The 115343-nt window shown below is 66.9% G+C and carries 94 protein-coding genes and 4 tRNA genes; 35 read left to right on the top strand and 63 right to left on the bottom strand.

Annotated features, from left to right (window positions below; translation table 11 throughout):
• Positions 1 to 266 precede the first annotated feature (266 nt).
• The 3 genes from ACTWLI_RS12235 to ACTWLI_RS12225 are packed head-to-tail and all read left to right on the top strand — an operon-like array spanning position 267 to position 4986.
• Positions 267 to 1289, top strand: a complete 1023-nt coding sequence (locus ACTWLI_RS12235; RefSeq protein ID WP_445156178.1) for a 3-oxoacyl-ACP synthase III — start codon at positions 267 to 269, stop codon at positions 1287 to 1289.
• Positions 1283 to 4018: an alpha/beta fold hydrolase gene (locus tag ACTWLI_RS12230; protein ID WP_445154100.1), complete on the top strand. Its 2736-nt coding sequence runs from the start codon at positions 1283 to 1285 to the stop codon at positions 4016 to 4018. Before ACTWLI_RS12235 ends, ACTWLI_RS12230 begins: the two co-directional genes overlap by 7 nt.
• The gene (locus tag ACTWLI_RS12225; protein WP_445154099.1) at positions 4015 to 4986 is read left to right on the top strand and encodes an NAD-dependent epimerase/dehydratase family protein; all 972 of its coding nucleotides are present in this window, start codon (positions 4015 to 4017) and stop codon (positions 4984 to 4986) included. Before ACTWLI_RS12230 ends, ACTWLI_RS12225 begins: the two co-directional genes overlap by 4 nt.
• A 6-nt stretch (positions 4987 to 4992) precedes the next feature.
• Here the strand turns inward: ACTWLI_RS12225 and mutM are convergent, their stop codons facing one another.
• The 5 genes from mutM to coaD all read right to left on the bottom strand — a co-directional run bounded on the left by mutM (position 4993) and on the right by coaD (position 8230).
• The gene (mutM, locus tag ACTWLI_RS12220) at positions 4993 to 5985 is read right to left on the bottom strand and encodes a bifunctional DNA-formamidopyrimidine glycosylase/DNA-(apurinic or apyrimidinic site) lyase (protein ID WP_445154098.1); all 993 of its coding nucleotides are present in this window, start codon (positions 5983 to 5985) and stop codon (positions 4993 to 4995) included.
• 9 nt (positions 5986 to 5994) lie between these two features.
• A complete protein-coding gene (rnc, locus tag ACTWLI_RS12215; protein WP_445154097.1) occupies positions 5995 to 6768 on the bottom strand; it encodes a ribonuclease III in 774 nt (257 codons plus the stop codon).
• A gap of 21 nt (positions 6769 to 6789) precedes the next feature.
• Positions 6790 to 6993 carry a 50S ribosomal protein L32 gene (rpmF, locus tag ACTWLI_RS12210; protein ID WP_056738282.1) on the bottom strand — a complete coding sequence of 68 codons (204 nt, stop codon included), beginning with the start codon at positions 6991 to 6993 and terminating at the stop codon, positions 6790 to 6792.
• Between the two features lie 36 nt (positions 6994 to 7029).
• A complete protein-coding gene (locus ACTWLI_RS12205) occupies positions 7030 to 7554 on the bottom strand; it encodes a YceD family protein (protein ID WP_082574983.1) in 525 nt (174 codons plus the stop codon).
• Between the two features lie 175 nt (positions 7555 to 7729).
• Positions 7730 to 8230, bottom strand: a complete 501-nt coding sequence (gene coaD, locus ACTWLI_RS12200; RefSeq protein ID WP_445154096.1) for a pantetheine-phosphate adenylyltransferase — start codon at positions 8228 to 8230, stop codon at positions 7730 to 7732.
• A gap of 48 nt (positions 8231 to 8278) precedes the next feature.
• Here coaD and ACTWLI_RS12195 point away from each other — a divergent pair, with 48 nt between their 5' ends.
• Genes ACTWLI_RS12195 through ACTWLI_RS12185 form a run of 3 tightly spaced genes read left to right on the top strand, consistent with a single transcriptional unit; the run spans position 8279 to position 11204 of the window.
• On the top strand, positions 8279 to 9184 hold the full coding sequence (locus ACTWLI_RS12195; protein WP_445154095.1) for an SDR family NAD(P)-dependent oxidoreductase: 906 nt from the start codon (positions 8279 to 8281) through the stop codon (positions 9182 to 9184).
• Positions 9181 to 10389, top strand: a complete 1209-nt coding sequence (locus tag ACTWLI_RS12190) for an aminotransferase class I/II-fold pyridoxal phosphate-dependent enzyme (RefSeq protein WP_445154094.1) — start codon at positions 9181 to 9183, stop codon at positions 10387 to 10389. Before ACTWLI_RS12195 ends, ACTWLI_RS12190 begins: the two co-directional genes overlap by 4 nt.
• The gene (locus tag ACTWLI_RS12185) at positions 10386 to 11204 is read left to right on the top strand and encodes a spermidine synthase (RefSeq protein WP_445154093.1); all 819 of its coding nucleotides are present in this window, start codon (positions 10386 to 10388) and stop codon (positions 11202 to 11204) included. Before ACTWLI_RS12190 ends, ACTWLI_RS12185 begins: the two co-directional genes overlap by 4 nt.
• Here the strand turns inward: ACTWLI_RS12185 and ACTWLI_RS12180 are convergent.
• On the bottom strand, positions 11201 to 11692 hold the full coding sequence (locus ACTWLI_RS12180; protein WP_445154092.1) for a MarR family winged helix-turn-helix transcriptional regulator: 492 nt from the start codon (positions 11690 to 11692) through the stop codon (positions 11201 to 11203). The two genes, ACTWLI_RS12185 and ACTWLI_RS12180, sit on opposite strands and share 4 nt — an antisense overlap.
• 210 nt (positions 11693 to 11902) lie before the next feature.
• Here ACTWLI_RS12180 and ACTWLI_RS12175 point away from each other — a divergent pair, with 210 nt between their 5' ends.
• Positions 11903 to 12883 carry an ABC transporter substrate-binding protein gene (locus tag ACTWLI_RS12175; protein WP_445154091.1) on the top strand — a complete coding sequence of 327 codons (981 nt, stop codon included), beginning with the start codon at positions 11903 to 11905 and terminating at the stop codon, positions 12881 to 12883.
• An 81-nt stretch (positions 12884 to 12964) separates the two neighbouring features.
• On the opposite strand, the gene rsmD is transcribed toward ACTWLI_RS12175, so the two are convergent.
• From rsmD to thiL, 4 genes are read right to left on the bottom strand one after another with little or no spacing between them, the layout of a single operon-like run.
• The gene (gene rsmD, locus ACTWLI_RS12170; RefSeq protein WP_445156177.1) at positions 12965 to 13585 is read right to left on the bottom strand and encodes a 16S rRNA (guanine(966)-N(2))-methyltransferase RsmD; all 621 of its coding nucleotides are present in this window, start codon (positions 13583 to 13585) and stop codon (positions 12965 to 12967) included.
• Positions 13586 to 13588: 3 nt separating this feature from the next.
• On the bottom strand, positions 13589 to 15814 hold the full coding sequence (locus ACTWLI_RS12165) for an ATP-dependent DNA helicase RecG (RefSeq protein ID WP_445154090.1): 2226 nt from the start codon (positions 15812 to 15814) through the stop codon (positions 13589 to 13591).
• Positions 15804 to 16871 carry a DAK2 domain-containing protein gene (locus ACTWLI_RS12160; RefSeq protein WP_445154089.1) on the bottom strand — a complete coding sequence of 356 codons (1068 nt, stop codon included), beginning with the start codon at positions 16869 to 16871 and terminating at the stop codon, positions 15804 to 15806. Before ACTWLI_RS12160 ends, ACTWLI_RS12165 begins: the two co-directional genes overlap by 11 nt.
• Before the next feature lie 22 nt (positions 16872 to 16893).
• Positions 16894 to 17910, bottom strand: coding sequence for a thiamine-phosphate kinase (gene thiL / locus ACTWLI_RS12155; protein WP_445156176.1), 1017 nt, complete (start codon positions 17908 to 17910; stop codon positions 16894 to 16896).
• Positions 17911 to 18051: 141 nt separating this feature from the next.
• Here thiL and ACTWLI_RS12150 point away from each other — a divergent pair, with 141 nt between their 5' ends.
• Positions 18052 to 18633 (top strand): YdcF family protein, encoded by a 582-nt coding sequence (locus ACTWLI_RS12150; RefSeq protein ID WP_445154088.1) that lies wholly within the window; start codon positions 18052 to 18054, stop codon positions 18631 to 18633.
• Between the two features lie 375 nt (positions 18634 to 19008).
• Here ACTWLI_RS12150 and ACTWLI_RS12145 read toward each other — a convergent pair whose 3' ends face one another.
• Positions 19009 to 20661 (bottom strand): hypothetical protein, encoded by a 1653-nt coding sequence (locus tag ACTWLI_RS12145; protein WP_445154087.1) that lies wholly within the window; start codon positions 20659 to 20661, stop codon positions 19009 to 19011.
• Between the two features lie 228 nt (positions 20662 to 20889).
• On the opposite strand from ACTWLI_RS12145, the gene wecB reads away from it, so the two are divergent.
• Positions 20890 to 22044: a non-hydrolyzing UDP-N-acetylglucosamine 2-epimerase gene (wecB, locus tag ACTWLI_RS12140; protein ID WP_445154086.1), complete on the top strand. Its 1155-nt coding sequence runs from the start codon at positions 20890 to 20892 to the stop codon at positions 22042 to 22044.
• Positions 22045 to 22892: 848 nt separating this feature from the next.
• Here the strand turns inward: wecB and ACTWLI_RS12135 are convergent.
• The 9 genes from ACTWLI_RS12135 to ACTWLI_RS12095 form a co-directional block, all read right to left on the bottom strand.
• Positions 22893 to 25064 carry a glycosyltransferase gene (locus ACTWLI_RS12135; protein WP_445154085.1) on the bottom strand — a complete coding sequence of 724 codons (2172 nt, stop codon included), beginning with the start codon at positions 25062 to 25064 and terminating at the stop codon, positions 22893 to 22895.
• Positions 25045 to 26013 carry a hypothetical protein gene (locus ACTWLI_RS12130; protein WP_445154084.1) on the bottom strand — a complete coding sequence of 323 codons (969 nt, stop codon included), beginning with the start codon at positions 26011 to 26013 and terminating at the stop codon, positions 25045 to 25047. The genes ACTWLI_RS12135 and ACTWLI_RS12130 overlap by 20 nt, the downstream gene beginning before the upstream one ends.
• Complete coding sequence (gene wecC, locus ACTWLI_RS12125; protein ID WP_445154083.1) at positions 26010 to 27266, bottom strand: UDP-N-acetyl-D-mannosamine dehydrogenase; 1257 nt, start codon at positions 27264 to 27266, stop codon at positions 26010 to 26012. Before wecC ends, ACTWLI_RS12130 begins: the two co-directional genes overlap by 4 nt.
• A gap of 14 nt (positions 27267 to 27280) precedes the next feature.
• Positions 27281 to 29188: a glycosyltransferase family protein gene (locus tag ACTWLI_RS12120; RefSeq protein ID WP_445154082.1), complete on the bottom strand. Its 1908-nt coding sequence runs from the start codon at positions 29186 to 29188 to the stop codon at positions 27281 to 27283.
• A complete protein-coding gene (locus ACTWLI_RS12115; protein WP_445154081.1) occupies positions 29188 to 30075 on the bottom strand; it encodes an ABC transporter ATP-binding protein in 888 nt (295 codons plus the stop codon). Before ACTWLI_RS12115 ends, ACTWLI_RS12120 begins: the two co-directional genes overlap by 1 nt.
• Positions 30062 to 30973, bottom strand: a complete 912-nt coding sequence (locus ACTWLI_RS12110) for an ABC transporter permease (RefSeq protein WP_445154080.1) — start codon at positions 30971 to 30973, stop codon at positions 30062 to 30064. The genes ACTWLI_RS12115 and ACTWLI_RS12110 overlap by 14 nt, the downstream gene beginning before the upstream one ends.
• Entirely contained in the window at positions 30963 to 32720 is a 1758-nt protein-coding gene (locus ACTWLI_RS12105) for a glycosyltransferase (RefSeq protein ID WP_445154079.1), read from the bottom strand. The genes ACTWLI_RS12110 and ACTWLI_RS12105 overlap by 11 nt, the downstream gene beginning before the upstream one ends.
• Positions 32720 to 33964 carry a glycosyltransferase family 4 protein gene (locus ACTWLI_RS12100; protein WP_445154078.1) on the bottom strand — a complete coding sequence of 415 codons (1245 nt, stop codon included), beginning with the start codon at positions 33962 to 33964 and terminating at the stop codon, positions 32720 to 32722. Before ACTWLI_RS12100 ends, ACTWLI_RS12105 begins: the two co-directional genes overlap by 1 nt.
• An 800-nt stretch (positions 33965 to 34764) precedes the next feature.
• A complete protein-coding gene (locus tag ACTWLI_RS12095) occupies positions 34765 to 35805 on the bottom strand; it encodes an LCP family protein (protein WP_445154077.1) in 1041 nt (346 codons plus the stop codon).
• Between the two features lie 133 nt (positions 35806 to 35938).
• Between ACTWLI_RS12095 and ACTWLI_RS12090 the strand changes: the two genes are divergently transcribed.
• Positions 35939 to 36442: a DUF3515 family protein gene (locus tag ACTWLI_RS12090; protein WP_445154076.1), complete on the top strand. Its 504-nt coding sequence runs from the start codon at positions 35939 to 35941 to the stop codon at positions 36440 to 36442.
• Positions 36443 to 36465: 23 nt separating this feature from the next.
• On the opposite strand, the gene ACTWLI_RS12085 is transcribed toward ACTWLI_RS12090, so the two are convergent.
• From ACTWLI_RS12085 to murA, 4 genes are read right to left on the bottom strand one after another with little or no spacing between them, the layout of a single operon-like run.
• Positions 36466 to 37614, bottom strand: a complete 1149-nt coding sequence (locus ACTWLI_RS12085; RefSeq protein ID WP_445154075.1) for a D-alanine--D-alanine ligase family protein — start codon at positions 37612 to 37614, stop codon at positions 36466 to 36468.
• Positions 37615 to 37616: 2 nt separating this feature from the next.
• Positions 37617 to 38663 (bottom strand): NAD(P)H-dependent glycerol-3-phosphate dehydrogenase, encoded by a 1047-nt coding sequence (locus ACTWLI_RS12080; RefSeq protein ID WP_445154074.1) that lies wholly within the window; start codon positions 38661 to 38663, stop codon positions 37617 to 37619.
• A complete protein-coding gene (locus ACTWLI_RS12075) occupies positions 38660 to 39472 on the bottom strand; it encodes a lysophospholipid acyltransferase family protein (RefSeq protein WP_445154073.1) in 813 nt (270 codons plus the stop codon). Before ACTWLI_RS12075 ends, ACTWLI_RS12080 begins: the two co-directional genes overlap by 4 nt.
• A 10-nt stretch (positions 39473 to 39482) precedes the next feature.
• Positions 39483 to 40808 carry a UDP-N-acetylglucosamine 1-carboxyvinyltransferase gene (murA, locus tag ACTWLI_RS12070; protein WP_445154072.1) on the bottom strand — a complete coding sequence of 442 codons (1326 nt, stop codon included), beginning with the start codon at positions 40806 to 40808 and terminating at the stop codon, positions 39483 to 39485.
• A gap of 305 nt (positions 40809 to 41113) precedes the next feature.
• Between murA and ACTWLI_RS12065 the strand changes: the two genes are divergently transcribed.
• Complete coding sequence (locus ACTWLI_RS12065; protein WP_445154071.1) at positions 41114 to 42586, top strand: DUF222 domain-containing protein; 1473 nt, start codon at positions 41114 to 41116, stop codon at positions 42584 to 42586.
• 100 nt (positions 42587 to 42686) lie between these two features.
• Here ACTWLI_RS12065 and leuD read toward each other — a convergent pair whose 3' ends face one another.
• Together leuD and leuC are read right to left on the bottom strand one after the other, a co-directional pair.
• A complete protein-coding gene (gene leuD, locus ACTWLI_RS12060) occupies positions 42687 to 43289 on the bottom strand; it encodes a 3-isopropylmalate dehydratase small subunit (RefSeq protein ID WP_445154070.1) in 603 nt (200 codons plus the stop codon).
• A 51-nt stretch (positions 43290 to 43340) separates the two neighbouring features.
• Entirely contained in the window at positions 43341 to 44795 is a 1455-nt protein-coding gene (gene leuC / locus ACTWLI_RS12055) for a 3-isopropylmalate dehydratase large subunit (protein WP_445154069.1), read from the bottom strand.
• A 162-nt stretch (positions 44796 to 44957) separates the two neighbouring features.
• Here leuC and ACTWLI_RS12050 point away from each other — a divergent pair, with 162 nt between their 5' ends.
• The 5 genes from ACTWLI_RS12050 (at position 44958) to ACTWLI_RS12030 (ending at position 52130) form a co-directional block, all read left to right on the top strand.
• On the top strand, positions 44958 to 45677 hold the full coding sequence (locus ACTWLI_RS12050; protein WP_445154068.1) for an IclR family transcriptional regulator: 720 nt from the start codon (positions 44958 to 44960) through the stop codon (positions 45675 to 45677).
• 40 nt (positions 45678 to 45717) lie between these two features.
• Positions 45718 to 46254 (top strand): DUF1697 domain-containing protein, encoded by a 537-nt coding sequence (locus tag ACTWLI_RS12045; protein WP_445154067.1) that lies wholly within the window; start codon positions 45718 to 45720, stop codon positions 46252 to 46254.
• A gap of 276 nt (positions 46255 to 46530) precedes the next feature.
• The gene (locus ACTWLI_RS12040; RefSeq protein WP_445154066.1) at positions 46531 to 48030 is read left to right on the top strand and encodes a right-handed parallel beta-helix repeat-containing protein; all 1500 of its coding nucleotides are present in this window, start codon (positions 46531 to 46533) and stop codon (positions 48028 to 48030) included.
• 606 nt (positions 48031 to 48636) lie between these two features.
• Positions 48637 to 49995: a glycosyltransferase family 4 protein gene (locus ACTWLI_RS12035; protein ID WP_445154065.1), complete on the top strand. Its 1359-nt coding sequence runs from the start codon at positions 48637 to 48639 to the stop codon at positions 49993 to 49995.
• Positions 49992 to 52130, top strand: a complete 2139-nt coding sequence (locus ACTWLI_RS12030; RefSeq protein WP_445154064.1) for a hypothetical protein — start codon at positions 49992 to 49994, stop codon at positions 52128 to 52130. The genes ACTWLI_RS12035 and ACTWLI_RS12030 overlap by 4 nt, the downstream gene beginning before the upstream one ends.
• A 395-nt stretch (positions 52131 to 52525) precedes the next feature.
• On the opposite strand, the gene ACTWLI_RS12025 is transcribed toward ACTWLI_RS12030, so the two are convergent.
• The 4 genes from ACTWLI_RS12025 to ACTWLI_RS12010 form a co-directional block, all read right to left on the bottom strand.
• Positions 52526 to 54139, bottom strand: a complete 1614-nt coding sequence (locus tag ACTWLI_RS12025; RefSeq protein ID WP_445154063.1) for a GTPase — start codon at positions 54137 to 54139, stop codon at positions 52526 to 52528.
• Entirely contained in the window at positions 54136 to 55932 is a 1797-nt protein-coding gene (locus ACTWLI_RS12020) for a dynamin family protein (protein ID WP_445154062.1), read from the bottom strand. The genes ACTWLI_RS12025 and ACTWLI_RS12020 overlap by 4 nt, the downstream gene beginning before the upstream one ends.
• A 73-nt stretch (positions 55933 to 56005) precedes the next feature.
• Positions 56006 to 56081, bottom strand: a tRNA-Glu gene (locus tag ACTWLI_RS12015).
• 129 nt (positions 56082 to 56210) lie between these two features.
• Positions 56211 to 56282 (bottom strand) — tRNA-Gln (locus ACTWLI_RS12010).
• A 354-nt stretch (positions 56283 to 56636) separates the two neighbouring features.
• On the opposite strand from ACTWLI_RS12010, the gene ACTWLI_RS12005 reads away from it, so the two are divergent.
• On the top strand, positions 56637 to 58130 hold the full coding sequence (locus ACTWLI_RS12005) for a hypothetical protein (RefSeq protein ID WP_445154061.1): 1494 nt from the start codon (positions 56637 to 56639) through the stop codon (positions 58128 to 58130).
• Between the two features lie 10 nt (positions 58131 to 58140).
• Here the strand turns inward: ACTWLI_RS12005 and ACTWLI_RS12000 are convergent, their stop codons facing one another.
• The 19 genes from ACTWLI_RS12000 to ACTWLI_RS11910 form a co-directional block, all read right to left on the bottom strand.
• Positions 58141 to 58872: an HAD family hydrolase gene (locus tag ACTWLI_RS12000; protein ID WP_445154060.1), complete on the bottom strand. Its 732-nt coding sequence runs from the start codon at positions 58870 to 58872 to the stop codon at positions 58141 to 58143.
• Entirely contained in the window at positions 58872 to 60407 is a 1536-nt protein-coding gene (gene gltX, locus ACTWLI_RS11995) for a glutamate--tRNA ligase (protein WP_445154059.1), read from the bottom strand. The genes ACTWLI_RS12000 and gltX overlap by 1 nt, the downstream gene beginning before the upstream one ends.
• A gap of 213 nt (positions 60408 to 60620) precedes the next feature.
• Positions 60621 to 60875 carry a hypothetical protein gene (locus ACTWLI_RS11990; RefSeq protein WP_445154058.1) on the bottom strand — a complete coding sequence of 85 codons (255 nt, stop codon included), beginning with the start codon at positions 60873 to 60875 and terminating at the stop codon, positions 60621 to 60623.
• Between the two features lie 12 nt (positions 60876 to 60887).
• The gene (locus tag ACTWLI_RS11985; protein ID WP_445154057.1) at positions 60888 to 61664 is read right to left on the bottom strand and encodes a fumarylacetoacetate hydrolase family protein; all 777 of its coding nucleotides are present in this window, start codon (positions 61662 to 61664) and stop codon (positions 60888 to 60890) included.
• Between the two features lie 57 nt (positions 61665 to 61721).
• Positions 61722 to 62513, bottom strand: coding sequence for an MBL fold metallo-hydrolase (locus ACTWLI_RS11980; protein ID WP_445154056.1), 792 nt, complete (start codon positions 62511 to 62513; stop codon positions 61722 to 61724).
• Between the two features lie 25 nt (positions 62514 to 62538).
• A complete protein-coding gene (locus tag ACTWLI_RS11975; protein WP_445154055.1) occupies positions 62539 to 62913 on the bottom strand; it encodes a DUF1304 family protein in 375 nt (124 codons plus the stop codon).
• A gap of 176 nt (positions 62914 to 63089) precedes the next feature.
• Entirely contained in the window at positions 63090 to 64202 is a 1113-nt protein-coding gene (locus tag ACTWLI_RS11970) for a branched-chain amino acid aminotransferase (protein ID WP_445154054.1), read from the bottom strand.
• A 108-nt stretch (positions 64203 to 64310) separates the two neighbouring features.
• Positions 64311 to 65363 (bottom strand): 3-isopropylmalate dehydrogenase, encoded by a 1053-nt coding sequence (locus tag ACTWLI_RS11965; RefSeq protein ID WP_445154053.1) that lies wholly within the window; start codon positions 65361 to 65363, stop codon positions 64311 to 64313.
• A 62-nt stretch (positions 65364 to 65425) separates the two neighbouring features.
• Positions 65426 to 66184, bottom strand: a complete 759-nt coding sequence (locus ACTWLI_RS11960; RefSeq protein ID WP_445154052.1) for a class F sortase — start codon at positions 66182 to 66184, stop codon at positions 65426 to 65428.
• 82 nt (positions 66185 to 66266) lie between these two features.
• The gene (locus ACTWLI_RS11955) at positions 66267 to 67661 is read right to left on the bottom strand and encodes a hypothetical protein (protein ID WP_445154051.1); all 1395 of its coding nucleotides are present in this window, start codon (positions 67659 to 67661) and stop codon (positions 66267 to 66269) included.
• A gap of 365 nt (positions 67662 to 68026) precedes the next feature.
• Positions 68027 to 69586 (bottom strand): methionine--tRNA ligase, encoded by a 1560-nt coding sequence (metG, locus tag ACTWLI_RS11950; RefSeq protein WP_445154050.1) that lies wholly within the window; start codon positions 69584 to 69586, stop codon positions 68027 to 68029.
• Positions 69587 to 69595: 9 nt separating this feature from the next.
• Positions 69596 to 70363: an ABC transporter ATP-binding protein gene (locus ACTWLI_RS11945; protein ID WP_445154049.1), complete on the bottom strand. Its 768-nt coding sequence runs from the start codon at positions 70361 to 70363 to the stop codon at positions 69596 to 69598.
• Positions 70360 to 73149, bottom strand: coding sequence for an ABC transporter permease (locus tag ACTWLI_RS11940; RefSeq protein ID WP_445154048.1), 2790 nt, complete (start codon positions 73147 to 73149; stop codon positions 70360 to 70362). The genes ACTWLI_RS11945 and ACTWLI_RS11940 overlap by 4 nt, the downstream gene beginning before the upstream one ends.
• A gap of 201 nt (positions 73150 to 73350) precedes the next feature.
• Positions 73351 to 74946 (bottom strand): phosphoglycerate dehydrogenase, encoded by a 1596-nt coding sequence (gene serA / locus ACTWLI_RS11935; protein WP_056738248.1) that lies wholly within the window; start codon positions 74944 to 74946, stop codon positions 73351 to 73353.
• A 131-nt stretch (positions 74947 to 75077) separates the two neighbouring features.
• The gene (ilvC, locus tag ACTWLI_RS11930) at positions 75078 to 76103 is read right to left on the bottom strand and encodes a ketol-acid reductoisomerase (RefSeq protein ID WP_445154047.1); all 1026 of its coding nucleotides are present in this window, start codon (positions 76101 to 76103) and stop codon (positions 75078 to 75080) included.
• A gap of 86 nt (positions 76104 to 76189) precedes the next feature.
• Entirely contained in the window at positions 76190 to 76702 is a 513-nt protein-coding gene (gene ilvN, locus ACTWLI_RS11925) for an acetolactate synthase small subunit (RefSeq protein WP_445154046.1), read from the bottom strand.
• Positions 76703 to 76704: 2 nt separating this feature from the next.
• Complete coding sequence (locus ACTWLI_RS11920) at positions 76705 to 78603, bottom strand: acetolactate synthase large subunit (protein ID WP_445154045.1); 1899 nt, start codon at positions 78601 to 78603, stop codon at positions 76705 to 76707.
• Positions 78604 to 78943: 340 nt separating this feature from the next.
• Complete coding sequence (gene ilvD, locus ACTWLI_RS11915) at positions 78944 to 80665, bottom strand: dihydroxy-acid dehydratase (protein ID WP_445154044.1); 1722 nt, start codon at positions 80663 to 80665, stop codon at positions 78944 to 78946.
• 98 nt (positions 80666 to 80763) lie between these two features.
• A complete protein-coding gene (locus ACTWLI_RS11910) occupies positions 80764 to 81732 on the bottom strand; it encodes a LysR family transcriptional regulator (RefSeq protein ID WP_445154043.1) in 969 nt (322 codons plus the stop codon).
• Between the two features lie 104 nt (positions 81733 to 81836).
• On the opposite strand from ACTWLI_RS11910, the gene ACTWLI_RS11905 reads away from it, so the two are divergent.
• From ACTWLI_RS11905 to ACTWLI_RS11895, 3 genes are all read left to right on the top strand, one after another.
• A complete protein-coding gene (locus ACTWLI_RS11905; RefSeq protein ID WP_445154042.1) occupies positions 81837 to 82748 on the top strand; it encodes a sunset domain-containing protein in 912 nt (303 codons plus the stop codon).
• Positions 82749 to 82833: 85 nt separating this feature from the next.
• The gene (locus ACTWLI_RS11900; protein WP_445156175.1) at positions 82834 to 83958 is read left to right on the top strand and encodes a PQQ-dependent sugar dehydrogenase; all 1125 of its coding nucleotides are present in this window, start codon (positions 82834 to 82836) and stop codon (positions 83956 to 83958) included.
• Between the two features lie 118 nt (positions 83959 to 84076).
• Positions 84077 to 84152: transfer RNA gene (locus tag ACTWLI_RS11895), tRNA-Lys, on the top strand.
• Positions 84153 to 84936: 784 nt separating this feature from the next.
• Here the strand turns inward: ACTWLI_RS11895 and ACTWLI_RS11890 are convergent.
• On the bottom strand, positions 84937 to 85071 hold the full coding sequence (locus ACTWLI_RS11890; protein ID WP_445154041.1) for a hypothetical protein: 135 nt from the start codon (positions 85069 to 85071) through the stop codon (positions 84937 to 84939).
• Between the two features lie 300 nt (positions 85072 to 85371).
• Positions 85372 to 85881 carry a MarR family winged helix-turn-helix transcriptional regulator gene (locus tag ACTWLI_RS11885; RefSeq protein WP_445156174.1) on the bottom strand — a complete coding sequence of 170 codons (510 nt, stop codon included), beginning with the start codon at positions 85879 to 85881 and terminating at the stop codon, positions 85372 to 85374.
• A gap of 95 nt (positions 85882 to 85976) precedes the next feature.
• On the opposite strand from ACTWLI_RS11885, the gene bcp reads away from it, so the two are divergent.
• The 6 genes from bcp to ACTWLI_RS11855 all read left to right on the top strand — a co-directional run bounded on the left by bcp (position 85977) and on the right by ACTWLI_RS11855 (position 94379).
• Positions 85977 to 86450 (top strand): thioredoxin-dependent thiol peroxidase, encoded by a 474-nt coding sequence (gene bcp, locus ACTWLI_RS11880; protein WP_445154040.1) that lies wholly within the window; start codon positions 85977 to 85979, stop codon positions 86448 to 86450.
• Positions 86451 to 86526: 76 nt separating this feature from the next.
• Positions 86527 to 86608: transfer RNA gene (locus tag ACTWLI_RS11875), tRNA-Leu, on the top strand.
• Between the two features lie 266 nt (positions 86609 to 86874).
• Complete coding sequence (locus ACTWLI_RS11870) at positions 86875 to 87561, top strand: fasciclin domain-containing protein (RefSeq protein ID WP_445154039.1); 687 nt, start codon at positions 86875 to 86877, stop codon at positions 87559 to 87561.
• A 263-nt stretch (positions 87562 to 87824) separates the two neighbouring features.
• Entirely contained in the window at positions 87825 to 89435 is a 1611-nt protein-coding gene (locus ACTWLI_RS11865) for an ABC transporter substrate-binding protein (protein ID WP_445156173.1), read from the top strand.
• A gap of 79 nt (positions 89436 to 89514) precedes the next feature.
• Entirely contained in the window at positions 89515 to 91017 is a 1503-nt protein-coding gene (locus tag ACTWLI_RS11860) for a malate:quinone oxidoreductase (protein WP_445154038.1), read from the top strand.
• An 83-nt stretch (positions 91018 to 91100) separates the two neighbouring features.
• Positions 91101 to 94379: an efflux RND transporter permease subunit gene (locus tag ACTWLI_RS11855; protein ID WP_445154037.1), complete on the top strand. Its 3279-nt coding sequence runs from the start codon at positions 91101 to 91103 to the stop codon at positions 94377 to 94379.
• A gap of 45 nt (positions 94380 to 94424) precedes the next feature.
• Here the strand turns inward: ACTWLI_RS11855 and ACTWLI_RS11850 are convergent, their stop codons facing one another.
• Complete coding sequence (locus ACTWLI_RS11850; RefSeq protein ID WP_445154036.1) at positions 94425 to 95171, bottom strand: GAF and ANTAR domain-containing protein; 747 nt, start codon at positions 95169 to 95171, stop codon at positions 94425 to 94427.
• A gap of 202 nt (positions 95172 to 95373) precedes the next feature.
• Here ACTWLI_RS11850 and ACTWLI_RS11845 point away from each other — a divergent pair, with 202 nt between their 5' ends.
• The 3 genes from ACTWLI_RS11845 to ACTWLI_RS11835 all read left to right on the top strand — a co-directional run bounded on the left by ACTWLI_RS11845 (position 95374) and on the right by ACTWLI_RS11835 (position 97840).
• The gene (locus tag ACTWLI_RS11845; RefSeq protein ID WP_445154035.1) at positions 95374 to 95664 is read left to right on the top strand and encodes a hypothetical protein; all 291 of its coding nucleotides are present in this window, start codon (positions 95374 to 95376) and stop codon (positions 95662 to 95664) included.
• A gap of 203 nt (positions 95665 to 95867) precedes the next feature.
• Positions 95868 to 96791 carry an ETEC_3214 domain-containing protein gene (locus tag ACTWLI_RS11840; protein ID WP_445154034.1) on the top strand — a complete coding sequence of 308 codons (924 nt, stop codon included), beginning with the start codon at positions 95868 to 95870 and terminating at the stop codon, positions 96789 to 96791.
• Between the two features lie 758 nt (positions 96792 to 97549).
• Positions 97550 to 97840, top strand: coding sequence for a hypothetical protein (locus ACTWLI_RS11835; RefSeq protein WP_445154033.1), 291 nt, complete (start codon positions 97550 to 97552; stop codon positions 97838 to 97840).
• Positions 97841 to 98024: 184 nt separating this feature from the next.
• Here the strand turns inward: ACTWLI_RS11835 and ACTWLI_RS11830 are convergent, their stop codons facing one another.
• Positions 98025 to 99077, bottom strand: coding sequence for a S66 family peptidase (locus tag ACTWLI_RS11830; protein ID WP_445154032.1), 1053 nt, complete (start codon positions 99075 to 99077; stop codon positions 98025 to 98027).
• Between the two features lie 86 nt (positions 99078 to 99163).
• Between ACTWLI_RS11830 and ACTWLI_RS11825 the strand changes: the two genes are divergently transcribed.
• A complete protein-coding gene (locus tag ACTWLI_RS11825) occupies positions 99164 to 100054 on the top strand; it encodes a hypothetical protein (RefSeq protein WP_445154031.1) in 891 nt (296 codons plus the stop codon).
• Between the two features lie 356 nt (positions 100055 to 100410).
• Here the strand turns inward: ACTWLI_RS11825 and ACTWLI_RS11820 are convergent, their stop codons facing one another.
• Positions 100411 to 101409 carry a LysM peptidoglycan-binding domain-containing protein gene (locus ACTWLI_RS11820; protein ID WP_445154030.1) on the bottom strand — a complete coding sequence of 333 codons (999 nt, stop codon included), beginning with the start codon at positions 101407 to 101409 and terminating at the stop codon, positions 100411 to 100413.
• Positions 101410 to 101861: 452 nt separating this feature from the next.
• Complete coding sequence (locus tag ACTWLI_RS11815) at positions 101862 to 102134, bottom strand: DNA gyrase subunit A (protein ID WP_445154029.1); 273 nt, start codon at positions 102132 to 102134, stop codon at positions 101862 to 101864.
• 262 nt (positions 102135 to 102396) lie between these two features.
• On the opposite strand from ACTWLI_RS11815, the gene ACTWLI_RS11810 reads away from it, so the two are divergent.
• Entirely contained in the window at positions 102397 to 103500 is a 1104-nt protein-coding gene (locus ACTWLI_RS11810; RefSeq protein WP_445154028.1) for an LLM class flavin-dependent oxidoreductase, read from the top strand.
• On the top strand, positions 103500 to 104060 hold the full coding sequence (locus ACTWLI_RS11805) for a MarR family winged helix-turn-helix transcriptional regulator (RefSeq protein ID WP_445154027.1): 561 nt from the start codon (positions 103500 to 103502) through the stop codon (positions 104058 to 104060). The genes ACTWLI_RS11810 and ACTWLI_RS11805 overlap by 1 nt, the downstream gene beginning before the upstream one ends.
• Positions 104061 to 104120: 60 nt before the next feature.
• Here the strand turns inward: ACTWLI_RS11805 and ACTWLI_RS11800 are convergent, their stop codons facing one another.
• Together ACTWLI_RS11800 and ACTWLI_RS11795 are read right to left on the bottom strand one after the other, a co-directional pair.
• On the bottom strand, positions 104121 to 104927 hold the full coding sequence (locus tag ACTWLI_RS11800; protein ID WP_445154026.1) for a transglutaminase-like domain-containing protein: 807 nt from the start codon (positions 104925 to 104927) through the stop codon (positions 104121 to 104123).
• 85 nt (positions 104928 to 105012) lie between these two features.
• Entirely contained in the window at positions 105013 to 105822 is an 810-nt protein-coding gene (locus tag ACTWLI_RS11795) for a hypothetical protein (RefSeq protein WP_445154025.1), read from the bottom strand.
• A gap of 137 nt (positions 105823 to 105959) precedes the next feature.
• On the opposite strand from ACTWLI_RS11795, the gene ACTWLI_RS11790 reads away from it, so the two are divergent.
• Positions 105960 to 106628, top strand: coding sequence for a DUF1684 domain-containing protein (locus ACTWLI_RS11790; protein ID WP_445154024.1), 669 nt, complete (start codon positions 105960 to 105962; stop codon positions 106626 to 106628).
• A 4-nt stretch (positions 106629 to 106632) separates the two neighbouring features.
• On the top strand, positions 106633 to 107112 hold the full coding sequence (locus ACTWLI_RS11785) for a GtrA family protein (protein ID WP_445154023.1): 480 nt from the start codon (positions 106633 to 106635) through the stop codon (positions 107110 to 107112).
• Between the two features lie 9 nt (positions 107113 to 107121).
• Here the strand turns inward: ACTWLI_RS11785 and ACTWLI_RS11780 are convergent, their stop codons facing one another.
• From ACTWLI_RS11780 to ACTWLI_RS11755, 6 genes are all read right to left on the bottom strand, one after another.
• The gene (locus ACTWLI_RS11780) at positions 107122 to 108276 is read right to left on the bottom strand and encodes a cysteine desulfurase family protein (RefSeq protein ID WP_445154022.1); all 1155 of its coding nucleotides are present in this window, start codon (positions 108274 to 108276) and stop codon (positions 107122 to 107124) included.
• 8 nt (positions 108277 to 108284) lie between these two features.
• On the bottom strand, positions 108285 to 109232 hold the full coding sequence (gene nadC / locus ACTWLI_RS11775; protein ID WP_445154021.1) for a carboxylating nicotinate-nucleotide diphosphorylase: 948 nt from the start codon (positions 109230 to 109232) through the stop codon (positions 108285 to 108287).
• Entirely contained in the window at positions 109229 to 110950 is a 1722-nt protein-coding gene (locus tag ACTWLI_RS11770; RefSeq protein ID WP_445154020.1) for an L-aspartate oxidase, read from the bottom strand. Before ACTWLI_RS11770 ends, nadC begins: the two co-directional genes overlap by 4 nt.
• Positions 110947 to 112257 (bottom strand): quinolinate synthase NadA, encoded by a 1311-nt coding sequence (gene nadA, locus ACTWLI_RS11765; protein WP_445154019.1) that lies wholly within the window; start codon positions 112255 to 112257, stop codon positions 110947 to 110949. The genes ACTWLI_RS11770 and nadA overlap by 4 nt, the downstream gene beginning before the upstream one ends.
• Positions 112254 to 112970, bottom strand: a complete 717-nt coding sequence (locus ACTWLI_RS11760) for an NUDIX hydrolase (protein WP_445156172.1) — start codon at positions 112968 to 112970, stop codon at positions 112254 to 112256. Before ACTWLI_RS11760 ends, nadA begins: the two co-directional genes overlap by 4 nt.
• Positions 112971 to 113317: 347 nt before the next feature.
• The gene (locus ACTWLI_RS11755; RefSeq protein ID WP_445154018.1) at positions 113318 to 113791 is read right to left on the bottom strand and encodes an Lrp/AsnC family transcriptional regulator; all 474 of its coding nucleotides are present in this window, start codon (positions 113789 to 113791) and stop codon (positions 113318 to 113320) included.
• Positions 113792 to 113963: 172 nt separating this feature from the next.
• Here ACTWLI_RS11755 and ACTWLI_RS11750 point away from each other — a divergent pair, with 172 nt between their 5' ends.
• A complete protein-coding gene (locus ACTWLI_RS11750) occupies positions 113964 to 115343 on the top strand; it encodes an amino acid permease (RefSeq protein ID WP_445154017.1) in 1380 nt (459 codons plus the stop codon).

Here is a 115343-nt window from a genome sequence, read left to right as displayed (position 1 = left end):
CTGCTTGGCGGACGCGGCGCGTCCCGGGTACCTCCAATCTACTGCGCGGCCCGGACAATCCTGCGTAGCCCGCCTGCGCAGCCGGCACAATTCCGTCCGTCACCGGCAGGCCCTCGCCCCGCAGGACCTGGCCACCGCCGTCGTCCCGGAATCTCCGCGTCGGCGGGAACAAAGCCGCAGGGGGCATAGTTAAGGGTCTTGGGCCTGCGCTCAGCGGTGGTTTCTTTGCCGCCCGGTGGAGGACGGATATGAACAGGGGCTTTGATTTGGTAGGGAATGCAACATTCCGGCACAGCAACACTGCGTTGCTCTCGGTCAGCAGCGTCGAAGCTCCGACAATTGTCAGCTCTTCGGATTTCGACCGGCGGCTGGCGGTGACCCTGCGGCGGCTGAAGTTCCCGCCGAAGCTCCTGGAGCGCGTCGCCGGCGTCACGCACCGGCGCTGGTGGGCGCCGGGGACCTCCTTCGACGACGCGGCGATCGAGGCCGGAGCGAAGGCGCTGGCCGAATCCGGCGTCGAGGCCGCCGAGGTGGGCCTGCTGATCAACACCTCCGTGACGCGGCGGAACCTGGAGCCCTCTGTGGCGGTGAAGATCCACCACGGGCTCGGCCTGCCGTCGTCGGCGATGAACTTCGACCTCGCCAATGCCTGCCTGGGCTTCGTCAACGGCATGACGCTGGCAGCCAACATGATCGACTCCGGCCAGATCAAATACGCGATGATCGTCAACGGCGAGGACGCCCAGGCCACGCAGGAGGCCACCCTGGCCCGGCTGCAGCGGCCCGAAACGACCCGCGAGGACTTCAACCGCGAGTTCGCCACCCTCACCCTGGGCTCCGGGGCCGCCGCTGCGGTCCTCGGCCCGGCGGACCTGCATCCGGGCGCGCACCGGATCCTGGGCGGGGTGATGCGGGCCGGCACCGAGCACCACGAGCTGTGCGTCGGCGGTGTCGACGGTATGGCCACGGACACCAAGGGTCTGCTTGACGGCGGCCTGGAGCTGGTGGTGGAGGCGTGGCGCGAGGCGCAGCCGGAGTGGGACTGGGCCGCGATGGACCGCTATGTGACCCACCAGGTGAGCAACGCCTACACCCAGGCCATCATCGACGCGATCGGCCTGGACCCGGACCGGGTCCCGATCACGTTCCCGCACTGGGGCAACGTCGGGCCGGCGTCGCTGCCGATGACGCTTGCCGCTGAATCGCAGACCCTGACCGCCGGCGACCGCGTGCTCTGCATGGGCGTCGGGTCCGGCCTGAACACCGCGATGGTGGAAATCGTTTGGTAGCCGCCGACTGGCCCGGCGTCGACCCTGCCTGGTCGCGCGAACTCGACGTTCCCTCCAGCTCCAGGGCCGACGCACCCTGCACCGTGCGTCGCTGGCACCTGCTCGATAACGGCGCGGAGCTCGCCCGCCGCGGCCTCACCCCGGAGGGGACGCTGCTGTGCGTGCACGGCAATCCCACCTGGTCCTACCTGTGGCGCAGCCTGCTGGCCGCCGGGTCCGATCCGGCCCGCCCGTGGCGGGTGGTGGCGGTGGACCAGCTGGACATGGGCTTCTCCGCGCGGACCGGCAGGTTCCGGCGCCTGGCGGACCGGATCACCGACCTCGGCGACCTCACCTCCGCGCTCGGCCTGGACGGCCCGGTCGTCACCGTGGGCCACGACTGGGGCGGGGTGATCAGCCTCGGCTGGGCCCTGGCGCATCGGGAGCAGCTCGCCGGGGTGGTGCTGACCAACACCGCCGTGCACCAGCCCGGCGGCACCCCCATCCCGCCGGCCCTGCGGCTGGCCCTGCACCCGGCGGTGCACCGCTGGGGAACCACGACGACGCCGGCGTTCCTGCAGGTCACACACGCCCTGGCCCGGCCGCCGCTGGCCCCCGAGGTCCGCGCCGCGTTCAGGGCGCCCTACCGCGGCGCCGGGCGCCGGACGGGCGTGGGGAACTTCGTCGCGGACATTCCGGCGGACGCTGCGCACCCGAGCTACCCGGCGCTGGAGCGTGTCGCGGAGGGCGTGCGCGGCCTGGACGTTCCGGCCCTGATGCTGTGGGGCCCGCGCGACCCGATCTTCTCCGACCGGTACCTCAAGGACCTGATCGGCCGGCTGCCGCAGGCCAGGGTGCACCGCTTCGAGGGTGCCGGGCACCTGCTCGCCGAGGACCGCGACGTCGCCACGCCCATCTTCGACTGGCTCGCCGCCCAGACCCTGGGGCCGAACGGACACTTGACGCCCCACCCCGAGGGCACCACCCCGCCGAACGGACACTTGACGCCCCACCCCGAGGGCGCCACCCCGCCGAACGGACAGTTGACGCCCCACCCCGAAGGCGCAGGGTGGGAGCCGCTCTGGGCACCGTTGATGGCGCTGGCCTCGGGGCCAGCCGCCGGGGACACCGCCGTCGCCGAAATGGCCGAGGACGGGCACACGGCCCGCTCGCTGAGCTGGAACGACTTGGAGGACAGGATCACGCGCCTCGCCGCGGGCCTGCACGACGCCGGCGTGCGGCCCGGGACCCGGGTCAGCCTGATGGTGCCGCCGGGTGTGGACCTGACGGTCGTCTTGTATGCATGCCTGCGGCTGGGGGCTGTGGTGGTCGTCGCCGACGCCGGCCTGGGCACCCGCGGCCTGAGCCGAGCCGTCAAGGGCGCGACCCCGGACTTCCTGATTGGCATCGACCGGGCGCTGGCGGCCGCAGCGGCACTCGGCTGGTCGGGCCGGCGCCTCAGCGTCCGGGACCTGCCGGCCGCCCGCCGCCGGATCCTCGGCGTCGAAACCTCCGTCGAGGAACTCACCCGCCGCGGCGCGTCCGCCGGCGCGGCGGACCCGCTCCCGGCACCCGCGCCGAATGACCCCGCCGCCGTGCTTTTCACCTCCGGTTCCACCGGCCCGGCCAAGGGCGTGCTGTACACCCACCGGCAACTGGCGGCGATGCGGGACACCGTGGCCGCGACCCTGGGAATCCGGCCGGGCGCCCGCCTGGTGGCCGGCTTCGCGCCGTTCGCGCTGCTGGGCCCGGCGCTGGGCGCCGTCTCCGTCACCCCCGCCATGGACGTGACTCTGCCCCGGACACTGACCGCCCGCGCCCTCGCCGACGCCGCAGCCGCCATCGACGCCACCGTGGTCTTCGCCTCCCCCGCGGCGCTGCGCAACGTCCTCGCGACCGCAGCGGGCCTGGACCCGGCCGGGCAGGCGGCGCTGGCCAGGGTGGAGCTGCTGCTCTCTGCGGGTGCGCCGGTTCCGGCCGCGCTCCTGGCGGAAATGCAGCAGCTGGTGCCTGCCGCCTCCCTGCACACCCCGTACGGCATGACCGAGGCGCTGCCGGTGACCGACATCAGCCTCGACGACATCCGCGCCGCGGAGGCCGACGCCGCCGGCGGCACCGTCGCCGGGGCCGGGAACGGCGTCTGCGTCGGCCGGCCGGTGCACGGCGCGCGCGCTGCCGTCGTCCCGCTCAGCGCGGACGGCACCGCACCCGGGGGTACGCCGGTCACAGACCCCGGAGTGACCGGGGAAATCCTGGTCAGCGCCCCGCACGTGAAGGACAGCTACGACCGGCTCTGGCTGACCCAGCGCGAGAGCGTCCGCACCCCCGGCTGGCACCGCACCGGGGACGTCGGACACTTCGACGCCGCCGGCCGGCTCTGGGTGGAGGGCCGGCTCGCGCACGTCATCACCGCACCCGGCGCCGCGGTCACCCCCGTCGGGGCAGAACAGGCCATCGAACGGCTCGAGGGCGTCGGCCTGGCCGCCGTCGTCGGGGTCGGACCGGCCGGGACCCAGGCCGTCGGCGCCGTCGTCGAAACGGAGCCCCCGGTCCGCCGGGCAGGCCCCGCGGAACCGGAGCTGGCCGGGCGCGTGCGCGCAGCCGCCCGTGAAGCCGGCGTCGAGGTGTCCGCCGTGCTCACCATCCCGTCCCAGCCCACCGATATCCGGCACAACGCCAAGATCGACCGGGCCCGCCTGGCCCGCTGGGCCGCGCGGGTGCTCGCCGGCGGCCGGCCGGGCACGCCGTGAGGGTCCTGGTCACCGGCGCGAGCGGCCTGCTCGGCGGCGGGGTGGCGACACTGCTGGTGGGGCAGGGACACGCCGTCACCACGTTCCAGCGCCGCCCCTCCGGCCTCGAGGGCGCCACGGACGTCCGCGGCTCCCTCTCCGACGACGGCGCGCTCCGCCGCGCGGTCGCCGGCGCCGAGGGCGTGATCCATCTCGCCGCGAAGGTCTCCTTTACCGGCCGCGCGGCCGATTTCGACGAGGTGAACGTCGAGGGCACCCGCCGCCTGCTGCGCGCCGCGCGGGAGGCCGGGGTGCGCCGGCTGGTGTTCGTCTCCTCGCCCTCGGTGGCGAGCTCCGGCGCCGCGATCACCGGGTTGGGCGCCGAACCGGCGGACCCGGCCCGCGCGCACGGCGACTACGCACGGACCAAGGCCGCGGCGGAGCTGCTGGCCTTGGCCGCCGACTCGCCCGAACTGCGGGTCGGCGCGGTGCGGCCGCACGTGGTCTGGGGTCCGGGCGACACGCAGCTGGTGGAGCGGGTGCTGGACCGGGCCCGCGGGGGCCGGCTGCCGCTGCTTGATGCCGGGGCGGCCCTGATCGACACCACGTACGTCGACAACGCTGCGTCGGCGATTGTGGCCGCGTTGCACCGGATGGACCACATCCACGGCCGGGCCCTGGTGGTTACGAACGGTGAACCACGCCCGGTGGGCGAACTGCTGGCGGGCATCTGCGCCGCCGGCGGAGTATCGGCGCCGGCCTGGCACGTCCCGGGCCGGCTGGCGCGGGCGGCGGGAGCCGTGGTGGAGAAGGCCTGGCTCCTGGCTGGCAGGACGGAGGAGCCGCCGATGACCCGGTTCCTCGCCGAGCAGCTGTCCACGGCCCACTGGTTTGACCAGCGCCAGACCCGGGCGCTGCTGGAATGGATACCGGAGGTCTCGCTGGACGAGGGACTGGAGCGGCTGGCCCGGCACTACGGCGGGCGCTGACTTCGGCTACCAGCGGCCGTTGCGGGGCTTCGGCTGGCAGACCGGGCAGGTGTAGGAGGAGCGGTTCATGAACTGCTCGCGCTTGAGCAGGCTGACGATCCCCGCTTCGGCGCAGCGGCGGCATTCACGGCCCTCGCGGCCGTAGGCGTTCAGCGACCGTTCAAAGTAGCCGGAGGCGCCGTTGACGTTGACGTACAGCGAATCGAAGCTGGTCCCGCCCGCGGCGAGGGCGTCCGTCATGACCTGCCGGGCGGCGTCGAGGACGCGCAGCGCCTCGGCGCGGCGCAGCGTGTCGGTGGGCCGGGCGTAGTGCAGCTTGGCCAGCCAGAGGGCCTCGTCGGCGTAGATGTTGCCGATCCCGGAGACCAGGCCCTGGTCCAGCAGGGCACGTTTGAGTCCGGTCCGGCGGGCCCCAAGGCGCCGATAGAAGGTGTCGAAGGAGAAGTTCGGGTCCAGCGGGTCCCGGGCGATGTGCGAGGCTTCCTCAGCTATCAGCGGCAGCGGGGTTTCCGCCAGGCCGCCGGGTCCGCCGTCGGGGGTGGGGACCAGCGAGGTGAGGGACAGGCCGCCGAAAATCCGCTGGTCCACGAACCGGAGTTCCGCTGGAATGCCCGCGGCCGGGCTGAGCCGCAGCCGGACCTTCAGGTGCTTTTCATCCGGGACGTCGGGATCCTGCATCAGTAGTTGTCCGGACATGCCCAGGTGCGCCATCAGCGCGACCGACGGCGGCGCACCGACGCCGTTTCCCGGGACGGCGTCGGCCGGGGCCTCCCCGGCCGGAGTGTTCGCGGGCCCGGCCAGCGGCATCCACAGGAATTTCCCGCGCCGGACCACGTCCAGTACGCGGGCGCCCTCGAGGTTGCCGGCGAAGTCCTCCGGTCCCAGGGCGTGCCGGCGCAGGGAACGCGTGTCCAGCACGTCGACGGCGGTGATGGTCCGGCCCCGAACCCAGCTCACGAGTCCGCGCCGGACCACCTCCACCTCGGGAAGTTCAGGCAAGGCCGCTGCCTAGCTGCCGGCCGGCGCCGCGGAAGACGGGGCGTTGGAAGAGGCAGCTTCCGAAGCTCCGGTGTCCCCGGCGGCGTCGGTCGACTGGGCGCCGGTGGGTGCGGTGAGCCGGCGCCAGGCGTCGGCGGCGGCTTCCTGCTCGGCTTCCTTCTTCGAATTGCCCGACCCAGTGCCGTAGTCCGTGCCGCCGATCCGCAGCACCGCCACGAATGACCGGGCGTGGTCCGGGCCTGAGCCCTCCACGAGGTAGTTGATGGTGCCGAGCTGGCGGCTGGCGGCGAGCTCCTGGATGCTGGTTTTCCAGTCCGTACCGGCGCCGAGCACCGCTGCGTCCTTCAGCAGCGGCCCGATCAGCCGCATCACCAGCTGGCGGGCGGTCTCCAAGTCGTTGGACAAGTAGGTGGCGCCGATCAGCGCCTCCATGGTGTCTGCCAGGATGGAGGCCTTGTTCTTGCCCTGGGTGAGCTTCTCGCCCTGGCCCAGATAGATGTACTCCCCCAGCCCGATGCTGCGGCCGATGCCGGCCAGCGCCCGGGTGCTGACGACGGCGGAGCGCCGCTTGGCCAGGTCCCCTTCGGGCAGGTCCGGGTTGTCCCGGTAGAGCGCGTCCGTCACGGAGAACCCCAGGATGGAGTCGCCCAGGAACTCGAGCCGCTCGTTGGTGGGGATGCCGCCGTTTTCGTAGGCGTAGGAACGGTGTGTCAGAGCAAGACGAAGCGTCCCGGCGTCAATAGAGACACCGAGACGCTTCAGAAGCTCTTCAGTTGAAGACATCTTAGTCAGCCTGTTGGCGGATTAGACGTCCGCGACCTTGCGGCCCTTGTACTCAAGGAACAGCGCGGTGCCAGCCGAGTCGGTAACGACCTTTGCCTGGTGCGGCAGGCTGTAAACAACCTGGCCGTTCTCTACGGTCTTCACCAGGTGGGGGGCGGTTGCCTTCCACTGGGAGCGGCGGGCGCGGGTATTCGAGCGAGACATTTTCCGCTTGGGAACAGCCACGGCTAACTCATTTCTCTCTAGTCCAACACTTACAAATCAGTTTTGCCGGTCAGGCTTAGCCAGGTCGGCTAGGGCAGCCCAGCGAGGATCTACGACCTCGTGGTGGTGCCCCGGCTCGTCTTCCAGGCGGACTCCGCATTCGGAGCACAGGCCTTGGCAGTCTTCCCGGCACACCGGCTGGAACGGCAGCATGGTAACAACTGCGTCCCGCAACACCGGCTCAAGATCGATCAGATCGTGCTCGACTCGACGTTGCTCTTCTTCATCTTCTTCGTCCGGGAACTCGGCGTCCCCATAGAAGAACAGTTCTTGCACATTGACCTCAAGGTCATACGCAAGGGGATCCAGGCATCGGCCGCATTCGCCGGTTACTTCGACGTTCGCGGTTCCCGAAACCAGAATTCCTTCGTGTACGGCCTCCAGGCGCAGATCCAGCTCGACATCCGAGCCTTCCTGCACACCAATGAGCGCCACACCAAGGTCACTTGGTGCGGGTACATGTTCCTTCAGTGTCCGCATGCTTCCCGGACTGCGTCCGAGGTCCTTGACGTCGAACGCCAGGGGCGAACTAGCATCTCGTTTAATGAGAACTCCTGTTGAACATATGACCGACGTACCATCTTAGCCTGATCTTCCGGACGGACTCAAACCGGCCGACGGCGCGCGGCAGGGCGCCGCACCCCGGCACCGGCAAGGGCCGCGCCACCGGAGCCAGGCTCCCGAGTACCGGTCAATCCTACCCTCTGCCGGGCGGATTCTTCTCCGGCTCGCCGGACCGCAGCCGCCGGAGCACCGACTTCGGAATGAACTCGGACACGTCCCCGCCCAGGCTGAAGACTTCCTTGATCAGGGTGGACGAGAGGTGCAGGTAGTGGCCCTCCGCGGGGATGAACACGGTCTCGACCCCGGTCAGCTGCCGGTTCATGGTGGCCATGGGCAGCTCGTAGTCGAAGTCCGAGGAGGACCGGAGGCCCTTGACGATCGCCGTGGCGCCGCGGTTCCGGCAGTACTCGGCCAGCAGCCCTTCGCCCACGGGCTCCACCACGATCCCGCGCAGCGAGGCCAGCGTTTCGCGGGCCATATCCAGGCGTTCGTCGAGGCTGAACCGGTACTTCTTGGCGTAGTTCGTGGACACGGCCACGATCACCTCATCGAAGAGGCTCGCGGCGCGGGCAATGACTTCCAGGTGGCCGTTGTGGATGGGGTCGAAGGAGCCAGGGCATACCGCGCGTCTCATCCCCCGAACCTACCCCATCCCCCGGACGGCCCGGGATAGCATGGCGGAATGTCAGCACTGAACAATTCCTCCATCGAGCCGTTCACCGTTGCCGGCGGCGTCGTCCTCGTCACCGGAGCCGCCATGGGTATGGGGCGGCTCTACGCCCTGCGCGCGGCCCGCGAGGGCGCCGCCGTCGTGATTCTCTGGGACGTCGACGCCGACGGCCTGGCCCGCACCGCGGCAGAGGTTACCGAGGCGGGCGCCCGCGCGGTTGTCCGCCGCGTGGACCTGGCCAGCCGGGACGCGATCGCCGGGGCCGCAGCCGAAGCGGCCGCGGAGGGACCCCTGACCCTGCTGGTCAACAACGCCGGGATCGTGCGCGGCGCCCTGTTCTGGGACCACGAGCCCGCCCGGGACATCGCGTTGACCATGGACATTAATGCCCTGGCCCCGATGTACACCACGCTCGCCTTCCTGCCGGCCATGATGGCCGACGCCGGACGGCCCCGCCGGATCCTGAACATCGCCTCGGCCGCCGGCACCGTCTCCAACCCCCGCATGAGCGTCTATGCCGCCTCGAAGTGGGCGGTCATCGGCTGGAGCGACTCGCTGCGCCTCGAACTCGAGCAACAGGGCTACGGGCACCTGAAAGTGACGACGTTCTGCCCCAGCTATATCTCCACCGGTATGTTCGCCGGCGCCCGCGGTCCGCTGTTAACCCCGCTGATGACCCCGGACGACGCCGTCGACCGCGCCTGGCGCGCGGCCGTGGAGGGCCGGCCGCAGCTGATCGCGCCGGCGACGGCGCAACTGGGCAAGGTGCTGCGCGGACTGCTGCCCGTGCGGGCGTGGGACTTCGTCGGCGGCAAGGTCTTCGGCATCTACACCACGATGGACAAGTTCACCGGCCGCACGGGGGCACCGGCCCAGGGCGGCGCCGCGTCCGGGCCCGGTAAGGCGGAAACCCTGTGAGCGCGCAGCCGCTGGCCCCATGGCAGCGCACTGCCACCGGCGCCAACCTGCTCTCCCCCGGCGGAAACCTCGGCGTGACCATCTTTGAGGAGATGACCACCCTGGCGCTGAAGACCGGAGCCATCAATCTCGGCCAGGGCTTCCCGGACGAGGACGGCCCGGCCGAGATCAAGGACGCCGCGCAGGCCGCGATTGCCGCCGGAGCCAACCAGTACGCGCCGGGCAAGGGCATCCTGGAACTGCGCGAGGCCATCTCCCTGCACCAGGAGCGCTTCTACGGGCTTACCCCGGATCCGCAGACGGAGGTGATTGTGACCACCGGCGCCACCGAGGCGATCGCCGCGGCGCTGCTGGCCCTGGTGGGCCCGGGCGATGAGGTGCTGACCTTTGAGCCGTTCTATGACTCCTACGGCGCGATCATCGGGCTCTCCGGCGCCGCCCACGTCACCGCCCCGCTGCTGGCCCCGGACTTCATGCCGGATCTCGATGCCCTGGCCGCGGCGTTCAGCGACCGCACCAGGGTCGTGCTGGTGAACAACCCGCACAACCCCACCGGCGCGGTGTTTCCGCGCGGGGTGCTGGAGCGCATCGTCGAACTCGCCGCCAGGCACGACGCCGTGATCATCACCGACGAGGTCTACGAGCACCTCACCTTTGGTACCGCGCACCTGCCCATCGCTTCCCTCCCCGGCGCCGCGGAGCGCACCCTGACGATTTCCTCGGCGGGCAAGACCTTCTCCTTCACGGGCTGGAAGGTCGGCTGGCTCTCCGGCCCCGAGCACCTCGTGGCCGCGGCCCGGACGGTAAAGCAGTTCCTCAGCTACAGCTCCGGGACCCCGTTCCAGAGCGCGATCGCCCTGGGCCTGGGCCTGCCGGACGAGTTCTACGCCGGCATCGCCGACACCCTGCGGCTCAAGCGCGACATCCTCAGTGAGGGCCTCCGCGCGGCGGGCCTGGAGGTCCTCACCCCGCAGGGGACGTACTTCGTGAACGTCGACACGGCCCCGCTGGGAATCTCCGACTCGGTGGACCTGGCCCGGCGGCTGCCGGAGCTGGTGGGCGTGGCCGCCATCCCGGTGCCGGTGTTCTGCCACGCCGAGGGCGCCGAGCGGACCCGCAGCCTGCTGCGCTTCGCCTTCTGCAAGAAGACCTGGGTACTGGAGGAAGCCGCGGAACGGCTCTCCACCCTGCGGGACAGGCTGTGAACGAACCGGACACCCCGCACGCCGACACCCCGGCGGGCGGCACCCCGGCGCTGCGGCGGTTCCTGCGCACCACCGGCCAGGAGGCCGTGATCGAAGCCGACGAGTTCACCGAGGGCGGCTACGTGCTCAGCATCGGCGGCGCGGAGCAGTCCCATGTGAACCTCTCCGAGCCGGACGACATCTTCTACGAGTACCTGCGCCGGATCGGCCATGTGGTGGACCTGGCCGCGCCGTGGGGCGGACCGATCACCGCCCTGCACCTGGGCGCCGGCGCGCTGACCCTGGCCCGGTACATCCAGGCCACCCGGCCCGGCTCGGTGCAGTACGCGGTGGAGCTGGAGGGCGAACTGCTGGACTTCGTGCTGGAGGCGCTCCCGCTGCCGTCCGGGACCGAGCTGCATCCCCTGGTCGGCGACGCCCGGGAGGCGCTGGCGGCGCTGCCCGCCGGGCTGGCGTTCGACGTCGTGATCCTGGACATTTTCTCCGGCCCGGAGGCGCCGGCGCATCTGGCCTGCACCGAGTTCTACCAGGAAGCCGCGGCCCGGCTGACCCCGCGCGGCGTGCTGGTGGTCAACGTCGGGGACGAGCCCGGCCTGACCCTGGTGCGCAGCCAGGTGGCCGCGCTGCGCCGGGCCATGGCCGATGTGGCCGCCGCCGCGGAGGCGGGCATGTTCGCCGGCGACCAGCCGGGCAACATCATCCTGGCCGGCACGCAGGGACCCTGGCCGTCGGCCTGGTCGGCGGCCCTGACCGCCCGCGGCCCGCACCCTGCGAAAGTCCTGGCCGGGGCCGAGCTGGACGTCCTCTCGGACTAGCCGAAGGCGATCTTGCGCAGCAGCCCGCGCAGCTGGTCCCGCTCGGCACCGTCCAGCGCCGCCAGCGAAACGTCCTCGGCCGTCCGTACAGCCGCCGCGGCCTGCCGGTAGAGGTCCTGGCCGGCCGGCGTCGGCCGGATGACCTTGGAGCGACGGTCGCGGGGATCCGGAGCGCGGGCCACCAGGCCGCGGTCCTCCAGCGCGTCCACGAGTGCCACAATCTGGCTGGGGTCCAGGCGCAGGAAGTCGGCGAGCTCCCGCTGGGAGGGCTCCGAGGCCCCGCACACCACCGCCAGCACCGAGTAGGACCGGACCTTCAGGCCCAGCGGGGCCAGCACGGCGTTGGCGTGGGCACTGCCCAGGGACCGGGCGCGCGCGGCCAGGAACTCGATTTCATCCGCCAGGCCGCCGGCGAGGAGCCGCTCCGGGACGGCCGGACCGGCGACAGCATTGGTGGCGTCCCCGACGTGCTCAAGAGATTCAGCCACAGGTCCTCGCAACTTCCGGTTGGCTCCTAGGAGCGATGATCAGGCTCCACCCTACCGCCGGGTGTTCCCGGAGCGGGAATAGTTGAACAAATTATCGTTGACAAACTCAATTATATGGGTTGTCATGTACGTACCTCGGAGCCGCCGTCACACCGCCTGCCGGCTGGGGCACCGGGCGTCGGATAACTTACCCCAAGGAAGTGGACTGTTATGAAGAGACTCACCTTTGCAGCCGTCGGCATGGCCGCGGCCCTGCTGCTCACCGGCTGCGGCAGCGGGTCGCCGTCGGGATCCGCCTCGTCCGCTCCGGCCGCCGGCGGCGGCGACGGCATGCGCAACATCAGCGTGGGTGTGATCTCGATTGCCCCCTCCGCGGCCGTGAAGCTAGGCATCGATGAGGGGATCTTCACCAAGCACAATCTGAAGGTCGAGCTGCAGAGCGGCCAGGGCGGAGCGGCAATGCTGCCTGCGGTCTCCACCGGCACCATGAACTTCGCGGTCGGCAACCCGCTGTCGGTGCTGCTGGCCAAGAACAAGGGCCTGGACATGCGGATCGTTACGGGCTATTCCAACTCCCTCGCCTCCGGCAAGGACATCAACGGTGTGGTCGCCAAGGCGGACTCCGGAATCGCCACGGCCAAGGATCTGGCTGGCAAGAAGGTGGCGGTCAACACCATCAACGCCCAGGGCGACCTGACCATCAAGGAGGTCGTGGCCAAGCAGGGCGGCGATCCCAAGGCGGTCCAATTCCTCGAGCTGCCGTTCCAGGACATGGGCGCCCAGCTGGCGCAGGGCAACGTCGACGCGGTCTGGGTTCCCGAGCCCTTCCTCTCGAAGCTGCTGGCCGAGGGAAACAAGCTGGTCACCTACAACAACCAGGAGGCGCTGCCGGGCCTGCCGACCATGGTGACGTTTACCAGCGGCAACTACGCCCAGCAGAACCCCGAGGTGGTGTCCGACTTCAAGGCGGCCATGACGGAGACGCTCGCCATGGCGCAGAGCAACCCGGACAAGGTCCGGGCGCTGCTGCCGGAGTTCATGAAGATGCCCGAGGCGGTGGCCTCGAAGCTGCGGCTTGAGGAGTTCGACGGCAAGGTCAATGAGCCGGTCCTGGGCAAGCTGGGCGAGCTGATGGCCAAGTACGGCATCACGCCGTCGACGCCGGATGTCGCGGGCACCATCCTGAAATAACGGCTCCGGGGCTCACCCCGGAGGAAATCAGCAAGGGCTGACGGCGGGACATCCCGCCGCCGGCCCTTGCCGTTTACCGGGCTAGTCTCCGGCGGTGTCAGGCTCCACGTCAGGTTCCACGCCCGGCTCGGCGAACCAGAGCCGGGTTTCGCCGTATTTCTTCTCGGCGAACCGCTCCAGGCCCTCGGGCCAGGAGGGTTCCGGGGTGCGGGCGGAGCGTTCCACCACGACGACGGCGCCCTCGGCCAGATGCGGCAGCAGCTTGGCCAGCGCCGCGGCCAGCGCCGGCTCGTCCAGCGGATAGGGCGGGTCCAGGAACACCAGGTCCCAGCGGGTGGACTCCGCCGCGCGGTCCAGGAACGATTCGACCTTGGACCGGTGCACGGCGACCACCTTGCGCCGGGCCACGGTGTTGACCAGGTCGGCGTTGCGCTGGCAGACCTCGCTGGCCTTGCCGTCGAACTCCACCAGGTCCACGGTCCGTGCGCCGCGGCTGGCGCTTTCCACGCCGAGCGAACCGGACCCGGCGTAGAGGTCCAGCACCCGCGCGTCGGCGATGACCTCGAAGGCGTCCAGCCGGGAGAACAGGGCTTCCTTGACCCGGTCCGTGGTGGGCCGGGTCATGGAGCCGGGGACGCTGGCCAGGGGTGTGCCGCCGGCGGCGCCGGCGATGATCCGGCTCATGGGTTGCCCGCGCTTGATGGGTTAGCCGCGTTCAAGGAACGCCTCCTTTTCCGGGTTGAGGTAGTCGTCGATCGCCGCGGCGAGCTCGGGGTGGCGGGCCAGGTCCGGGTCGGCGCCGATGATCGCCTGGGCGTCGGTCCGGGCCCGGGCGATCACGTCCTCGTGTTCGAGCACCCGCAGCAGTTTCAGGGTGGAGCGTCCGCCGGACTGGGAGGCGCCCAGGATGTCGCCTTCGCGGCGCAGCTTCAGGTCCTCCTGCGACAAGGCAAATCCGTCCGTGGTGGCCGCCACCGCGTCCAGCCGGCGCCGGCTGGGATGTTCGGGTTCCAGGGTGGTGACGAGCAGGCAGGTCCCCGGCAGCCCGCCGCGTCCCACCCGGCCGCGGAGCTGGTGCAGCTGGGAGATGCCGAACCGGTCGGCGTCCAGGATCACCATGAGCGTGGCGTTGTGCACGTCGACGCCGACTTCGATCACCGTGGTGGAGACCAGCAGCTTGGTCCGGTTGGCGGTGAAGGCGGCCATGGTGTCGGATTTGAGCACCGGGTCCTGGCGGCCGTGCAAGGGCGCCAGCGGCACGCCGGCCAGTGCCGGTTCATCCTGCAGCAGCTCCACGACGCCGGTAACCGACGCGAGTTCCCGTGAGCCGTTTTCGGCCAGGTCCGCGTCGGTGGGTTCGGCTGCGCCGGGGCTGAAGTCGCCGTCGTCGTCCGCGCCGATCTTGGGGCAGACGACGTAGACCTGGTGGCCGGCGTCGATCTCCTCCCGGGCCCGGGTCCAGATCCGGGTGGCCCAGGCCGGGTGTTCGGCCAGTCCCACTACATGGGTGGTGATCGGGGCGCGGCCGGCAGGGAGTTCGTCCAGGACGGAGGTTTCCAGGTCGCCGAACACCGTCATCGCGACGGTTCGCGGGATGGGCGTGGCGGTCATGACCAGCAGGTGCGGCGGCTTGCTGGCCTTGGCGCGGAGGGCGTCGCGTTGTTCGACACCGAAGCGGTGCTGTTCATCCACCACGATCAGGCCGAGGTCGTAGAAGGAGACGTTCTCGCTGAGCAGGGCGTGGGTGCCGATCACGATCCCCGCCGTCCCCGATGCGGCGTCCAGCATGGCCTGCTTCCGCGCCGCGGTGGGCATGGACCCGGTCAGCAGCGTGACCTGCACGGAGTCCGCGCCGAGGCCGCCGAGCAGCCCGTCGCGGGAGAGCGCGCCAAGGGTTCGGCGGATCGAGTCGTAGTGCTGGGCTGCGAGGACTTCGGTGGGGGCCAGCAGCGCGGCCTGGCCGCCGGCGTCGACCACCTGCAGCATGGCACGCAGCGCCACGATGGTCTTGCCCGAGCCCACCTCGCCCTGCAGCAGCCGGTTCATCGGCGAGTCCAGGGCCAGTTCCTCGGCGAGGGTCTTGCCGACGGCGGACTGGCCGGCGGTCAGGGTGAACGGCAGCTGCCGGTCGAACGCGGCAAGCAGGCCGTCGGTCCGGGGGCGGCGGGCGGTGGCTTCCTCGGCGGCGAGCTGGGCCCGGCGCCGGGCCAGGGCCGACTGCAGCACCAGGGCTTCCTGGAACCGGAACCGGTCCCGGGCCCGCTGCCAGTCCGCCGGGGTCTGCGGGGCATGGATCAGCCGGTAGGCGTCCGCGACCGGCAGAAACTTTTCCCGGGCAGCGATCCCGGCCGGCAGCGGGTCCGCGAGCTGGTCCAGGTCGACCGTGTCCAGCAGTGTGGAGATCACCTTCTCGATGGACCAACTGGTGAGCTTCGCCGTCGCCGGGTAGACCGGGATGGGCATGGCGGCGAGTTCCTCGGGGTCCCTGCCCGGGGCGTCCGGGTCCTCGTCCAGGAGCAGGAAGTCCGGGTTGGTCAGGCTGAGCGCGCCGCCGTAGCGCGTGACCTTGCCGGAGAACATGGCGCGCCGGCCCGGCAGCAGCTCGGCCTTGGCCCGGAAGCCGTTGAAGAAGCTGATCTTGAGCGTCCCGGGAACGCCTTTGCCAGCGTCGTCCGTGACCACGACGTCGGTCAGCGTGCCGCGGCGGGCGCGCATGGACCGGGTGTTGCTGGAGAGCACCCGGGCGATCAGGGTTACGTCCTCGTCCGGCGGGAGCTCGCTGATGGGGGTCAGTTCCCCGCGGCTCAGGTAGCGGCGCGGGAAGTAGTTCAGCAGGGCGCCGACGGTGCTGATGCCGAGGTGCTTTTCAATCACGGCCGCCGAGCGCTTGCCGATCCGGCGCTCCAAGGGCAGGGCTAGCTCAGCGTTCATGTCCGTCCGGGTCCGTGCTGCGGCCGACGCCGGCGGGGTCCGGCTCCCGGGGATCGCGGGGCAGGGCGAGTTCGCTGACGCTGATGTCGGAGGGTTCACCGAGCGAGCGGATGAGCTCGACGGCGGGGGCCGGGTCCGGGACGTGGACGTGGACGCGCCAGCGGTAGGCGCCCTCAGCGTCGGGGTCGCCGCCGACCTGGCTCATGATCACCGACTCGCCCATTTCGTCGAGCCGCTGGCGCATGGTGGCGGCGTCCAGCGGCGAGAGCGTGATGGTGCACATGACCTCCACGCCCTCGTCCCGGGGCATACCCTCGTGGATGTGCGGGTCATGGACGTCGTAGCCGTGCAGCCCGTCCAGCAACTGGTCCTGCAGTTCCTCGCCGAGCACGGCGGAGCGCAGGCAGTCCAGGATCAGCAGCATCCCGACACCGCCGGCGTCCACCACGTGCGCGGTGTGGAGGGCTTCGAGCTGGTCCTCAGTGTGCACCACGGCGGCGAGGGCGGCCTCGACGGCGGCGTCCAGGGCCAGGCCCAGGGTGTGGTTGCTGTCGTCGCCGCCGTGTTCAGCGTCGACGGCGGCCGCGGCGCGGGCGGCAGCTTCCATGACCGAGAGCATGGTCCCGGGGACGGGATCGCTGAGGGCGGACCAGGCCCGGATCTGCGCGCGGTTCAGCGCGGCGGCCAGCAGCGGGGAGCTGAGCCTGGGGTGCCCGGCGAGCGGTTCGGCGGCGGCGCAGAGGAAGACGGCGAAGAGCGTGCCGGAGTTGCCCCGGGCCTGCTCGATGGCGGCCTGCCCGGCCCTGGCCAGGATGGCTCCGACGTCGTTCTGGGCCGGGTCCGGCGGCCCCACCACGTGCAGCGCGGTATCTGCGGTCACCTGCGGAAGGGCGGAGGTGTCCGTGGGGACGTCCTGGAGGGCGCGGGCGGCGGCGCGCACCGTGAGGTAGAGGTTGGTGCCGGTGTCGCCGTCGGCGACGGGAAAGATGTTGATGGCGTTCAGGCGGTCGCTGTGGTTTCCCAGCGTTGTTTCCGCCTTGCCCAACCACCGCTTCATCGCTTGCGCGTTGGCGGCAATTTTAGTCTGCAAAGTGATCCCATCCCACGGTGTGCGCGGGCTTGCCCGCGATCGTCACGCCCGTGCTGTCCTTTGGTGCAGGGTCCTTTACCGAGCCTATCGCAGTGAACCCGGCAGGCAGCTGAGCCCCTGCCGGGAAGGTGGCCAGCAGACCGTGGTCCTCTCCCCCGCCCAGCACCCAGGCCATGGGATCCGCTCCCAGCAGGGCGGCGGCGGGCCGGAGCGGGGCGGCCAGCGCCGTGAGGGCAACGGGATCCAGGTCCAGCACGGCGCCGCTGGCCGCGGCCATCCGGGTCCCGTCCCGCACCAGCCCGTCCGAGATGTCCATCAGCGCGGTGGCGCCGTGCCGGCGCGCCAGCGGGCCGGCGGCAAGCGGCGGCCGGGGCCGGCACTGGGTGTCCAGCAGCTCGCGCTGCGCAGTGGTGAGCGTCTCCACGGGGACGTCGGATTCCAGCAGGGCCAGGCCCGCGGCGGCGCGGCCGACGGTCCCGGCGAGCGCCAGGGTGTCCCCCGGCCGGGCACCGGAGCGCAGCACCGGGGCGTGGCCGTCCAGGCTGCCCAGGATGGCGACGCTGACGGCCAGTTCGCGGCCGCGGCCGAGGTCCCCGCCAGCGATGGCGCAGTCGGGGGCGCCGAGTTCGCGGATGCCGGCGCTGAGGCCGTCGGCGAAGTCCTCCACCCAGGCGACGGCGGTGTCCTCGGGCATGGTGAGGCTGACGACCATGGCGGTGGCGCGGGCGCCCATGGCGTTGATGTCGGAGAGGTTCTGCGCGGCAGCCTTCCAGCCGACGTCGTACCCGGTGGTCCGGTACCCGTTGTTCCATTCCAGCCGGAAGTCCTGGTCAGCCACCTGGGTGTCGATACTGATCACGGTGCGCCCGTCCGGGGCAGCGACGATCGCAGCATCGTCCCCCGGGCCCAGCAGCAGGGTGCCGGCAGCCTGGGTGGAGTCGCCGCCGTGCAGCCGCGGGAAGATCCGGGCAAGGAGCTCGCCCTCGGAGAGCCCGCCGACGGTCAGGGCTGCGGGGTGGGCGGGGGCGGTTCCGCCGTCCGGCGGGTTGCCGGTACGGGGCGGGCGGGTCAGCGGTTCAGGCACAGTCCTACGCTACCGCGCAGGGCCGACAGCAGTATTCGCCGCGGGCATGCCACACTTTTAGGCATGCCCCGTCCACTGCTTACACTGCCGCCTGTCCTGGCGCAGTGCCTGGCGTTCGGTGCCGGGGCCGCGGCGCTGTGGTTGATCCTCGCCGCGCAGCTGTTCGTCAACGTCACACCCCTGGCCGTGCACCACACGGACGCCGTCATCATGCTTGGCGGAGCCAGTGCCGAGCGGCTTCCGGTGGCGCGGCAACTCCAGCAGGAGCTGGGTGCACGGGTGCTGGTGCTCTCCCACACGGACACCCCGGGTAACAAACTCGCCGACGAGGTGTGCAACACGGCCCAGTTCCCCAACCCGGACCTGGTCTGCTTCCGCCCCGGCGAGTACGACACCCGCGGCGAGGCGCAGGCCGTCGGCAAGCTGGTCCGGACCAATGGCTGGAAGTCCATTACGGTGGTCACCTCCAGCTACCACGTCACCCGAGCGGGCCGTCTCATGGAGCAGTGCACGACGGCGGATGTCCAGACGGTGCCCTCGCACCCGGACTTCTCGCCGGCCCAGTGGTTGCGCCGTTTCGTGATCGAAACCGGCGGACTGATCGATGTGTCGCTGCGGCCGGAGTGCCCGGCGGGCGCGCAGTGATGTAAGAATTGAGCCTGGCCCGGGAAACGTCGTCGCTGGCTAGGACGACTCGATCAGCGAGGAGGACACGATGGAGCAATCCACGGAACAGACTCTCTCGCTGCTTGCCGCGCCCCGGCACCTTCGGAGGAGGCGCTTTCGTACCGACATTCCTGACACGCTGTTGGTGCCTGACGTGGAGCCAGCGCTGTCCGCCGAGCCAGCGGTCTCAGCGAAACGTGCCGCAGTAGCCGCACCGCCCGCCGAGGCCGCCTACCGGCGTAAGCGTCTGGTGGCTTTGCTACTGGTGCTCGCCGTGGCCGTGAGTGTTCCGCTCTTGGTAATCGCGCTAGCGCTCGCCGGCTGAAGAGGGCCAAAGCCAGGGCAGCCAGGCCGTCAGCGTGTTTGCGCATAGTAAGGGTTGACTGCGCCCCAGACGTTTGTGACTTTCACCACGTAATACTTTCCTGTACCCAGGGTCGTGGGCTCCACATTGGCGGCAACGCCCTGGAGTGCCGGGTTGAGGCCCTGCTGTTGGCCATACGCCGCGTTGTAGCTGGTTGCCCGAACAGTCTTTGACTGGATCGCCCCCGCCGCTGTGGTCCACCGCAGTTCGACAGTCGCCCCACTGAGATTGAAGCCGGTCACCAGCAGGGAACCGGACCCCGGATTGAAGCTGACGTCGGTGACGATGGGAGTGGTCTTTCCGTTCTGCAGTCCCTGCGCCAGAGGCGCCCAGGCGCCGGTGCAGGTGTAATAGGTATCCCACATGAAGGAAATGATCTTCCGGGGGGCGTTGGCCATCTGTTGGAGTTGCCGGTCGATGCGAGCCTTCGTCGTTTGACCGCGGAGGTTAATCCCACAAGGGTTTGTTCCGGCGGCCGGTGCCATTCCCTCCATGTTGGCCCAGAGCGTCGCCCCCGTCCCGGCGACGCCGGCGGCGGCAGCCAGGTAGTATTCGCGGTTGGGTGCCACGTATTTACTACTCCAGCTCCCGGCCCCCACTATGGCGCCGGCATACCTGTCAACTGGCGCACCGGCCTCGTTGCCATTGAAGGCGCCCCCTTTGCCCGTGCCCATGCCGTCTTGGACTGCAATGTTTAATGAAACCCCACTTGCGGTAAGTGCAATCTTTCGAGCGGCGGATTGTGCCTGCGCCGGAGTGGAACCGCCTTGGGGTGTCCTGCGGGAGTCGAGGTAGGGACTGACGACAGCGCCAAGGGTCGGCAGAACAGAGCGGATCGCTTGGTTCTGGATTCGGTATACGGCGAGGACGGAGTCGAATATTGCCGAGTCTTTGAGTGGCATCTCCGTGGAAAGGTAGAAACCGGCCAGCCCTGTCACGTTGTTTGCTGCCTCCTGGTACTGGAGGTAGCGCGTGGTGAAGAGCCGAAAAGTGTCCTGGTAGGACAGATCAGGAAGGTATGCCAGGTCGGTCCTGTTGGCGGGCGTTGGCATGCCCGCGTAAAACTTCATGCCGTGCGCCGTGGCTGCCCTGGCCATGGAGCCGCTAGCGCTAGCGCCGGGCGCGTTGCCTCCGCTGACCACCACAACGTCATAGCGGTTGTTGGTCGCGTCACAGCCGGCACCGACGGTGGGTAGTACCAGCACCGTAAAGAGCTTGTTGTTGTTGGTGATGCTCAGATCGCGAGGGCAGCGGACGGCAGGCGCACCCCACGGGCTGGCATCTGAGTACGTGAACACCCTGTTAAGCAGCACACCGGCCGCGGCCGACTGGGCGCAATTTACCCCAGTTATTCGGCAGTCGGCCGGTACGCCAGCGAGGCTGGACGGCGTCATGCGGGATCCGAATGTGATCACCGTGTCCCCGCCCACGGCCTTGATAGCCTGCAACTTCTGGTTGTTGACAGCGTCAACCGTGCTAGCGGCGACGAAGAATCCGCTGACGGGAAAAACCGGAAGGTCCGCCGCTGCAGCCGGCGGACCGATTGAACACAGCCCCAGCACCGTTAGCGTCAGAGTTAGCAGACGGAAATCCTGCAGGGCCCCGTGCGAGAAATGGCCTATGGTCTCTGGTACAGCTGCCATGCCCGATCCTTAGCTCACTTGGCTGAGACCTGGCTTACCCCCAAAGATGGCGCCCGCGCCGGCGAAGCGCAAGTACTAAACCTCCCATCTTTCCTGAACATTGGCGTCCCACTGCGGTGCACCCAGCCTCCACGCTGCAAGCCGCGGGTCAGGTCGATTCAGCACAACACACTTTGGTCCCGTAGCATTACCGGCGAACATCCATTTACTTTTCTTGGGGGAACACCTGTGCCTACCGTCATGCCGATCTTTGGGACAAGGCCAGAGGCCATTAAGATGGCCCCGATTGTAGCCGCGCTGCAGGAATCGGACCTGTTTGATTGCGTGGTCACTGTAACCGGGCAGCACCGGGAAATGCTGGACCAGGTCAACGATCTCTTCGGCATCGTGCCCGATCATGATCTAAACATCCTTCAACAGCGCCAGTCACTCTCGGCCATTATGACGCGAACCATCGACGGCCTGGACAAGCTTTTTACGGATAACAAGCCCGACGCAGTCATCGTTCAAGGTGACACCACGACGTCAACGGCCGGAGCAATTGCGGCGTTCTACCACGGCATTCCGGTAGTTCACGTTGAGGCAGGACTTCGCAGCGGCGATCTCTTCTCCCCGTTCCCCGAAGAAGCCAACCGCAAACTGACCAGCCAGCTTGCCAGCCTGCATCTGGCCCCCACCAGTGTCAGCAAGGCAAACCTATTGGCTGAGGGGGTAAACCCCAAGGACGTTGTCGTCACGGGTAACACTGTGATCGATGCCCTCCTCACAACAGTCGGAAAGCAAATCCCCTTCACCGATCCACGGCTCGAGGGCCTCGCCGAAGCCGGTCAACAGATCCTTTTGGTTACGACCCACAGGCGCGAGAATCAAGGCGGTGCTATGCGCGGTATGGGCAGGGCGCTGGCCCGAATTGCGGACTCCGAGCCGAACCTCGTCATCGTGCTGCCCGTTCACAAGAATCCCGCGGTGCGTGAGGCGGTGTTGCCCGCGTTGGAAGGCAAGACCAACGTTATCGTCACGGAGCCCCTGCCCTACGGCGAGTTCACCCGCATGCTTTCGCTGGCCCACGTCGTCCTTACCGATTCCGGCGGCGTCCAAGAAGAGGCCCCGAGCTTGGGCAAACCCGTCCTCGTTATGCGTGAGAACACCGAGCGGCCGGAAGCAGTCCACGCCGGGACCGTCGCTCTCATCGGCACTGATGAGGATCGCATCGTCAAGGAAGTAGATCGATTGCTTCATGATCGCGCTTTTTACGACTCCATGGCTCAGGCTGTCAACCCGTATGGTGACGGCTTGGCTGCTACTCGTACGGTAGCGGCATTGGCATCCATACTCGGGCTGGGCGAACGAATCGAGGAGTTTGCCGCACCCCATTCGGCGTAGTCACATCCATTCGAAGCCCGCTTCCCGGGGTTAGGGAAAGAAGCAGGCCTCCTACCCGAGGACCCAAAGCCCGGCCCGCGTCCACACGCCAGGCTATTGATATCCAAACACCCATTAGCGTTCGCACAAATGAATTTATTTCCCTGGCTCGGCCTAACTATGGACCTATGGTTTCGGCTCGGGCCTTGAGTCCTAGAATTCTTTCTCCGATGTTCAGTCCGGCAACGCTGGGACCTTTGGCTACGACCGTACAGAGTTCGACTTCCGGGATATTCAAGGGCGGGGGTCGGCGCCGGGGCAACTGAACACCCATCCCGAAGTATGTACCTCGACCCCTTTTGGTAGGTGGAGGTACAAATTTGGACGCCCTACTGGGAGCGGATTCTCCTACTTCCTTGGAAGGCCTCCAGGTCAACAGGGAGCCCGGGTTGAGTGGAATGTGGAGAAGCCGAGCGACTCCTGCCCGCTTAGGATAGCCACGCTGCAGGCATTCGCGCCAAGACGCTCGTAGCCTCTCGCTGCTAGAAAACGAACCGTGGCTAGCCAATGCCATCCGACGCCAAAAACTAACCGGTCTTTCGAGGAAATATTCGAGGGACTATGGGAATCACGGGCTCCTCTGGTTAATATCCAGTCAAGCCAAGCGCCGGCTAGTGCCAAGCCAGTGATCGTTGTGATCTGTTTGCGTCGGCTGCCGGTTCGGTAGCTTGAGAACATGCAGGCGAAGGTTCGGTTTCAAACGGCGGACTTTCAAGGCCACTGGGAAGCGCTCGGATAGAAAGAGACGCCCCCGGGCGTCAGCCGCCGCCACACGGAAACAGGCGACTGACGCACGAACTAGGCACGCACTAGTTAGCAATGAGTTGGAGCCACTGCGCCCCTGCCTGCCGCATATCGAAGTGTTGAACATGAGCGCGCGCTGCTGCTGACTCGGCGGTATACAGTTCAGTGGATTCGTTTAGTTCTGAGACAAACCGGAAAGCTTCCGAAGTAGATGAATGTGTCCACCTGCTGCTGAAGATTTCATTCACCCCGGGTCGTTCCCAAAACACAGGCACCGCTCCCGAAGCCATCCCCTCTGCAGGCGCCAAGTGGAAGCTCTCATCTGAACTCGGCGAAAGTACGTAGCCGATTTTCCGAAGCCAACTCGCCATGTCCGGTCCAAACGGCTCAAAAACAACTGCTTCGCGAAGTGCCTCGGATCTCCCAATGCGCGCAAAGATTTCTAAGTAGGCTTCCCGCTGGAGAGGCTTCTTCCACTCATACGGATACTCCCAGGGCATCCTGCCCCGCACATGCAGGGTGTATCGGTTGTCGTGAGCAAGCAACCGTTCAAGCAGGTCGATCGACCGGTCCAAGCGCTTTCGCATCGGGACGATCCCAACTATACCGAGGCGGAAACGGTGCCCAGGCTCCTTCTGACGAGCTAGGTCAGCTACGTCTACTGCATTCGGGATGACAACAACGTTCACATCGTTCCATTGGGTCCGCTTAAGAGTTCGCTCCACGTAGAGCTGAGAAACGCAGACGAGAACATCAATATTATCTTTCGCCACGCTTGCCAACCAAGGCCCGTTAAGCTCAAACATGTGCAACCGCACGATCAGCTTTTGGCGGGGACGCTTATTGTTTGAATACCAGACAGCGTTGGGGCCACACCATTCGCAGATTATTACATCGGCCCAGTCCCTCAATCGCTCGGAGGCACTTTCATCATGAGTGTGAAGCGTTTCCCAATGGTCGAAGGCTAACTCCACATCTTCTCTCATGTTCAAGACGGCCACCAATTCACCGGCGAACTTGAGATCGTGCCCCGCTATCAGTACTCGTGTTTTATGGCGACTGCGCGGGCTGAGATCATAATCAGCCTCCGAGCGCTCGAAATAGGCTCTCAACCTATCTGCCGATGCAGAAATTGAATATTGTCTAACGCGGTCTCGGACCGCTACTCCCAGGTCGGTTAGGTCTCGCCGCGAGCTTCGGAGTAGGTTGACGACTGCGTCCGTAGAATCCTCATCTACGTAGAGGGGGTAGTCAGGCCCAAAGAGCTCAACGTACTGCGCGTTTCTGTTAACGACGGGCGGTACACCAAGGGCCGCGTATTCCAAGACTTTCGTAGATAGCTCAAGGCTTCCATCCATCGAAGCATCGCGCCAACTCAGCCCAATATCGTGACGTCTCACCTCTTCGACTGCGCCATCACGGGACAACCCGCCTAGCCATTCAACCCCCGGAAAATCGATGGCCTTTCTCATCCGAGCTGCCCACTGCCCGTCCTGCGCGTCGTTTTGGAACTTGTCGCCGATCATCGTAAGAGATAGATTCAAGCCCTTCACAGCCGCCTCGGCCGGAAGTGAACACATTTCCAAAGTACGCCAATTCTTGGCGAACTTTCCGGAGTAGACGGCCCGCACTTCGCCGGCGGAGTGGGATTTGCCGTGCGCGAAGTCGAAATACTCATCCGGAATCATCGGTGTTAGCACCAATGTTTTGCCCGCTGCTTCCGGAATGGTCGCCTCGATGTACGAACGAGCTGATTCAGTTTGGACAAAGAACCGGTGGCAACGCCCTATGATTTTCCCCAGCTTTTCTCGGTTGTCAACTGACAAATGAGTACTCGGGTGTTGTATGTCGGTGATATACAGCCAAGACTTGTGAGCCAGCGCCTCAGAATTGGCAACGTGTGAGGACACTTCGGTGCCGCGCGCAATGACGACGTCGAAGGGGTGCTCACTGTCGAGCCGAGCCATCTCTTGGGCAGCCTGTCGGGCAGAAAAGCCCTTGATCTCATCAGACCCAGTAGGCGGAATGATCTCGATCCTTGGGTTGTCCATGATCCTGCCCAGCAAGCGAGGGTTAGTGACGGGCGCCTTTAGTAGAACGCTGACCTCTGAATCCGTTCGAGATAAGGCCTCCGCCATGGAAACCAGCCAAACAGCAGATCCGTCCAGTATGTTCATGTTAACGTCGCCATAAAGTAGAACCTTGCGAATCGAACCTCTAGGCGTATTCTGAGTCAAGGAGCACCTCGCTATTTTTGTGACCGGTACGTTCTTTGTCGACAATAAAGCCGCTAAGTTTTCCTAGCAGTCCAAACTCATAGTCTTCAGTCCACTCGGCATCGAAGCCGGTTTTGTCCACTACAACATCCGACGCTGCGGAGATGTCCTGGGTGTATACATTTGAAGCCGCTAGTCTCCGGACGAAGTAAACAGGGACACCCGCTTCTTTGCACCACGCGAGTGCAGCCAATAGCGTGTCCGCTAACGGCGTTCCGCTCGCCGCGTCGACCCCGTACCACACTCCACCCGCGAAAGCTGCGTCATCCAGGACGACCGTTGTTCCGTTGCCGGTTCTTAGCTGCGCCATTATGGTGCTGGGTGACAAGACTTCGACATGGTATTCAGACAGGAGAAGTTCCCTGAGATCGTGACCGACTACTGTAAAGATCGCGCGGCGCGTTGAGTCAGGGGCTGGCGGGCTGCCCAGAAACCGAAGGATCTCAGCTTGTCGGTCACCGTCTTGCGCCACTGCGGCAGCGAGTCGTCCAGCCACTTTCTTTGTGCCGACGCTTCGTGGACCAGTACCGCCAGCGGGCGGTACTGGGTTTGCACCAAATGCAGTTGGTGCTTTCACGGCCGGGCGTTCGGACACACGCGAATCGAACGGTTTCTGCTGTGCGTTCGCAGGCTCTGGGCCAGTCAAACCAATTAAGGACTGCTTTACTTCCCGGAGCCTTGCATGCAACCGTCGCGATTCGGTTTCTTGCACCCATCGAATGCGGATCAACAGATAGATGGCGCTGATAGCTAAACCGGTAAAGGCCATCACTGAAAAAATGCCCCACACAGCTCCAGAAGCGATGAAGTAAACGGCAGCAAAGGTTGCACCTGACAACCCCAGCACCACAACTGCTATGAAACCCCGGCTTCGTCCGGCTTGTTGCAGGAACTTCGTTAGGTATTTCACGATGCGCTGAAAACTCCCTTGGTATCGACGACAACCTTGCCCATCAACGCTTGCGGCGAAAGGGCTTTGACTGCGTCGTGATCCACAAGGACTACGACAACCGACGATTTGCTGACTGCGTCGTCTACGCTAACCAGGCTCACGTTTTTCATATCCTCGAGCGTGGGTGGCATCCGCTCAATGTGGGGTTCGGCTACATTTATCTGTACTGACGGAAGCACTTGTGCAATGGATCGGGCGATATCAACCGACGGTGATTCACGAAGGTCGTCAATGTTGGCCTTAAAGGCGAGACCCAAGATCGCGATTTCGCCTTCGCCGTCTAGCTCCGCGTGAGCATCTCGAACCTTCTGCAGGACCCAGCTCGGCTTGTCATCATTAACGTTTCGTGCGGCACGGATGAGCCGCGTCTCCTCAGGGGCGGCCGCCACAATGAACCAAGGATCAACCGCTATGCAGTGCCCTCCAACACCGGGACCTGGCTGCAGGATGTTCACCCTTGGGTGGTGATTGGCCAGCCTTATTAGTTCCCATACATTGATGCCGAGTTTTTCGCTCACAACTGATAGTTCATTCGCGAAGGCGATGTTGACGTCCCGGTAGGAGTTTTCGACTAACTTCGCCATTTCCGCCGTGACGTCATCAGTCAGCAGAATCTCGCCCTGACAAAAAACAGAATAAAGCTCCTTCGCCAGTTCAGCCGCTTGAGGCGTCAGACCGCCGACTATTCTGTCGTTAGTGACGAGTTCAATCATGACTTTCCCAGGCAAGACGCGCTCGGGGCAGTGCGCGAAGAGGACCGCCGGTTTGCCGCCGGCTCCGTCCAGGGAAAGATCCGGGCGCAGAGCAATGATGTAGTCTCCCAAGTGCCGGGTTGCCCCGGGCGGAGACGTCGATTCGAGGATGACGAGTTCACCGCCCTGCAGGACGGGGGCGATGCCGCGGGCTGCGGCTTCGATGTAGCCAAGGTCTGCGCTCTTATCCTCTAGAAACGGAGTAGGTACGGCGACGATGAAGACATCCGCGGATGGTGTCTCGGTGGTTGCCTTAAGACGACCTTGGCTGACGGCTCCCGCAACGTGGATGCCAAGGTCCGGCTCGACGAAGGGCACTCGGCCCTCGTTGACGGCGTCCACGGTGCGCCGACTTACGTCGACGCCGATGACGTCCAGACCGTTCGTAGCCAAAATGGCCGCTGTGGGCAGCCCAATGTATCCGAGGCCGATGACGGCTACCGTCCCAATGCGTGTCATTTTGTTGTCCCCAATCAGAGAGCGATGTGTTCGCGTGGATTGCCGAAAATCTGTATCTTGCCACTGGCAGCCAGCTCGTGGTCCGCTACGGCCCAGGTATGACCCGCACCGCTACGCATCTGGCAGTAGTTGAACCGGTCGGCCGAATATATGGAGCCACCATTGCCAGCCACTGAGGCGAGGAACGCCGTGTCTTCCCCCCGGCTTCGTTCCTCAAAGGGGTTCAGCTCAAAGACCTCGCGCGCCGCCGTGATGGTCGGCCCCATAACCGAACGACTGAACCGGTGTTCCATATGGGCCGCCCGAAGCACAGTAGCGCCGCTAGCCTCAAAGTGCATGTAGTGGGCCTGCTTCCCCACCACGTCCGCCCCCGAGTATTCCAGGGCGAATTGCAGGTCGAGCAGATAATTCGGAGCGTAGTAGTCGTCATCGTCCATCTTGGTGAGAATCTCTCCTGAAGAAGCTTTTACACAGAGATTCAAACACTCGCCCAGAGTCAGGCTTGGTGAGGCCGCTAACACCGTGTAGTGGTCTACGCCGGTAACGGACGCCAAGTGGGCCAGCCTGTCTTTATCCGCCTCGAACCCGTGTGTGAGCAGAACAAGTTCGGCCTTTACGCCTGACTGGCGTCCAACCGCCTGAAAGACATTTTCGAGTTGGTGCGGCCGGATCGTGGATACGAGCGCGCTAACGGAGGGACGCCCCACGGGTCGCGCCATTCCGGGGGACGCGGCTTGAATGACAGCTTCTGCCCGATGGGCATAGGTGTGCTCGCTCCAAATGCGGCGCTGCGCCTTGTGCACGACACGTTCATTGAGTTCTGTACTGGACGTCAACATCCTGAGGATGTTTTGCGCCTCGGACCGGGAGCCCACCACCATGACTTCGTCCTCGGCAAAGAACTTCGCTATGGCCGCGCTGGCCGTCGATACGACGGGTGTCCCTGACGCTGAGATTTCAAAGATTCGCCGAGCGCACATGCTGGGAGATTCGGTAACCGAATTAACATTGAGGAAGACTTTATGCGCCCTGTACGCGGTGAGCATTTCGGCATAACTCAACGAACCCACAACGCGTTTGTCCAAAGGCGCTGGGAACTGATAATTCACATCAGCCCCCAACTGCCGGGAGTAGATCTCAAGGTCTGCACCACCTCTGTCCGCCTCTGCGGAGGCCGCGCCGATGAGCATATCCATCTGATCCCGCCGTTCCGGGTACTTATGCGCGAAGTACATTCCAGCAAAGGCCACACCCCGGGAATGCCACCCATGTCTAGGTCGGATGGGATTGTGGATAGCCGGTTGCGCAGCAAACGGCAGTGTAGCGACCCGGTCATGACCGAGTTCGCGTACGTACTCGGGAATCTTGTCGGCATCGCTCGTGAAGACGAAGTCAAACAGTTTCGCAGCGGGTAGGAAGTCATCGAAGTGAGGCGGATCTTCCTTATTCCAAAAAGCGGTGGGGATGCCTTGCTGTGCGCACCACTCAAGGAGGTTGATAAACTCCACACTTGGCCCGGATGCCCCGGTGAGTCGGTACTTCCACGAGCCTGCGTTGCCGTTCCAGGCCGATTCGACAAATATGAAGTCAACACGCTCTTCCGTCAGCTGGTCGCGCCACCCACCATGCCGGAGCTCAACAAGGTTCCATTCGTAAGAGAACGCGGCGCGACTGAAATCGTCCAGGATGACCCCGACTTTTAAGTCGCTCCGCCGCGGTTGCCGTGCCGGCGATTCATACGGCGCGAAACGGAGGCGTCGTTTGCGGCCGCGACCGGTCCATCCGCCCTCGGCCCCCTTGGTGTTTAGTGGAACATAGAAGCCTTGTTCCGCTTTCCGGCGCAACTGCCACTGACGTAGCTGGGCAACGCCCCCCGCACGGTAGTGCCAAGCTGCTTTGCGCAGCGATGCTAACGTAACCATTACCCACGGACCCGTCGCGATGAGCGTTCCCGGACTTCAGTAACTACGAGATTTGCCTTGGCTTCCTCGAGCATCGCCTCCGCGGAGATGTTGTTCCCCTTGGACAGTTGTTTCGTAAACTCTTGGTACGCCTTTATGGCCACGTTCGGTTCGCCGTCCATGATGAGGTCCCCCTTGTCCAACCAAATAACCCGGGTGCACATATCACTGATGGTCTCGAGGCTGTGGCTTACCAGAAAGACGCAGCCGGCCTGGGCCCGGAGTTCATCCATGCGGAGCTTGCTGCGGTCCGCGAACTGCGCATCGCCGGTGTTGAGGGCTTCGTCCACCAACAGGATCTCGGGGTCGACTGCTGCGGCAATGGCAAAGCGCAGGCGCGAGGCCATGCCTGACGAATAAGACTTCATCGGAAGGTGAATCGACTTCTCAAGACCGGAAAGCTCCACAATGCCGTCGAACTTCTCGTCGGCTTCGGCCCGGCTCATACCCATGGCTAGGCAACCAAGAATGACGTTCTGGTCACCGGAAAGGTCCTGGACCAAGGCTGCATTGACACCAAGCATGATAGGAGTGCTTGACGCGTACACAGCGCCCGACGTCGGCTTCGATTGGCCGCTGATGATCTTCATTAGGGTGCTTTTACCGGAACCGTTCCGGCCAATAATGCCCACCGATTCACCGCGCTCAACCACCAGGGAAATTTCGTTCAACGCGTGAACGGTGACCAGACTGGACTTAGGCACGGCACTGCGCAGGACCCGGGAGCTGAATCTCTCCTTTGGCCGCTCTACAGACTCACTTGACGCAACCCTATAGCGCATTTCCACTCTGTCGACGACTACGCAAGGATGGCCGTCGATGTAAATTGCCTGCTCATCCGCGTCCATATGATTCCTCCCCTTTCCAGAAATACACGAGACCAACGGCTAGGGTTGCAAGTGCCCACGCGGCCAGGATCGCCCATGACTGCCATTGCGGAACCCTGGCGTAGAGCACGCAGTCGCGAATGATGTCGATCACGTTGAAAAGCGGATTGAGTTTGATGAGAGCCAGGACCTGCGGGTGCGTGACAAAACGGTCATAGGTGTAGAAAATTGCGGACAAGTACATCCAGGCCCGAACGGCAAATGGAATGAGATGCGTGACGTCGTTGATTCGGGAGATCATGCGTGCGAGTATCAGCCCCACGCCCAGATTGAAGAGTGCCTGCAACAGGACCGCCGGAATTACCAGGAGCCAGAGCCATGTGATCTCTTCCGCTGGCGGAAGGACGACGGTGATCAGCAACATAGCGAGGAACAGCGGCACCGCCGAGAGCAACTCCCGCACGTTCGCACCGATCGGTAGAGCTGCCCTAGGGAAGTTGAATGCTTGTACGACTGACTTGTTGTTGCGGATCGACCGGGCTCCTGAAGTGATGGCTCCAGAGCTGAACTGAAAGGTGAAAATTCCAATGACCAAATACCCGACGAAATTCTTGATGCCACCGCTGGTGTTCAACAGCAGACCGAAGATTAGGTAGTACGTCAGGCCGTTAAATATCGGGTTCAATAGCAGCCAAGCGCTGCCGAGGCGGTCGCGTCGCGTGCCACTTTGAACGCGGGCCCGAGCATCGTAAAAAATGAACTGCCGGAAGTCCCAGAGCTGCACTAAATAGTCAAGGAAACCGGGGCGGGAGCCAACCCTGGTCAGTCGGCGCATGTCCACGGACAGCGGCTGGACGGCCATCTGATCCTGCGCCACGCGGGAATCGGTGGACACTAACACGTTCTCCTCATTTTTCACTCAGCAGCTCACTGTAAGCAGCTGACAAAGCTCGAGCATTCGCTGCCCAAGTCCTGGTTCCGAGCACATCGGCTCGTCCGGCACGTCCCATGCGGATCTTCTTCGACGCATCCGCGAGGAGCGACTCCAGAGCCGCGGCTAGTCCGGGCACGTCGCCGGCCTCAACCAGGGTGCCGCTGACACCGTCATGGACAATTTCTGCCAAAGCAGGCAGCCTACTCGCCACCACCGGCCGCGCGCAGGCCAGAGCCTCGACAGGCTTGAGGGGGGTCACCGACTGCGTCACATCCAAGTCCCTGCGCGGCACCACAAAGACGTCCAGAGCTTGGTGATAGCGAACTGCCTGTTCGCGGGGAACCCGCCCGGTGAAGATGATGCGGTCGACTAGGCCGAACCGGCGGGCCTGCAGCTCAAGAGCCGGGCGGTCCGCGCCGTCGCCAACTATCAACAACTTCAGATCCGTAAAGCGGGGGGCGAGCAAACCAAATGCATCGATAAGACAGTCGAGGCCTTCATAGGCTACCAAACTGCTGACCGTCCCGACGTACAGCCCGTCTTCGTTGAGCCCAAGCTCTCGGCGGACCGCGGCTGCGTCCCGTGGCTCTTCAAGAAACTCGCCGCCTACGGCGTTCGGTGCGATCATGATTTTGCTTTCCGGGATGCCGGCGGCGACGATATTCGCCTTCATGGCGCTGCCGAGAGTCACCACTAAGTCGGCATCTCGCATGACCTCGGCTTCGCGTTCCTGAAACAGCCGGTATCGTTCGCTGTCCTTGGCTGCGGCAGGCCGCGTTGATGCCCATGTGTCGGCAAGCTGGCCACGCACTTCGTAGACCCACGGGATACCAACAGCCTGCGCCACGGCCCGAACCACGAGGGCATTGACGTGGTGCGTGGTGGTGTGGAGCACGCTGGGCCGGAACTCCAGCACGATGTCCAGCAGCTCCTGCGCCTGCTGCTGCAGGCGTTGGTCCGGGGTTGCTGCCAGCCGCGCCGGCAACAGACGACGGTAGCGGACGCCCTCCACCACGTCCTCGTTCTTGGCGAAGATTTTTCCTACCTGAACCGGGTAGCCCAGCCTGGTCACGGCAAGGACGTCCCAGCCGGCGGCGTGCTGCGCGGCCAGGATGGAATGCGACCGCTGAGCGTAACCGCTCGCGGTATGCGGCAGCGAATTGGTCAACAGATGAAGGACCCGCTGCGGAACTGGGCTGTAGTCGGTGTGGTTCAGCACCGGTGCTGCCAACCCGGCCAGGACGTCCCGCTCTGCCGCGAGCCGGGCCAGCTGCCCCCGAGTGCCGTGACCGGCGCCGCCGCGCACAAAATCTTCCAGGACCTCAACGGCGTCGCTCAACGCACCGTCGTACCAGAGTCTCCGGGCGCGCGCCTGTGAGAGCCCGCGGGCACCCTCGGCGCGGTCAAGGAAGCCGTCGGCGAGGTCGGGAAGCTGGGCGGCGAGGGCCACGTCGGCGAGCTGGCGGGCGCGCTCCCCCGTGGGCTTAGCAGCGGCGGCGAGTGCCAGCCGGCGCTGCACTTCGTCGGCGTTTCCTCCCACCAACGCTGCAAGCAAGGCGGGACGCCCGGAGGAATTGTAAGGAGCGATGCGGGTCGCAGCTTGGGAAAGCGGCCCCACCAGTCGCGCCGGAAGGCGCCGGCTCACCTGCAGGAGCAGAAGCATCGGATCGTCGGTCAGATGACTGGCGATGACACCGGCGGCCAGTCGGACATTGCGAAATAGCTGGGTCATCAGGAGGCTTCCGGCTCCTGGTCGAGCAACCGCGAGATCAGGGCCATGTACTGCTCGGCCAGCAAGGAATAGTCCGCGTGTTCCTTCACCCATTGCCGGCTGGCTCCGTCCCGCACCAGCCGGGAGCGGTCAGCGGCCAACTCCCGCCACAGCTCGGCCACGGCTTCCGGGCCGCTGGCCACAATGTCTCCGGCCTGGGCGTCCGTGATGATGCGGGCGGCTTCACCAATGACAATTGCCGTCACGTGGCGGCCGAGCGACAAGACCTCGTAGGTCTTTGACGGCACGGTGGTTTCAAACGATTTCCAGTCGTCCCGCAGCGAGACGATGCAGGTGTCAGCCGAGGCATAGCGCTCCAGGACAGCCGAACCGTGCAGGGATGAATGGAAAGTCACTGGGGCGTTAAGCTCACGCGCAAGCTTCTGCAGCGCCGGCTTGCGGGTCCCGTCACCCACCAGGTGCAGGTGCATGGAGTCTCCTACCAGCGCGCTGGCACGGATCACCACTTCCAGACGTTGGCTCGCACCGTGGTTTCCAAGGTACAACGCCTCAAAATGGTCGCGCTCCGGCTCGGGCGGCGCAAGCACGGGAATCGTGTCCACATGCAGTCCGTTGCTGACCGTGGCAACGTTCTTGATGCCGCGTCCGCGCAGAGTCTCCGCGAATCCTTCCGTGACGGTCACGACCAGGTCCGCACGGCGCTGGATGAAGTCGACGGCGACCTCCACCACACTTTTGACCCGGCCCTTGACCATGCGGGAGTCGCGGGCCAGATCCGGCCAGGCGTCCCTCATCTCGACGATCAGGGGCACGCGGCGAAGCCTCGCCAGCAAATACCCCGCGGCCAGGATGGGCAGGCTGGGTGCGGTAGCGACGACTACGTCGGGCCGGCGGCTGAACAGCCCCACCGGAACGGACATGGCGGCTGAGAAACAGTGATCAATGAAGCGGGTCAGCTGCGAATTGCCGTGCGGCAAGAACGGAACTCGGCGGATCAGCTCCGTGAACTGACCCTCCTGGCGCCGGAAGGCGCGGCCAGCCTGCTCTTCGGGCACCTCCCGGCGCCCGGACGGTGCGTGCGCCACCGGCGTGATGACCTCGACGTCCCACCCGCTGGAGCAGAACTCCTTAAGCAGGGCCGTCCAACGCCGCTGCGGCGGGCTGGTTTCGGGCCAGTAGGAATGCACCAGGAGGCTGACCCGGATCGGCCGGTCCGCGCCGCGGGAAGTTTTCGACTGGTTCACGGAGAAACCGGGGACCATTCTAACGACGACCCTTGGGGCTCACTCGCCCACGGGAACCCAGTGCGCGGAAGTAGGCGAATCCAGCCGCCAGCAGGACAACGACGGTCGCCAGTTGGACGCCAAAAGGGCTTCCAGTAGCCGCCGTGACGGCGGCCTGGATCACGGGTGCAGACTCGATTGCTTGCTTCTCGCTGGCCGGCTTGGGCTCTGGCGTCTTAGTAGGTGCGGAGGATACCGGCGCCGCTGAGGCGGTGGCAGACGGCGTCAGCGTCGGCGTCGGCGCTACAACTTCGGCTGCCTGGGCCGGCGCTTCCCGAACCGGCGGCGGCGATTGACCGGGCGGCACGGCCGGTACGACCACGGGCGACGCAGGAGTCGGTGCCGCCGGCGCGGCCGGAGCGGGAGCCGGCCTTGCCGGCACCTTGACGGGCACCGGAGCGGGCGCCGGGGACGCCGGTGAGGGCGGCGCCGGCGCTGGGGCTGGCTCCACCGGCGCCGGAGCGGGCGCCGGGGGCGCCGGTTCCACAATGATGATCGGGTCGGGGCTGGGGGTCACAGCATCCTCGGCCTGGGCGGGAGCTGCGCCGAGGCCGAGAGCGACGGCGGCGCCGAGAGCCGCCGTCGTGATCCCTCGCGTGCGCGCGCCGCGGCTGTGTGATGCGTTCAATGTTCCCCCAGCAAAATCCAGTTAGGTGCGTCGTAAGAATCCCCGCCGCACTTTACGGCGTGGCCGCATTTCTGTGACCGCGCCGAGAGCATCCTACCGGTTTACTGCAACCGCAAAAAACATTAAGGGCCCGCTACGAGCCAGAACCCGCGGTTTTAGCGACCTCCCCCAGCGTGTCATCGCGCAGCGCGGCCCCGACCTTTGCGATGGCGGCATCGTCGCGAAGCACGATCGACTGGCCGTCCGCGGACGTGCCGATGCCTAGCGTGGGCAGCGTAAAGCTGACGACGTCAGAGGAACGGACATTGCGCAGTCCCACCGCCAGGGAGCCCACAGCCGTGGCGTCAAGGGACTTGTCCACGCTCACGAACGGCGACACCGTGTCCACGAGACTACTGATCCGGACCGGGTTTGTCAGCGTCTCAGCGGTGAGGAACTTAGACATCAGGGCCTTCAGAAAAAGTTGCTGATTCTTCACCCGCTGGTAGTCGCCGTCGGTGAAGGCTTTGCGCTCACGGACGAAGGCGAGGGCCTGCTCACCGCTGAGCTGTTGTTTGCCGGCAGAAAAGGAAAACTGTTTCGTGTTGAACGCCGCAGGCACATTTACGGTGACCCCGCCCAAGGCGTCGGTCATGGCCTTGAAGCCTTCGAAATCTACAACCGCCACGTGGTCGATCCGATTGTCGAACATGCCCTCCAGGGTTTGAACCACCAAGGGGATGCCGCCCAGAGCCATGGCGGCATTCATTTTCGCTTCGCCGTGGCCGGGGATCTGTACCCAGGTGTCGCGCATGATGGACATCATGTAGATGTTCTTGCGGTCCGCGGGAATGTGGACCCACATCATGGTGTCTGAACGCTGGTCGGACGCCCCGCCAGCCTCCGCCTCGCCCAGTGCAGCCGCACGGCTGTCGCTGCCAAGAAGCAGCAGGTTCACGGCGTCCGTTTTAGTTTCAGCCGGCCGTGCAGTTTCGGCAGGGAAGGCCTGCTCGATCTTCTGCGACTTGGTGTTGAAGCTGTTCGCCAAGTTGAAGGCGTAGACCCCGGCCCCGACCGCCACGACGAGAAAGAACGCTACGACCGTCAGCAGCACATTGCGCGCGGTCCTGCTCTTCTTCGGCCGGGGCCGCTGGCCTCCGTCGAGAGGAGCGGGATCTTCGGTGTAAACGGACATTGTTGCGTTCCCAACTCTTGTAACGATCGTCGTAGTGCGAACAGAAATAGCTGGGCCCATTGTGCCATGGACGGGTTGTGGGGCCGCACGTTGCTGAAACCTCCAGATGCCCCCGCCGGGATAGGCTTAAGCAATGCCTTCGCCCCGTATCCCTGCAGCCGCACGTCCGCTTCGCCTGGTGGTTGCCGCCGCGGCCGGTGCGCTCGTGCTGAGCGCCTGCTCGCCCGCCGTCGACGTCGCCCCGGCCAAGGATGCGGCGAACGCAGCGTGCGCGCCGATGATGCTGGCCCTGCCGGACAGCATCGGGGACGCGAAACTGCGCAAGACCAATAGCCAGGCGACTGCGGCGTGGGGAGATCCGTCGCTGGTGATCCTCCGGTGCGGCGTGAATGTCCCGGGCCCCACCACGGACCGTTGCGTCAGCGTCAACGGCGTCGACTGGGTGATCAAGGAAGGCAACCCGGTGTGGACGCTGACCACCTTCGGGCGGGAACCCGCCACCGAAGTGCTGATGGACCCGGACAAGATCAGTTCCGCCACCGTGCTGGCGGAACTGGCCAGCGCCGCGGGCAAGGTCAAGGCCACGCGGAACTGCGTGGGCCAGGAAGATCTGCAGAACCTGCCCGCCGGCAAGTAGGCGGCCGGCAGGCAGGTCGGCTCTTACCGCAGGCCGGTCTTGCGGTGCAGGGCCAGGTGGATCAGTTCGTCGATCAGTTCCGCATAGCCCAGGCCCGAGGCCTTCCACATCTGCGGGTACATGCTCTTGGGCGTAAACCCGGGCATGGTGTTGATCTCGTTGATGATCAGCTCACCCTCGGGCGTGTAGAAGAAGTCCACCCGGCTCAGGCCCTCGGCACCGACGGCGTCGAACGCGACGGCCGCGAGCTCGCGGACCCGGGCGCTGGCCTCGTCGGGCAGGTCGGCCGGGCAGCTGAGCGCCGCGGCATTGTCCTCGACGTATTTGGCGTTGAAGTCGTAGAAGTCATGGCCGCCGCCGGCCACGGAAATTTCACCCGGCATCGACGTCCGCGGCGCATCGGTTCCCCGGCCTTCCAGCACGGCGCACTCGATCTCGCGGCCCACGATGCCAGCCTCGATCACGAGCTTCGGGTCATGTTCCCGGGCGGCCTCGATGGCGGCGTCCAGCTGTTCCAGCGAGTCGACCTTGGAGATGCCCATAGAGGAGCCCGCCCGTGCCGGCTTGACGAACACCGGGAAGCCGAGCGCGTCCACGCGTTTGCGCACCAGTTCCGGGTCGGTCAGCCACTGCCGGTCCGTCACCGCGATGTACGGGCCCACGCGGAGACCGGCGGACTCGAACACGACCTTCATGAAGTGCTTGTCCATGCCCACCGCGGAGGCCAGCACGCCGGCGCCGACGTAGCGGGTGTCGGAGAGTTCCAGCAGGCCCTGGATGGTGCCGTCCTCGCCGAACGGCCCGTGCAGCAGCGGGAAGACCACGTCCACCGAGCCGAGTTCCTGCGGGACCTGGTTGGGTGCGGCGACGATGAGCTGGTGTTCGCCGCCGATCTCCGCCAGCGTCACGGTCTGTTCCGACGGTGCCACCTCGGGCAGGGAGGTCGAGGACAGCGACCACTGCTTGGTGTCCCCGGAGACGAGCACCCACTGGCCGGTCTTGGCGATCCCGATCGGAATGACCTCGTATTTGGCCTGGTCGATCGCCCCGAGGACCCCCGCCGCGGTAACGCAGCTGACGGCGTGCTCGCTGGAGCGGCCGCCGAACAGCACTGCCACCCGCGGCCGGGCGCTGCCGGTGGTGTTTTCTGGGCTCACGTTGTTTTCCGACACTCTTAGTAATCGCCTTCGGGTTTCAGGTCCCGGGACAGCAGCAGCGGCCCCAGTTCGTCTACGGACAGTTTGCCGGCCAGCACGGCGACGACGGCGGCGGTGATGGGCATCTCGACGCCCACCTTCCCGGCCAGCTCGTGGACGGCCTGCGCCGACTTGATGCCTTCGGCGGTCTGCGTCATTTCGGCGGTGACCTGCTCCAGGGTCAGCCCCGTGCCAAGCAGGCGTCCCGCCGTGTGGTTGCGGGACAGCGCGGAAGAGCACGTGGCCACCAGGTCGCCGAGACCGGCCAGCCCGGCCATAGTCCGGGCTTCCCCACCCAGGGCCAGGGTCAGCCGGGAGGTCTCGGCCAGGCCGCGGGTGATCACGGACGCCTTGGTGTTATCGCCCATCTGCCTGCCCTCGCAGATGCCGACAGCCAGGGCGATGATGTTCTTGACGATGCCGCCGATCTCCACGCCGATGACGTCCGACGTCGTATACGGGCGGAAGTACGGTGCGGTGCAGCTGCGTGCGATCCAGCCCGCCGCGGCGTCGTCCGCGCAGGCAACGACCGACGCAGTCGGCTCCTCGCGCGCGATCTCCATGGCCAGGTTCGGGCCTGACACCACAGCGACGCGTCCGGCGGGGATGCCGAGCTCTTCCCGGATCACCTCGCTCATCCGGGCGTCGGTGTGCAGTTCCAGGCCCTTCATCAGCGAGACCACCAGCGCGTCAGGTCCGATCAGGCGCTTCCACTCGCGCAGTTGCGGCCGCAGCGTCTGAGCGGGCACTGCCAGGACCACCAGGTCGGCGCCCTCGATGACCTCGGCGACGTCGGTGGAGGCGGTGATGCTCGCCGGCAGCGCGATGTCCTTGAGGTACTGGCCGTTGCGGTGCTCGGTGTTGATTTGGTCCACGACGGCGGCGCGCCGGCCCCAGAGCCGGATGTCACGCTCGACGCCGGAAGCGGTGGCCGCGTCGGCGAGGACCTTCGCAAACGTGGTCCCCCAGGAACCGGCCCCCAGCACGGCAACGCGCCGGGCCGAACCGGTCAAATCTGCGGTCACTTCGTGCCGTCCGTGGCGGTGCCGGCAGTTCCGTCCGCGGCAGTGCCTCCGGCGGGTCCGCCACTCTTGCCGCCTCGTTCGATGAAGCGCCCGTGGGTGGACTGGTTGTGCGCCGAGGGATCCCAGCGGACCAGCGGCGGCTGGCCGCCGCGCAGTGTCGCCAGGAGGTCGGTGATGGCGTCCATGATGACGCCGGTGGCCTCGGTCAGCGTGGCCTTGTCCAAGGGCCGGCCCTCGAATGCGCTGAGGTCCACCGGATCGCCCACCAGCACCCGGGACGTCTTACGGGGGAAGACGTGGAAGCGCTTGGCGTAGCGCGGGAAGACTTCATGCGCTCCCCAGTGCGCCATCGGGACGACCGGGATGCCGCTTTCCAGCGCCATCCGGGCGGCTCCGGTGTGGCCTTTCATGGGCCACAGCTCGGGGTCGCGGGTCAGCGTGCCCTCCGGATAGATGATGATGGCGCCGCCCTCGTCCACGACTTCCTTGGCGACCTGGAGCGAACGGTTGGCGCCCGCCGTCGAACGTTCCACCGGGACCTGCTTGGTGTTGCGCAGCACTGAACCCAGCACCGGCACCTTGAAGAGGCTGCCCTTGGCCAGGAAGTGCGGCATCCGCTTCTGGTTGTAGAGCATGTGGCCGATCACCAGCGGGTCGATTTCGGTGCAGTGGTTGGGGACGGCAATGAAGCCGCCGGCCGGCAGTTTCTCCAGCCCTTCCCACTTCTTGTTCATCAGCAGGTTCATGACGGGCCGGACGATTCCGGCCACAATGACAAAGGTGATGTGGCTCTTGGCCGTTTCCTTCACTGCGTCCCCGCTATCGGGCCGACGTGATGTCGAAATCGGCGCCCAGGCCGGCGAGCTTTTCGGTGAAGCGCTCGTAGCCGCGGTTGATGATGTCGATGCCCGTGACGCGGGAGGTGCCGGTGGCGGCCAGTGCCGCGATCAGGTGGCTGAAGCCGCCGCGCAGGTCGGGGACGTCGATGTCGACGCCCTTGAGCTGGGTGGGGCCGGAGATGACGGCGGAGTGCAGGAAGTTGCGCTGGCCGAAGCGGCACGGGACGCTGCCAAGGCATTCGCGGTGGACCTGGATGCTGGCTCCCATCCGGATCAGGGCGTCCGTGAACCCGAAGCGGTTTTCGTAGACCGTCTCATGCACGATCGAGACGCCCTCGGCCTGGGTCAGGGCAACGACCAGGGGCTGCTGCCAGTCGGTCATGAAGCCGGGGTGCACGTCGGTTTCGAGCACCAGCGGGTTGAGCTTGCCGCCCGGATGGTAGAAACGGATGCCGTCCTCGCCGATGTCCATGCCGCCGCCGACCTTGCGGTAGGTGTTCAGGAAGGTCATCATGTCCCGCTGGGTGGCGCCCTCGACGAAGATGTCGCCGCGGGTCACGAGGGCCGCGGAGGCCCAGGACGCGGACTCATTGCGGTCGGAGAGGGCGCGGTGGTTGTAGCCGCCCAGGTCCTGCACGCCCTCGATCCGGATGGTGCGGTCCGTCTGGACGCTGATGATGGCGCCCATTTTCTGCAGCACGGCGATCAGGTCAACGATTTCCGGCTCGGTGGCCGCACCCGTGAGCTCGGTGATGCCCTCCGCGCGGGTGGCGCTGAGCAGGACCTGCTCGGTGGCCCCCACGGACGGGTATGGCAGCGCGATCTTGGCGCCCTTGAGGCCGCCCGGCGCGGAGATGTGGATGCCGCCGGGGCGCTTCTCGACGACGGCGCCGAACTGGCGCAGCACGTTCAGGTGGTAGTCGATGGGCCGGTCACCGATCTTGCAGCCGCCCAGGTCCGGGATGAAGGCTTCGCCGATCGCGTGGATCAGCGGCCCGCACAGCAGGATCGGGATGCGCGAGTCGCCGGCGTGCGCGTCAATGGCCGTGTGCGAGGCGGTCTTGGCGTTGGTCGGGTCCAGGGTGAGGTCCCCGGTGACGGGGTCCTTGTCCACCGTGACGCCGTGGAGCTGGAGCAAGCTGGTGACAACCTCAACGTCCTTGATTTCGGGAACGTTGCGCAGCACGGAAGGCTCGTTGCCCAGCAGGGCGGCGACCATCGCCTTGGGGACAAGATTCTTGGCCCCGCGAACGGTGACACGGCCGGTCAGCGGGACGCCTCCGCGGATTGTCAAAACACTACTCATTTACCAGTTTCCTCACGACTACTCGCCCCCAAATCCTTACAAAGGCTCCAGCTAAGCATAGGAGCTAGCGTTACCGATCTGAAATACGGCGCGGTGGCGGGTGGCGTTAGGCGCTCAGGACGGGGCGTGTCGGCCTAGCCGGTGTTGAGGGCCGTGACATCGCCCGGCACGTCGCGCATGGCAGCCGCGTCGGGTCTGCGACTACGCGAAGTTACTGCGCCGCCCCGGCGGCCACACCACACCTCGAGGCCGGCGGCTGCAGTCGCGAACGCAATAATGTCAGCCCCCTGCTGTTGACTTGATTCATGGAAGGGAATGAGGAGCTCTCCCGGGTTTCAATCGACGACGGCGCCCCAGTGAGTGCCGCGGCGATCGCTGATCAGATCCGCGTCCTCGAAGACGAAAAATCTGCACTCTCGGCCCGGCAGGCCCGCCTGGCCGTGACGTTCGATCTGCTGAGGCGCGCGGAGCAGGCCGACGCCGGCATGCCCGCGGACAAACTGGGTGCCGGGGTTGGTGCCGAGATCGCCTTGGCGCGGCGGGAATCCCCCGCCAAAGGCTCCCGCCTCCTGGGTCTGGCTAAAGCGTTGGTGACCGAGATGCCTCGCACCCTCGCCGCTTTGGAAGCCGGGCAGCTGAACGAATGGCGAGCCACCCTGCTGGTCCGCGAGACCGCCTGCCTCTCCGCCGCGGACCGGGCCGCGGTGGACGAAGAACTCGCCGCGGACGCCGGGACTTTCGACGGCGCCGGCGACCGGACCATCACCGCCGCGGCGAGGGCGGCCGCCTACCGGCGCGACCCGCGCACGGTTACCGAGCGGGCAGCCCACGCCGCGACCGAACGGTACGTCAGCGTCCGCCCCGCACCGGACACCATGTGCTACCTCACCGCGCTGCTCCCCGCGGCCCAGGCCGTTGCGGTCTACGCCGCCCTCACCCGGGCAGCGGATGCCGCGCGCTCCGACGGGGACCCCCGTACCCGGGGCCAGCTGATGGCCGACGCCCTCGTTGACCGCACCACCGGCGCGCCCGGCGGGATCGGCGGCATCAGCATCCAGCTCGTCATGACCGACCGCACCCTGTTCCAGGGCGACAGCGAAGCGGCTCGGCTGCCGGGCTACGGCATCGTCCCCGCCGGCTGGGCGCGGCAACTGGCCAGCCGAGGCGCCGGCACCGGCGGGAGCGGAGACCGGGCGGACGATGACAGCGGGCCGGGCGCCGGAAACGGCGCGGTCAACGGCAGTACGGCCGGGCACGGAGGCGGCGTAGGCAGGAACCCGGCCTTCCCGGTCTGGCTGCGGCGGCTCTACACCGCACCGACCACCGGAGAGCTCACCGCGATGGACTCCCGCGCCCGCCTCTTCCCCGCCGGGCTCCGCCGCCTCATCCAGGCCCGCGACGACACCTGCCGGACCCCGTACTGCGACGCCCCCACCCGCCACCTGGACCACATCATCCCCTGGCACACCGGCGGACCCACCACCGCCACCAACGGCGCCGGACTCTGCGAACACTGCAACCACACCAAAGAAACTCCCGGCTGGACCGCCCAACCCAGACCCGGACCAGGCCGGCACAGCCTCGAACTGACTACCCCCACCGGCCACACCTACCGCTCCACCGCACTACCACTGCCGGGGACCAGCATGGGCGGATCACGCGAACAGCGATTCAACACGGCCATATCTTCGGACCTCGTCATGGCGGCCCGGCGACGAGAGATAAGACACCGGGCAAAGGTCCAGGGTCCCCGCCGGAAGACACGTGCCGCCGCTTAGGCAGGCAAGGCGCCCGCTTAGGCGGGCAAGGCACTGCAAAAGCAAAGTGCCGCCGTCGGGGTTTCAAACCCGACGGCGGCACGGCGCCTTCCGCTCCTGCCTAGGACAGCTTTGCCGGCAGCGTGGTGGGCTTGAAGGCCGGCCGGGTGGCCTCGTAGGCGGTGATGTCTTCTTCGTGCTGCAGGGTCAGGCCGATGTCATCGAGGCCCTCCAGCAGGCGCCAGCGGGTGTAGTCATCGATCTCGAAGGGCGCGACGACATTGCCGCACTCGACGGTCTTGGAGACCAGGTCGACCTTGACTTCGGTGCCGGGGGCGTTTTCCAACACCTTCCAGATGAGTTCGATGTCGTCCTGCGCCACCTCCGCGGCGAGCAGGCCCTGCTTGCCCGAATTGCCGCGGAAGATGTCGGCGAACCGGGAAGACAATACTGCCTTGAACCCGTAGTCCTTCAGTGCCCAGACGGCGTGTTCGCGCGAGGATCCCGTGCCGAAGTCCGGTCCTGCGACCAGCACGGAGCCGGCGCTGAACGGCTCCTGGTTCAGGATGAACGACGGGTCCTTCCGCCAGGCCGAGAAGAGCGCGTCTTCGAAGCCGGTGCGGGTGATGCGCTTGAGGTAGACGGCGGGGATGATCTGGTCCGTGTCGACGTTGCTCTGGCGCAGCGGGACACCGATGCCGGTGTGGGTGGTGAACTTTTCCATTGCGGATCCTTCTGGGTCTGCCAAGCGGGGAGGGGCCGGGAGCGGTACGCGCTACGCCGCGCCCACGCGCTGGCCTGCGGGTTCAGTTACGGGCTCCAGGTCCGAGGGCGAGCTCAGCGTGCCGCGCACCGCCGTCGCCGCGGCCACGACCGGCGACACCAGGTGGGTGCGGCCGCCCTTGCCCTGCCGGCCCTCGAAGTTGCGGTTGGAGGTTGAGGCGCAGCGCTCCCCCACCTCAAGCTGGTCCGGGTTCATCCCCAGGCACATGGAGCAGCCGGCGAACCGCCATTCGGCGCCGAAGTCGGTGAAGACCTTGTCCAGCCCCTCGGCCTCGGCCTCGAGCCGGACGCGGGCGGAGCCGGGAACCACCAGCATCCGGATGGCCGGGTCCTTGGTGCGGCCGCGGATGACGTCCGCGGCGGCCCGCAGGTCCTCCATCCGGGAGTTGGTGCAGGAACCCAGGAAGACGGTGTCGACGCGGATGTCCTTCATCGGCGTGCCGGCTTCGAGACCCATGTATTGGAGGGCCCGCTCGGCGGCCGCCTTGGCGTTCTCGTCGCCGAAGTCCGCCGGCGACGGCACCTTCTCCGACAGGGATACGCCCTGGCCCGGGTTGGTCCCCCAGGTCACGAACGGCTCCAGCGTGTCGGCGTCGAGGTCCACCTCAACGTCAAACGTTGCGTCATCGTCGGTGCGCAGGGTGTTCCAGTACTCGACGGCGGCATCCCAGTCCGCGCCCTGCGGCGCGTGCGGCCGACCCTGCATGTAGTCGTAGGTGGTCTGGTCCGGGGCGACCATGCCGGCGCGGGCGCCGGCCTCGATCGACATGTTGCAGATCGTCATCCGGGCCTCCATGGACAGTGCCCGGATCGCGGAGCCGCGGTACTCCAGGACGTAGCCCTGGCCGCCGCCGGTGCCGATCTTGGCGATGACGGCCAGGATGATGTCCTTGGCCGAGACGCCGGGGCGCGGGGTGCCCTCGACATTAATCGCCATGGTCTTGAACGGCTTGAGCGAAAGCGTCTGGGTGGCCATGACGTGCTCGACCTCGGAGGTGCCAATGCCCATGGCGAGGGCACCGAAGGCACCGTGCGTGGAGGTGTGCGAGTCGCCGCAGACCACGGTCATGCCGGGCTGGGTCAGGCCCAGCTGCGGCCCGACGACGTGCACGATCCCCTGCTCGGCGTCGCCGAGGGAGTGCAGGCGCACACCGAATTCCTTGCAGTTGTTGCGCAGGGTCTCGATCTGGGTCCGGCTGGTGGGGTCCGCGATTGGCTTGTCGATCGCCAGCGTGGGAGTGTTGTGGTCCTCGGTGGCGATGGTGAGGTCCGGGCGCCGGAGTTTGCGGCCGGCCAGGCGCAGGCCCTCAAACGCCTGCGGGGAGGTCACCTCGTGCACGAGGTGAAGGTCAATGAAGAGAAGGTCGGGCTGGGCATTGGCTCCTTCGCCGTCCCCCTTGCGCACCACGTGCGCGTCCCAGACTTTTTCGGCCAATGTCTTTGCCACGGCCTGCTCCCTTCACTGCTGTCCTAAGTGCGTCGCGCCCGGATGATGCCGCGCGACGGATCCGGTTGCTACCGGCTGATGCTGTCCACTGAACCAGCACCGCCGTCGAATGCGCCAGCGCAATGATTTGCATCTCAGATAATGAGACGGCAATATCATTACATGGACAATTCTAGTGGCGTCGGCGTCATCGATAAAGCGGCCCATGTACTCGACGCGCTCGAGGCCGGCCCCACCACCCTGGCGCAGCTGGTTGCCGCCACCGGACTGGCCCGCCCCACCGTGCACCGGCTGGCCCTGGCGCTCGTCCACCACCGACTGGTCAGCCGTGACATCCAGGGACGCTTCGTGCTCGGCAGCCGCCTGGTGGAGCTCGCCTCCGCCGCCGGCGAGGACCGCCTCATCGCCTCCGCCGGCCCGGTGCTCATGCAGCTGCGCGACGCCACTGGCGAGAGCGCCCAGATCTTCCGCCGGCAGGGTGAGTGGCGCGTCTGCGTCGCCTCCGCCGAACGGCCCATCGGCCTGCGCGACACGATTCCGGTAGGCACCCAGCTGTCTATGAAGGCCGGCTCCGCCGCGCAGGTGCTGCTGGCGTGGGAAGACCACGATCGGCTCCTCGAGGGCCTCCAGGCCGCACGCTTCACGCCAACCGTCCTGGCCGGAGTACGACGCCGGGGCTGGGCCCAGAGCCTCGGCGAACGCGAGCCCGGGGTCGCCTCCGTGTCGGCGCCCGTCCGCGGTCCGTCCGGCCGGGTGATCGCCGCCGTGTCGATTTCCGGCCCGATCGAGCGCCTGACGCGCCAGCCCGGCCGGCTGCACGCCGAAGTGGTCTGCAACGCGGCCCGCATCCTCACCGAGGCGCTGCGCAAAACCAACGACTAGGCGCCGCCGCTTTACTTGCGGGCGCCGCTAGGCTGTGGCCATGAACAGCTATGCGGTCTTCCTGCGCGGGGTCAATGTCAGCGGCATCAACATCAAGATGGCCGAGCTCAAGGAGGCCCTGAAGCCCCGCCCCTTTTCGGCGGTGAAGACGCTCCTGGCCAGCGGCAACGTGGTGCTCTCCAGCGAGCTCGCGCCGGCAGCGGTCAAGGCAGAGTTCGAGGCGTGCCTGCGCGAGGGCTTCGGCTATGACGCCTGGGTGGTGGTGCTGACGGCGGACCGCGTGGCCGAACTGGTATCCGCTTGCCCCTATCCCCCAGACGACGCCGCAACGCACAGCTACGTCACGCTGTCCTCCGATCCGGCCGCGCTGTCCGAACTCTACGACGCCGGCCGGCAGCTGGAGGGCGTGGAACTCGTCCGGCTCGGGCCCGAGGCGGTGGCCTGGCTGGCTCCCGTCGGCGGCACCCTGGACAGCCCGTTCAGCAAGCTCTCCTCGAAACCCAAGTACAAAGCCTCTACCACCACACGCAACCTGCGCACGATGATCAAGGTCCGGGACACCGCAGTGGGAATGTGACCCACTGCAGTTTGGAAGTCTTCGGGCAGCGCATCAACCGTAATCCCGTCCCTAAGTTCAACGACGATCTTGGGACCATGCTTTCCGGGAAGAGTGCCAGGTGCCAATGAAGGGTTGATCATCATGTCGATGACACGTAGGAAGGCCATAGTCTTCGGAAGTCTAGGACTAGCTACTGCCCCTCAAAGCATCCAAGGACTAAGCGGTAATGTGCGCCCGACCCACGCCGGAATTACCGCTGACGCCGCGCAATTTTCTACCGTACCCGGTTCCGAGATGACACCGCTGGACGGAGCTGGCAGCAACCGTGAATTCGTCATAAATGCAAGCCACTACGGGGTTAGAGGCGACGGAAAAACGGATGACCGGGGCGCGTTGCTGGAGGCGGCGAACGCTGCTGTCGCTCTTGGTTACCCCCTAGCCATACCGGCCGGTTTGACCATGATCCTCGGCGGAACTCTGGTCCTCCCGACAGGGCTTCAACTGTACACAAACGGTTCGAGGTTCCGGGCGTTGTCCCAGACGGGTCGCAACCCGCAAATCCGGATCGGCTCCCACACAACCGTCACGGGCGGTGTCTACATCACAACTCTTGGCGGTGTCAGCGGCTCTGGACTCTGTATCCAGGGAGCAACAAATGTCCGCATCGACGTTGTGGATATCGAGTCGGCCATCCCCGGGCAGGGCAGCGGTAACGTACGGGACAACGGCCTGAATATAACCGGGTCGAGCGACGTCACCATTGATCGTGTGCGCATAAAGAACTTCGACTACTCGTTGTTCGCTGAGAGAGTACCAAACCTGACGATCAGGTGGCTCGAAATCGAAACCTATAAGTGCGGAGCTCATTTTCGTGACGCATCCCGCCTCCGTCTCAATGGCGGATGGATCCATGGCGCCTCCCCGAACTCTGCCTACGCACCTGGCCACAACGGCGTCCTTTTGGAGTCCAACGATGCTGCAGAAGAGATTCGCATAGAGAACGTAGCTGTGCACGATGCTGGCGAGCACGGGTTCCGGATCTCCGGCCCTGCACAAATTAGGAATCTCTGGCTCAATAGTTGCTCCGCCATTAATTGCACAGGTACCGGCTTTAAACTTCTCGGCGGCCTTCACGCCGACGGTGTCTATAACGAGAATGTGTTCTTCCTGAACTGCCTAGCCGAGGATTGCGGCCTGGTCAACAGGAACACCTGCGGGTTCCTGATCCAGATGGCCAAGTGCGTCAAAGTAGTCAGCCCGATCATTCGAAACCGAAACAAGGTGAGTTCGGGACACTCCGGCATTCGTCTCGGCGGCGTGACGCACCTACAGATCACAGACCCAGACATAGTAAGAGCTGCCCAATACGGCATCTTCATTGACTCCGAACTGGGAAACGTGTCCGACGTGAAAATCAACGGAGCGAACATCGACCAGACGACCGGTTGGGCGGTGTACCTCTCAAACGGGCAGCCTGGCGGGAGCCCAAACAACTTCCACAACATCGAGATCGAGGCAACCGTTAGCATAACTGATGCCAAGTCTGGCGGGTTCTACGCCGGGAGGGGCGCCTACACAGCTGAGGGCACGTGGACGGGCTTCAACCGGGTAGTCCTGCGGTTCCAAGATACTGTGAACCAAACGGTCGCGGCTTCCGCCTCGTCGAGGCACTTCCACGCCGACATTATCGGGAACAGGAACACAACGATTCTTTTCAAGAACGGTTCAAAGTGGCTTGACACGAAGACTGGAAACTACCTGCTGGCCAAGGCTGGAACGTGGGTAACCCAGTGAACAGCTAGGTTGCGTCTGCCATAAAGTTGGGATATAGAACCTTGCGGATGCAACCGCCATTAATGCGTCAACCCTACCGAAGTCGCCTCTAGACGCAGTCTCCTCTGGGGTATGCAACCCCGAGAGTGGCTTCCCGGTCCTGCCCAGCCTTCGCCTCCACCGTGCGTGAGAGAGCGACCGGCGCGACGTAGGTGGCCAATTCATCGGTTGCCACATCCGACCGCGCGAAGTCCGGTTGTTACATCTACGACAGCGCCACGGCACCGGCGCCCGGCAGGGCCCGTGCTATTCGGGAAAGACCAGCAGACTACCAATGCCACCAACCTGGCCAAACGCTCTGCGCATTTGCGGTTCTCCAACTAACGGCTCGTCGCCTGGCTCGAACCGCTCAACGACTGCAAGTTTTCCATCAGCGCCAACAGCCATCTTACCTTTGGATGGATGCGGGGATTCGGACTTAATCGGGGTAGCGGTCCTCGACCGCTGAAGGCTACACGGTATGATCCAACTGGCTTGAGGCGCACTCCACAGGGAGCACCACCAGGGTTGACCCGGACGAGAATTAGTTCGTGTGCAATTACAATCTCAAAAACGGGGTAGAAATACGTGCAATCGGATCTCATAACTTCAGACCTCATCGGCACCACGTATACCAATGATGAACTGATTTCATATCTGTATTTAGAAAACATGTATCTGAAGCGGGGCGTCGATAAACCAATCGCGCCCTCCACAATCTCTGCCCCAAGCCAGCATGAGGTTCAGATGCTGGACCAATACCACGTCGCTCGCGCATACCTCCGCAAAACTGCACCCTCAACCGGTAGGCACTTAATCCTTGCTAACGAGTATCCCAACTATGGCGCCGAATACGGGAACGGGTTCATTCATCGTCGCGTTGAATTGTACAAACAGTATGGAGCCGACGTTGATGTAATGGCATTTGGTAAACGTCTTACCCGAATGACATACAACTACAAGGGCGTGGATGTCCTCTCAGGGTATGTACATGAACTCTTAGCTCTTCTCAGTTCCAGGCGATATGAGTCCATCAGCGTTCATTTTCTGAATCACGATATGTGGAATGTTATTTCCCCATACCTAGACACTTCAAAACTGTACGTGTTCCTACATGGTTACGAAGTTAATAGGTGGATTCGTCGAATATTCGAATATAAGACGTTCAAGGAACTCGATAGCAACATATCACGGTCGATGCAACTTCAGCGGTTCTGGCACCACGTCGTCAAGCACAAGCAAAGTCCCGCAAAATATGTATTCGTCTCAAAATGGTGGCAGCAAGCAGTGTCCGAGGATATGGAGTTGACGTTTCCGCACGCGAGGACCGAAATTATTCACAACTTTATCGATACGGAACTTTTCAAATATATCCCGAAGGAGCCGGCTCAGCGTTTTAAGATCCTCTGGGTCCGGAGCAGCGATGCGCGGAAATACGGCAACGATCTTGCTATCGATTGTCTCAATCGCATCAGAGCGACCCAGTACTGGGACATGGTCCAGGTCAAGATCATTGGCGACGGTAAGTATTTTCACGAGTTCGACGAGGCGTTCGGTCAGGAGGCCAATGTATCGATTGAACAGAGATTCGCATCCCAAGAGGAAATCGCAAGTCTCCATCGCGATTACGGGCTATTTCTGGTCCCCACGCGGCTAGACTCACAGGGTGTGTCTCGAGACGAAGCAATGTCCTCGGGATTAGTCCCCGTAACTAACGCAGTCACCGCCATTCCTGAGTTCGCCGATGAAACATGCGCTGTGCTCGCACCCGCAGAAGATTCAACATATATGGCGGATGAGATTCTTCGCATCTTCAACAGTCCGGAACTATTTCTTTCAATGTCGGAAAACGCTGCGAAACGTGCACGCAGTCAGTGCGACGAATCGAATACTGTCCGACGCGAAGCAGAAATGCTTGGCATGCTCGAAAAAGGAACTAGGCATTGAGTTCACTGATTTTTATATCTGACACGGGCGCCGTCGAAGGCAACCTGCTCTCCGCCCACAAAGCCGCGGATGAAGAGGCTTGGTTTTATCACGTCACCGAAAATCGCTTCTACCCAGACGGCATTGAGGCAGCAGAATCCTGGCTGGACCCGCGCATGGCTCCCTCGCGCCATATTCTACGCACGAGGTATTTTCAAGCGATTATCCGAAAACGCGGAATAGGACGCGTTCTCGCGGTCGGGATGACGGCTGCAAATTATGCCAGCACCGTGCTGGACTCACATGACTTCACTCCCATTCTTCTCAGAGGTGACCTGGACTTTTCCAGTCGTCGTACTGGCCACGTGGAGAGCTTCACCGCGATCAATACCAACGCCCGCAGAATTTTTTTTGAAGATTCATACGAGATGGATAAAGCCGCGGCGCACGGTTCGACGACACCGCATCTAAAGTACCCGTCGTTTGCGGACGTGCAGACGGGGATACTGCACCACGACGTAAACCATAAGAAGGTGGCTTTGGTCTACGATGCGGCCGCTAACGATGCGAGGACGGTCAGTCAGCTCAACGACTACGAGGAGATACTCACACAGGCCGGATTTGCATCAAAACGCGTCGACATAGGTTCCTTGTACTCCAGTATCGACTTGCGAATGGGGCGGACTTTCCCCGCCACTATGCGGTATCGCATAGGAGACTGTTCACACTGCATCATAATTGGTGATTCTAGGAATACCGGCACCGTGATAGCCGGCTTGGCAGGACAGTCAGACAGGATCTTTGTCGATGACACTTTCAATTCATCCTTTGTCTATTCAGCCTCCGACTTCGCAAATTTTGGTAGGGGCCTGGCTCTCGTTCAAAAGCTGATTGTAGCGAGCGTAGGCGAAGGCACCAAGGAATCAAATTTGGCGGATAATCTGATTTCGAGCGCATTTGCGCTGGGTGCCATCGACCAGCTTGTAGCCCAGCAACTGCCTTGGTTCTATGAGCCTCTTGCAGGCTCCGAAAATGCATCAGACTTCGATGTATTTTTCACCGTCGCCCCAATTGAGAATCGGGCCAACGGGGCACGTCCCCAAAGAATTCGAAACATTGCAGAGGCTTTCGCTGAAGAGCGGCCGACAGTAATGGTGTCGTCAAATATAGCGGGGTTGAAGCGAAAGACCACCTATCTTCAGTGGCTAATTGGCCGGGGCATAAGGCCTGCCTACTTTTACGGTGAGAATTCGACTACCCCGATTGCCACTTACGACGGCATAGAGCTACTCGCAGATCTTCTGGTATCTTTGCGTAGCGCTGGCTGTCTTGTTGGCTGGTTTATCCGTGATCTCCACTGGTTGGATCCCGACAACGCATATCTTTCGACTTCCTCAACTGACCACAGGACGATTACCGCTAGAGGACTTTACGAAGTCCGAGTTCTTTCCGAGGTATGCGACCTTTTCTTCGCTCCAAATTCTGAGTCTGCGGTTGCCTTCAAGGGATACTTGGGCTCCCACAATCCTATAAACGTTGAGTGGGCCCCTCTTCCCCCCGGGATATCCTGGAGCAACACTCTTCCCGTCAAATCTTCGGGGCTCTCGGGAGAGTCCACAGACAGGACCACCTTTGTCTACAGCGGAGGCGTTGGGGACGTCTACAATATGGACACCTACCTTGAGGCGATATCTCAACTTAATCCTGATCAGTATTACTTTGACTTCGTGGTCCGCAAGGAGGAACAGGATGCCCTAACCACGTCTATTGGGCAGCTAAGCTCTGTCACCCGCGAAGCAATCCGAGTTCTTAATGTAGATCTTGCTGATTACATTCCGCGGTCCGACCGGTGCGTCGGGATCGTTCTTATTTCGAGCACTTACGCCAATTTTAGCTTTCCCTATAAGACAATGACCATGATCGAGCGTGGTTACCCTATTCTTACCTTTGCTGATATGGCAATAGCCGAATTTGTGGTATCTGAGTCTGTAGGCGTTACCTGTGGGAGGTCTGCTCAATCCGTTGCTGAGTCTATGCAGGACCTAGCAACTTCCGACTATTCAACGTATCGGTTCAGCGATTGCCGCCTGTCGAACTCGTGGGGAGATCGAGCCAATCAGATCCGTTTCTCCCTCGATGGACAGCGGGCTCGATAGGCTGTGCCTCGGCTTGCTCGGCCCCGCTGCTTCTGGTGGACAGAGCGAGGGCGTACTTCGGACAGCAAATCATAAACAATAAGTGCAGTCGGGGACGGGCGGTTTGTCACTTCCTCCTCACAGCCCTGGCGTCGTCGCCGGCCGCGATATCTACACAATTTGTGGCCTTACGTACCTTTGGGGTAGCGCCGGGCCGAGCTGAACCCACGTCAGCGCCGCTTTTTGATGTGGAAACGGAAGTACGTGGCGATCCGAACTGCTCTTGCCGTGAACCCCAGCATGATTCTGCAGACCGCTGCGTGTTTGGCGCGCGTCACTGGCGCGCTGAACTCAGTCCACGACTTGTCCTCACGCTACTTCATAAATCACCGTCGCCGCTGGCCAACTAAGTCTGATCAGCGCGCGGCCTTCAGCGCCTTCCTGAACGCCTGCAGCCGGCCGACCTCCAGTTCCACCGGGTCCACCACGAGTTCCTCGGCGACGGCGGCGACGGCAGCCTGAAGGCGGCGCCTGGCCGCCCGGGCCCGGCCCCGCGCCGCGGCTCCGGCAATGAATTTGGCCGCCAGTGCCAGCACAACCCCCAGCAGCACTCCCCCGGCCACCATCACGGTCGCGACCGGCCAGCCTTCAATCCGCGGCATCTCCGGGACCGGCAGCTGGAAGTAGGCCAGCCCCGCCAGGACCCCCAGCCAGCCGAGGCCGCCGACCGCGACCAGCAGGCCCAGCCATTGGACGATGTTGAAAGCCGTCCACCACCAGGAGCCGCGGCCGGCTTTGAGGTCCGTGCCGGCAATGGCCTGATCCAGCGCGTCCGGCAGCCGTTCCCGGCCCTCCCGGGCGGCACCCCGGATGACCGCGCGCCAGGGTCCCGGCGCGCCGTCGGATGCTGCGTCGGCGAATTCGCGCACCGCGGCGTCCGTTCGGGCCCGCTCCGGGGCCCCCGCAGCCGGCAGTGAGGTCCGGTTCAGCTCCGGCCGTACCTCGGTGCGTCGCAGGTTGAGCCGGCGCAGCGGGTCCGGCCGGAACCGGACCAGCCACCGAGTCACCGGCCAGCCGGTGCGCCGCGTGGCCTCCTGCCGGTACGAGCGTGCGACGGCGTCGACCACCACAGGCACATTGGCCGCCACGGCCAGTTCGCCGGCCAGCCGGTCCCGGGTTCCGGCTTTCACCCCGGCGGCTTCCCCCGGGCCTGACGCCTCGGCAAGCCGGGCCGCGGCCCGGTCCACGTCGGCGGCGAGCCGCTGCGAGAGCGCCAGCCGCTGCATGGCCACCTGCCGGATGGCGGCGCGGACCTTGTCCACTCCGGTGCCGACGACGGCGGAGGCGCCCAGCACCTGCACCTTGCCCAAGCCGTCGCGGGCCAGGATGCCCTTCAGGGATTCGAGGACCGGCCGGATCTCGTGCTCCGGCAGCCGGTCCACCTGGTTGAGGACCACGAGGGTGACGGCGGCGTGCGAGGCGAGGGGGGCCAGGAAATCATTGTGCACGGCGGCATCGGCGTATTTCTGCGGGTCAAGGACCCAGACGAGCACGTCCACCAGGCCCACCATGCGCTGGACGATTTCGCGGTTTTCGGCCCGGGTGGAGTCGAAGTCCGGCAGGTCCAGCAGGATCAGGCCGGTGCCGTCGTCGGCGAAACCGGGCACGGGGGTGGCGTGGTGCCGGTTCCGCACTTCCAGCCAGTCGAGCAGGGCGTCGCTGCCCTCGGCGCCCCAGATGCCGGCGAGGGGTTCGGAGGTGGTGGGCCGGCGGGCGGCCGCGGTGGCGATTTCCGCGCCGCTGACGGCGTTGAAAAGCGACGACTTGCCGCTGCCGGTCGCCCCGAAGAACCCGACGACGGTGTGGTCTGCCGAGAGCGAGCGGCGCGAACTGGCCCGTTCCAGCACGTCGTAGACTTCGTCCAGCGTCTCCTCCGGCAGCGCGCCGGCGGCGAGTTCCCGGGCCTCGTCCAGGGCTTCCAGCCGCCGGTGCAGCTGGGAGGCCTGCTTGGCGGCGGCGTGGCGGTTCATGCGGACACCGCCAGCCGGCCCAGGGCTGCGGCGTGCTCGGCGAGGGCGGTGTGCGGCACGGGGTCGGGGTCGTCCAGCCGGTCCAGGAACCGCCGCTGTTCGGCCTGCAGCAGCCGCTGGCAGCGGGCCTGGAGGTCGTCGCGGGCGGTCTTGGCCAGGCGGCGGACGGCGTCCTCGCCGAATACCGCTTCCAGGACGCGCTGGCCAACCACGGCGGTGCCGCCGGCGACGCCGATCTCCAGGCCGGTCAGCCCGGCGGTCATGGAGAAGACGACGATCATCAGGGCGGCGCCGAGGCCGTTGATGCCGAAGGACAGCCAACGGGCCTGGGTGCGTTTGCCCTGCCCCTCGGTGCGGATGAGTTCCATCAGGCCGCCCTGCCAGGCACGGATTTCGGCGGCGACGGCGTCGGCGAAACCATCGCTGGTTCCGGAGAGGTCGTCGGTGCCCAGCAGCTGGCGGCCGGCGGGGTCGGAGCGCCAGCGCTGGTCGGCGTCCTCGGCGGCGTTGGCGGCCTCATCCAGGATGACCGCCTGCAGTCCGGTCTCGATCGCGGCCTCGACCCGCACAGCCGGAGCGGGTTCGCCCCGGAAGAAGGCCCCCATCCGGTCCCGCAACCGGCCGATGTTCTGTTCCATGACGCGGAAGAACTCCCCGGTGCCGACGAAGTCCTGCCAGCGGGCCAGGACTTCGCCGCGCAGCAGCGCCCCGTCGCGGGTCGCCTCTAGGATCCGGGCGACGGCGTCGTCGTAGGCGTCGGTGGCGTCCTTTGCCAGCAAACCGGCCGCACGGTGCTGGGCAGAGACGGCGCCGGCGACGGCGTCGACCCGGCTGCTCAGGGCCTTGACCGTGCCGTTGAGCGTCCGGCGGGCGATCGCAGCGCGGCCGGCGGCGTCGGCGGCCAGTACGCGCAGCCAGTCCTGCAGGGGCGTGACGGCGTCGGCGGGAAGCATGCCCATCGCATCGAGGGGCACCTCGGGCACGACGAACAACCGGGCGGAGCCGAGGCCTTCGCGGGTGAGCATGGCACGGAGATCGGCGCTGACCTCGGCCTCGGCCGCCGGCGGAACGCGGTCCAGGACGACGGCGACCATGATGTCGCGGGAGGCGGCGTCCAGCAGCAGGCGCCAGGGGACGGCGTCGGCGTAGCGGTTCGCGGTCGTGACGAAAATCCAGAGGTCCGCGGCGGCAAGCAGCTGGCCCGCGAGCCGGCGGTTGTCGTCCGAGATGGAGTCGACGTCGGGCGCGTCGAGCAGGGCGATGCCCTGCGGCACCGCGGCGTCCGCCGCGAGCACCAGCGAGGTGATCGCCGCGGCGTCGGGGGTCGGCCCTGCCTGGTGGGCGGGCAGCGGATCGGCCACCACGGTGCCGCGGATCCGGCTAAGGCTCGGCAGCACCCGCTGGTCCTCAAACCATTCGGCGTCAGCCGGGTGGTGCAGCAGGATCGGCTGGCGGGTGGTGGGACGGATGGCCCCGGCCCGGGTCACCAAGTGTCCCACCAGGCCGTTGACGAGCGTGGACTTGCCCGCCCCGGTGGAACCGCCCACCACGGCCAGCAGCGGCGCGTCCAGGCTCCGGTAGCGCGGCAGGATGTAGTCGTCCAGTTGCGCCAGGGCCTGGCGGATGTCCTGCCGCGCGGTGTCGGCGCCGGGCAGCGCCAGCGGCAGCGTGACCGCGGCGAGTTCGTGGCGGACCGCTTCGAGCAGGTCGACGGCGGCGGCCTGGCGTGCGGCGGGCGTCTGCTGGCCGGCGGCGTCCTGCGGGCGGGTGCCGGGTGTTTCGTTGGGGCTCACAGCTTCATCATGCCAGTTGCATCGGTCGGCCCAACGAAAAACGGCCCCGGGCTGCTGCCCGGGACCGTTTCCTTGGTGACCCCAGCGGGATTCGAACCCGCGTTACCGCCGTGAGAGGGCGGCGTACTAGGCCGCTATACGATGGGGCCAAGTACTTTCTGAACAGCACTTCCGCCGTTCAAGCCAAGTCAGTATTTCACAACCTTGGCCTTCCATCCAAATCGGCGGAGCCGCTTCGGATGATCTGATTTTCCGCGGAAATCCGCGGTTTTTCAGCGCTGGGATACCAGGACTCGAACCTAGAATGACGGTACCAGAAACCGTAGTGTTGCCAATTACACCATATCCCAATGGAACTTTCGGGCCGGTCCTGCAGGCTCAAACCTGCGCTCCCAGCGCCTCAGCACGAGTAATTACTTTACCCGAGACTTTTGTCCGGCACAAATCGGCGCACAGAACCCCCATCGGGAGCGGTTCCGACGTCGGTTCGGGCCCGAATCGGCGGGCCGCCGGGTCCAGCTGATGAGAAAACCCTTGCCAATCCGGCGTCGCTAAGTTTACTCTCGGTAAGTTACCAATGAGTAACAATCCCTCCCCCACTCAGCTGCGGGTAGAACGACGCCCCATTTCGGGTGTTAGCTGCATCACAGTTGCGGGGGCCCGGCAGCGGCCGTTGCCGGCGAGACCGTCGAGAGGAACCACCCGTGACACAAAGTCGTGCCGCAACCGCTCCGCCCCGCACCCGGGCACAACAGATCGCCATTGCCATCCTGGCCCTCCTGCTGGTCGCCCTACTGGGCTTTTACACCCTGGTCACCGGCCGCATCACTGACGGGTCCGCACGGCTCAACGACGGCGCCGGCCAGGCCGCCGCGGGGGCGGCGCAGCTCAAGGACGGGGCCGGCAAGCTCGCTGCGGGCGCCGGACAGGCAGACTCGGGGGCCGGCAAGGTCTCAGACGGCGCCGCCAAAATCCAGGACGGAATTGCCGGGAAACTTGCCCCGGGGGCGGACAAGCTCGAGGCGGGGGCGGAACAGCTCGCTACCGGTGCCGTCAAGATCCAGGCAGATGTCAAGAACAAGCTGGCGCCGGGCGTCTACAAGGTGGACGATGGGGCGCAGAAACTGGCCGCCGGCGCTGTGCAGCTCTCCGCGGCCCTGACCCCCACGGCTTCCGGCACCGCCCCGAATAACCTCGCCGACGGCGCCACCCAGCTCAACGCCGGTGCCGCCAAGCTTGCAGACGGCACGGGCCGCCTCGCCGGTGGCGCGGTCCAGTTGAAGGCAGGCACGGACCAGTTGAAGGCCGGCACCGATCAGCTCAAGGGGTACCGCGGGGCGAACAACAATCCCGAGGCCGGCACCGGCACCGCCGCCCTGGCCCAGGCCCTGGAGCTGCTGCAGGCCGCGGCCAACGACCCGGTCCAGGGTCTTGTCCCCCTGGCCGTGGTGAAGGACAAAATTGCGAAGATCCTCGCCGGCGCCCACCGCCTGGATGCCGGCGCTGGCCAGCTGCAGGCCGGCGCTACGCGGCTTCAGGATGGCGCTGGCGCGCTGAGCGCCGGGGCCGGGCAGCTCGACGCCGGGGCGGGCCAGCTCCACGCCGGCACCGGAAAGCTGACGGCGGGCTTCGCCACGCTGGCCGAAAAGCTCAACAGCCGCGACCCGAACAGCCCGGGCGTTGTGATGGGCACCCAGCTGCTGGCCGATGGAACCGCCAAAATCCGGGTGGGCATGGACGGGGTTCCGGGCGACCCGGAGCACCCGGGGCTGCTCAAGGCCGCCGCCAAGATGACCGACGGAAGCTCCCGGCTGGCCGACGGGACGCTTGCCCTGAATGCCGGCATCCAGGGCAATCCATCCGATCCGGCCAACCCGGGCCTGCTCAAGGGGTCCACGGCCCTGGCCACCGGCGCCTCGCAGCTCTCGGACGGCAACACGAAGCTGGCGTCCGGCTCCTCGCAGCTCTCCGACGGGGCGGCCAAACTGGCCGACGGGAATGCCCAGATCGCCGCGGGTACCGGAACGCTGTACTCCTCCGCGGCGGCTGTCTCGCCGTCGAACCTGGTCAAGCCCGATGCGGCGGTGGCGCTGGGACTGCTGGCCCTCCTGGCCCTCGGCGCGGTGGGAGCCTACCTTGCCCTGCGGAACCGGCGGGCAGTGCAGGAACGCCGCAGGCTGGCGCAGGACACGGTCTAAGCGGTGTAGCTCAGCCCAACAGTTCGAGCAGGGTGGTGACCTCGCGACCGGCGAAGCCGGGGGCGGGGTCACCGCCCCGGTTCAGCCAGACGCCCAGCAGGCCGGCCGCCGTCGAACCTTCCGCGTCCAGGAGCCGGTTGTCCCCCACATAAAGCGTTTCGCCGGCGCCGGTGCCGAGCCGGCGGACGCCCTCGAGGTAGATCGCCGGATCCGGTTTGGGCACGCCGACCGTGTCGGTGCCCACCAGGACGCGGATCCGCTCCAGCCCGGCGGCGTCCAACTTGACCCGCTGGTAGTCGTGCACGTTGTTGCTCACGGCCCCGTACGGGATGCCGGCCGCGTCCAGCGCGTCCAGCAGCGGGCCGACGTCGTCGAAGGGGCGGATGTAGCTGTGCTGGCGGCTGGCGTAGGAGCTGACCCAGTGGTGGGCCTGCTCGCCTTCTTCCAGTTCGACGCCGAAGTGCCCGAGGGCCGCACGGCCGCGCAGCAGGCGTTGTTCGTTGAAGGTCAGTTCCCCGGCCAGGTAGCGGTCGTAGAAGTGGGTGGTCTCGCGGGTGAAGATCCGCCCGACCCGCTCCCAGCCGGCGTCGTCGAGGCCGGGCAGGAGGTGCTCGCTGACGTCACGCAACGCCGTCGTCATGGCGAACTCCAGATCCACCAGGGTGTCGTCGATATCGAAGAGCACCCCGCGGATCCCGTCCAGCCCGGGGGCGAGGACCCCGGGCCCGGCCCCGACGTCCATCAGCCGCGGAAGGCGCGCAGGCGTGCCAGCGACGAGTCTTTGCCCAGGATGACCATTGACTCGAACAGCGGCGGCGAGATCCGGCGGCCGGAGACGGCGGTGCGGACCGGCCCGAAGGCCAGCCGCGGCTTGACGCCCAGGCCCTCCACGAGGGCGGCTTTCAGGGCAGCCTGGATGTTCTCGGCGGTCCAGTCGGCGACCGGCTCCAGGGCGGCCAGGGCGGCGTCGAGGACCTCGGTGAGGTTTTCCGGCAGGCCCTTGCGGGCGTCGTCGGCGACGTCGATCGCGTCGTCGGCCTTGAACAGGAAGGCGAGCATCTCAGGCGCCTCGCCCAGCAGCGAGATGCGCTCCTGGATCAGCGGCGCGGCCTCGGCGAGGATTTCCTCCTCGCGGGCGGTCAGCTGCTCCCCGACCAGTCCGGCGGACTGCAGGTAGGGCACCAGCCGGCCGCGGAAGTCCTCCGGGTCCAGCATGCGGATGTGCGTGCCGTTGATCGCCTCGGCCTTCTTGATGTCGAAGCGGGCCGGGTTGGCGAGCACGTCGTTGACGTCGAAGTTCGCGATCAGCTGCTCGACGGTGAAGATGTCCTCATCCGCCGACAGGCTCCAGCCCAGCAGGGACAGGTAGTTCAGCAGGCCCTCGGGAATGAAGCCGCGGTCCCGGAGCAGGAAGAGGTTGGACTGCGGGTCACGCTTGGATAGCTTCTTGTTGCCCTCCCCCATGACGTACGGCAGGTGCCCGAAGACCGGCATGTAGCTGGCGACGCCGATGTCCATCAGTGCCCGGATCAGCACCACCTGGCGCGGTGTGGAGGACAGCAGGTCCTCGCCGCGCAGGACGTGGGTGATCCCCATCAGGGCGTCGTCCACCGGGTTGACCAGGGTGTAGAGCGGGGAGCCGTCGGCGCGGACGATGACGTAGTCCGGGATGCTGCCGGCCTTGAAGGTGATCTCGCCGCGGACCATGTCGGTGAAGGTGACGTCCTCGTCCGGCATCCGCACACGGAGCACCGGCTTGCGGCCCTCGGCCTTGAATGCCGCGAGCTGTTCCTCGGTGAGGTTCCGGTCAAAGTTGTCGTAGCCCAGCTTGGGGTCCCGCCCTGCGGCCTTGTGGCGGGCCTCGACTTCCTCCGGGGAGGAGTAGCACTCGTAGGCGTAGCCGGCCTCAAGCAGCTTCGCGACGACGTCCTTGTAGAGGTCCAGGCGCTGCGACTGGCGGTACGGCTCGTGCGGGCCGCCCACTTCCACGCCCTCTTCCCAGCTGATGCCGAGCCACTTCAGGGCCTCCAGCAGCTGCTGGTAGCTCTCCTCCGAGTCGCGCGCCGCGTCCGTGTCCTCGATGCGGAAGACGAAGGTGCCGTTGGTGTGCTTCGCGTGGGCCCAGTTGAACAGGGCCGTGCGGATCAGGCCGACGTGCGGGGTGCCGGTGGGCGACGGGCAGAACCGGACCCGGACGGGGGTCTCGGCTGTGACTTCGCGGGCGGTTTCCGAGGTGGCGGTGCTGGGGACGGCGGCGGGCGCGGTGGGAGTAGTCATAGTGGTACCAACTTTACCGCGTGCCCGGCGCCCGGTTCCGCTGCGGAAACGGACAGCCGCGCCGGTTCCGGACCGGCGCGGCTGTTCCGGGGTTCCGCGCAGGTTCCGGACTTTCGCTAGGGTTCCGGACACGCGCGCCCCGGGCCCGGGGTGCGCTTGTCCGGAACAGGCGCGCTAATCCTTGGGCCCAGCCCCAGCGCCCAGCAGCGGAGACTAGGGTGGTCCCCCGGTCAGGTCAGCGTTTCCGGGTCGCCGCGCACGGGCCACGGCCCTCGCCAGGTAGAACAGGGCCAGCGCCAGGCCTGCCGCCAGGAGCACCAGCGCCACCCAGAGTGGACCGTCAAGCCAGTGCACGGCGCGGGCGGCCATGGCGAACGTGGCGACGGATCCCAGCGCATAGAACAGGAACGACCGGTTCCGGCTGAAGCCTCCGGCGGAACCGGGCCGGCCGCCGTCGTACCTGCGCAACCGCGCCGCGCCCTAGCGGCGGACGACTGGGTTGGAGAGCCGGCCGATGCCCTCGATCTCGACCTCGAAGCGGTCGCCGGCCGTGACCAGGCCGACGCCGGCCGGGGTGCCGGTCATGATGACGTCGCCGGGCAGCAGGGTGAACGCGTGCGAGACGATCGAGACGAGTTCCCGCACGCCGCGGATCATCTGGCTGGTGCTGCCGTCCTGGCGCAGCTCACCGTTGAGCCGGCCCTGGATCTGCAGGTCCTCGGTGTCCAGCTCGGTCTCGATCCACGGGCCCAGCGGGGCGGAGGTGTCGAAGCCTTTGGCCCGCGCCCACTGCAGGTCCGTCTTCTGGACGTCGCGGGCGGTGAGGTCGTTGCCGCAGGTGTAGCCGAAGACGACGTCGTCGACGCGCTCTTCCGGCACGTCCTTGCAGATCCGGCCGATCACGACGCAGAGCTCGGCCTCAAAGGAGATCTCCTCGGAGAACTCGGGCAGGATGATCGGATCGTTCGGCCCGATCACGGAAGTGTTGGGCTTGAGGAAGAGCAGCGGCTGCGCCGGGACCTCGTTGCCGAGTTCGTGGGCGTGTTCGACGAAGTTCCGGCCGACGCCGACCACCTTGCTGCGCGGGATGATCGGGGCGAGGAGCCGTACGTCCTCGAGCTTGTGCTTGACGGCGGTCCGTTCCACACCGTGGAAAAAGGGGTCGCCGTTGATGACAGTGATTTCCTCACTGCCGGGCTGGCCCTCAACAATGCCGTACATGGGATCAGAATCGACTACAAACCGGGCGATACGCATGGCTCCAACCCTACCGTCTCGGCCCGGCCGGCACGCACTTACCGTCCCCGAAACGGCTTAGCTGGCCGCGGAGCGCAAATAGTCCAGCTGGGCGGCGACGGAGAGTTCGGCTGCGGGCCGGACGGCGGGGTCGACGGCGGCGTAGACGGCGTCGGCGACCTCAGTGACCGCGGCGTCGGCTCCGAGTTCAGCCAGGGCGGCGCGGATCTGGGCGAGCCGGTCCTGCCGGTGGTGGCGGTAGGCGCGCACGATGCTGTCCAGTGCTGGCAGCATGGGCCCGTGCGCGGGCAGGACGGTGGCCGGACCGAGGGCCTCAAGGCGGTCCAGGGACTCGAGGTAATCCCCCAGCGTCCCGTCGGGGTAATCCAGCACGGTGGTGCCGACGCCGAGGATCGTGTCCCCGGTCAGGACGGCACCGCCGGCACCGTCACCGGGCAGGTGGAAGCAGACCGAGTCGGAGGTGTGGCCCGGGGTCGCCAGAACCCGGATTTCCACCCCGGCAGCGTGCAGTACCTCGCCGGCGCGGAGCGGCTCGCCGCCGTGGCAGTGCGCGGGATCGGCGGCCCGGACCGGGGCACCGGTGAGGGCGGCGAACCGTTCGGCGGCGGAGGTGTGGTCTGCGTGGCGGTGGGTGATGAGGATGAGCTCGACGGCGCCGTAGCGGGTCAGTTCCTGCAGGTGCTCTTCGTCGAGGGGCCCGGGGTCGACCACGACGACGCCGGGCGAGCCGGGGGCGGACACCACGTAGGAATTGGTGCCGTGCAGGCTCATCGGGCCCGGGTTCGGCGCCAGGCGGAAACGGGTCAATTCGGTGCTACGGACCAGGGCGCGTGCGTCATCGGGAATCACAGTTCCATCTTCCCACCGGAGGCCCTCAAAGGAGCAGCAGCCCGACAATCGCGGCGGGCGGTACGGCCTCGGCGAGGGCGCTGGCCCATAGCCGCCGCTCGGAAACGAACAGGATGATGCCCAGCAGCACGTGGCCGGCGGCCGTGAACAAGAGCAGGGCACGGCCTGCGCCGGGGTCGGGACCGGTGAGCATCAGGGCGCCGATGATCGCGCCGGCGCCCCAGATCATGTTGTAGAAGCCCAGGTTGAAGGTCCACATCCGCACTGCCGCGACGTCGTCGGGCTTGATCAGGAATAGCCGGTGGAAACGCTGGTCGCGGAAGAAGAAGGACTCAAGCGCCCCGACAAGGATCAGTATGGCCCCGAAGATGACGCCGAGAACCTGGATCAGCCCGGTCATGGACCGATTGTGGCCCCGCCGCCGCTCCGGGCACAGGGGCTTGTGGCCCGGTCTCCCCCGGTGCACCGCGCCCGCGCCGGTGCTGCGTCGAAGACTCCCGCAAACGACGACGGCGGCCCGCACCACCGGGGTGCGGGCCGCCGTCGGGCGTTGAGCCGGAGCTGCGCCGGGCCGGGCTATGCCAGGCGGGTCAGCCAGCCGTGGGTGTCCTCGACCGTGCCGGTCTGGATGCCAAGCAGCTGCTCTCGGATGGCCATGGTGGTTTCCCCGGCCGTGGCGTCCTCGGAGCCGATGAACTCGGTCTCGTCCTTGAGCACGCCGATGGGCGTGATGACCGCGGCGGTGCCGCAGGCGAAGACCTCGGCGATCTCGCCCGAGGCGACGCCGTCGCGCCACTCGTCGAGGGTGATCTTGCGCTCAGTGACCTCGCGGCCCATGTCGCGGGCGACCTGGATGACCGAGGAACGGGTGACGCCTTCGAGGATGGTGCCGGAGAGCGCCGGGGTCACCAGCGAGCCGTCCTTCATGACGAAGAAGACGTTCATCCCGCCGAGTTCCTCGACCGCGTTGTCGTTGAACTGGTCCAGGAAGAGCACCTGCTTGCAGCCGTGCGCCTCCGCCTCCTGCTGGGCGATGAGGGATGCGGCGTAGTTGCCGCCGCACTTGGCGGCGCCGGTGCCGCCGCGGCCGGCGCGGGCGTATTCGCGGGAGATCCAGATCGACACCGGCTTCAGCTCGCCGCCGAAGTAGTTGCCGGCCGGTGATGCGATGACCCGGAACGAGACTTCGCGGGCCGCGCGGACACCCAGGAACGCCTCGGTGGCGATCATGAACGGGCGCAGGTACAGGGCTTCGCCGTCACCGCTGGGGACCCAGTCCCGGTCCACCGAGACGAGTTCGCGGATGGCGGCCAGGAAGTACTCCTCGGGGAGTTCCGGCAGGGCCAGGCGTCGGGCCGACTTGTTCAGGCGGGCGGCGTTGGCCTCGGGCCGGAACGTCCAGATCGAGCCGTCCGCGTGGCGGTACGCCTTGAGCCCCTCAAAGATCTCCTGGCCGTAGTGCAGGACGGCCGCGGACGGGTCCAGCATGATGGGACCGTAGGGTTCGATCCGGGCATGGTGCCAGCCGCCCTTGCCCTCGGCGTCGACGCTGTAGTCGACGATCGCAGTGTGGTCGGTGAAGTGGTCGCCGAATCCCGGGTTGGCCAGGATGGCTGCACGTTCTTCTGCGGACTTCGGGGTTGCCGAGAGCCGCTGGCTGAATTCGACGCCATGGGCAGTCTGGGTCATGGTTCCTCCACGGTCGGCTGCCTGGCGTGTGAACGTGGTTCAGCCTCGGACCACGGCAGCATGTTGGTGATTCGAGACAAGCTTACGCCCGCGTGCCGTGCGGGCGGCCTACAGTGCGGCGGCGATCGCATCCCCGATGGCTGCGGTGCTCCGGGGGCTTCCGTCACGGCTTTCGACGTCGGCGGTAACGGCCGCCTCGATCTTGCGGGCCGCCGCGCCGTAGCCCAGGTGGTCCAGGAGCAGCGCCGCGGACAGGATCGCCGCGCTCGGGTCGGCTTTCTGCTGGCCGGCGATGTCCGGGGCAGACCCGTGGACAGGTTCAAACATGGACGGTGCGGTGCGGTCCATGTTGATGTTGCCCGAGGCGGCCAGGCCGATGCCTCCGGTGACCGCAGCGGCGAGGTCGGTGAGGATGTCGCCGAACAGGTTGTCCGTCACGATCACGTCGAAGCGGGCCGGATCGGTGACCATGAAAATGGTGGCCGCGTCCACGTGCAGGTAGTCGTGGCTGACCTCGGGGAAGTCCTGGGCCACGGCCTCGACGGTCCGCTTCCACAGGTGTCCGGCGAAGACCAGGACGTTGTGCTTGTGCACCAGGGTCAGCTTCTTGCGCGGCCGCTCGTTGGCGCGGCGGAACGCGTCCCGGACTACACGCTCGACGCCGTGCGCGGTGTTCAGTGAGACTTCGGTGGCCACCTCGTGCGGGGTGCCCGCCCGCAGGGTGCCGCCGTTGCCGACGTAGGGACCCTCGGTGCCTTCGCGGACCACGATGAAGTCGACCGCGCCGGGGTTGGCGAGCGGGCTGCCGACGCCCGCGTACAGCTTGGAGGGGCGCAGGTTCACGTAGTGGTCCAGGCTGAAACGCAGCTTCAGCAGCAGTTCGCGTTCGATGATCCCGGAGGGGATCCGCGTGTCGCCGGGAGCCGCGCCCACCGCGCCGAACAGGATTGCGTCACGGGTACGCAGGTCCGCCAGGGTGGCGTCGGGCAGGGTCTCCCCCGTCTCCAGCCAGTGCTGGGCGCCGAGCTTGTAGTGGGTCTGTTGCAGGACGATGCCCTCGGTCGCGGCGGCCTTCTCGAGTACCTTCAGTGCCTCGGCGGTAACTTCCGGACCGATGCCGTCGCCGGGGATAACTGCCAGGTCAATCGTGGATGCGCTCATGTTTTCAGGGTAGCCAAGGCATCCGCATGCTGGTCAAACCGTCTCAATATTCGGAATGCTGGCTAGCCGGCCTTGACCGGCGAGGCGACGACCACGACGTTCTGCCCCCAGAGGTCCCCTGTGTAGCAGGAAATCAGTACGACCCGGTTGGGAACCACCGCCCAAACCGGGCTGTCCTTCAGCGTGGACTTCACGTAGGTGGTCACCGAATCGACCTTGTAGCTGATCGCCCCGGTAGCGGTGTGGACAGTCAGCTTATCCCCCGCCGCCGCCAGCGTGCTCAGCCGGTTGAACGGCGCATCCACCCCCTGCCAGCTGTGCCCGACGACGTAGGTGGTGTTGGTCGACCCCGCTCCCGGGACCCCGAAGGGTGCCAGCCAGTAGCCGTCCATCGTCTCCGGCGGCACGATGCTCTGGCTCGCGGCCTCGCCAGCGCTGGGTTCCAGAGGATGCACGGCGACGTCGATCCGCGCCGCCGGGTAAGTGATCCGCAGCGGGGCGGAAGCCTTGGGGACCTGAACCGCGGCCGGCGTCGTGCGCTTCGGGGCCGCCGGGACCGCGCTCTTTCCGGTTCCCGGCGTCGCCGCCGATGCCGGGGCTGGGGCCGAAGAGTAGGGTGCCGTCGACGAGGCTGTCGGGAGCGCCGCGGCTGCGGCGGGGCCCCGCCCGACCGGAGCCGCGCCGAGTGCGCCGTAGGTCAGCCAGGCGGCCAGCAGGCCGACGATGCACAGCACCAGCAGCGTTTTGTCCCAGCCTGCCCGCAACAGTCCGCGGCGCGCTGGTGCCTTGGCGGGAAGGTCGGGGATGCGGGTGCGGGCCATGGGAGCTCCTGGCTGGTTAGTTGCCCGAATGCTGGGAAGGTGCGGGCCGGCTGCCGCACTGGCAGCCGGCCCGCGTTTGTAGTTAGCTGTTGGCGTTCCGGCGGACTGCACTCCGCAGCAGGGCCGTAGCGGCCCCTGCGGTCAGCAGCCCCGTCAGGATGGCGAGCCAGACCGGCGTGCCGGTTGCTGGAGCGTCTTCAACAGCGGTCTGGACGTTGTAGCCCATGTTGACCACAGGCGCCGGGGCGCCCTGAGCCGCGCCGGTGGGCGGTGCCACAGGCTTGGCAGCGGGAGGCGCAGCCGGCTTTACGGCCGGCGGGGTCTGCGGCTCGGGTGCGGGCGGTTCCTCACACTCGTCCTTGTCCCACTTGCCCGGCCAGTCGCAGTCATTGCCGTGGTGGTGACCCTTGTCGCCCTTGTCCCACTTGCCCGGCCAGTCGGCACGGTCGCCATGGTCACCGCGGTCGCCCTTGTCGCCATGGTCACCCCAGTCGCCACGGTCACCCTTGTCACCGCGGTCGCCACGGTCACCGCGATCTCCCTTGTCGCCGCGATCTCCCTTGTCCCAGGAGCCCGGCCAGCCGGCGCGGTCGGCCTTGTCGCCGCGGTCGCCTCCGTCCCACTTGCCCGGCCAGCCGGCGTGGTCGCCGCGGTCGCCCGGCTCGCACTTGTCCCACTTGCCCGGCCAGTTGGCGTGGTCGCCCTTGTCGCCATGGTCACCGTGGTCGCCCTTGTCGCCGCGGTCGCCATGGTCACCCTTGTCGCCACGGTCACCCTTGTCGCCACGGTCACCCTTGTCGCCACGGTCACCCTTGTCGCCACGGTCACCCTTGTCGCCACGGTCACCCTTGTCGCCACGGTCACCCTTGTCGCCACGGTCACCCTTGTCGCCACGGTCACCCTTGTCGCCACGGTCACCCTTGTCGCCACGGTCACCCTTGTCGCCACGGTCACCCTTGTCGCCACGGTCACCCTTGTCGCCCGGCTTGTGGGAGTTACCCGGCTTCTCGCCCTTGTCACCGCCAGTGCCTGGCTGGTGGGAGCTATCCGTCGGCCCGCCGGCGGCCGGAGGGTTGGTCACCGGGGCGGCCGGAACCTCGGGAGCGCCGGCGTTGTCCGGCATGTTGGAGTTATCCGGCAACCCTTCGGCGGCCGGCGGGGCGGCCGGCGGATCTGCCACCGGCGGGATGGTCACCGGGCCGGGCAAGGTGTCCGGCTTGTCCGAGTTATCCGGTGCTCCCGACGCGACGGGCGGGATCGTCACCGGGCCGGGCAGCGCGTCCGGTGTACCGGAGGTGTCCGGCGTACCGGTACTGTCCGGCGTGCCCGGGTTGCCGTGTTGGCCGGCCCCCGGCGTCTGGCCCGGACCGCCCTTTCCGGGCAGGGACGTCACTGTCCCGCTTCCGTTGCCATTGCCCTCGGCGGCGGCGTTGGCCGTGCCTGCGGATCCCAGCAGGGCCAAGCCCAAAATCCCCATTGTTGCGATTGTTCGTCTCATTACTGGCTGCTCCATCACGAGTCGACTTCCGACCTGACGGCACCACGCGGAGTAACTCCGGCGACCGGGACGAGTGTCCCCGATCTGGAACATTGTGGGTGAGTGATGAGAGTTACTCCCCTGCGGTTTCCTCAGACCGCTGACGCAGTAAAGCTATGACGGGGCAAAGCGGCGAGTCCCGAGTAATCACTGCCCGCATTCGGGGGTTAACCACTCGTTACTCGGGAAAAACTACCTATATACCTCGGAGATCGGGGCCCAAACAAAATCGAGGTGGCATTTCACGGCGGTGTTCGGTTCGAACATTGCCGTGAAATGCCACCTCGACGGTGGAGCGTTGCAGGTTAAGCCTCGGAGGGTTCCTCGTACTTGGGGAACACGGGCGCAGGTGCGGGCAGCTCGGTCCCTGCCTCGATCGGCGTCTGGAGCGCGGCGAAGTCGCGGGCTGCGCCGTCGGCCTGGCCCAGGCTGACGAGGATGGCGGCCGCCGCCGTCGGCATGACCGGCTGCGCGAGGATCGCGACGATCCGCAGCACCTCAAGGGTCACGTAGAGGACGGTGTTCATGCGTTCGACGTCGGTCTTCCGCAGCACCCACGGGGCCTGCTCGGCGAAGTACGCGTTGGTGTCCCCCAGCACGTTCCAGATGGCCTCGAGCGCGCGGCTGAACTCCTGCTTCTCGAACGCGGCGCGGGCGATGTCCAGCAGGCCGTTCGCCTGGCCCAGCAGGGCGGCGTCCTCGGCGCTGAACCCGGCCGGGACCGGGACGCGGCCCTCGCAGTTCTTGGCCACCATGGACAGCGACCGCTGCGCGAGGTTGCCGAAGTTGTTGGCCAGGTCCGAGTTCATCCGGCCGACGATCGCATCGTGGCTGTAGTTGCCGTCGGCGCCGAACGGGACCTCGCGGAGCAGGAAGAACCGGACCTGGTCCAGGCCGTACTGCGCCACCCAGTCCGCGGGCGCCACCACGTTGCCCAGCGACTTGGACATCTTGATGCCCTGGTTGTGCAGGTGCCCGTGGATCATCACGCGCTTGGGCAGTTCCAGCCCGGCGGACATCAGGAACGCCGGCCAGTACACGGCGTGGAAGCGGGAGATGTCCTTGCCGATCACGTGGACGTCCGCCGGCCAGTACTTCCGGAAGCTCTCCGATTCGGTGTCCGGGAAGCCGACGCCGGTCAGGTAGTTGGTCAGCGCGTCCACCCAGACGTACATCACGTGCTCCGGGTTGCCGGGGACCGGGACACCCCAGTTGAAGGAGGTGCGGCTGATCGAGAGGTCCTCGAGGCCGCCCTTGACGAAGCTGATGACCTCGTTGAAACGGCTGTGCGGCGCACCGAACTCCGGGTGGTCGGCGTAAAGTGCTAGCAGCCGGTCCTGGTAGGCCGAGAGCTTGAAGAAGTAGCTCTCCTCCTCGGTCCAGGTCACCTCGGTGCCGGTCTCGGAGGCGTAGCGGAGCCCGTCCTCGCGGACCTCGGTTTCGTCCTCGACGAAGTAGCGCTCGTCGCGGACCGAGTACCAGCCGGCGTACTTGGACAGGTAGATGTCGCCGTTGGCTTCCATCCGCTGCCACAGGGCCTTGGCCGCCTCGTAGTGGTCCGGGTCCGTGGTCCGGATGAAGCGGTTGAGCGAGATGCCCAGATTATCGCTCATCTGCCGGAACGCTGCCGAGTTGCGGTCGGCGAGGTCCTTGACCGGGATCCCTTCCTTTTCCGCCGTCTGCTGCATCTTCAGGCCATGCTCATCGGTGCCGGTCATGAAGAACACGTCGTAGCCGTCGAGCCGCTTGAATCGGGCCATGGCGTCGGTGGCGATGACCTCGTAGGCGTGGCCGATGTGCGGCACACCGTTGGGGTAGCTGATGGCGGTGGTGATGTAGAACGGGGTCTTTTCGGAAGGGTTCACGTTATAAACCTAGATCAGTTCGGTCAGGGTATCGCTCTGGCGGACAAGTTCATGGTCATGTGAAGCGACCAGCACGGCGATGCCGTCCGACGTCGTGTCCTTGAGGATGCTGATGATGCGGTTCGCCGAGGTGCGGTCCAGGCTCGCAGTCGGCTCGTCGACCACCAGCACGCGGGTGCCGAGGATCAGGGCACGGGCGATCGCGACGCGCTGGCGTTCGCCGCCGGAAAGCTGGGCCGGGCGGTGCCGCATGCGCCGGCCCAGGCCGACGAGGTCCAGAAGGTCCTTAGCCATGTCGCGGCGCTGTTCGACCTCGCCGTCGGGCACGGCCGGCAGCAGGACGTTCTCCAGCGCGCTCATCCCGTCGATCAGGGCGCCGCCCTGATCGACGTACCCGATCAGGGCACGGCGGCGGTCGGCGATTTCGTCGTCGCCCATCGTCTCAAGCGAGTCGCCTTCCCAGAAGACCCGGCCCGACGTCGGCAGGGTCAAGCCCGCGCCGACGGTCAGGATGCTGGTCTTGCCCGAGCCGGACCGGCCGGCGATGCAGTGCATTTCACCGGCGTGCAGGGTCATGTTGAAGTCGTCGACGACATTGACCGCCTCGGCGCCGCCCTTGCCCCCGCCGTAGTGGATGGTGATGTTGCTCAGTTCCAGCGGGGTAGCGTGGTCCGCGGCCTTCACGATGGTGTTCGCGCGGGTCTGGTGGCTGCCGGTTCCGGTGCTCTCCGGCATCCGGTTCCGGGCCGCCCTGGTCAGGTTCAGCTCGTTAGTCATTGGACCACTTTCGTTGCAATCGGAATCCAGCAAAGTACAGCCACCAGCCCGGCGATTCCGGCCCAGAGTGCGGCATAGGGGGCGAGGAGCAGTCCCACGCCCAGGGCGCCCAGGACGCCGAGGGGCAGTGCGATGGCTCCCACCATGGCGTTTTCGAAGAAGCGGACCTGGCCCAGCATGTCCGGGTTCCAGCCCATCGCCTGCAGGATGCCCAGGTACTGGCGCTTGGCTCCGAGTTCGAAGCGGCCGGTGACCATGGTCAGCAGCAGGCCCACGGCCACCCCGGACAGGCCCAGGATGATGCTCGGCAGCGCGATGCTGGCGGCGGCCAAACCGCTGAGCGCGCTGGCGCCGGCGGCCCGCGGAATGTCGATCAGCAGGGCGGCGAGTCCGCCCACCGCGGCGCCGAAGACGCCGACGGCGACGGCCAGGGAGCCGGTGTTGAACTTGTTGGTGCTCAGCTGCCGGCTGGCGAAGGTCAGCGGTGAATCGACCGGGATGAGCCGCTCGTCGTGCTGCGGTTCCTGGTCGATGACCTCGCGGTGGCGCAGCTGCTGGGCGGCGAAGTACGCGGCGCCGCAGTACAGCACCAGCACCGAAGCGGAGACCACCGCGGTGGCCGGGTTCCAGCTGATCAGGCTCAGGACGATCCCGGCCAGGGCCAGGGCGGCAGCGCCGACGCCGAACTCGGCGAGCACCCAGGACCGGATCCTGTTCTGGGTCCAGCCCATGGCCCGGAGCGTACCGGCCTCGCGCCGGCGCTTGCGGACGTAGCTGACGGTGGAGGCGCCGGTGAGCAGGGCCGCACCGCACAGGGTCAGGAAGAGCAGGGTGATGTTGGTGCCGGTCAGCGAGCCGGAGACAGCATCGGCGGCGTCCTGCCGGACCCAGGACTGCTGGACGGTGCCCAGCGGGGATTCCTTGCCGGCGTCGTCCTTGGAGTAGCCGGGCACGAAGATGCTGGCGTCCTCGCGGGCGGAACCGGCGACCACGGTGGCTTCCAGGCCCATGTCGCGGATTTCGTTGGCGAGCTTCTCCACCTCGGGCTGGGACTGCTTCCAGCTGCCCTCGACGTTGGCGCGGACGCGGACGGCGTCGATCACGGAGGCGTTCTTCTCGTAGCCGCGGGCGGCGGCGAGGCCGTAGTAGTCGGTGATGGCGCCGGCAGACTGGCTGACCAGCCCGGTGCCGCTGAGTGAGGGCTTCAGGGGCGTCCGGCCGGCGTCCTTGCCGTCGGCGTCCTTGGCCAGGGTCATCGGCGTGGGGTCATAGCCGCCCAGCGGCAGCCGGTTCACGTCACCGGCGGCTTCCTGGACCTTGGCCGGGTCGAAGGTGCCGTAGACCATGGCCAGCGGGGTGGCCGGCTTCTTGCCCGTGGCGAGGTTCTCGCGGTAGGAGCGCTCGTCCACCGGGGTGCGCTGGGTCTGGTCCACCGGGGCACCGTTGGCCCCCTTCTCCGGGAGCCGGTTCACCGTGACCCAGTCGCCGGGGATCGCAGACTTGTCGACGGCGCCGTTGCCGGCGGTCTCGCCGTCCTTGTACTTGGGGGCGGCGGCGAAGTCGGTGCTCCACGTCGCCGGGTTGTAGAGGCCCTGGCCGAAGCTGCCGGTGTCGCCGAGGAGCTTGGACAGGTCCTTCGAACCGGGCCAGGACAGCGCGAACGGGGACTTCGACACGAACGGCAGGTAGTCCTTGTCCAGCGAGCGGGTCGCGGTGCCGACCTCCTTGGTGACGTTGCCGGCGTCGTCGATTTCCTCGATCTTGACCGAGTACTTCAGGTCCAGGGAGGTGCCGGAGCGGACGATCAGCGGGATCGCCTGCGAGTCGTCTGTCAGCTGCCCGGCGCTCTTGGCCTGCTGGTACTGCGTCATCAGCGGCGCCCAGTACTTGAGCTTCACGCCGAGGAAGTCCGGGCCTTCCTTGAGCTGTTCCATGCTGATGCCGCTGGTGAAGAGGCTCTCGAAGTGGCGGCCGATCGCGCCGGCGTTGCGGGCGTCGGCCGACGGGGCCTTCTCCAGCGGGGCCAGGAAGTCACCGGCGCCGCCCAGCAGGGCGCGCTCGGAGACGGGGTCGACGGCGACGACGGACTCGGTCACCTGCGGGGCCATCGGCAGCGAGACCGAGAGGTTGAAGAGGGTGTGCTCCGAGCCGCCGGCCGGAGCCGGGAACTTGATGCCGGTCTCGCCGTCGGGGCCGGCGATCCGGACGTTCTTGCCGCCGGCGACCTCTTCCTCGACGAGCCGGGCCTTGCCGAGGGAGCCTTCGGCGGTGGTCTTGAACAGGGTCTGTTCGGACTTGCCGTCGGAGCTGACGGCGCTGGCGGTGAGCCGGTACTTCTTGGGCGTGTCGCTCAGGACGGATTCCGCGGCCGGCCACTTGGAGGGGTCGGTGGCGGTGGGGTCCCCGGCGGTTCCGGCCAGGCCGGCGTTGTAGCCGAGGTAGTCGGTGGCGTCCAGGCGCGGCGACTCGAGGTTCTGCGAGACCCGGGAGACCAGGCTGATCGGGGCGGCGACGGAGGTGCCGGAGAGCTTGCGGATGGAATCGAGCTGTTCGAAGCTGATGCCGCCCTGGCCGGTGGCGATCTCCGGCTGCATGAGCCCGCCGTCGTCCTTTGCCTTGGCTTGGACGAGGATGTCATAGAGCCCGCGGGAGTTCTGGTCGACGGTGCGGTTCAGCGCGGCCTGCGACTGCCCCTGCACGAGAACGGACAGGCACATGGCCGCGATCAAAATGGACGCGGTCAGCAAAAGCACTCTGCTTCTGATGAACCTCTGGACGGCGTTCATTGGGCTCCTGAAAGCTGGATTGCGTGCGCACGCCGCAGTTCATTCCATGGAAATGAAGGCGTCCCGGCCCGGGCGTGCAAAAGTAAGGGCCGGTCTGCCGGCCCAATCCGAAATTCGGACCTAGCCATTGTACGCAGACCGGCCGGTCGATCGTGGCCGACCGCGGCGAGTCGCCGCCGCGGTCTGCCACGTCGCGCGGGGTTAGTCCTCGAGGTCCACTTCGCGGACCATTTCGGCCCCGATGCCGGCCTTGATGGCGTCCAGCACCTGCTGCGGCACGGAGCTGTCGATGGTCAGCAGGGCCAGCACCTGGCCGCCCTCGGCCTGCCGGGCCACCTGCATGCCGGCGATGTTGATGTTGTTCATGCCGAGGATGTGGCCGATGGTGCCGATCACGCCCGGGCGGTCCGAGTAGGCCACCACCACGAGGTGTTCGCTGATCGGGATTTCGACCTCGAAGCCGTTGATCCCGACGAGCTTTTCGACCTGCTTGGGCCCGGTCAGGGTGCCGGCGACCGAGATCTGGGTGCCGTCGCTCAGCGCCCCGCGCAGGGTCAGCACGTTGCGGTAGGACTCGGTGTCCGGGGTGGTGATGAGCCGGACGTTGATGCCGCGCTGCTCGGCGATGACCGGGGCGTTGACGTAGGAGACCTGTTCGGTGACGACGTCGGCGAAGATGCCCTTGAGCGCGGCGAGTTCGAGGACCTTGACGTCGAGTTCGGAGATCTCACCGGCCACCTCGACGTCGAACTGGGTCAGCGACGCGTGCGTCATGGCGGTGAAGATCCGGCCAAGCTTTTCGATCAGCGGGATGCCGGGGCGCACGTCGGGGGCGATGATGCCGCCGGCGACGTTCACGGCGTCGGGCACGAGCTCGCCGGCGAGGGCCTGGCGGACCGATTTGGCGACCGAGACGCCGGCCTTCTCCTGGGCCTCGTCGGTGGAGGCGCCCAGGTGCGGGGTGACCACAACGTTGTCCAGCTTGAAGAACGGCAGGTCGGTGCTGGGTTCCTTGACGAAAACGTCGACGCCGGCGCCGGCGATCTCGCCGGACTGGAGCGCCGTGTAGAGGGCTTCCTCGTCCACCAGGCCGCCGCGGGCAACGTTGACGACGTAGGCGCTGGGCTTCATCTTCTTGAACGCCTCAGCGCCGAGCATGCCGACGGTTTCCGGCGTCTTGGGCATGTGGATGGTGATGAAGTCCGACTGGGCCAGCAGCTCGTCCAGGGTCACCAACTGCACGCCGAGCTGGGCGGCCCGGGCGGAAGTGATGTAGGGGTCGTAGGCCAGGATCTTGGTCTCGAAGCCCTTCAGGCGGGCCGCGACCAGCGCGCCGATCCGGCCCAGGCCGATGATGCCGACCTTCTTTTCGAACAGCTCGGTGCCGGTGTACTTGGAACGCTTCCACTCGCCGTCCTTGAGCGCGGCGGAAGCCTGCGGGATGTGGCGGGCGAGGCTGAGGATGTGGCCGACGGTCAGTTCGGCAGCGGAGACAATGTTCGACGTCGGCGCGTTGACCACCATGACACCGGCCTGGGTGGCGGCCTTGATGTCGACGTTGTCCAGGCCGACGCCGGCGCGGGCGATCACCTTGAGGTTCTTCGCGGCGGCGATCGCCTCGGCGTCCACCTGGGTGGCGGAGCGGATCAGGATGGCGTCCACGTCGGCGATCGCGGAGAGCAGCTGGGAACGGTCGGCGCCGTCGGTCTGGCGGATTTCGAAATCCGGGCCGAGCGCGTCGACTGTGGCGGGCGAAAGTTCCTCAGCGAGGAGTACGACAGGTTTGGTGCTTGTCACCGGTGACCTCTTTAGCTCTCTTGTAATTCAGGTGGGGATTTTGGTGAAACGTCGGTTGGTGCAGGTGGTGCTCGACGCAGGAGAGCCGGACCCCAGAAACTGGTGTCCGGCTCCCCTGCCGGTCAGTTGCCTTAGCGGGCTACCGAACCTTCGGTGTAGTCGTCTTCGTTCTTGATCCAGGAGAAGAGCTTGCGCAGTTCCCGGCCGGTGGCCTCGATCGGGTGGTTCTCACCCTTCTTGCGGAGCTCCTTGAACTCGGGGGCGCCGGCGTCCTGGTCGTCGATGAAGCGCTTGGCGAAGGTGCCGTCCTGGATGTCCTTCAGGACAGCCTTCATGTTTTCCTTCACCTCGGGGGTGATGACCCGCGGGCCGGAAACGTAGTCGCCGTACTCGGCGGTGTCGGAAACGCTCCAGCGCTGCTTGGCGATGCCGCCCTCGACCATCAGGTCAACGATCAGCTTCAGCTCGTGCAGCACCTCGAAGTAGGCGACCTCGGGCTTGTAGCCGGCCTCGGTGAGGGTCTCGAAGCCGTACATGATCAGCTGCGAGGCGCCGCCGCAAAGCACGGCCTGCTCGCCGAAGAGGTCCGTTTCGGTCTCTTCGGTGAAGGTGGTTTCGATGACGCCGGCGCGGGTGCCGCCGATGGCCTTGGCGTAGGACAGGGCCAGTTCCTTGGCCTTGCCGGAGGCGTTCTGCTCGACGGCGATCAGGTCCGGCACGCCGCGCCCGGCTTCGAACTCGCGGCGCACGATGTGGCCCGGGCCCTTCGGGGCGACCAGGGCGACGTCGACGTCGGCCGGGGGCTTGATGTAGCCGTAGCGGATGTTGAAGCCGTGGCCGAAGAACAGGGCGTCGCCGGCCTGCAGGTTCGGGGCGATGTCCTCGGCGTAGACGTGGCGCTGGACCTGGTCCGGGGTGAGGATCATGATCAGGTCGGCCTCGGCGGTCGCGTCGGCGACGTTGAGCACGCGCAGGCCTTCGGCTTCGGCCTTGGCGCGGGACTTGGAGTCCTCCTTCAGGCCGACGCGGACGTCAACACCGGAATCGCGCAGGCTGAGGGCGTGGGCGTGGCCCTGGGAGCCGTAACCGATGACGGCGACGGTGCGGCCCTGGATGATCGACAGGTCGGCGTCGTCGTCGTAAAACATTTCAGTCACTGGGGTGTCTCCTTTGAATGGATTCTGTGGTGTTGTCTGTGAAATTCGGGGGGTGTTGCGGGGTGCTTCGCGGGCCGGCGCGCCTTTTAGGCGGAGCGCAGGGCCCGGTCACTCATGGAGCGGGACCCGCGGCCGATGGCCAGGGTTCCGGACTGCACGATTTCGCGGATGCCGAACGGCTCCAGCACTGACAGCAGTGCGGTGAGCTTGTCGGGGTGGCCGGTGGCTTCGATGACGACAGACTCGGTGGAGACGTCGACCACTGAAGCGCGGAAGAGATCGGCTGCCTGGGTTACCTGCAGCCGGGTTGCGGCATCCGCACGTACCTTGACCAGGATGTGGTCGCGCTGTACGGAAGATTCGGGGGTGAGCTCGACGATCTTGATCACGTTGATCAGCTTGTTCAGCTGCTTGGTGACCTGTTCGATCAGCTCGCCGTCGGCGTCGACCACCACGGTCATCCGGGAAATGCCCGGAACCTCGGTGGGGCCGACGGCCAGGGAGTTGATGTTGAAGGCGCGGCGGGCGAAGAGGCTGGCCACCCGGGTCAGCACGCCGGGCTTGTCCTCGACCAGGACGGAGAGTGTGTGGCGGGTCATGTTCAGTCCTCTTCTTCCCAGTCCGGGGTCATGTTCCGGGCAACCTGGATCTGGTCGTTGCTCACGCCGGCGGGGACCATCGGCCACACCATCGAGTTCGGGCTGACGACGAAGTCGATAACGACCGGCCGGTCGTTGATCGCCAGGGCCTGCTGGATGGTGGCGTCGATGTCCTCGTCCCGTTCGCAGCGGAAGCTGGCGCAGCCGTAGGCGTCCGCGAGCTTGACGAAGTCCGGGATCCGGACGGTGTCGTGGCCGGTATTCAGGTCCGTGTTGGAGTAGCGGCCCTCGTAGAACAGGGTCTGCCACTGCCGCACCATGCCCAGCGAGGAGTTGTTGATCACCGCGACCTTGATCGGAATCTTGTTGATGGCGCAGGTGGCCAGTTCCTGGTTGGTCATCTGGAAGCAGCCGTCGCCGTCGATCGCCCAGACCACGCGGTCCGGGTTGCCGACCTTGGCGCCCATGGCCGCCGGCACGGCGTAGCCCATGGTGCCGGCGCCGCCGGAGTTCAGCCAGGCGTGCGGGCGTTCGTACTTGATGAACTGCGAGGCCCACATCTGGTGCTGGCCGACGCCGGCGACGTAGACGCCCTCGGGCCCGGTGAGGGCGCCGATCCGTTCGATCACGCGCTGCGGGGCGGTGAGGCCGTCCTCCGGTTCGGTCCAGCCGAGCGGGTAGGTCTCCTTGAGGTTGTTCAGGAACGCCCACCAGTTCGTCAGGTCCGGGGTGCCGGTGGCCTCGAACTGGAGCCGCAGCGCTTCGGTGAGCTCCGGGATGATCTCCTTGACCGAGCCCACGATCGGGACATCGGCGGTGCGGTTCTTGGAGATCTCCGCCGGGTCGATGTCCGCGTGGATGACCTTGGCGTTGGGCGCGAAGGAGGACAGGATGCCGGTGACCCGGTCATCGAAGCGCGCGCCGAGGGTGATAAGCAGGTCGGACTGCTGCAGTGCGGTCACGGCGGAGACCGTGCCGTGCATGCCGGGCATGCCGACGTGCTGCGGGTGCGAGTCCGGGAAGACTCCGCGGGCCATCAGCGTGGTGACCACGGGCGCGCCGGAGAGCTCGGCGAGTTCGCGCAGTTCCGCGGAGGCGTGCGCCTTAACCACACCGCCGCCGACGTAGAGCACCGGCTTGGTGGCCGCGGCGATCAGCCGGGCCGCTTCGCGGACCTGCTTGCTGTGGCCGCGGACCACCGGCCGGTAGCCCGGCAGGTCGATCTTCGGCGGCCAGGAGAACGTCGTCTGGCCCTGCTGGGCGTCCTTGGCGACGTCCACCAGCACCGGTCCGGGCCGGCCGGTGGAGGCCAGGTGAAATGCCTCGGCCATGACGTGCGGGATGTCATCGGGGTTGGTGACCAGGAAGGAGTGCTTCGTGACCGGCATGGTGATGCCGACGATGTCCGCTTCCTGGAAGGCATCGGTGCCGATGACCCCGCTGGAGACCTGGCCGGTGATGACGACCATGGGCACGGAGTCCATGTGGGCGTCCATGATGGCGGTAACGAGGTTGGTGGCGCCGGGGCCGGAGGTGGCGATGCAGACGCCCACCCGCCCGGTAACCATGGCATAGCCTTGCGCGGCGTGGCCGGCTCCCTGTTCGTGACGGACCAGAACGTGGTTCATTGTGGAGGCCATCAAGGGGTCGTAGGTGGGCAGGATCGCGCCACCGGGCAAACCGAAAATGTCCTGGACGCCGAGTTCTTCGAGCGAACGGACAATTGCTTGCGAGCCGGTCATCGGCGTCGGGGGTACGACGTTGTTCGGCCCAAGGACAGGAGAGACGGCAGCATGATCGACGCCGGCGTCGGCCGGACGGTCGACGCGTTCCGGAGCCTTGTGGGCTCCAGCGGACTTAGTGGCCATCAGCGAGGGGCTGATCGGCGATCCTTTGCTCATCGGACTCTTCCTTTGGTGGATCTGGGGTGGATCTACGGTGATCGGGTGGTGCTGGTGGTGCAGGTGAAGCGGAAATAAAAAAACCCCTCAGCCTGGCGGCTCTTCGAGGGGTTTGCGCGTGGCGGTTCGTTACCAGGAACGGCTATTGAGCCACGCGCTTGGTAAGGACGACGACTGCGGCTGCGCAAGCGCCGCCGGTAACGATCTCGATCATGCGTTCAGTTTTCCCTCTTCGTGAGACAGGTGTCAACGAGCCTGCGCCCTGTCTCACTATGTGGACGACACTGTCCACTGGTTGGGACCCGGGAGGGGGCGCACGCGCCCCCTCCCGGGTCCGTTGTCACCCGCAGTAGGCGCCGGTGGAGGCGCTGTGGACCAGCTTGGCGTACTTGGCGAGCACACCCTTCGTGAACTTGGCCGGCAGCGGCTCCCAGCCCACCTTGCGGGCCTCGAGCTCGGCCGGTTCCACCAGCAGGTCGAACGAGCGGGCGGCGATATCGACGCGGATCCGGTCACCGTCCTTGACGAAGGCGATCGGACCGCCGTCGACCGCTTCCGGCGCGACGTGGCCGATGCACAGGCCGGTGGTGCCGCCGGAGAAGCGGCCGTCCGTGAGCAGCAGGACGTCCTTGCCGAGGCCCGCGCCCTTGATGGCACCGGTGATGGCGAGCATCTCGCGCATGCCGGGGCCGCCCTTGGGGCCCTCGTAGCGGATGACGACGACGTCGCCGGCCTTGATCTCGCCCTTGTCCAGCGCGTCCAGGGCTCCCTGCTCGCGTTCGAAGACGCGGGCAGTGCCCTCGAAGACGTCGGCGTCGAAGCCGGCGCTCTTGACGACGGCGCCTTCCGGTGCCATCGAGCCGTGCAGGATGGTGATGCCGCCGGTCTTGTGGATCGGGTTGTCCAGCGCGCGCAGGATCTTGCCGTCGACGTCCGGCGGGTTGATCGCCTCGAGGTTTTCCGCGACGGTCTTGCCGGTCACGGTGAGGCAGTCGCCGTGCAGCAGGCCGGCGTCGAGCAGGGCCTTCATAATCACCGGCACGCCGCCGATCTTGTCGACGTCGGTCATCACGTAGCGGCCGAAGGGCTTCAGGTCGCCCAGGTGCGGGATCTTGTCGCCGATCCGGTTGAAGTCGTCCAGGGTCAGCTCGACCTCGGCTTCGCGGGCAATGGCCAGCAGGTGCAGGACCGCGTTCGTGGAGCCGCCGAAGGCCATGGTGACGGCGATGGCGTTCTCGAAGGCCTTCTTGGTCATGATGTCGCGGGCGGTGATGCCGAGGCGGAGCAGGTTCACCACGGCCTCGCCGGACTTCCGCGCGAAGTCATCACGACGGCGGTCGGCCGACGGCGGGGCGGCGGAGCCGGGGAGGGACATGCCCAGGGCCTCGCCGATGCAGGCCATGGTGTTGGCGGTGTACATCCCGCCGCAGGCACCTTCGCCCGGGCAGATGGCCTTTTCAATCCGGGTCAGGTCCTCCATGCTCATCTTGCCGGCGGCGCAGGCGCCCACGGCCTCGAAGGCGTCGATGAGGGTCACTTCTTTTTCGGAGCCGTCCTCGAGCTTGACCCAGCCGGGCATGATGGAGCCGGCGTAGAGGAAGACGCTGGCCAGATCCAGGCGGGCCGCTGCCATGAGCATGCCGGGCAGGGACTTGTCGCAGCCGGCCAGCAGCACCGAGCCGTCGATCCGTTCGGCTTGCATCACGGTCTCCACCGAGTCGGCGATGACTTCGCGCGAGACCAGGGAGAAGTGCATGCCCTCATGGCCCATGGAGATGCCGTCGGAGACGGAGATGGTGCCGAACTGCATCGGGAACCCGCCGCCGGCGTGGACGCCTTCCTTGGCGCCCTGGGCCAGCCGGTTCAGGGAGAGGTTGCAGGGAGTGATTTCATTCCAGGAGCTGGCCACGCCCACCTGGGGCTTGGCGAAGTCGTCGTCGCCCATGCCGACCGCACGGAACATGCCGCGTGCGGGGGCGGCGTGGATTCCATCGGTGACGACCCGGCTGCGTGGCTTGATGTCCGGCTTGGTCTCTGTCGCTGTTTGGGTGTCCTCACTCATGGCTCAAAGTCTAGGGCTACGGCGCAGGCAGCAACGAGCCGGATGGGCTCATTAAGCCCAATTCCGGGAATATTTCGTCCGGATGGTGGACCGTCGTCTCATTCTGCGGAACCTATCGGGTGCTCGCCGGCCGCCAGGTGATCCGCGTCACGCAGCTCGGGGGCTTCCGCCACGGCGCGGGCTTCGTCCTTGAGCATGGCCAGTACCTGCTGGATGCGCGTGCGGGCCGCAGCCTCCGGGCGGGCCAGTGCCACGATGCTGCGGCTGGCCTTCACACCCCGGAGCGGGCGGAGCACGAAGCCCCTCCCCTGGTTCTTCAGGGCCGTGTAGCGCGGCAGCAGGCTGAGTCCGTGCCCGGCGCTGACCAGGGCCTCCAGGACGCGGAGGTCTGGATACAGCTGGGCCCGGACCGCCGGGGAATCGGCCTGCAGCTCAATCTGGCGCAGCACGGTGTCGAAGGGGAACCCGTCGGGCACGCCCATCCAGGGGAATCCGACGACGTCCCCGGCGCTCAGGGCGGACTTGCCGGCGAGTGCATGGCCCGCGGGGACCGCGACGTCGAGCGGTTCGTCAAGGAGCGGGATGACCTGCAGGCCCTGCCGGGCAAACACCCCGGGCCCGTCGACGCTGTGGGCGAGGACGATGTCGTAGTCGGCGGCGAGGGACGCGAAGCCGGCGACGCCCGGGTCCTCGAAGTGGGCTTCGAAGCGGAGCCCGTCGATGTCCTTGACCCGGTGCAGCAGGCCCGGCAGGAACATTTCCGCCGCGCTGGGGAAGAATGCGGCCCTGATCCGGGTCTGCCATCCGCGCCGGTAAGTGTCGACGGTTGCCTCGGCGCGGGCCAGGGCGGTGGAGACGTCGGCGGCCGCGCCCGCCATGGCCAGGCCCGCCTCGGTCAGCCGCACTCCCCTGCCGGACTTCTCGACGAGGACGACGCCCAGCTCCTCCTGCAGCGTCTTCAGCTGTTGAGAGACTGCCGACGGCGTGACCCGCAGTGCTTCCGCGGCGGCGCCGACCGTGCCGCGGTCCGCCAGTTCGCGGAGGATCCGCAGTCGCTTGAAATCCATGAAGCGAGGCTACACGGGGCGGTTCCGGAACGCTGGACAGTGCCGTCGGGCCGGACGTAACGTCAAGCAACGGCAACCCTGCCCCTGGACAGAAGGATTCCGCTATGGATTGGATTACCTGGCTCATCGTCATCGTGGTGATTGTCGGCGTCGTGTGGTGGCTGCTGAACCGCAACAATGCCCGCAGCGGCGCGGAGACCTCCACGTCGGGGACCTCCAAGCCCGCCGACCAGGCTCCTGCCAGCGGTGAGCGCCACGACGGCGCCCTGTCCGGCGGGGCCGCCGCGTCCTCGGCCGCGGCGGCCGCCACCACCGGGATGCCCTCCGCCGCCGGATTCGGCAACGCCGAGCCGGTGCCGCCGACGACGGCCGACGACGAAGCTGCTGCTGCGGCGGCCCGGCCGACCGGTGAGGAGCCGGGCGCCGAGGACACCGAGTGGGAAACCCAGTGGTCCGAGACGCCGCCGGCCGACACCCACGCCGCACCGCACCATGAGGCCCCGCATGCGGGCCATCCGCGCCACGAGGCAGCCGCCGGGACGACCGCCGGGACTGCGGAAACGTCGGCCGCGCCGGTGCACCACGACGAGTACACCGGCCCGCACGCCCCGACCCTTCCCGGCGCGGAGTCCGCGGCGGCAGAGGCCGCCGACATTGAGACCGCGCAGGCAGCCGCCTCGGCCGCCGCCACGGAGGGCTCCGCCAGCCATTTCGCGGAGCCCCGGACCGCCGAACCCGCCCACAGCGCCGAACCGTCCCATACCGCCGAACCGGCCCAGGCGCCCGCACCGGCCGGGCACCTCGCCGTTGAGCAGCCCTACGGCGAGGGGTCGGCCGCCCCGGCAGCGGACGGCAGCGGACCGGAAGGCTTCACCGTGAAGGGAAACGCCTCGTCGATGATCTACCACGATGAGACCAGCCCCTCCTACGAGGAGACCCGCGCCGAGGTCTGGTTCGAGTCCGTAGCCCATGCCGAGGCCGCCGGGTTCCGTCCCCCGCGCCGCTCGCGCCTCTAGCGGGACGGCGTCCCGGCCAGTGCGAGGGAACACGCCACATCGAAGCGCCCCGGCGGCAGCAGCGGCCGGGGCGCTGGCGGCTGCACTGGCCCTCGCGGCCTCGGGCTGCACCGGCACGGCAGGCACGCCCGCCGCGCCACCCGCCAGCGGCAGCGCACTGGCCACCGAGGGGAATACCGCTTCCGGCAGTCCGGCGACTTCCGCGCCGCCCGCCTCCGGGCCCTCTACCCCGCGGCCGTCCACCACAGCCCCACGCGTCGTGGCACGGATCGACGCCAATCTTTCAATCCCCTGGTCGATCGTCTTCCTGCCTGACGGCACCGCGCTAATCTCCGAACGGGACAGCGCGCTCCTCAAGGCAATACGGCCCGGCGCCCAGGACGCGGCCGACACCGTGGGCCAGGTGCCCGACGTCGTGCCCGGCGGAGAGGGCGGCCTGCTGGGACTGGCCCTGTCCCCCGGCACCGGCAGCGGCCGCCACCTGTACGCCTACTTCACCGCCGCGTCCGACAACCGGATCGCGCGCTTTCGGCTGGGCCCGGACGGGCTGCCGGACCTGGGCGCCCCGGAAGTGATCTTCTCCGGGATCCCCAAGGCCGCCACCCACAACGGCGGCCGGATCCGTTTCGGCCCGGACGGGTTCCTCTACGTCGGCACCGGGGACGCCCGCCGCAGCGGGGACCCCCAGGACCGCAACGCCCTCGGCGGCAAGGTTCTGCGGCTCACCGCGGACGGCAAGCCGGCGCCCGGAAACCCCTTCGGCAACAACCCGGTGTACAGCCTGGGCCACCGCAACGTTCAAGGACTGGACTGGGACAGTGCGGGGCGGCTCTGGGCCAGTGAGTTCGGCCCCGACGTCAACGACGAATTGAACCTGATCGTGCCGGGCGGCAACTACGGTTGGCCGGAAGTGACCGGGGCGCCGCACCGGGGCGGGTTCCGGGATGCCGCCGCGGTGTGGCCGTCGACGGCGGACTCATCGCCGAGCGGCCTTGAGATCGTCGGCGACACCGCCTACCTTGGGGCGCTTCGCGGGCAGCGTCTCTGGACGATCGCGTTGCGGGGCGAAACTGCCGGCGAACCTGTGGCCTATTTCACACGGCAGTACGGTCGGATCCGCGACGTTTCGCTCGCTCCGGACGGACGCCTGTGGGCGCTTAGCAACGGCCAGAACCCTGATTTTGCGCTGGTTTTGGAGCTTCCGGGGTAAGCGCACGGTGACCCCCGGGTCCCGATTTCACACTGCACCAAAACTCGTGTAGAGTTTCATGTCGTTGCGGAGAACACCGCGGGAAATAAACAGCCTGCGGGGAACGAAAACAACAGCTGCACCTCTAGCTCAACTGGCAGAGCAATTGACTCTTAATCAATGGGTTCCGGGTTCGAGTCCCGGGGGGTGCACCAAAGGAAAACCCCGTTCAGCAGACTGAAAAGTCCGCTGAACGGGGTTTTTGGTTTAAGCGCACCGGCCGGCGTTTGCCCATCGCAGACCAGCCGGACGGCTACCCCGTCGACGGTGCGCTTAGGGGCGCGTATGCCGGCCAAGTCCGACGGCACCGGCCGCCGCCACGAGCAGCCCGCCCAGGGACAGCAGCACGCCGCCGACGGTAAGGCCGGACGTCGCGGAGCTTGCGCCCGATGAGTCCGCCGCTGTGGTGCCCGCCCCGGTGGGCAGCGGCTCCCCCGCGTCCGGGGCAGGGGTTGCCGTGGCGGGCGCTGAGGGCGTGGGAACGGCGTTCGAGGCCGCGGGACGGGGCGTAGCCGGAGCGGCCGTGCGGGAGGGGCCGACGGTTGCCGCCGGAACTGCAGGATCTGGGGCAGGCGCTGTCCGGGGCGCCGGTGTCGAACGGCCGCCGGGCGCCGGGGCCGGGCCGACGGGGGCTGGCGGCGCGGACGGTGCCGTACTGCCCGACGGCGAGGGCTTGGCCGCAGGTGGGGGTGATGGAGTGGGCGTGGGAGAAGCGTGGCACCCGGGCAGCGGAATCAGCACGAGAGGTCCGCAGGGGCCGGCATAGGCCGGCGTGGCAGCGGCCGGCACTGCCACGAGGACAAACGCCAGCGCGGCAGCAGCACTTCCAAGCTTCCCCGCCCCGGATCGCGCAGCCGACCGCCGCTTCCGGTCATGCCGCCGCCCAGGGCGGCGCGGCCACAGCCGGACCGTCGAAGGAGCAGGCATCGGGCGGGGGTCCTAGCGGCGCTCGGCGGCTGCGAGCTGGAAGTGGATCGGCAGTGCCAGCTGAATCGGCGCAGCGCCAACCGGCTCGTCAAGCAGCTCGTTGATCGAGGTCTGCCCTTCCAGCTCAACAGTCAGCTGCGCATCCATGCCTCGATCCTAATTCCGCTCCGTGCCCGGCACGGGGAAGGACACGCAACCGGTCGGGCGTACGCCGGACTGCAGCCGGACGCTATAGGGGTCAGCGCACAGCTTCGACCGGTTCCGGGTGGGGATCACAGTCGTCGCAGAACACGGCCCCGGTCAAGTCTCCGCAGCACTGGCAGCGATGTTCCAAAGATCTGGCTTCGAGGACATATCGAGTCATGGACCCATGCTTCACGAGCGCGCCGCTATCGAAACCAGTAGTCAGTACTTGTTTCCCTGGCCGGGAGGGGCGGAGGGAGACGCCTAGAGGGCGTCTGCAGTAACTCCGGCGTCGGAAGCCGCCACGGCCTGCGCCACGGCCACCGGGTCCGCAGAGGTGACGATGGCCTTGGCCTCGGTCGTGGAGATCCGGTTGGCCAGCTCGCGGACCACGGACTTCAGCTCGTGCCGAAGCGCGTCCGGGTCAATCGACGCCGCCGCCAGAACGGACCGCTCCATGTCGGCCGCCGTGACGACCGCTTCGCGGCCGCGTTCGGTCAAGGTGACGACGTGGCTGCGGCGGTCCGAGGGGCTGCGCTCCCGGGAAATGTGTCCATGGGCTTCGAGCCGGCTCAGGGTCTTCCCCATGGTCTGGGCTTGGACCCTCACCAGTTGCGCCAGTTGAGCTTGGGTCATGGGTCCTTGGGCGGAAAGCACTTCCATCGCAATGACCCCCGCGTGGGTCAGGCCGATCGCCCCCAGTTTTTCGTTCCAGGAGTGTTCAACTAGGCGTGCTGCCGTCGACAATAGGCGGCCGGTTGGCCAGCGTTCCATATCAGGCATACCAAAGAGTATAGCGAGTGTCCGATTCGGCGCCGCCGCCGGTGCTAAGTAGGCTGGGATTCCCCAGATTTCCCAAGGAGATGAACATGCCTGAACGACTTGTCCCCGGAGACGAAGCGCCGGACTTCCGGCTGCAGGACTCGGACGGCAACGAAGTGGCGCTGCAGGACTTCCGCGGCCGCCACACCGTGGTCTATTTCTACCCCGCCGCCGCCACCCCCGGGTGCACCAAGCAGGCCTGCGATTTCCGGGATTCCCTGGCCGCATTGCAGGCTGCCGGCTACGAGGTCGTCGGCATCTCCCCCGACCCCGCGGCCAAGCTGGCCGCGTTCGCCGCAGCCGAGGGCCTCACCTTCCCGCTGCTGTCCGATCCGGACCACGCGGTGGCGGAGGCCTACGCGGCGTGGGGCGAGAAGAAGAATTACGGCCGCACCTATGAAGGCCTGATCCGGTCCACGGTGGTCGTCGGCCCCGACGGCAAGGTCACCCTGGCGCAGTACAACGTGCGCGCCACCGGCCACGTCGCCAAGCTGCTCCGCGATCTGCAGCTGGCCGGCTGACCGGCCGGCAACGGTCTGTAGAATGGTGGCTGGCGTGCGTTGACGGGGCCCCTTCGGCCCCCGGCGACGGCGCAGCGCGCGAGTGGTGAAATTGGCAGACACGCAGGATTTAGGTTCCTGTGCCTTCGGGCGTGGGGGTTCAAGTCCCCCCTTGCGCACTTTGGAAGAGAACCCCGGTCTTTGGACCGGGGTTCTTTTTTGTGCCCTCTTTATGGGCCGGAATTCCGAAGCCCGGAAAGGGATTCGGCAGCGGACGCCGGGGATCGGGAAAAGAAATTCATATCCCACCCATCCCCTCCCGCCGGGCACCCGAATATCCAGTGAGACACCAACCAAGGGTCGGTGCCCACCAGTCGGAGAAACGCCGCAGCGGCCACGAGGTCCGCTGCCGGCAATGAAATCGGCACAACAAAGGAGATTCGAAATGCAGACCATCAAGCGCACGACTTTCGCCGTTGCAGGTATCGCTGCCGCCGCCATGCTCAGCCTCACCGCCTGTGGCGGTTCCACCAGCGGATCCAGCGCCTCGGCCCCGGCCGCCGCACCGTCCGAATCCGGCATGGCCTCGAGCATGGCGCCGTCGCCGTCGATGAGCTCCTCCGCCGCAGCCATGGACCCGGCCGCCGACCTTGTCGGCTCCGGCTGTGAGGCCTACGCCGCCCAGGTTCCCGACGGCAAGGGCTCCGTCGCCGGCATGGCCCTTGACCCGGTCGCCACCGCCGCCTCCAACAACCCGATCCTGACCACCCTGACCGCTGCCGTTTCCGGCAAGCTCAACCCCAAGGTCAACCTGGTGGACACCCTGAACGGCAGCGAGTTCACGGTCTTCGCTCCGACGGACGACGCGTTCAAGAAGATCGACGCCGCCACCATCGACAAGCTCAAGACCGACGACGCCCTGCTGAGCAAGATCCTCACGTACCACGTTGTTCCCGGCAAGGTCAGCCCGGCGGAGATTGTGGGCACCCACAAGACCGTCCAGGGCGGTTCGGTGACCGTCACCGGCAGCAAGGATGCGCTCAAGGTCGACGGCGCCAACGTCGTGTGCGGCGGCGTCAAGACCGCCAACGCCACGGTCTACATGATCGATTCGGTCCTGATGCCCAAGTAGACATTGCCTAGGCCTCCAGTCACGGATCCAGCCTGACTCCCTGGGTCCTCCGGAGAAAACGAAGGCCCGCACCCCCGGTGCGGGCCTTCGCCGTGTCCAAGGGATTCACCCGGCCGGTCAACTAGACTGGGCCTTGGCCGCAGCCGGCGGCCGTCCAGTTCCCAGAGGTGATTCCTTCAGTGCCCAGCAGTCCCGCGCCCAGAAGCAGGGCCCCCCGCAGCACAGTGCGCCGCATCGCCGCCGGCGTCGGGGCGGTTCTGCTCATGCTCCCGCTGGCCTCCTGCACCGGCGTCCCCGGCCCGACGCCGTCGTCTTCCTCTGCCTCCACCCCCGCCGGCCCCACCGCCACTTTCACCTTCGGCACCGCCTCGCGCCCGCTGGGCCTGGACCCGGCGCTCGTCTCCGACGTCGACTCGTACCGCATCACCCGGCAAATCCTTGAAGGCCTGGTCGGCGTCGACCAGACCAGCGGGAAGCCCACCCCGCTGCTCGCCACCGAGTGGACCACGAGTGAGGACGGCAGGTCCTACACGTTCACCCTGCGGGAAAAGGTGAAGTTCCAGGACGGTACCGCGTTCAACGCAGCGGCCGTATGCACGAACTTCAAGCGGTGGTTCAACTTCTCCCCGGCGCTGCGCAAGCAGGCCCCGGGCAGCAGCTTTAAGGGCGTGTTCATGGCCCACGCCGACCAGGCCCCGCTCTCCATCTACAAGGACTGCAAGGCACTCTCCGCCGGCAGCGTCCGGATCGACCTGACCCAGCCGTTCACCGGCTTCCTCCAGGCGCTCACCCTGCCGGCGTTCGCGATCTCCTCGCCGCGCGCCCTGGCCGCCGGCTCCGCGGACGTGCTGAACCAGAACCGCGAGGGCCAGCCGGTGTCCGCCTACGCCCTGCACCCGGTGGGCACCGGCCCCTACGTCTTCGGCTCGTGGGACAACAACACCGTCACGCTGACCACGAACAAGGGCTACTGGGGCGACCGCGGCCAGATCGCCACGATCAACTTCGTCAACTACGACCACCCGCAGACCCGGATGCAGGCGCTGCTGGACGGAAAAATCGACGCCTACGACGCAGTGACGGTGGGCAATTTCGACCAGCTGGTCAAGCGCGGCAAGCAGATCATCCAGCGCGACCCGTTCTCCGTCATGTACCTGGGCATGAACCAGCAGGTGCCCGTGCTGCGGGACCTGAAAATCCGGCAGGCGATCGAGATGGCCCTGGACAAGGACACCCTGATCCGGAAGTTCTTCATTGACAACACCTCGGCCGCCTCTCAGTTCGTGCCGCCGAAGCTGAGCGGCTTCAACAACAACGCCCCGTCCCTGGGCTACGACCAGGCCAAGGCCAAGAAGCTGCTTGCCGACGCCGGGTACAAGGGCGAAGAGCTCAAGTTCTACTACCCGCTGAACGTCGCCCGCCCCTATCTGCCGACCCCGGAGAAGGTCTACGCCGAGATCAGCCGCCAGCTCACCGCCGTCGGGCTCAACATCAAGCCCATGCCGGTGGACTGGTCCGACGGGTACCTGCAGAAGGTCACCTCCCCGGGCGACCATGCCCTCCACCTTCTCGGCTGGAACGGCTCCTACGCGGACCCGGACAATTTCGTCGGCCCGCTGTTCGGCGAAAAGACCGGCGAGTTCGGCTACCAGGACCCGCAGGTGTTCTCCAAGATTCTGCGGGCCCGTGGCCTCCCGGACGGGAAGGAACGGACCGAGCAGTACCAGACCATCAACGCCCAGATCGCCGAGTCGGTGCCGGCGGTGCCGATCGCGTTCCCGATCTCGGCCCTTGCCCTCTCCGACCGGGTGCTGAAGTACCCGGCGTCCCCGGTGCTGAACGAAGTTTTCACGAACGTCCAGCTAAAGCCTTGACGTAACCGGCCAATTTCAGTTAGTAGGCGGTGCGGGGATATTCTGTGACAGCCAGAGCCGCTGCTATCGGAGACTGATCGTGACTTTCATTTCCAAGACCCAACATGCCGACGTCGTCCTGATTGGCGGCGGCATCATGAGCGCCACGCTCGGCGCGTTCCTCAAGCAGCTTGAGCCGAACTGGACCATCTCCCTCTTCGAGCGGCTGGACCAGCCGGGCCTGGAAAGCTCCGGCCCGTGGAACAACGCCGGCACCGGACACGCGGCCCTGTGCGAGCTGAACTACTCCCCCGCGGCCAAGGACGGCTCGGTTGATCCGGCCAAGGCGCTGCACATCAACGAGCAGTTCCAGCTCTCCCGCCAGTTCTGGTCCCACCTGGTCACCAACTCCCTGATCGGCTCGCCCAAGGGCTTCATCAACACCGTCCCGCACATGAGCTTCGTCGTCGGGGATGCGAACGTGAACTTCCTGAAGACCCGCTACGAGGCGCTGAAGCCGAACCCGCTGTTCCGCTCGATGGAGTACTCCGAGGACCAGGCCCAGATTGCCAAGTGGGCCCCGCTGATCGTCAAGGGCCGCGACCCCAAGCAGCGCGTCGCCGCCACGCGCGCCGCTGAGGGCACCGACGTCGACTTCGGCGCCCTGACCCGCGAGCTGACCGGCTACCTCGGCAACAACGGCGTGGAAATCAACTACGGCCACGACGTCACCGGCATCAAGCGGGCCTCCGACGGCGGCTGGGACCTTGAACTCAAGCACCCGCGCTCCGGCGAACACGGCTCGATCCACGCGAAGTTCGTCTTTGTCGGCGCCGGCGGCGGTGCCCTGCACCTGCTGCAGGCCTCCGGCATCCCGGAGAGCAAGGGCTACGGCGGATTCCCCGTCTCCGGCCAGTTCTTCCGCTGCACCGACGAGACCCTGGCCGCCCAGCACAGCGCCAAGGTCTACGGCCAGGCCTCCGTGGGCGCACCGCCGATGTCCGTCCCGCACCTGGACACCCGGTTCGTCAACGGCAAGCGCAGCCTGCTGTTCGGCCCGTACGCCGGGTTCTCCACCAACTTCCTGAAGAACGGCTCCTACCTGGACCTGCCGCTGTCCATCCGCCCCTCCAACATCATCCCGATGCTGGCCGTGGCCAAGGACAACATGGACCTCACCGCCTACCTGGTCAAGGAAGTCGCCAAGCGGCACGGCGCCAAGGTCGAGGCCCTGCGCGAGTACTACCCGGAGGCCAAGGACGGCGACTGGGAACTGATCACCGCCGGCCAGCGCGTCCAGATCATCAAGAAGGACCCGAAGAAGGGCGGCGTGCTGCAGTTCGGCACCGAGGTCATCGCCGGCCGCGACGGCTCCATCGGCGCGCTGCTGGGCGCTTCCCCGGGCGCCTCCACGGCCGTGCCGATCATGATCGAGCTGCTGCAGAAGGCCTTCCCGAAGAACTTCAAGGGCTGGCAGTCCAAGCTCAAGGAGATGATGCCGGGCTACGGCGTCAAGCTCAACGAGAACCCGGACCTCGCGGCCCAGCTTGAGGCCGACACGGCCCGGGCACTGCAGCTGGAACCGGTCCCGGCCGGCCGCTGAAACTCTGCCGGGTTGCGGCACGTTTAGTCCCATTGAGGCGTTCCGTCGTGGCGAGCGTCCGCTAACCCCCAGGAGTTCATGAGATGTTCCGGCTGGCCCAGCTCTCGCTAGCAAACCGGGCGCTGATCGCGCTGATCACCATCTTTGCGTCGGTGTTCGGCGTGATCACGATGACCTCGCTGAAGCAGGAGCTCATCCCGTCCATCGAGTTCCCGCAGATCACGGTCATCACCTCGATGCCGGGCGCCTCCCCCGAGGTCGTGGACAAGCAGGTCAGCGGGCCGCTGGAGACGGCGCTCCGCGGCGTCGAAGGTCTGGAGTCGACGTCGTCGACCTCCCGCAACGGCGTCTCGCAGATCACCCTGGCGTTCACCTACGGGTCCAACCTGGACCGGGCGCGGAACCAGATCGACCGGGCCATCTCCAACGCCAAGCAGGCGCTCCCGAAGGACGTCCAGCCGCAGGCGATCGCCGACAGCATCAGCGACTTCCCGATCGTGTTCCTGGCCGTGTCCTCGGACAAGCCGCTGAGCGAGCTGAACGCGGACCTGGTCCGGCTCAGCGTGCCGCGGCTGCAAAAGCTCGACGGCGTGCGCGGCGCCGAGGTGACCGGCGGCGCGACCCAGCACATCAAGATCCTTCCCCGGCCTCAGGACCTGGCCGCCAGCGGCGCCACGATCGGTTCCATCTCCGACGCCCTGAAAAACAACGGTTCCCTGGTGCCGGCCGGCAGCATCGAGGAGAAGGGCAAGACACTGTCGCTGCAGATCGGCAGCCCGGTCGACTCCCTGGACGCGATCAAGGCGCTCCCGCTCTCCGGGGCCCAGGACGCCGCAACGATCGGCAGCGTGGCGGATGTCAGCCTTGCCGAGGACGCCCGCACCTCGATCACGCGGACCAACGGCAAGGAAACCCTGGCCGTCTCGGTCACAAAGAAGCCCGAGGGCGACACCGTGGGCATCTCCCACGCGGTCAAGGACACCATTCCGCAGCTGGAGGCGGAGCTCGGGTCCAACGCGAAGTTCACGCCCGTCTTCGACCAGGCGCCGTTCATCGAAAAATCCATCAAGGACCTGACCACCGAGGGACTCCTGGGCCTGGGCTTCGCCGTGGCGGTCATCCTGCTGTTCCTGCTCTCCGTGCGCTCGACCCTGGTCACGGCGGTGTCCATCCCGCTGTCCCTGCTGATCACCTTCATCGGGCTTTCGGTTACCGGGTACTCCCTGAACATCCTGACCCTCGGCGCGCTGACCATCGCGATCGGCCGAGTGGTGGACGACTCGATCGTGGTGATCGAGAACATCAAGCGGCACCTCAGCTACGGCGAAGCGAAGATCACCGCGATCCTGACCTCCATCCGTGAAGTCGCCGGCGCGATCACCGCGTCCACGCTCACCACGGTGGCCGTGTTCCTGCCGATCGCCTTCGTCGCCGGGCTGGCCGGAGAGTTGTTCCGGCCCTTCGCCCTCACCGTCACGATCGCCCTGGTGTCCTCGCTGCTGGTCTCCCTGACCATCGTCCCGGTGCTGGCGTACTGGTTCCTGCGAAACCCGGCGGTCAAGGCCGGCGCCGCGGATAACCGGGCGGACGCCGCCTCCGAGGCTGCTGCGAAGGCGCACGAGGCCGAGCAGCGCAGCATCCTGCAGCGCGGCTACCTGCCGGTCCTGCGCGGCACCCAGCGGCACCCCGTGATCACGCTGGTGGCGGCGGTCCTGGTTCTCGGCGGCACGGTCGCCATGTCACCGCTGCTCGCCACCGACCTGCTGGGCCGCTCCGGCGAAAACAGCATGACCGTGAAGCAGACCCTCCCGGCCGGCACCGGCCTGGCCGAGGGCAGCGCGGCCGCAATCAAGGTCGAGAAGGCCCTCCTCGGCATCGACGGCATCAAGGATGTCCAGGTCACCACCGGCAACGCCCAGACCGGTTTCTCCGCGCTGCAGTCCACCGGGGCGGAGAACTCCACCTTCACCGTGGTGACCGAGGAAAAGGCCAACCAGGGCAAGCTGCAGGACACCGTGCGTGCCGAGCTGGCCAACATTTCCGACGCCGGAAAGATCACGGTCGGCTCGCAGCAGGGCGGCTTCGGGACGACGTCGACCGTGGACATCACGCTCAAGGCCGCCCGGTCCGATGACCTGCGCACCGCCAGCGACGCCATGGTCAAGGCGATGGAGGGCGTGCCCGGCTCGACCGAGGTCAGCACGAACCTGGCCGCCAGCCAGCCTGTGGTGCAGGTCAAGGTGGACCGGGCCAAGGCCACCGCGGCCGGCCTGAACGAGCAGCAGGTCGCCGGTGTCCTGGCCTCGACCATCAGCCCGGTTCCGGCCGGAACGGTCCGCATCGGCACCAACGATTACCCGGTCCGGATCGGCGAGGGTACCCGGTTCACGAGCATCGACGCGGTCCGGGACCTTAAGCTGCCGACGGCGCGGGGCCCGGTCCCGCTGTCCTCGATCGCCTCCGTGGAACAGGCGGATGTGCCGGTGTCCGTTACGGCCAGCAACGGCCAGCGCACCGCCCGCGTGTCCGTCACCCCCTCGGGCAGCAACCTCGGGGCGGTCAGCACCGAGGTCCAGTCGCGGCTGGCCACGGTCCAGCTGCCGCCGGGCGTTACCGCGGAGATCGGCGGCGCCACGACGCAGCAGGCCGAGTCCTTCAGCCAGTTGGGGCTGGCACTGCTCGCCGCCATCGCGATCGTCTACGTGATCATGGTGGCGACCTTCAAGTCCCTCGTGCAGCCGCTGATCCTGCTCGTCTCCATCCCCTTCGCCGCCACCGGGGCGATCGGCCTGCTGCTGGTGACCCGGGTCCCGCTGGGCCTGCCGTCGCTGATCGGCATGCTCATGCTCGTTGGCATCGTGGTGACGAACGCGATCGTGCTGATCGACCTGGTCAACCAGTACCGGCAGCCACGCAACGGCCAGCCGGGGATGAACGTGGCGGACGCGATCACGCACGGGGCCCGGCAGCGGCTCCGCCCCATCCTCATGACCGCGCTGGCCACCGTGTTTGCGCTGACCCCGATGGCGCTCGGCCTGACCGGCGGCGGCGGCTTCATCTCCCAGCCGCTCGCCATCGTCGTGATCGGCGGCCTCATCTCCTCAACCCTCCTGACCCTGATCCTCGTGCCGGTGCTGTACCGGCTGGTTGAGGGCCGGCGGGAGCGCAAGGCACTGCGGAAGGCCGACGGCGGCGCTGCCCCGCACGGCCGCCGGGCCCGCCCCGCGGCGTCGACCCCGGAGACACCCGGCGGCGAAGGAGCCGGGGCCCCGGCCCGCGCCGGTACTCGACCGGCCACGGGCAGCACGGACGACGACGAACGCGACGACGAACCGGACGAGGCGCCCGCGCTTCGGCACTGATACGCTCCGCCGCCCTCCGTGCCAGAGCCTTCGTGCCGTGAGATGCTAGCCGAAGTGAGTTGCGACCTTGCCACCGCCTGCGGATTCCACTATGGAAGCGGCGACATCGCGGAGCTTCAAATTGCGGTTGTTTGAGGCGGCTTTGATGAGGCCAAAGGCTTCCTGCTGAGTACACCGGTTCTGCGCGATGATGACACCGACCGCCATGTCGATGACGGTCCGCGAAGTCATTGCCAGCCTGAGGTTCTCCGCGGTTTGACTGTGCTGGGCCAGCAAAACCGCCAGCCTGAGGCCTTTAGAAGCCTGGGCAACGAACCCCTGCGCCCGGCTCACCGACCCGCCATCGAAGGCGTGGGCGTTTTCCGAATAGAGGTTGAGGCCAGCGCGGACTGAGTCGTCCGGCAAGTGGAAGGGCACTGCGAGGATGGAGCGGATTCCATTGGCGGCGGCGATAGCGTTGTACGCCGGGAAGGTGTCATCACCAGCAAGATCGGGAATGTGGACCAGCAATTGCCGCCTGCTGGCCATCAGACACGGCCCCTCATCGAGTTGATACTGCAACTCGTCGAGCCTGCGTGCCTTTTCGCCACTGCTCGCCACCGTACCGGCGGAGCCGGGACGCAGCAGCGTAATCCCGCAGAACACTTCGTTCTTCTCCGACGACAGATTGGCGGAGGCATAACGGGCCAGTTCGTCGAGAAAGTCGGCGACGTCCTGGGTCTCCAGAAGCAGGTCCTGTACCTCCGCGGCGACGGGTCCCCGCTCAGCCCCGTTCAGCCCGGGCTCCCTCATCGGTCCCATACCTAACTATGCACCCTGCCCTGCCGGGCCCGACAGCCTGCAACGTCGGCTTACCGGCGCTGCGGGGCCGGTCCGGGTGGACGTACTTCCGAAAATAGTGACGTAAGTTACTTCCGCGTTCAAAATTGGTGCACTAATCTTCTTTTTGGGTCAAGACGCGGCCCGTTCGTGTTTCGTAGAGAGATCCATATCTATGACCACCGGAAAACTTGGCGTCACGGCGTCAGTCGACCTCGATGCCTCGACTGTTACGATCCGCCCCGTCGGAACGCTGACCAACCGAAACCTTCAAGGCCTGCTTGCCCTTCGCCACCGGGCTGAACGCGCCCTCCCCCAGTGCGACATCGTCCTCGACGGCGCGTTCCTCGGCTACGGGTCGGAGGACGCCCGCGAAGCTCTGATCAGGTCCGGGCTGCACCCGGGAACCGACCGGCCCCGCCGCACCGGCCTCGGTCGCCGGGCCGCCCTGAAGCAGGCGGCATGAGCGGTCTACCGCATCCGGAAGCGCCATCGCGGCCGCAGCTCCCTCCAGCCACCCGCGGATATGGCCGTTCATTGGGGGCGGCCATATCCCCGGGCAATGCATGACCGCGGACGCGGCGTGGGCAGAGTACTTCGATCACGTCGCTTCTGCGGCGTCCGCTCGTTCCTAGCCACTCGTGGCCAACCCAGAATCACGAGGTTGTCATGACCAAAGAAGCCGAACCACAGGACCACTTGGGCAGCCGCACGCGGGAGGCGACCCACGGGTACAGGACGGGCAGTGTTGCCACTTTCCTGGGAGTCTTGCTGATGACGGTTGCGGTCGGTTGCAATTCCCCGAACGCGTCGACCCCAAGCACGTCACCCGCTGTCGCGTCGCCGCCGAGCGCTTCGCCTCGGGTCTCGACGTCGGCAGGTGCACCGCCCCAGGGCGATGCGCCAGTTGCCTCAGGCCCCGCTGACCCTTTCCAAGCGCAGAAAGAGGCAATCGATTCGCTGGCGTTGGAGCAGTCCGTCGAGTTCGTCAACAGTAAACTTGGTGTGCCGCGAGAATCCCACCCTCTATGTTCGAAAACATCCACCTGCAGTCTGGGCACGTCCGGCGAACCGTTGCTCAACATATACCGCGATGATCATTACACCGTCCGTGCGATATTCGACGCGAACAGCTTGAAGTTCTTCGCCGTCACCATGGAATCCGACCAGTACAAGCCGCACATTCGCTGGCTTTACGGTCTTGGCGCAGTCGGAGAGTTTACGTACAAGGACGCTGCGGTAACGGACGGCATCGAACCCACAGCACTGATGATTCAGCTGGGACCCCGGTCATCGGCCTACGCGGAGATAATTTCCGTGGGGGCCCCGGGACACTATCAAGGGCTCATTCTGGGCTGGGCCCCGGACGGTTTCGGGAACTTGCCGTGGGACAGTAAAGGGGCCGAAGCGCTCAGCGCCAAACAGATTTCCTCCACCGACCGGCAAGCCCTGCTCGAAGCGGCCGGTTCCTTCCGCTCAGGTTCCGTGCCGAACACCGTTGGCCTGTTCTTGGATGACGGTGGCACCATGAGCCAGCTCCTGAACGACCCGCAAAACGCGATCGCCATCCTCTACGCGGGCACCAGGCAGTGACCGTCACCGACAACTCGGCCCCATCGTCGGTGCGGGAGATACGCTCGCTGTCCGGGCACTGGTGAAAATCAGGCGGCGCGCTGAGACGACTTCCCAGCGTGCACCGACAAGGCGAGCAAACGGTTGAGATTAGGCTGGACCCACAGCAGAACGCCGGCTTGAAAATCCATTGGGGGGAATATGGGACAACCACACGCAAACGGAATCAATTTTCGGGAGATGGACCAAAATGGAAATGCCGGCGTCCACCCGTCGACGGCAGTCGGTGAGCCGGACCGTCGGGAGGTCCTGGTCCATCAACCCGTTCGTTGCCCTATTGTGGCTGCTGACCGCGGTACTGGTCGTCGACAGCTTGGCGATTCTGTCTACCGTGACTTTCAATATCAGCCCCCCCGAGTGGGCCTCCCGCCGTCTCATTCCTCATGATGACATTTGCACCGCAAGCGCTACTCGTCGGGGTCGTCGTCGTCCTTTGCCAACTCTTCTGGCGCGCATGGCAATGGCAGCAGCGGCGCGCGGAACGGCCGGCCCGCTGACCCCGGAGCGCGAGCCCCGGGTCCCGCCGGACACGGAGCAGCTTTCGGCGGTCCGCCCCTGTGGGGTGGTCCTGGACGCTCGCACGGCGGGCCTCGCCCAAAATTAACCGCCCGCGTATCTGCAGTAGCAAAGATCACATTTAAGTTGATTGCCCGCGGCTATTTCCCTTAACCTCCTATCGAGGTTTTGCAGAGGGCCTTCTTCGTGTTTCGTAGGCCGCTGTGTCCACCAAGCCCGCCGGCACCGTCGCCGTTGACCTGGATCTCACCACCGTCACTATCCGCGCGGCCGGCCTGCTCGACGCCGAGAACATTTCCGGCCTTCTGGCTGTCGCCAGCCGGGCTCAGCGCACACTCCCCGACTTCATGGTCCGGCTGGACCTTGAGCACCTGCGCGCAGCGTGCCCCGACGCCCTCCACCGCCTGCACCAAAGCACGGCAGTAACTGCGGCTGTCAAGGACAGGGCCCTCACCGTACCGGCCCCGGCCCTCAGACCAAGGCTGGCGGCGTGATCGGCAGCGCGCTCCCTCACCCGGCGAACCTGCCGCGCTCCCGGCCACGGGACCCATGAACCACCACGGGTATGGCCCACAGGAACGCGGATTGGGGGTGGGCCATCCCCGTGGGAAACGTACGTACGCCCGGCGGTGCTCCCCGCTCTGCGACGCGCCGTTCGACGGGTCCCCGCCCGACGCATCAGCTGTAGTCAGCGTCAACCGTTTGGGTGGTTCCGTCAAGGCGGACGAGTCCGCCATGGGGAAGAATCCATTGTGGCCGTGTGTGCCCGAAAGGAACTCCGGCGCAGATCACCGCATCCGGGTTGTACGTCCTCACCTGCCCGATGATCACGTCACGTTGCTCGGCCCTTAGTCGGGCGCGTTCCGCCGCTGCCGGCACAGTTTCCCCAAGGCTGCTGACCGGCGGGCGGGCCACGAGCACGCCAGCGGCGGCTTCGAGGATCCCCCGCTCCCCCAAGGCCCGCACCCATCTCTTGACTTTGTCTGCGCCAGGGAGTTCTTCACTGGTTTCGAAGAGCAGAATCGCGCCTTCGAGGTCGCCCACAGCCGGCATCCGATCGGCCATCGCGATCTGGTCAATGACCTCCAGGCATCCGCCCCACGACCGACCCTGCACAACCGTCGCCGGACCAGCCCAGGTCCACGGTTCCGTCGCCTCCCGGACTCCGAACTCGGTCAGAGCTCGAGGATCCGTCCAGGGAACGCCAAAGTCTTCCGACTCTCCGGGGTCGGACAATTCAATGGTTCCGCCGTCGATGAGTGCGGCGCGAAGCGAGGCAAGGTGCACCCGGTCCACGCCTGGGCCCGCTCCCAGGTGGACCTGCGTGGAACCGCCGTAGTAGCTGGTGATCCCGAGACCCCACAGGAAGTTGTGCAGGTTCGTGTTGTCGCTGTAGCCGAGGAACGGCTTCGGGTTGCCGGCGACGACGGCGGCGTCGACGTGCTTGATGACGGTGATTTGGTCGTTGCCCCCGATCGTAGCGAGCACAGCCCGGACAGTGGGGTCGGCGAACGCGGCAGTGATGTCGTCGGCCCGTGCTTGCGCGCTTGCGCCGAGCTGCCGTGTCGTTGGGTACTCGACTGGGATCAACCCGGTGATTTCCGTCAGCCGCTGCATGGCCTGCTCGTGAACAGCTTCCGAAACGGCTGGTGCCGCGAAGGCCGGAGAGAGGACCGCGACCCGATCGCCAGCGCGGGCCTTCGCCGGTGAGGTCAGTTTCTGTGAGGTCATCGGACCATTAGAGCAGCCAGCCGTCGAGACGCACGGCTTCCACGCCGGGCCGGAGCCGTCCGCCACCCGTCGGCTAGGCTGGCGCCATGGAGTCGTTGCCCAATGCTGCGCCCGGTGAATGGCTGACACCGTTGCTGGATTCCGCGTGGCATGACATGCACGTTGTGGTGCCTCGGGGTTTCCCCGCCTACGCCCGGATTTTCCATCCGGTGGTGCGGGACCGCCCGCGGGACACCGGGACGTGGCACGGACATCCGCGAAGGGACCTCGTCACCCTCGAAGAAGAACAGGTCCGCTGGTCCGTCGTCGCGAGTGCATTCGGGTCGAAGATGCACCCGTTGGCCCAATTTCACCGACTCCCAGGGCACATACCGGGCGGGCAGGAAATCCTGGACAGCGAGGGCTGGCGTTATTCCGGACCCCTCACCGGCAATCTCGCACCAAACATACTGGCAGTCCTGGCGGCCCGCCTCTGTGAACATACCTCCACACCCCACCAGGGTGTGTCCGCGATCTGGGAAGGATGGGGAGGTCTCACCAGCTCCGCCGGCTACGCGGAGCTCACGTTCTCAAACGACCAGGCCCCTGCGAAGCCTTTTCCCGTCTCCGCCGTGCTGCAAAAAGCACCTGGTCCCGGCCTGCTACCGGCGGAGGTCATCAACGGCGGGACGCTGACCCTGCCGGGGCGCGCCTATTACCTTTTTGACGCTGCCCCGCAGTTTTACTGTGATTCCGGGTGGGTAAATCAAGTGCCGTGGCACCATTCCCCGCAGTTCCCGCAATCACCGAACATCCTTTGGCCATCGGACCGAAGCTGGGTCATGGTGACGGAAATAGACTTCGACTCCACGGTGGTCGCGGGCAGCCGCGACCTCGTATCGGCATTGGTGCGGGATCCGGCGATCGAGGCGCTGCCACTGGATGAGGGGGCAGACCTGACATGGGACGCCGACGTTCCCAACCGTCCCGGCGAATAGCAACCACGGACGCCGGCTCGGCCAGCGGGCTGACTAATTACCGTCGGTGGCCCGTGTTGTCGAGTCCGACGACATGCGATTGGCCAAGAGTCTTTCCCCGGTAGAAATCGCGAAGCTCCCGCTCCGAAGCCGGGTCGGATCCCGCAGGGGGCCGCAGCGACCTCCGGGAAATGTCGCGCCAGATGGACGCAACAATAATGACCAGGGCGACTATGCCTAAGACAATCCACTCCATGATTCCCCCTTCAACAGTCAGTCTATCCAGCGGTCGGCGAGGGCAACAGGTGGAGGGCACGGCGGCCCGTTCCGGTCCCGGCCGGGCAAGCGTCTCCCCCGCAAAGGACCGACAGGAGGACTTACTGGTGAATCGGTTTGTCCAGGGAAAGGCTGAGGGTCTGACCCGGCAGAAGCTCCCCTGTGGGTAGATCCGCATATGCGTACCAGGAGCCGCCGCTGCCGGTGAGCGGTCGGTTCGCGGCTCTCAGGTCAGTAACGCCAAAGCGGAACGCGATTTGGCGCTCAGTGTCCCCGGCAGAAGTTGTATAGGTGAGCGGGATGCCGTCGGCATCGGAGGTGAAGGTGCCCCGGGCGCCGTCGATCTTGAGCTTGGCGGGGGTGAGCACCACCCTTGTCCCCGCCCGGATGGGACCGTCCGCCGTCAAAGCCGGGTTGTATTGCAGCAACTGGTCCGTACTGGACCGGAACTTATAGCCAAGACTGTCGAACGAGTCACCGTCGACCGTGGTGTAAAAGACGGCATGACCAAAGGAGTTATTGACGGTCTCTCCGCTGCCTGACCTGCTATCGACCGGATTCTTCTGCAGCTGTACGCGCTTTCCGGCACGGACGAAATACGTGTTGCCCTTCTCGTACGTGTACGGGACCTTGTTCGCTTCCGCCAACTGCTCCTCGGTGAGACCGAACCGGTAGGTGATCCCGCCAAGGGTGTCGCCCGCTTCAATCAGGTAACTCGTCGGGATGCCCTTGGCATCGACGACGGGCGTACCCTTCGCCCCGGTGATCGGCCCCGGGGCGGGAATCAGGCGAAGTTTCGTGCCCGGAGCCAGGGGCGCCCCGGGCACGAGATTGTTGAATTCAGCGAGTTTCTCCTCGGAAATCCGGAAAGAGCCGGCGACGATCGCAGGTGTGTCGCCGGAGACCGTGGTGTAGAAATCCGCGTTTCCAAAAGAATCCGCGTCCACCGGCCCCAGCGCTGAACGCGCTGCGGCCCCGGTCGGGACGTCGGCTGCTGCTGTGGGGGTGTTGCGCTCTGAGGCGACCGGGGATGGGAGCTCCGGGGAGACACATGCCGCCAGTCCGGCTGACAGCGACACCACCAGGATGGCGCCGCCCACTCCCCTCATCAGGCGCTTCTCGACACCCGGACACCCAGTAGTTCCCGCCATCACACCCCCAATAGAGCCGCTCAGGGCCGCTCTCGGCCCGGACAGAACAAGAACGAGCCTAAGCGAGAACCCTGCATCAGGTACTCTGGCGGCGCAGGTAACTGCGAGCACATAAATGCGAGCACAGCTTTGGGGGATGGCGTGGACCACAAGACGAGACTATTGATAGCCGGCGCAGGGATTGCCGGTTTGAGCGCACTGTCACAACTTCTGTTCGTCCTTACCAAGCTCCCTGTCATCTTTTGGTCTGATTTTCTGGGCGGAGTCGCCGCAGCCGCCGTCACCTCAATTCTCTTGGTCCTCCTCCGGGCCCGGATGCGGCGGTCGGCATAATCGCCCTATCGGCACGCCCGATGCCTAGGCCGAAAGGAGGCACCCGATGTGGATCCCAAGCGCCTTCTTCAGCGCCCGTCCAGCAACCGGGATCTAAGTTCCTCTGCCCGGGAAGCGAGCGCCCGACGCTGGTCTCGGGTGAATCGTCTGACCTGCATGTCGAGGATGAACCGGCTGCTTAGCTCTCCCACGCCCAGCAGTTGACCAACGCGACGGATTGCTTCCTCCGCGTCTTCTGAGTCGTCGACCGTACGGAAAACCTCCTCGCGACGATCCGTGGCCTGCAACAGAGCCTCGACAATCATCAATTCTTCCCGCGTCCGCCGCTCAACCTCATTCATGCCGCGATTCTTGCACGACCGGCAGGCGAGGGGCCCGCCTACGCCGTGCCAGCTGGCTGGAGCCGCGTGCTCGTTTTGATCAACACCGGACGCTCCGATCCCTCCCGCAAGCCGGCCCCCTCCGGGGATCGACGGCAGCCGGGATCGGGGCACCGGAATAATCCCGCGAGCCACGCGTTGTAGACGGTGATAGATGCAAATGCATGTAAATCGGCTATAGTGGAAGCAGTTACCGGAAGTCTCCGGCCCGGAAAGGAACACCATGCAGATCGGCGTATTCAGCGTCAGCGACATCACTACCGACCCCACCACGGGCCGCACCCCCACCGAACACGAGCGCATCAAGGCCTCCGTTGCCATTGCGAAGAAGGTCGAAGAGATCGGCATGGATGTCTACGCCATCGGCGAGCACCACAACCGTCCGTTCTTCTCCTCCTCCCCCACGACCACGCTCGCGTATATTGCCGCGCAGACAAAGCGGATCATCCTCTCTACCGCCACCACGCTGATCACCACCAACGATCCGGTGAAGATCGCCGAGGACTTCGCCATGCTCCAGCACCTCGCCGACGGCAGGGTTGACCTGGTCCTGGGCCGCGGCAACACCGCCCCGGTCTACCCGTGGTTCGGGAAGAACATCCAGGACGGCATCGAGCTCGCGATCGAGAACTACTCCCTGCTGCGCCGGCTCTGGGACGAGGACACGGTCAACTGGTCCGGAAAGCACCGCACTCCGCTGCAGAACTTCACCTCTACGCCGCGGCCGCTCGACGGCGTCGCCCCCTTTGTTTGGCACGGCTCGATCCGCACCCCCCAGATCGCCGAAGTGGCCGCCTACTACGGCGACGGTTTCTTCGCCAACAACATCTTCTGGCCCAAGGAGCACTACCAGCAGCTGATCGGCCTCTACCGCGAACGCTACGAGCACTACGGCCACGGCAAGGCGGACCAGGCCATTGTGGGCCTCGGCGGCCAGTTCTTCATGCGGAAGAACTCCCAGGACGCCATCAAGGAGTTCCGGCCGTACTTCGACAACGCGCCGGTCTATGGCCACGGCCCCTCCCTGGAGGACTTCACCGCGCAGACCCCGCTGACGGTCGGCAGCCCCCAGGAAGTCATCGAAAAGACCCTGACCTTCCGGGAACACTTCGGCGACTACCAGCGCCAGCTGTTCCTGATCGACCACGCGGGCCTGCCGTTGAAGACCGTCCTCGAGCAGCTGGACCTGTTCGGCGAGGAAGTCCTGCCGGTGCTCCGCAAGGAATACGCCGAGAAGACTCCGGCCCACGTACCCGCCCCGCCGACCCACGCTGGCCGGGTCGCCGCATCGCTGGCAGCCCATGAGGCCGCCCCGCAGGAGGCGTGATGCCTGGCGGACACGGCCCGGCAGCGGCGGCGCAGACGTCGACGCCGGGCACGGCGCCGTCGTCGGAAACGCCGACGGCAGCGCCGGGCGCCGCGGTGCGCCTGTCGGCCCAGACCTGGGAGTCGCTGTTCCGGGCGCAGGTGGCCGTGATGCGGCGGCTGCAGTCCGGACCGGCCTTCAAGTCCCTTGCGGTCAACGAGTACGACGTGCTGTTCACGCTCTCCGGCTGTCCGTCCGGCTGGCTCCGCCAGAACGAACTGAACGATCATGTCCTGCTGAGCCAGTCGAGCCTGAGCCGGCTCGTGGAACGGCTGGAGAAGCGCGGCCTCGTGGAGCGCCGTCCGGCGCCCGACGACGGCCGCGGCGTCCTGGTCCGGCTCACCGACGCCGGCCGGGAGCTGCAGAAGCAGATTGGCCGCGAGCACGTCCGTGACATCGCCGAGCTCGTGGCGCCGGCGCTGACGGCCGAGGAACAACGCGAACTGCTGCGCCTGACCGAGAAGCTCCGCGCCTCGGTGCAGGGCAGGTCCGTGCCGGGGGCGACGGGCACCGCCGGGTAAATTCCGCCGGTCGGAGTCCGGCAGGCGGAGACCCGCCGGTCGGGAGTCCGGCCCGGCAGGCTACCGGATGGTGACCAGCTCGGCCGGGTCCTCCGCGGGCAGCTCGCCCGTGACGGTGGCGGTGACCTTGAGCTCCCGGAGGGACAGGCTGCCGCCGACGGTGGACAGGAACGCCGTGTCGGATGAGTCCCGGCCGGCGGTGATCCGGAGCATGCTGGCCCGCGGCGCCAGGCCGGTCGGGTCGATGACATGCCAGGCGCCGTCGACGTGGGCTTCGGCGACGGCATGGAAGTCCATCGGGCTCAGGCCGGGCGCATAGACGGCAGCCAGCCGGGCCGGGATGTTCTTGGACCGCAGCAGCGAGATGGCCAGGTGGGCGAAGTCCCGGCAGACACCGCGCCGGTGCAGCAGGGTTTCCACTGCGCCGTCGGTCCCCCGCGAGGAGCCGCTGACATACCGCAGCTCACTGAAGACCCAGTCCCGGACCGCGTGCAGCAGCTCCGCGCCGGCCAGGCCGCCGAACTCCGCGTACGCCGTCGGGAGCAGCCGGTCCGATTCGGCATAGCGGCTGGGCCGGACATACCGGATGAGTTCCATCAGTCCGGGCTCCTCGGGCGCCGCAAAGCCGGTGACGGTGGCGCCGTAGTCCACGACCACCTCCGTGGGCTCGGCGAACTCCATGTAGTGGAACCGGCCGCCGTGGTGGTCGGCGAGTTCGGTCAGCGGCACGTCGGCGCCTTCCGCGGTCACGGACAGCGTCTCCTCGAAGCCGCTGTAGCCGGGATTCCGGGCCACCGCGACGGCCATCGCGACCCTGGTGTTGGCCACCGTTTTGAAGGCCAGGCGTGCGGTCACAATGCGTTCCATGAATCTCCGGGGGTGCTGGCGAAGCCGCTGGATCGGGCAGCGGCTTTGGCGGTCTGCCGGGACGCCAGGGGGCGGCGCGGCTGGACTAGTTGTTGATCTTCAGCGACATTAGCATCCGCTGGACGTTGGCGAATTCGGAGCCCTGGTTGACGTATTTGTCCGCCTGGTCCAGCGTGTCGAAGGCCTTGGCCGGGGCGACCTTCTGGTCCGGGGCAAAGGCCTTGAGTTCCACCAGGTCGCCGAAGGAGTAATCCCCGGTCGCTTCCGTGCCGCGGACGATGTTCCGCAACGCGCAGGCCTTTCCGGCCGCTCCGCCCACCATATTGGTGATGCCGTAGGAGCCGAAATACTTGTAGCCCTGGATGACGCGATACACCACGTGCGGCTCGATGGTTCCTTCCCCGCCGCGGTGCGGCAGCTCCACCGGAACGCTGCTGACCACCACGTACGGTTTGGCCGCCGCGGGCTTGCAGGCACCGGCCGGCTGCGGCCGGAGCCCGGTCTGCAGGGTTGCCAGATACCGACCCGCCGCGTCCTTGACCTCAACCCTCAGCGCACCCGGCAGCGTGCCGGCCGCCGGAGCCACCGACTGGGCAATCCAGTCCTGCGGCAAATCGAAGCTGACGGTCTTCCCGGGATCCGAATAGGTCTTCCAGGCCGACGCCGTCGCGCCGGGCGACGCCGTGGCCGCGGTGGCGGAGGGGGTCCCGGACACCATAGCGCCGGTGCCCGCTGTGGCACCCCCGGCCGCGTCCGACGTCGGACCTGCGGCGGGCGTTCCCGCCGTCCAGACCGGCGTGCCATTGCCGCCGCCGCTGCAGCCGGCGAGCGCCGCCGCCGTTAGTGCCAGCGCCGCGGTAAACCGGAGTCCGCGAGGAAGAACCGTCCCAGTCATGGACAAAGCCTAGCCCGGCGCCGCGACGGGACCATGCTGCCGCGCCACGGCGGTTCCGGCGCCGGGCAAGGGGTCCCGGGAGCCAGCGCAGGGCGGGCCGCGGCCGTCCGGGGCGTAAACCCGGCTAGGCTGGAGGGATGGCCGAACAGGACTTGGACACAACGGACCCCAGCAAGAGCCTCGGCAGCATGTCCGCCGTCGACATCGCCGACTGGCGGCTCCGGACTTTTGCCCTCTACGCCGCCGTGCGAAAGATCGCCGCGGACAACCCGGCCGAAGCGCACGCGTACTGGCGCCAGGAGCGGGACCGGATGTTCGGCACCCACCCCGCCTCGCCGCTGACCGAGGAAGCCAAGGCGAACTTCGGCGGCCTCAAGACGGTCGACTATGACCCGATCTACCGCTTCCACGTCCCCCTCACCAAGGAGGGCGCCGGGCGGGAGATGAACGTTGAAACCGGAACCGACGGCGTGGTCCGGTTCGTCCGGCTCGGCACCTTCGACCTCCCGGAACTGGGGCAGCTGGCGGTCTGGAAGCTCAACGGCTACGGCGGCGGCATCTTTGTGCCGTTCCGCGACGCCACCGCCGGCCGGCCGGGCGGCAGCTACGGCGCCGGCCGCTACCTGATCGACACGATCAAGGGCGCCTTCCACGGCGTGGAGGGCCACGGTCCGGACGCGCCTTTCGTGCTGGACTTCAACTTCGCCTACAACCCCTCCTGCGCGTACAACGAAGCGTGGGCCTGCCCGCTCGCGGGGCCCGCCAACCGCCTGGCTGTCGAGATGCCCGTCGGCGAGCTGTACTGACCGAATGGAGTCACAGCTTCAACAGGAGCAGGCCCTCCCGCGGCCCGTTCCGGGGCGCCTGCGGCACCGGGGCGTCCTGCGCTACCCGGTGGTCCGGCAACTCCTGCGCTTCACCGGCGTCGGCGTCATCTGCACCGTCACCTCGCTGGCCCTGTACGCGTTCCTGCGGCCCTGGATCGGTGCCCAGCCGGCCAACGCCGTCGCCCTGGTCCTCACCTCGCTGATGAACACCGCGCTCAACCGGCGGCTGACGTTCAAGATCACCGAGCGGCACCGGATGAAGCGCGACCACCTCAACGGGATCATCGTAATCCTGGTGGCGCTGCTGATCACCGGCGGCAGCCTCGGCGTCCTGCACTGGATCAACCCGGACGCCACCGTGGCCGACGAACTCTGGACCACCACGCTCTCCGGCTTCCTGGCCACCGCGGTCCGGTTCACGCTGCTGCGGCACTGGATCTTCCGCCGCGCCCGGCACCGCTAGCCCGCTTGCTCAGGCGCCGAGGGTGCGGACGCTGCCGACGGCGGCGCGCACGGCTGCCGCCGCCTGGTCCAGGTCGGCCGCGGTGACATTGCCGTCAAAGCTGAAGCGCACGGCGGTCTGGGCGACCTCGGCGCTGATCCCCATCGCCAGCAGCACCGGGGACGGCTCGTCGGAACCGGCGGCGCAGGCCGAACCGCTGGAGCAGATGACCCCGCGCCGCTCGAGTTCCAGCAGCACGGACTCGCCGCTGGTACCGGGGAAGCAGAAAGACGCCACCGAGGGCAGCCGCTCCACCGGGTGGCCGGTGGGCAGGGCGCCCGGCACGGCGGCCACGACCGCCCGGATGAACTCGTCCCGCAGCGCAGCCACCCGGGCCGCCGCGGCCGGCTGGCCGCTTCCCGCCAGGCCCAGGGCGGTGGCCAGGGCGACAGCGCCCGCAACGTTCCCTGTCCCCGAGCGCCGGCCGCGTTCCTGCCCGCCGCCGTGGAGCAGCGGCTCCAGCCGCGTCCGGCCGCGGACGATCAGCGCGCCGCAGCCCTTCGGGGCGCCCAGCTTGTGCCCGGAAAGGCTCAGGGCGTCCACCCCCAGCGCCCGGAAGTCCAGCGGCAGCCAGCCCGCGGCCTGCACCGCATCGGTGTGCAACGGTACGCCGTGCGCGTGCGCCAGCGCGGCCAGCCGGGCCACGGGCTGCACCGTGCCGACCTCGTTGTTGGCGTACATGATGCTGACCAGGGCGGTTTCGGGCCGCAGGACAGCGGCGAGCGCCGCCTCGGTGACCTGCCCGTAGCGGTCCACCGGCACCACGTCGACGGCAAAGCCATGGACCCGTTCGAGGTACCGGGCGGATTCCTCCACGGCCGGGTGCTCGACGGCGCTGACCACCACCCGATCCAGACGCGGGTCGGCGGCCCGCCGGGCCAGGGCGATGCCCTTGACGGCGAGGTTGTCCGCCTCGGTGCCGCCGGACGTGAAGACGACCTCCCCCGGCCGGCAGCCCAGGGCCTTGGCCGTTGCCTCCCGGGCGCCGGCGAGCGCGGCGGCGGCGGCGTCCCCCAGCGAGTGGTGGCTGGACGGGTTGCCGAACTCCCCGGCCAGGTACGGCCACATGGCCTCCAGCACCTCGCGGCGGACCGGGGTGCTGGCGGCGGCGTCCAGGTAGATCACGGCAGTCCTCAGCCGTCCGCCGCGGCGCCGGGGGCGTCCGGACCGGCGCCCAGTTCGACGTCGAGCCCCAGGTCCAGGGCGGTGACGCTGTGGGTGAGCGCGCCGACCGAGATGATGTCCACCCCGGTCGCGGCGATCCCGGCGACGGTGGCGAGACTGACGTTGCCGCTGGCCTCCACGCGGGCACGCCCGGCCACCAGTTCCACCCCGTCGGCGAGCTCCATTAGCGAGAAATTGTCCAGCATGATGGTGTCCACCCCGGCAGCCAGGACCGGTTCGATCTGCTCCATGCTGTCCACCTCCACCTCAAAGTGCGTGGTGTGCCCAAGCCGCGCCCTGGCCTCCCGGAGTACGGCGGTGAGCTTTCCGGGGTCCCCGCCGGTGAGCACGGCCAGGTGGTTGTCCTTGGCGAGGACCGCGTCCGAGAGGCTGAAGCGGTGGTTCGCTCCCCCGCCGCAGCGCACCGCGTAGCGCTCCAGTACCCGCAGTCCCGGCGTCGTCTTCCTGGTGTCGGCGATCCGCGCCCGGGTGCCTGCCACCAGCGCGACGAACTCGGCGGTGCGGGTCGCGATGGCGCTCATCCGCTGCACCAGGTTCAGCGCCACCCGTTCGGCCAGCAGCACGGCGCGGGCGTTGCCGCTCACCCGGGCCAGCGCCGTCCCGGCGTCGAACGCGGCACCGTCGGCCACCAGCAGCTCCACGACGGCGTCCGGGTCAGCGAGCCGCATCGCGGCGGCGAAGACTTCCCCGCCGCTGAAGACCCCCGGGACGCGGGCGGCGAGCACCGCGGTGGCGCGCGCACCGGCCGGAATCAGGGACTGGGAGGTGATATCGCCGTAGGGCGCGTCCTCCTGCAGCGCGGCGCGGAGCACGGCGTCGACGGCGGCCGCCGGCAGGGTGCCGGTGAGGTCCGTTGCCGACGGGGCGGCGTGCAGGGCCGGGGCGGGTGCTGTCATGAGGGGATCCTTTGCTTCGGGCGGGTGGCGGAGGGCCGGGCGGCGTCTGCCGCCGTGGAATCGGTTCGGTAGTGGGCGCCGAGGGATGCTGTCCGGGCCCGGGCGGCGTCCACAAGCAACCGGGCGGCCAGCAGCAGGTTGCGGTCCTCATGCTCCCGCGTGTCCGTGGCGTCCGGCACGGTCTCCGGCCGTACGACGGCGGCCCAGTCGGAAAGCTGCGCGGCAGCGGCATCAAGCTCGACCCCGGAACGAAGCACCCCGGCAGCGGCGGTCATCAACCGGCCAAGAGCGTCCCGCGAAAACGGCTCCGGCCCCGATTTCACAAAACTCTCGGTGGGAGCCGCGGAGGTTCCTTTTTTGGAGGAGCCGCGCAAGGGTACTGCGGAAGCGTGCGTCAAAGGGAGGCCGCCCGCGGCCGAGCTAGCACGCGGAGCAGTGCCGTTGTGCGGCACTTCGCCTCCGAGGAAATCCTCCACGGCCCTTCGCCCGAAGACCAGACCCTCGAGCAGCGAGTTGCTGGCCAGCCGGTTGGCGCCCTGGGCACCGGTGCGGGCAACTTCGCCGGCGGCGTACAGGCCCGGAACGGTGGTGCGCCCGGCCAGGTCCGTGGACACGCCGCCCATCCAGTAGTGCGCGGCCGGGGAGACCGGCAGCGGCTCGCTGGTCCAGTCGTAGCCGGCGGCGCGGGTGGCCGCGGTAATGCCGGGGAACCGCCGGGCGAGGAAGCCGCTGCCGCGTCCGGCCTCGATGCCGCGGGCATCCAGGTAGACGGGACTGTCGGCCGGCTGGCCGGAGGCGGCCAGGTGCAGCGCGATGCTGCGGGAGACGACGTCGCGCGGGGCCAGCTCGGCGGCCGGGTGGTAGTCCGGCATGAAGCGGCGTCCGGCGGCGTCGAGCAGCAGCGCGCCCTCGCCGCGCACCGCCTCGGAGATCAGCAGCGGGGGCGGGCCGCCGGGGACCTCGGCGGCCGCCAGCGTGGTGGGGTGGAACTGGAAGAACTCCAGGTCCCGGACCGCGGCACCGGCCCGCCAGGCGAGCGCGAGGCCGTCGGCGGTGGCGACCGCCGGATTGCTGGTCCGCGCGAACAGTCGGCCCGCGCCGCCGGTGGCGAGCAGCACGGCGTCGGCGTCCAGCCGCCCCCGCCGGCCGCCGGCAAGGTAGGCGACGCCGGTGACGGCGCCCGCCGGGCCCGTCAGCAGTTCGGTCACGAAGGTGCCGGTCTGGACGCGCAACCGGCCCTGCACTGCGCGTTCGAGCACCGCGGCGACCAGGCCGCGGGCGATGCGGGCACCGGTCGCGTCGCCGCCGGCGTGCAGGATGCGCGCTGCCGAGTGGGCGGCCTCCAGGCCCAGCAGCGGCGCCCCGCCGGGCCCGAGGTCGAACGCGACCCCGTAGCGGCGCAGCGCAGTGATGTCCCGGACGGCCTCGGAGCAGAGCACCCGCACGGCTTCGGGGTCGTTCAGGCCGTTTCCCGCGGCGAGGGTGTCCGCGATGTGCGCCGCGACCGAGTCACCCGGGGCGGCCTCGTCCGGGCCCAGCACGGCGGACACGCCGCCCTGGGCGAAGAAGGTGTTGGACTCCTCGAGCGTGCCCTTGGTCAGCAGCACCACCTCGGCGGGCCCGGCGGCGCTGCCTGCGCCGGTTTCGGGATCGGAGGCGACCAGTGCCGCATACAGCCCGGCGATCCCGCTGCCGACGACGACGAGACGCCTGGTCACGGCCGCGCCGCCAGCATGCGTTCGAGCGCGATCCGGGCGGGGGCCGCGACGTCGTCCGCCACCGTGATGCGGTTGACCACCTCGCCGCGGACCAGGGCCTCCAGCACCCAGGCCAGGTAGCCCGGGTGGATCCGGTACATGGTGGAGCAGGGGCAGATCACCGGGTCGAGGCAGAAGATGGTGTGCTGCGGGTTTTCGGCCGCCAGCCGGTTGACCAGGTTGATCTCCGTGCCGACGGCGAAGACGGTCGGCTCGGTGGCCGCGGCGATAGCCTTGCGGATGAAGTCGGTGGACCCGGCCGCGTCGGCGGCGTCCACCACCGGCATGGGGCACTCCGGGTGCACGATGACCCGCACACCCGGGTACTCGGCGCGCGCCTTCTCGATCTGGGCCACGGTGAAGCGCTTGTGCACGGAGCAGAAGCCGTGCCAGAGGATGACCCGGGAGTCCAGCAGGACCTGTTCATCGTTGCCGCCGAGGTCCTGGCGCGGATTCCACAGCGGCATCTGTTCCAGGGGCACGCCCATGGCCTTGGCGGTGTTCCGGCCCAGGTGCTGGTCGGGGAAGAACAGCACCCGCTGGCCCCGCTCGAACGCCCATTCCAGGACCGTGGCCGCGTTCGAGGAGGTGCAGACGATCCCGCCGTGCTCGCCGCAGAAACCCTTAAGCGCGGCCGAGGAGTTCATGTAGGTGACCGGGATGACGGGGACCCGGCCGTCGGCGTCGGGCTCGGTGCCGAACAGCTCTTCCAGCTGTTCCCAGCACTCGGTCACCGAGTCGACGTCCGCCATGTCCGCCATCGAGCAGCCGGCGGCAAGGTTGGGCAGGATCACTGCCTGCTCCGGTCCGGAGAGGATGTCCGCGGTTTCGGCCATGAAGTGCACGCCGCAGAAGATGATTGCCTCCGCCTCCGGCCGGGTCAGGGCCGCGTTGGCGAGCTGGAAGGAATCCCCCACGAAGTCGGCGTATTCCACCACCTCGTCGCGCTGGTAAAAGTGCCCCAGGATGACGGCCCGGTCCCCCAGCGCTGCCTTGGCGGCCCGGATCCGGGTGTCGAGTTCTGCATCCGTGGCCAGCCGGTATTCCTCCGGAAGCTGGCCCTGCCGCGGGGTCGAGGCCGGTGCGGCGTCGGCCGCGGAGGCGCCGGGGCCGTACGCCGGCACACCGGCACGGGCCTCGGCGGCGTCGAAGTCCCAGGGGCCGCGGGCCAGCGCCGGGCTGCAGGTGGATCCTGCCGCGGCGGCCGTCGCCTGGCCGGTGGCCTGTTCGCGCGTGATCAGCTGGATGGCCGTGTTGACGCTGCTCATGAGGTGCTCCTGTTGTCTGGATCGAGGCCGGGGCGGCCGGTGAAGCGGTAGAGGCGGGGCGGGCGGTGCTTGCCGCCCTGGAGGTATTCGTCGGTTTCTTCGATTTCCGGGGCGGCCTTGATCTGCCGGCGGAAGTTGGCCGGGTCCAGTTCGCGGTCCAGGACCGCCTCGTAGACCTCCCGGACCTGGGCGAGGGTGAAGTACTCGCCGAGCAGGTGGTAGGCGATCGAGCCGTAGGCGAGCTTGTTCCGCAGCCGCCAGAGCGCATAGTCGACGATTGCGTTGTGGTCGAAGGCGAGGTCGCCGAGGCCGTCCGCGCGGAACCAGCGGACGTTTTCGGACTCGTCGGCGAGCGCGGCCTCGGTGGGCTGGACCAGCGCCCAGTAGACGATCGAGACCACCCGTTGGCTGGGCGAACGGTGCAGGCCGCCGAAGGCGTACAGCTGTTCGAGGTACCGCGGCGTGAGCCCGGTGGTGTCGCGCAGGTTCCGGGACGCTGCGTCCTGCAGCGACTCGTCGTGGCTGAGCGGGCCGCCGGGAAGCGCCCACATGTCCTTGAAGGGTTCCCGGATGCGGCGTACCAGCGGGATCCAGAGCGTGGGCCGGCCGGAGCGTTCGGAGGGGCGCAACGCGAAGATCACGGTGGAGATGGCCAGCGACGGCGGCGCGAGGCGGCGCTCCGAGACGTTGGCTGGAGAGGTGTAAACGGTGATCAACCCCGCTTTCCGGGGCCCGGACCGTTCCTGCGGGGACCGGCCGGGCGGGTCCGGCCCTACCGCCGGACTAGTTATAGTCACTTTGACTAGAACTAATGATACGTCCGCGCCCGCGGGGTGCAAAATGCTGCGGAGGAGCCGCCGAGGTGGTCGCGCGGCCGGCGCGGCCGGCTGCATTACGGATTTGCGCGGCGGTTTCGGACGGGCGCGCCCCGGGCCCGGGGCGCGCCCGTCCGAAACCCCGCGCCTGTCCGAAACCGCCGCGCCGGTCCGAAACCTACGCGCAAAAGAGACTGCCCGCCGCGACGGGCTGCCGCGGCACCTCGAGGCCGGCGTGCGTCGGTTTACTGGCCCTGCGCGGCGGCTTCCAGCAGGGGCAGGGTCCGTCCCTCGAAGTGGGTGTTCAGCACGATCACCGAGGAGGAGCGCAGGACCGTCCGGGTGGCGATCATCGCATCCAGCACCCGCTGCAGGTCCGGGTTGGAACGGGCGGCGATGCGGGCCATGAGGTCCGAACTGCCGGAGACGGTGTGGATCTCGATCAGCTCCGGGATTTTGGCCAGGGCCTCGACGACGGCGTCGTGGCCCAGGTCCTGGTTGATGGTCAGGGAGCAGAAGGCCACCACCGGGTAGCCAAAGTGCGCCGGGTCCGGCTGCGGCACCCAGGAGGCGATCACCCCGCTGTCCTGCATCCGGTCCAGCCGCGATTGCACCGTGGCGCGGGCGACCTTCAGCACCCGTGACGCCTCCAGGACGGACGCCCGGGGGAAGTCCGTGAAGAATCGGACAATCTTTGCATCGAGCGGGTCAACGTTCACGCCGGTTTCCTTCCCTGCGGGGGTCCGGCCGCACAAATCGCCGTGATTCGCGCCGGAAGGGGAACAATCTGCCCCCATGTTCTCACGCCGCCCGCACCGCGGGGGCCGCCGGGGGCGGTAAATTCGAATGGTCCCAAAAGGACGCAACCCCCACCAAAGAAGGTTCGCCAGCATGACAACGAAGTCCGCCGCGGAGCACCCGTCCCTGCACCTCGGCCACAGCATGAAACCCCGCCAGCTCACCATGATGGGGCTCGGCAGCGCCATCGGCGCGGGCCTGTTCCTCGGATCGGGGGCCGGGATCCAGGCCGCCGGTCCCGCCGTCCTGGTCTCCTACCTGGTAGCCGGCACGCTGATCATCATCGTCATGTGGGCGCTCGGCGAGATGGCGGCGGCCAATCCCACCAGCGGCGCGTTCTCCGTCTACGCCGAGAAGGCACTCGGCAAGACCGCCGGCGCCACGGTGGGCTGGCTCTGGTGGCTGCAGCTGGTAGTCGTCATCGCCGCGGAGGCGCTGGGGGCGGCCGGGCTGCTTTTCACCATCTGGCCGGTGGTGCCCGTCTGGGCCCTGTCGCTGGTCTTTATGGCGGTCTTCACTGCCATCAACCTCGCCGGCGTGCGGAACTTCGGCGAATTCGAATTCTGGTTCGCCATCCTCAAGGTGGTGGCCATCCTGCTGTTCCTGGCGATCGGGACCGCCCTGCTGCTGGGCTGGCTGCCGGAGGTACCGAGCCCGGGCCTGTCCAACCTCACCGCCGACTTCGCCCCGGCGGGCCTGGGCGGCATCGCCACGGCCCTGTTCGTGGTGATCTTCGCCTTCGGCGGCACCGAGATCGTCAGCGTCGCCGCGGCCGAGACCGAGGACCCCGAGCGCAGCGTGGGTCACGCGATCCGCACCGTGGTCTGGCGGATCCTGGTCTTTTACATCGGCTCGGTCTTCGTCATCGCCGCCGTGCTGCCCTCGACTTCGGACGCGCTGAAATCGCCCTTCGCCGGCGTCCTGGACCTGGCCCGCATCCCGGGCGCCGGCGCCGCGATCACCCTGGTCGCCGTCGTCGCCCTGCTCTCGGCACTGAACGCCAACCTCTACGGCGCCTCCCGGATGGCCTTCTCGCTGTCCCAGCGCGGCGAGGCGCCGGCCTTCCTGTCCCGGCTGAACAAGGCCCGCGTGCCCGTGGCAGCGGTCAGCATCTCGGTGGCGTTCGGGTTCCTCGCCGCCGTGCTGGAGCTGTTGTTTCCGGAGCAGATCCTGCCTGCCCTTTTCCAGCTGGTCGGCTCGACCTGCCTCGTGGTCTGGGGCTCGGCCCTGGTGTCCCAGCTCATCCTGCGGCGCCGCGCGGACCGCGAAGGCACCGCGCTGCCGTTGCGGATGAGGGGCTTCCCGGCAATAACCATCTTCGGCCTGGTGCTGCTGGCGCTGATCTTCGCCGTCGGCTTCAGCAGTCCGGACAGCAGCAAGCAGCTGTTCAGCACCCTGGCACTGATCGCCGCCATGGCCGCCGCGAGCTGGCTCGGCACGCGGTTCGGCAAGGCACGCCGCGGCGCCAACTGA

The sequence above is a fragment of the Arthrobacter sp. Hor0625 genome (assembly GCF_052567525.1).
The sequence above is the reverse complement of the archived record's forward strand: the minus strand, read 5'-3'. Positions and strand labels throughout refer to the sequence as shown.

Bases quoted from the DNA above. Each gene is read 5' to 3' on its own strand.
- ACTWLI_RS11800 (WP_445154026.1), bottom strand. From the start codon at position 104,927: ATGGAACGCATTGTGACCGCACGCCTGGCCTTCAAAACGGTGGCCAAC.
- ACTWLI_RS11845 (WP_445154035.1), top strand. From the start codon at position 95,374: ATGACCACCGGAAAACTTGGCGTCACGGCGTCAGTCGACCTCGATGCC.
- ACTWLI_RS12025 (WP_445154063.1), bottom strand. From the start codon at position 54,139: ATGAACCGCCACGCCGCCGCCAAGCAGGCCTCCCAGCTGCACCGGCGG.
- ACTWLI_RS11945 (WP_445154049.1), bottom strand. From the start codon at position 70,363: ATGACTAACGAGCTGAACCTGACCAGGGCGGCCCGGAACCGGATGCCG.
- ACTWLI_RS12095 (WP_445154077.1), bottom strand. From the start codon at position 35,805: ATGTCCGTTTACACCGAAGATCCCGCTCCTCTCGACGGAGGCCAGCGG.
- ACTWLI_RS11830 (WP_445154032.1), bottom strand. From the start codon at position 99,077: ATGACCTCACAGAAACTGACCTCACCGGCGAAGGCCCGCGCTGGCGAT.
- ACTWLI_RS12195 (WP_445154095.1), top strand. From the start codon at position 8,279: ATGTCAGCACTGAACAATTCCTCCATCGAGCCGTTCACCGTTGCCGGC.
- ACTWLI_RS11810 (WP_445154028.1), top strand. From the start codon at position 102,397: ATGCAGATCGGCGTATTCAGCGTCAGCGACATCACTACCGACCCCACC.
- ACTWLI_RS12045 (WP_445154067.1), top strand. From the start codon at position 45,718: ATGAACAGCTATGCGGTCTTCCTGCGCGGGGTCAATGTCAGCGGCATC.
- ACTWLI_RS11960 (WP_445154052.1), bottom strand. From the start codon at position 66,184: ATGGCCCGCACCCGCATCCCCGACCTTCCCGCCAAGGCACCAGCGCGC.
- ilvN (WP_445154046.1), bottom strand. From the start codon at position 76,702: ATGACCCGCCACACACTCTCCGTCCTGGTCGAGGACAAGCCCGGCGTG.
- ACTWLI_RS11965 (WP_445154053.1), bottom strand. From the start codon at position 65,363: ATGAGCGCATCCACGATTGACCTGGCAGTTATCCCCGGCGACGGCATC.
- ACTWLI_RS11865 (WP_445156173.1), top strand. From the start codon at position 87,825: ATGCTCCCGCTGGCCTCCTGCACCGGCGTCCCCGGCCCGACGCCGTCG.
- ACTWLI_RS11840 (WP_445154034.1), top strand. From the start codon at position 95,868: ATGACCAAAGAAGCCGAACCACAGGACCACTTGGGCAGCCGCACGCGG.
- ACTWLI_RS11805 (WP_445154027.1), top strand. From the start codon at position 103,500: ATGCCTGGCGGACACGGCCCGGCAGCGGCGGCGCAGACGTCGACGCCG.
- ACTWLI_RS11785 (WP_445154023.1), top strand. From the start codon at position 106,633: ATGGAGTCACAGCTTCAACAGGAGCAGGCCCTCCCGCGGCCCGTTCCG.
- ACTWLI_RS11885 (WP_445156174.1), bottom strand. From the start codon at position 85,881: ATGGAACGCTGGCCAACCGGCCGCCTATTGTCGACGGCAGCACGCCTA.
- ACTWLI_RS11910 (WP_445154043.1), bottom strand. From the start codon at position 81,732: ATGGATTTCAAGCGACTGCGGATCCTCCGCGAACTGGCGGACCGCGGC.
- nadA (WP_445154019.1), bottom strand. From the start codon at position 112,257: ATGAGCAGCGTCAACACGGCCATCCAGCTGATCACGCGCGAACAGGCC.
- ACTWLI_RS11975 (WP_445154055.1), bottom strand. From the start codon at position 62,913: ATGACCGGGCTGATCCAGGTTCTCGGCGTCATCTTCGGGGCCATACTG.
- ACTWLI_RS12065 (WP_445154071.1), top strand. From the start codon at position 41,114: ATGGAAGGGAATGAGGAGCTCTCCCGGGTTTCAATCGACGACGGCGCC.
- ACTWLI_RS12175 (WP_445154091.1), top strand. From the start codon at position 11,903: ATGAAGAGACTCACCTTTGCAGCCGTCGGCATGGCCGCGGCCCTGCTG.
- ACTWLI_RS11955 (WP_445154051.1), bottom strand. From the start codon at position 67,661: ATGGGGATTTTGGGCTTGGCCCTGCTGGGATCCGCAGGCACGGCCAAC.
- ACTWLI_RS11905 (WP_445154042.1), top strand. From the start codon at position 81,837: ATGGATTGGATTACCTGGCTCATCGTCATCGTGGTGATTGTCGGCGTC.
- ACTWLI_RS11920 (WP_445154045.1), bottom strand. From the start codon at position 78,603: ATGAGCAAAGGATCGCCGATCAGCCCCTCGCTGATGGCCACTAAGTCC.
- ACTWLI_RS11815 (WP_445154029.1), bottom strand. From the start codon at position 102,134: ATGAATGAGGTTGAGCGGCGGACGCGGGAAGAATTGATGATTGTCGAG.
- leuD (WP_445154070.1), bottom strand. From the start codon at position 43,289: ATGGAAAAGTTCACCACCCACACCGGCATCGGTGTCCCGCTGCGCCAG.
- bcp (WP_445154040.1), top strand. From the start codon at position 85,977: ATGCCTGAACGACTTGTCCCCGGAGACGAAGCGCCGGACTTCCGGCTG.
- nadC (WP_445154021.1), bottom strand. From the start codon at position 109,232: ATGACAGCACCCGCCCCGGCCCTGCACGCCGCCCCGTCGGCAACGGAC.
- gltX (WP_445154059.1), bottom strand. From the start codon at position 60,407: ATGACTACTCCCACCGCGCCCGCCGCCGTCCCCAGCACCGCCACCTCG.
- ACTWLI_RS12040 (WP_445154066.1), top strand. From the start codon at position 46,531: ATGACACCGCTGGACGGAGCTGGCAGCAACCGTGAATTCGTCATAAAT.
- ACTWLI_RS12160 (WP_445154089.1), bottom strand. From the start codon at position 16,871: ATGAAGCGGTGGTTGGGCAAGGCGGAAACAACGCTGGGAAACCACAGC.
- ACTWLI_RS12105 (WP_445154079.1), bottom strand. From the start codon at position 32,720: ATGACCCAGCTATTTCGCAATGTCCGACTGGCCGCCGGTGTCATCGCC.
- ACTWLI_RS12090 (WP_445154076.1), top strand. From the start codon at position 35,939: ATGCCTTCGCCCCGTATCCCTGCAGCCGCACGTCCGCTTCGCCTGGTG.
- ACTWLI_RS11985 (WP_445154057.1), bottom strand. From the start codon at position 61,664: ATGCGTATCGCCCGGTTTGTAGTCGATTCTGATCCCATGTACGGCATT.
- ACTWLI_RS11855 (WP_445154037.1), top strand. From the start codon at position 91,101: ATGTTCCGGCTGGCCCAGCTCTCGCTAGCAAACCGGGCGCTGATCGCG.
- rnc (WP_445154097.1), bottom strand. From the start codon at position 6,768: ATGTCTTCAACTGAAGAGCTTCTGAAGCGTCTCGGTGTCTCTATTGAC.
- ACTWLI_RS11850 (WP_445154036.1), bottom strand. From the start codon at position 95,171: ATGAGGGAGCCCGGGCTGAACGGGGCTGAGCGGGGACCCGTCGCCGCG.
- ACTWLI_RS12115 (WP_445154081.1), bottom strand. From the start codon at position 30,075: ATGGACGCGGATGAGCAGGCAATTTACATCGACGGCCATCCTTGCGTA.
- ACTWLI_RS11890 (WP_445154041.1), bottom strand. From the start codon at position 85,071: ATGGATGCGCAGCTGACTGTTGAGCTGGAAGGGCAGACCTCGATCAAC.
- ACTWLI_RS11970 (WP_445154054.1), bottom strand. From the start codon at position 64,202: ATGACCCAGACTGCCCATGGCGTCGAATTCAGCCAGCGGCTCTCGGCA.
- ACTWLI_RS11825 (WP_445154031.1), top strand. From the start codon at position 99,164: ATGGAGTCGTTGCCCAATGCTGCGCCCGGTGAATGGCTGACACCGTTG.
- ACTWLI_RS12165 (WP_445154090.1), bottom strand. From the start codon at position 15,814: ATGAACGCTGAGCTAGCCCTGCCCTTGGAGCGCCGGATCGGCAAGCGC.
- ACTWLI_RS12050 (WP_445154068.1), top strand. From the start codon at position 44,958: ATGGACAATTCTAGTGGCGTCGGCGTCATCGATAAAGCGGCCCATGTA.
- ACTWLI_RS11940 (WP_445154048.1), bottom strand. From the start codon at position 73,149: ATGAACGCCGTCCAGAGGTTCATCAGAAGCAGAGTGCTTTTGCTGACC.
- wecC (WP_445154083.1), bottom strand. From the start codon at position 27,266: ATGACACGCATTGGGACGGTAGCCGTCATCGGCCTCGGATACATTGGG.
- ACTWLI_RS11790 (WP_445154024.1), top strand. From the start codon at position 105,960: ATGGCCGAACAGGACTTGGACACAACGGACCCCAGCAAGAGCCTCGGC.
- ACTWLI_RS12145 (WP_445154087.1), bottom strand. From the start codon at position 20,661: ATGGCAGCTGTACCAGAGACCATAGGCCATTTCTCGCACGGGGCCCTG.
- coaD (WP_445154096.1), bottom strand. From the start codon at position 8,230: ATGAGACGCGCGGTATGCCCTGGCTCCTTCGACCCCATCCACAACGGC.
- ilvD (WP_445154044.1), bottom strand. From the start codon at position 80,665: ATGAGTGAGGACACCCAAACAGCGACAGAGACCAAGCCGGACATCAAG.
- ACTWLI_RS12120 (WP_445154082.1), bottom strand. From the start codon at position 29,188: ATGGTTACGTTAGCATCGCTGCGCAAAGCAGCTTGGCACTACCGTGCG.
- ACTWLI_RS11795 (WP_445154025.1), bottom strand. From the start codon at position 105,822: ATGACTGGGACGGTTCTTCCTCGCGGACTCCGGTTTACCGCGGCGCTG.
- ACTWLI_RS11750 (WP_445154017.1), top strand. From the start codon at position 113,964: ATGACAACGAAGTCCGCCGCGGAGCACCCGTCCCTGCACCTCGGCCAC.
- ACTWLI_RS11870 (WP_445154039.1), top strand. From the start codon at position 86,875: ATGCAGACCATCAAGCGCACGACTTTCGCCGTTGCAGGTATCGCTGCC.
- murA (WP_445154072.1), bottom strand. From the start codon at position 40,808: ATGAGTAGTGTTTTGACAATCCGCGGAGGCGTCCCGCTGACCGGCCGT.
- ACTWLI_RS12150 (WP_445154088.1), top strand. From the start codon at position 18,052: ATGCCCCGTCCACTGCTTACACTGCCGCCTGTCCTGGCGCAGTGCCTG.
- ACTWLI_RS12000 (WP_445154060.1), bottom strand. From the start codon at position 58,872: ATGGACGTCGGGGCCGGGCCCGGGGTCCTCGCCCCCGGGCTGGACGGG.